72 protein-coding genes are annotated in these 81,101 nt (G+C 63.9%); 45 read left to right on the top strand and 27 right to left on the bottom strand.

All coding sequences use genetic code 11. The features are described 5' to 3' along the window. Positions 1 to 1,064: hypothetical protein (locus VM94_RS16235; protein WP_046684647.1), on the bottom strand; the 1,064-nt coding region annotated here is incomplete at its 3' end. A gap of 102 nt (positions 1,065 to 1,166) precedes the next feature. Continuing rightward, complete coding sequence (locus tag VM94_RS16230) at positions 1,167 to 2,033, bottom strand: HDOD domain-containing protein (protein WP_046684329.1); 867 nt, start codon at positions 2,031 to 2,033, stop codon at positions 1,167 to 1,169. 289 nt (positions 2,034 to 2,322) lie between these two features. Between VM94_RS16230 and VM94_RS16225 the strand changes: the two genes are divergently transcribed. Next, positions 2,323 to 2,901: a DNA-3-methyladenine glycosylase gene (locus tag VM94_RS16225; RefSeq protein WP_046684328.1), complete on the top strand. Its 579-nt coding sequence runs from the start codon at positions 2,323 to 2,325 to the stop codon at positions 2,899 to 2,901. Here VM94_RS16225 and VM94_RS16220 read toward each other — a convergent pair. Then, positions 2,898 to 4,592 carry a methyl-accepting chemotaxis protein gene (locus VM94_RS16220; RefSeq protein ID WP_046684327.1) on the bottom strand — a complete coding sequence of 565 codons (1,695 nt, stop codon included), beginning with the start codon at positions 4,590 to 4,592 and terminating at the stop codon, positions 2,898 to 2,900. The two genes, VM94_RS16225 and VM94_RS16220, sit on opposite strands and share 4 nt — an antisense overlap. Before the next feature lie 64 nt (positions 4,593 to 4,656). Beyond that, the gene (locus VM94_RS16215) at positions 4,657 to 5,115 is read right to left on the bottom strand and encodes a cache domain-containing protein (protein ID WP_046684326.1); all 459 of its coding nucleotides are present in this window, start codon (positions 5,113 to 5,115) and stop codon (positions 4,657 to 4,659) included. A 282-nt stretch (positions 5,116 to 5,397) separates the two neighbouring features. Here VM94_RS16215 and VM94_RS16210 point away from each other — a divergent pair, with 282 nt between their 5' ends. From VM94_RS16210 to VM94_RS16190, 5 genes are all read left to right on the top strand, one after another. After that, positions 5,398 to 6,762 (top strand): KamA family radical SAM protein, encoded by a 1,365-nt coding sequence (locus VM94_RS16210; protein WP_046684325.1) that lies wholly within the window; start codon positions 5,398 to 5,400, stop codon positions 6,760 to 6,762. A gap of 2 nt (positions 6,763 to 6,764) precedes the next feature. Then, positions 6,765 to 8,114: an MFS transporter gene (locus VM94_RS16205; protein ID WP_046684324.1), complete on the top strand. Its 1,350-nt coding sequence runs from the start codon at positions 6,765 to 6,767 to the stop codon at positions 8,112 to 8,114. After that, complete coding sequence (locus VM94_RS16200; protein ID WP_046684323.1) at positions 8,059 to 8,907, top strand: fumarylacetoacetate hydrolase family protein; 849 nt, start codon at positions 8,059 to 8,061, stop codon at positions 8,905 to 8,907. The genes VM94_RS16205 and VM94_RS16200 overlap by 56 nt, the downstream gene beginning before the upstream one ends. Further along, a complete protein-coding gene (locus VM94_RS16195; RefSeq protein ID WP_046684322.1) occupies positions 8,907 to 9,473 on the top strand; it encodes a carboxymuconolactone decarboxylase family protein in 567 nt (188 codons plus the stop codon). Before VM94_RS16200 ends, VM94_RS16195 begins: the two co-directional genes overlap by 1 nt. A gap of 94 nt (positions 9,474 to 9,567) precedes the next feature. Continuing rightward, on the top strand, positions 9,568 to 11,124 hold the full coding sequence (locus tag VM94_RS16190; RefSeq protein ID WP_235432925.1) for a S1C family serine protease: 1,557 nt from the start codon (positions 9,568 to 9,570) through the stop codon (positions 11,122 to 11,124). Between the two features lie 53 nt (positions 11,125 to 11,177). Here VM94_RS16190 and VM94_RS16185 read toward each other — a convergent pair whose 3' ends face one another. The 3 genes from VM94_RS16185 to yjgA all read right to left on the bottom strand — a co-directional run bounded on the left by VM94_RS16185 (position 11,178) and on the right by yjgA (position 13,148). Further along, complete coding sequence (locus VM94_RS16185) at positions 11,178 to 11,846, bottom strand: alpha/beta hydrolase (protein WP_046684320.1); 669 nt, start codon at positions 11,844 to 11,846, stop codon at positions 11,178 to 11,180. Further along, positions 11,843 to 12,472 (bottom strand): molybdopterin adenylyltransferase, encoded by a 630-nt coding sequence (gene mog, locus VM94_RS16180; RefSeq protein ID WP_046684319.1) that lies wholly within the window; start codon positions 12,470 to 12,472, stop codon positions 11,843 to 11,845. The genes VM94_RS16185 and mog overlap by 4 nt, the downstream gene beginning before the upstream one ends. Positions 12,473 to 12,548: 76 nt before the next feature. Then, a complete protein-coding gene (yjgA, locus tag VM94_RS16175) occupies positions 12,549 to 13,148 on the bottom strand; it encodes a ribosome biogenesis factor YjgA (protein WP_034746337.1) in 600 nt (199 codons plus the stop codon). 92 nt (positions 13,149 to 13,240) lie between these two features. On the opposite strand from yjgA, the gene pmbA reads away from it, so the two are divergent. Further along, positions 13,241 to 14,593 (top strand): metalloprotease PmbA, encoded by a 1,353-nt coding sequence (pmbA, locus tag VM94_RS16170; protein WP_046684318.1) that lies wholly within the window; start codon positions 13,241 to 13,243, stop codon positions 14,591 to 14,593. Between the two features lie 42 nt (positions 14,594 to 14,635). Here the strand turns inward: pmbA and VM94_RS16165 are convergent, their stop codons facing one another. Both VM94_RS16165 and VM94_RS16160 read right to left on the bottom strand, forming a co-directional pair. Further along, positions 14,636 to 15,736, bottom strand: coding sequence for a cytochrome-c peroxidase (locus VM94_RS16165; protein ID WP_235432924.1), 1,101 nt, complete (start codon positions 15,734 to 15,736; stop codon positions 14,636 to 14,638). Positions 15,737 to 16,029: 293 nt separating this feature from the next. Continuing rightward, the gene (locus VM94_RS16160) at positions 16,030 to 17,154 is read right to left on the bottom strand and encodes a M14 family metallopeptidase (protein WP_034746346.1); all 1,125 of its coding nucleotides are present in this window, start codon (positions 17,152 to 17,154) and stop codon (positions 16,030 to 16,032) included. 140 nt (positions 17,155 to 17,294) lie between these two features. Between VM94_RS16160 and VM94_RS16155 the strand changes: the two genes are divergently transcribed. Next, positions 17,295 to 17,549, top strand: coding sequence for a hypothetical protein (locus tag VM94_RS16155; protein WP_046684316.1), 255 nt, complete (start codon positions 17,295 to 17,297; stop codon positions 17,547 to 17,549). 110 nt (positions 17,550 to 17,659) lie between these two features. On the opposite strand, the gene paaX is transcribed toward VM94_RS16155, so the two are convergent. After that, the gene (paaX, locus tag VM94_RS16150) at positions 17,660 to 18,589 is read right to left on the bottom strand and encodes a phenylacetic acid degradation operon negative regulatory protein PaaX (protein WP_046684315.1); all 930 of its coding nucleotides are present in this window, start codon (positions 18,587 to 18,589) and stop codon (positions 17,660 to 17,662) included. Between the two features lie 266 nt (positions 18,590 to 18,855). Here paaX and paaA point away from each other — a divergent pair, with 266 nt between their 5' ends. From paaA to VM94_RS16050, 20 genes are all read left to right on the top strand, one after another. Beyond that, complete coding sequence (paaA, locus tag VM94_RS16145) at positions 18,856 to 19,845, top strand: 1,2-phenylacetyl-CoA epoxidase subunit PaaA (protein ID WP_046684314.1); 990 nt, start codon at positions 18,856 to 18,858, stop codon at positions 19,843 to 19,845. 28 nt (positions 19,846 to 19,873) lie between these two features. Next, positions 19,874 to 20,158: a 1,2-phenylacetyl-CoA epoxidase subunit PaaB gene (gene paaB, locus VM94_RS16140; protein WP_034746356.1), complete on the top strand. Its 285-nt coding sequence runs from the start codon at positions 19,874 to 19,876 to the stop codon at positions 20,156 to 20,158. Further along, positions 20,158 to 20,925 (top strand): 1,2-phenylacetyl-CoA epoxidase subunit PaaC, encoded by a 768-nt coding sequence (gene paaC, locus VM94_RS16135; protein ID WP_260687321.1) that lies wholly within the window; start codon positions 20,158 to 20,160, stop codon positions 20,923 to 20,925. The genes paaB and paaC overlap by 1 nt, the downstream gene beginning before the upstream one ends. Continuing rightward, entirely contained in the window at positions 20,925 to 21,458 is a 534-nt protein-coding gene (gene paaD, locus VM94_RS16130) for a 1,2-phenylacetyl-CoA epoxidase subunit PaaD (protein WP_046684312.1), read from the top strand. Before paaC ends, paaD begins: the two co-directional genes overlap by 1 nt. Before the next feature lie 39 nt (positions 21,459 to 21,497). Beyond that, positions 21,498 to 22,577, top strand: a complete 1,080-nt coding sequence (gene paaE, locus VM94_RS16125; protein WP_046684311.1) for a 1,2-phenylacetyl-CoA epoxidase subunit PaaE — start codon at positions 21,498 to 21,500, stop codon at positions 22,575 to 22,577. A gap of 58 nt (positions 22,578 to 22,635) precedes the next feature. Next, on the top strand, positions 22,636 to 23,427 hold the full coding sequence (paaG, locus tag VM94_RS16120; RefSeq protein WP_046684310.1) for a 2-(1,2-epoxy-1,2-dihydrophenyl)acetyl-CoA isomerase PaaG: 792 nt from the start codon (positions 22,636 to 22,638) through the stop codon (positions 23,425 to 23,427). A gap of 1 nt (position 23,428) precedes the next feature. Beyond that, positions 23,429 to 24,997: a 3-hydroxyacyl-CoA dehydrogenase PaaH gene (paaH, locus tag VM94_RS16115; protein ID WP_046684309.1), complete on the top strand. Its 1,569-nt coding sequence runs from the start codon at positions 23,429 to 23,431 to the stop codon at positions 24,995 to 24,997. A 22-nt stretch (positions 24,998 to 25,019) separates the two neighbouring features. Next, on the top strand, positions 25,020 to 25,445 hold the full coding sequence (gene paaI / locus VM94_RS16110) for a hydroxyphenylacetyl-CoA thioesterase PaaI (RefSeq protein ID WP_409929619.1): 426 nt from the start codon (positions 25,020 to 25,022) through the stop codon (positions 25,443 to 25,445). Between the two features lie 68 nt (positions 25,446 to 25,513). After that, positions 25,514 to 26,842, top strand: a complete 1,329-nt coding sequence (paaK, locus tag VM94_RS16105; RefSeq protein ID WP_046684308.1) for a phenylacetate--CoA ligase PaaK — start codon at positions 25,514 to 25,516, stop codon at positions 26,840 to 26,842. A gap of 22 nt (positions 26,843 to 26,864) precedes the next feature. Further along, a complete protein-coding gene (gene pcaF / locus VM94_RS16100; RefSeq protein WP_046684307.1) occupies positions 26,865 to 28,070 on the top strand; it encodes a 3-oxoadipyl-CoA thiolase in 1,206 nt (401 codons plus the stop codon). Between the two features lie 81 nt (positions 28,071 to 28,151). Further along, positions 28,152 to 29,303 carry an ABC transporter substrate-binding protein gene (locus tag VM94_RS16095; protein WP_046684306.1) on the top strand — a complete coding sequence of 384 codons (1,152 nt, stop codon included), beginning with the start codon at positions 28,152 to 28,154 and terminating at the stop codon, positions 29,301 to 29,303. A gap of 84 nt (positions 29,304 to 29,387) precedes the next feature. Then, positions 29,388 to 30,266 carry a branched-chain amino acid ABC transporter permease gene (locus tag VM94_RS16090; protein ID WP_046684305.1) on the top strand — a complete coding sequence of 293 codons (879 nt, stop codon included), beginning with the start codon at positions 29,388 to 29,390 and terminating at the stop codon, positions 30,264 to 30,266. Further along, positions 30,263 to 31,246 (top strand): branched-chain amino acid ABC transporter permease, encoded by a 984-nt coding sequence (locus tag VM94_RS16085; RefSeq protein WP_046684304.1) that lies wholly within the window; start codon positions 30,263 to 30,265, stop codon positions 31,244 to 31,246. The genes VM94_RS16090 and VM94_RS16085 overlap by 4 nt, the downstream gene beginning before the upstream one ends. Position 31,247: 1 nt before the next feature. Further along, a complete protein-coding gene (locus VM94_RS16080; RefSeq protein ID WP_046684303.1) occupies positions 31,248 to 32,003 on the top strand; it encodes an ABC transporter ATP-binding protein in 756 nt (251 codons plus the stop codon). Further along, a complete protein-coding gene (locus VM94_RS16075) occupies positions 32,003 to 32,734 on the top strand; it encodes an ABC transporter ATP-binding protein (RefSeq protein WP_082127740.1) in 732 nt (243 codons plus the stop codon). The genes VM94_RS16080 and VM94_RS16075 overlap by 1 nt, the downstream gene beginning before the upstream one ends. Positions 32,735 to 32,836: 102 nt before the next feature. Next, complete coding sequence (gene paaY, locus VM94_RS16070) at positions 32,837 to 33,451, top strand: phenylacetic acid degradation protein PaaY (protein ID WP_046684302.1); 615 nt, start codon at positions 32,837 to 32,839, stop codon at positions 33,449 to 33,451. 62 nt (positions 33,452 to 33,513) lie between these two features. Next, the gene (paaZ, locus tag VM94_RS16065; protein WP_046684301.1) at positions 33,514 to 35,565 is read left to right on the top strand and encodes a phenylacetic acid degradation bifunctional protein PaaZ; all 2,052 of its coding nucleotides are present in this window, start codon (positions 33,514 to 33,516) and stop codon (positions 35,563 to 35,565) included. Between the two features lie 375 nt (positions 35,566 to 35,940). Next, on the top strand, positions 35,941 to 37,203 hold the full coding sequence (locus VM94_RS16060; RefSeq protein WP_046684300.1) for a hypothetical protein: 1,263 nt from the start codon (positions 35,941 to 35,943) through the stop codon (positions 37,201 to 37,203). Positions 37,204 to 37,213: 10 nt separating this feature from the next. Continuing rightward, on the top strand, positions 37,214 to 37,621 hold the full coding sequence (locus VM94_RS16055) for a hypothetical protein (protein WP_046684299.1): 408 nt from the start codon (positions 37,214 to 37,216) through the stop codon (positions 37,619 to 37,621). A 58-nt stretch (positions 37,622 to 37,679) separates the two neighbouring features. Next, positions 37,680 to 39,254 carry a methyl-accepting chemotaxis protein gene (locus VM94_RS16050; RefSeq protein WP_046684298.1) on the top strand — a complete coding sequence of 525 codons (1,575 nt, stop codon included), beginning with the start codon at positions 37,680 to 37,682 and terminating at the stop codon, positions 39,252 to 39,254. Between the two features lie 83 nt (positions 39,255 to 39,337). Here VM94_RS16050 and VM94_RS16045 read toward each other — a convergent pair whose 3' ends face one another. The 12 genes from VM94_RS16045 to VM94_RS15990 all read right to left on the bottom strand — a co-directional run bounded on the left by VM94_RS16045 (position 39,338) and on the right by VM94_RS15990 (position 52,017). Further along, positions 39,338 to 40,561 (bottom strand): M24 family metallopeptidase, encoded by a 1,224-nt coding sequence (locus VM94_RS16045; protein ID WP_046684297.1) that lies wholly within the window; start codon positions 40,559 to 40,561, stop codon positions 39,338 to 39,340. Positions 40,562 to 40,606: 45 nt separating this feature from the next. Continuing rightward, on the bottom strand, positions 40,607 to 41,143 hold the full coding sequence (locus VM94_RS16040; RefSeq protein ID WP_046684296.1) for a hypothetical protein: 537 nt from the start codon (positions 41,141 to 41,143) through the stop codon (positions 40,607 to 40,609). Next, entirely contained in the window at positions 41,130 to 41,513 is a 384-nt protein-coding gene (locus VM94_RS16035; protein WP_092712201.1) for a type IV pilin protein, read from the bottom strand. Before VM94_RS16035 ends, VM94_RS16040 begins: the two co-directional genes overlap by 14 nt. Before the next feature lie 5 nt (positions 41,514 to 41,518). Then, positions 41,519 to 41,989: a type II secretion system protein gene (locus VM94_RS16030; protein WP_260687320.1), complete on the bottom strand. Its 471-nt coding sequence runs from the start codon at positions 41,987 to 41,989 to the stop codon at positions 41,519 to 41,521. Further along, on the bottom strand, positions 41,986 to 43,866 hold the full coding sequence (locus VM94_RS16025; protein ID WP_046684294.1) for a general secretion pathway protein GspD: 1,881 nt from the start codon (positions 43,864 to 43,866) through the stop codon (positions 41,986 to 41,988). Before VM94_RS16025 ends, VM94_RS16030 begins: the two co-directional genes overlap by 4 nt. Positions 43,867 to 43,883: 17 nt before the next feature. Continuing rightward, positions 43,884 to 44,423, bottom strand: coding sequence for a hypothetical protein (locus VM94_RS16020; RefSeq protein ID WP_046684293.1), 540 nt, complete (start codon positions 44,421 to 44,423; stop codon positions 43,884 to 43,886). Continuing rightward, positions 44,420 to 45,040 (bottom strand): type 4a pilus biogenesis protein PilO, encoded by a 621-nt coding sequence (pilO, locus tag VM94_RS16015; protein ID WP_046684292.1) that lies wholly within the window; start codon positions 45,038 to 45,040, stop codon positions 44,420 to 44,422. Before pilO ends, VM94_RS16020 begins: the two co-directional genes overlap by 4 nt. Continuing rightward, the gene (locus tag VM94_RS16010; protein WP_046684291.1) at positions 45,028 to 45,570 is read right to left on the bottom strand and encodes a hypothetical protein; all 543 of its coding nucleotides are present in this window, start codon (positions 45,568 to 45,570) and stop codon (positions 45,028 to 45,030) included. The genes pilO and VM94_RS16010 overlap by 13 nt, the downstream gene beginning before the upstream one ends. Next, complete coding sequence (locus tag VM94_RS16005; RefSeq protein WP_138828982.1) at positions 45,561 to 46,349, bottom strand: hypothetical protein; 789 nt, start codon at positions 46,347 to 46,349, stop codon at positions 45,561 to 45,563. The genes VM94_RS16010 and VM94_RS16005 overlap by 10 nt, the downstream gene beginning before the upstream one ends. After that, positions 46,336 to 48,033, bottom strand: coding sequence for a GspE/PulE family protein (locus VM94_RS16000; protein ID WP_046684290.1), 1,698 nt, complete (start codon positions 48,031 to 48,033; stop codon positions 46,336 to 46,338). The genes VM94_RS16005 and VM94_RS16000 overlap by 14 nt, the downstream gene beginning before the upstream one ends. A gap of 10 nt (positions 48,034 to 48,043) precedes the next feature. Next, on the bottom strand, positions 48,044 to 49,237 hold the full coding sequence (locus VM94_RS15995; protein ID WP_046684289.1) for a type II secretion system F family protein: 1,194 nt from the start codon (positions 49,235 to 49,237) through the stop codon (positions 48,044 to 48,046). 248 nt (positions 49,238 to 49,485) lie between these two features. Then, positions 49,486 to 52,017 carry a M4 family metallopeptidase gene (locus tag VM94_RS15990; protein WP_046684288.1) on the bottom strand — a complete coding sequence of 844 codons (2,532 nt, stop codon included), beginning with the start codon at positions 52,015 to 52,017 and terminating at the stop codon, positions 49,486 to 49,488. A gap of 673 nt (positions 52,018 to 52,690) precedes the next feature. Between VM94_RS15990 and VM94_RS15985 the strand changes: the two genes are divergently transcribed. Then, positions 52,691 to 53,347 carry a hypothetical protein gene (locus VM94_RS15985; protein ID WP_046684287.1) on the top strand — a complete coding sequence of 219 codons (657 nt, stop codon included), beginning with the start codon at positions 52,691 to 52,693 and terminating at the stop codon, positions 53,345 to 53,347. Between the two features lie 51 nt (positions 53,348 to 53,398). On the opposite strand, the gene argH is transcribed toward VM94_RS15985, so the two are convergent. After that, entirely contained in the window at positions 53,399 to 54,796 is a 1,398-nt protein-coding gene (gene argH, locus VM94_RS15980) for an argininosuccinate lyase (protein WP_046684286.1), read from the bottom strand. 265 nt (positions 54,797 to 55,061) lie between these two features. On the opposite strand from argH, the gene VM94_RS15975 reads away from it, so the two are divergent. The 3 genes from VM94_RS15975 to VM94_RS15965 all read left to right on the top strand — a co-directional run bounded on the left by VM94_RS15975 (position 55,062) and on the right by VM94_RS15965 (position 57,209). Beyond that, the gene (locus VM94_RS15975; protein ID WP_046684285.1) at positions 55,062 to 55,268 is read left to right on the top strand and encodes a hypothetical protein; all 207 of its coding nucleotides are present in this window, start codon (positions 55,062 to 55,064) and stop codon (positions 55,266 to 55,268) included. 155 nt (positions 55,269 to 55,423) lie between these two features. Then, on the top strand, positions 55,424 to 55,849 hold the full coding sequence (locus VM94_RS15970; protein WP_046684284.1) for a GNAT family N-acetyltransferase: 426 nt from the start codon (positions 55,424 to 55,426) through the stop codon (positions 55,847 to 55,849). 154 nt (positions 55,850 to 56,003) lie between these two features. Further along, complete coding sequence (locus tag VM94_RS15965) at positions 56,004 to 57,209, top strand: alpha/beta hydrolase family protein (protein ID WP_052755785.1); 1,206 nt, start codon at positions 56,004 to 56,006, stop codon at positions 57,207 to 57,209. 40 nt (positions 57,210 to 57,249) lie between these two features. On the opposite strand, the gene VM94_RS15960 is transcribed toward VM94_RS15965, so the two are convergent. Then, positions 57,250 to 58,638, bottom strand: coding sequence for a YfcC family protein (locus VM94_RS15960; protein WP_046684282.1), 1,389 nt, complete (start codon positions 58,636 to 58,638; stop codon positions 57,250 to 57,252). 9 nt (positions 58,639 to 58,647) lie between these two features. Then, positions 58,648 to 59,784 (bottom strand): succinylglutamate desuccinylase/aspartoacylase family protein, encoded by a 1,137-nt coding sequence (locus VM94_RS15955; protein ID WP_046684281.1) that lies wholly within the window; start codon positions 59,782 to 59,784, stop codon positions 58,648 to 58,650. A 199-nt stretch (positions 59,785 to 59,983) separates the two neighbouring features. On the opposite strand from VM94_RS15955, the gene VM94_RS15950 reads away from it, so the two are divergent. From VM94_RS15950 to VM94_RS15940, 3 genes are all read left to right on the top strand, one after another. Continuing rightward, on the top strand, positions 59,984 to 60,985 hold the full coding sequence (locus VM94_RS15950; protein ID WP_052755784.1) for a MurR/RpiR family transcriptional regulator: 1,002 nt from the start codon (positions 59,984 to 59,986) through the stop codon (positions 60,983 to 60,985). A 32-nt stretch (positions 60,986 to 61,017) separates the two neighbouring features. Continuing rightward, complete coding sequence (locus VM94_RS15945; protein WP_046684280.1) at positions 61,018 to 63,816, top strand: TonB-dependent receptor; 2,799 nt, start codon at positions 61,018 to 61,020, stop codon at positions 63,814 to 63,816. A gap of 162 nt (positions 63,817 to 63,978) precedes the next feature. Next, positions 63,979 to 65,232, top strand: a complete 1,254-nt coding sequence (locus VM94_RS15940) for a cyanophycinase (protein ID WP_046684279.1) — start codon at positions 63,979 to 63,981, stop codon at positions 65,230 to 65,232. Here VM94_RS15940 and VM94_RS15935 read toward each other — a convergent pair. Together VM94_RS15935 and VM94_RS15930 are read right to left on the bottom strand one after the other, a co-directional pair. Continuing rightward, entirely contained in the window at positions 65,223 to 66,437 is a 1,215-nt protein-coding gene (locus VM94_RS15935; protein WP_235432923.1) for a DUF418 domain-containing protein, read from the bottom strand. The two genes, VM94_RS15940 and VM94_RS15935, sit on opposite strands and share 10 nt — an antisense overlap. Positions 66,438 to 66,445: 8 nt before the next feature. Next, positions 66,446 to 67,048, bottom strand: a complete 603-nt coding sequence (locus tag VM94_RS15930; protein ID WP_046684278.1) for a TetR/AcrR family transcriptional regulator — start codon at positions 67,046 to 67,048, stop codon at positions 66,446 to 66,448. A 210-nt stretch (positions 67,049 to 67,258) separates the two neighbouring features. Between VM94_RS15930 and VM94_RS15925 the strand changes: the two genes are divergently transcribed. The 10 genes from VM94_RS15925 to VM94_RS15880 form a co-directional block, all read left to right on the top strand. Next, entirely contained in the window at positions 67,259 to 68,701 is a 1,443-nt protein-coding gene (locus VM94_RS15925) for an IgA Peptidase M64 (protein WP_046684277.1), read from the top strand. Positions 68,702 to 69,128: 427 nt separating this feature from the next. After that, entirely contained in the window at positions 69,129 to 69,314 is a 186-nt protein-coding gene (locus VM94_RS15920) for a hypothetical protein (RefSeq protein ID WP_046684276.1), read from the top strand. After that, positions 69,311 to 70,093: an enoyl-ACP reductase FabI gene (gene fabI / locus VM94_RS15915; protein ID WP_185982173.1), complete on the top strand. Its 783-nt coding sequence runs from the start codon at positions 69,311 to 69,313 to the stop codon at positions 70,091 to 70,093. Before VM94_RS15920 ends, fabI begins: the two co-directional genes overlap by 4 nt. Positions 70,094 to 70,103: 10 nt before the next feature. Further along, entirely contained in the window at positions 70,104 to 71,552 is a 1,449-nt protein-coding gene (locus tag VM94_RS15910) for an efflux transporter outer membrane subunit (protein WP_046684275.1), read from the top strand. An 18-nt stretch (positions 71,553 to 71,570) separates the two neighbouring features. Continuing rightward, entirely contained in the window at positions 71,571 to 72,644 is a 1,074-nt protein-coding gene (locus VM94_RS15905) for an HlyD family secretion protein (protein WP_046684274.1), read from the top strand. A gap of 2 nt (positions 72,645 to 72,646) precedes the next feature. Continuing rightward, complete coding sequence (gene rbbA / locus VM94_RS15900; RefSeq protein WP_313902984.1) at positions 72,647 to 75,394, top strand: ribosome-associated ATPase/putative transporter RbbA; 2,748 nt, start codon at positions 72,647 to 72,649, stop codon at positions 75,392 to 75,394. Position 75,395: 1 nt separating this feature from the next. Beyond that, positions 75,396 to 76,520 carry an ABC transporter permease gene (locus tag VM94_RS15895; RefSeq protein WP_034746452.1) on the top strand — a complete coding sequence of 375 codons (1,125 nt, stop codon included), beginning with the start codon at positions 75,396 to 75,398 and terminating at the stop codon, positions 76,518 to 76,520. A 48-nt stretch (positions 76,521 to 76,568) separates the two neighbouring features. Further along, positions 76,569 to 78,833: a DUF3141 domain-containing protein gene (locus VM94_RS15890; RefSeq protein ID WP_052755783.1), complete on the top strand. Its 2,265-nt coding sequence runs from the start codon at positions 76,569 to 76,571 to the stop codon at positions 78,831 to 78,833. 9 nt (positions 78,834 to 78,842) lie between these two features. Then, positions 78,843 to 80,258, top strand: coding sequence for a bifunctional enoyl-CoA hydratase/phosphate acetyltransferase (locus VM94_RS15885; protein WP_046684272.1), 1,416 nt, complete (start codon positions 78,843 to 78,845; stop codon positions 80,256 to 80,258). After that, positions 80,255 to 81,101, top strand: an 847-nt coding sequence (locus VM94_RS15880) for an acetate/propionate family kinase (RefSeq protein ID WP_046684703.1), incomplete at its 3' end; no start/stop codon positions are given. The genes VM94_RS15885 and VM94_RS15880, both read left to right, overlap by 4 nt.

Here is an 81,101-nt window from a genome sequence, read left to right as displayed (position 1 = left end):
GGCTTGTCGGCGCTGTGCAGCAGTTCGCCGCCCGCCGTGCTGACGTTGACGCGCAGCAGCATTTCGCCATGTTCATCGGCCGGGCCGACGACTACCGAGACGTCGGCCGCGTCCACCTTGTTTTCCGCCAGTGCATGGTTGATGCCGGACATCATCTGCAGCATCGCGTACTCGCTCATGCCTTGTTCCTTGCCGCCGTGGAACAAATCCTGGTAGAGGAAGCTCACTTCCAGGGCGCTGCCGGCTGGCGCCAGGCAACGTTTGACGAGCTCGCCCACTTCCGTCGTCCACTGCTGGTAGCGGGCCATGCGCGCGTCGAACCAGGCGTCAAGCGCCGCTTCGTCCTTCGGTTCCGCATAGAACGGGTCGTCCACGCGTTTCAAGGCAAAGCCCAGCAGGAAGCGCAGTTCGACGGCCGTGTCCTGCGGGCCGAAAGCCGTCTCGCTCCAGCCGACGATGCTGTTTTCCAGGCCCGGCGTAGCGACGATCTTCTTGTCCGTCATCGAGCTATAGGCATCGCGCACCATCTCGTGCAGGTGGCTATAGGTGATGCGGTCGATTTCGTCGAGGTCGTAGGCATGGCTCATCAGGACCACCTTGGCCTTGGCGCTTTCCAGTTCTGCCTGCTGGAAACTTTTTACCAGCGCTTCGAACGCGTCCTGGTCCTGGAAGCTGTCCGCTTCCTTCAGGCCGCCCGTGCTTTGCACCAGCAGGGGCACGACGAAGGCGTTGATTTCCATAGCCGGCGCATTCTCGCGGCGGATCACGGAAATGGCGGCCGCTTCCTCGATATGGCTGCGCAGGTACTGGTAGGCGCCCACGTCTTCGTATTTCGAACGCTCGATGGCGTCGTACAGGATTTCATCCTTCTTTTGATTCAAGGCCTTGCGGATCAGGCGGCCGAACTCGACGGCTTGCTCGGCCAGCACCGTGCCCTGCGATTCGCTGTCTTCCTGCTCCGCCAGGTTCAGGGCCATCGTGCACAGCATGCGCGTGACGGACTCGTCCTTGTCTTCTGGCGTGTTGGCGGATTTACGGGGGACAGGGCGCTTATTTTTGGGCATGGCGATCAATTGGTTATCAGGGTAAAAGTCAGGCGAACGGGCGTCGAGGCTGCTTGCCTCACGCCGGGCGAATGATACAGGGGGACGCAGCCGCCCCGTACCTCAATGGTCGGTATCGAACATCTCGTGCAATTCGTCGAGCAAGTCGGCGGCTTCTTCCTGCGACAGGCCGAGATGCTGGCAGGCAAGTTCGCCGCCCTTGTCCCACTCGAGCGAAGTACTGTTGCCATGGTAGCGCTGAATGCCCTTTTCGGCCAGCAAGGACAGGGCGACGAGCGAGCGGATGGCGTCGTCCGTGGACGGGTCGGCCAGCACCGTGTAGTCGTGGTGGTGCAAAATCGCCCAGGAGACATCGGAGGACAGGCCCCAGTTGCGCGCCAGCAAGCAGCCGATGGCCGCGTGGTTGGTCTGGTGGCGCGCGTCCTCCAGTGCCGTAAAGCAATTCTGCGCATCGTTGGCCGCCGCCGCATACGTGTTGACGTAGTCGGGAAAACGGTTCATCAGCAGGGGCACGCCGATATCGCAGAACAGGCCGAAGGTGTGGGCGATGTCGGGCGGGGCGATGCGCAGCTTGCGCGAGGTAAATACCAAGGCGCGTGCGCGCTTGGCCGATACATCCCAGAAGTTGGTCAGTTCCACGCCTTCCGCTTCCAGCGCCTGGCGTGCCAGCAAGCCCGTCATCATGGCGCTGCACTGGTTGATGCCGAGAAAGTTGATACCTTGCTCGACGGACTTGGCCTTGCGCGCGGCGCCATAGAACGGCGAGTTGGCCAGTTTCAGCAAAGCGCCGGACATGCCGACATCGTCGGCGATGATGCGCGCGATGCGGCGCGGCGACGGGTCCTGTTCCGCCAGTTCGCGCTGCAAGTCGACCAGCAGGCTGGGACGCGGCGGGATACGGATGGAACGCATCAAGGCGTCGACCGGATCTTCCTGCACTACCTGCTTTTGCGCTGCCGCTCTCATCATCACGCTTTCATCATCATTTTTGTGCCCGGTGCTTATTCTGTGCGCGCTGCCGCTGCCCGCTTCATGAGCGTCTGGCGCAGTGCCCGACGATTATCGCTGTTTATGCATGGCAATAGTTCATCTCTGCAATATATTGTCGCAAAAATCCCTGTTTTGGCCTGCTCCAGCCCCGATTTTCCTCATTTTACGACGCTGCCCATGAAGATGTTCATGATGAAAAGAGCAAGTTTTATTTGTTTTCAAGGCCGGGCAAGGTGTGCGGCGGGATGCACGGCGGTACAATTGCCGGATGAAAAAAATCCTCGCGGGTATCGATTTTGCGGACGATTCCAGCAGCGTGGCGCGCCAGCTGATCGGCGTGACCGTGCTGGTCGACGGCGTGGGCGGGCGCATCGTGGAAACGGAAGCGTATGACCGGCTCGACCCTGCCTCGCACACGTATGGCGGCATGACGCCGCGCAATGCGGCCATGTTCGGTCCGCCCGCGCACGCCTATGTCTACCGTTCGTACGGCATCCACTGGTGCCTGAACTTTGTGTGCCGCGAAGCGGGCCATGGTGCGGGCGTGCTGATCCGCGCGATCGAGCCGCTCGTGGGACTCGATGCCATGCGCGAACGGCGCGGCGTCGAAGATGCGCGGCTGCTGTGCTCGGGGCCGGGCAAGGTGTGCCAGGCGCTCGGTGTCACGCATATGCATAACCGGCTGGCGCTCGATGCGCCGCCATTCATGCTGCTGGCGCGCGAGGAAGAGGTGATGGTGCACGCAGGCCCGCGCATCGGTATTTCCAAGGCGATGGACACGCCGTGGCGCTTCGTGCTGGCTGGTTCGCGCTACCTGAGCAAGCCGATGCGCATGCCAACTGCCTAGCTGCGCCGGCGCTGTGGCGCCGTGTTTGCGCCGTGCAAGCCGGGCATGCCGCGCAGCGGGCTGTGCAGTGCGCGCCGCTCCTGCTGCGCACTGGCCGGATGCCGGAACGCTTCCTCGTCAGGCGATGCGGGCTGCGCGGGCGCCAGCGGGCCGAGGGTAAACACGGCCACGGCCGCCGACAATTTGACGGCCTGGTCCTGCAAACTGGCCGCCGCCGCCGCTGCCTGCTCCACCAGGGCCGCATTTTGCTGGGTGACGTCATCCATTTGCGTGACGGCCTGATTTACTTCCGTGATACCCGACGCCTGCTCCGCGCTGGCCTCTTTCACGCGCTGGATGATTGCATTGACTTGCTGCACCGAGGCCACGATGGCGCCCATGCTGTCGCCCGCTTGCTGCACGGCCACGCTGCCGCCATCGATGGTGGTGACGGAGGTGGCGATCAGGGTCTTGATTTCCCTGGCGGCCTGGGCCGAGCGCTGCGCCAGGGTGCGCACTTCGGACGCCACGACGGCAAAGCCGCGGCCTTGCTCGCCCGCGCGCGCCGCTTCCACCGCCGCATTCAGCGCAAGGATATTGGTCTGGAAGGAAATGCCATCGATCACGCCGATAATATCCACGATCTGGCGCGAATTGGCGCGTATCGTCGCCATCGTCGTTACCGCCTGCTGCATCGACATGCCCCCTTGCACGGCCAGGGTGGAGGCTTGCCCCGCCAGCTCGCAAGCCAGCTGGGCGTTGTCGGCATTGTCATTGACGGCTTGCGTCAGCGCTTCCATGGCGCTCGACGTTTCTTCCAGCGAACTGGCCTGCATTTCCGTGCGCGCCGACAAATCCAGATTACCGGTGGCAATTTCCCGCGAGGCCGTGTCGATCGATTGCACGGCGTCCATGATGGTGCGCAAGGTCTGGTTCAGGTGGGCGATGGTCTGATCCAGCACGCGCGAGGTGGCGGCGATTTCGTCATTGCCCTGCTTGGGCGCGCCGGCTGTCAGCTTGCCCGCCGCCAGGTCTTGCACGGCGTCGGCGATGCCGCGGATCTCTGCCAGCATGGCGCGGCGTACCAGCATGGTCACGACGATGGAAACGAGGATCGATAGCAGCACCGTCAGCAGCAAGCTCCAGCCGAGGCTGCGAAACTCGGCGCTGGCCGTCGCATGGGCCTCGTTGCTGAGGGTTGTTTCCAGGGCAGACAGCTGCGTCAGCTGCGTATTGAACTGGACGAATTGGGTTTCCGCCTTGAGCATGGAATTGGTGGCGATCGACTGGTCCATCTGCGCCATTTCCATGGTTTCCAGCACGGCCTTGCGATAGCCGGCCAGGGCCGTGATGGCCGCATCGACGAGGGTGCGCTCGGCGCCCGTGGCCGTGGTACGCAGCGTGGCCAGCTGAGTGCCGATGGCCGCATGGCGCGCCTTGATCTGTTGCTCCAGCGTATCGAGGCGGGCCTTGGCGAAGCTGCCATTCGTCCACGACAGCAACTGGTACATATTGCCGTGCACCTGCCTGGCCTCGCCTAGTACGTCGGCGGCCGCCTTCAAATGCGTGATGCGTACCCGCACCATGTTTTCCAGCGAGGCATTTTGCCGCACCATGCCATACCAGGCGCCGCTCGAGCTGAGTATCAGCAGCAGCAAGACCAGGGTGGGCGCCAGCAATAATTTTGGTCCGATGCGTAATTGATTGAGCATGCTTGCCTCCTGGCTATGGCTGTTCCAACCGCAGGCGGCGCGCGGCGTGCGCGCCGCCCCTGTCTTATTTTTTGTAGATGCCCGCTTCCAGCACCACATCGTTGACGCGCAGGATGTAGGTGGTCTTCGGCTCGATCTTGCCGCTGGTGGGATTCTTGTACTGGTAGTCGACCCAGCCCTTGCCTTGCTTTTGCGCCAGTTCGATGATTTCACGGCGATATTTCTTGCCATTCGCATCGGGCACGTCCGTCAGATCCTTGCCTACGATGGAAGGATTGATGGGGTGGGCCAGCACGATGCCCGTCTTGATGTCGCGCATGTCGACATACAGCGAACCCTGCACGAAATCGGGGTCTTTTGCCGTGATTTTCTTCATCATTTCTTCCTTGCCATGCGCCTTCATGAAGGTGGCGCCCCGTTCGGCCATGGCGATGGCGTCCTTTTCCGTTGGTTCGACCGCGGCGCTGACGTTGCCGCCGGCAAATGCCAGGCACAGCAGGCTACCCGTGAATAAGCGTTTCATGAAAGCTCCTTGTGATATCGAGGGATGTGTTGCCAAGTCGTAATTTACGTCGCCGAAGTCCGCCTCAGATTGCGATGGAACAAACTAAAGTGTTGCTTGTAGGCAGCTTGCAACGTATCGACGGCTTGTTGATATGCAGCAATTTGGTTCTGCACGGCAAGAACTATGATGACTTTCACAGCATGCCGAGGTGGTCTCGCATGCGGGAGAAAAAGGCTGGGATTGGCCGATATGGGGCCAATTTCATGAAAGTTATCGCTATTTACAGGCAAGGAGCCGATCGTGTCCGCACTCATTACCGAGCCGTTTTCACCCAAGTTCAAGCCGTACACACGGCAAACCATTCAGCAGGCGCGGCAGTGGGAATGGCTGCCGGAAGAGCAGCGCGAAGCCGTGCAGGTGGTGTCGCACGTCTTGCCGTTTCGCACCAATGAATATGTGCTCGATCAGCTGATCGACTGGAACAATATCCCTGACGATCCCATCTACCGCCTCGTCTTTCCCCACCGCGACATGCTGCCGCCCGAGCAGTACGCGCACTTGCGCGACCTGGTGCTGGTCAAGCAGGACAAGGCGGCCATCGACGCCTATGTGCATGGCTTGCGCCTGGGCATGAATCCCCATCCTGCCGGCCAGATGACGCATAACGTGCCGCGAGTCAACGATGCGCCCGTGCGGGGCCTGCAGCATAAATATGCGCAAACGGTGCTGTTCTTCCCCAGCGCGGGCCAGACCTGCCACGCGTATTGCACTTTCTGTTTCCGCTGGCCCCAGTTCGTCGGCATGGACGACATGAAGTTCGATGCGCGCGAGTCGCATGAGCTGGCAGCCTATCTGAAACTGCATCCGGAGGTGACGGACGTGCTGATCACGGGCGGCGACCCGATGATCATGAACACGCGGCAACTGGCCGCCTACCTGGAGCCGCTGCTGGCGCCGGGCCTGGAACATATCCAGAACATTCGCATCGGCACCAAGGCGGTGGCGTATTGGCCGCAGCGCTTCGTGTCCGACCGCGATGCGGATGATTTGATGCGCCTGTTCGAGCGCATCGTCAAGGCGGGCAAGAACCTGGCCGTGATGGGCCATTACAGCCATGCCGTCGAGTTGCGCCAGAACATCGCCCAGCAAGCTGTGAAACGCATCGTCTCCACGGGCGCCACCTTGCGCATGCAGGGGCCGCTGATCCGTCACATCAACGAAGACCCGGCAAGCTGGGCCGAGCTGTGGCAGACGGGCACGCGTCTGGGGGCGATTCCGTATTACATGTTTGTCGAACGGGACACGGGTCCGCGCGGCTATTTCGAGTTGCCCTTGGCAAAGGCGCACGAGATTTTCCAGGCCGCCTATCAGATGGTGTCGGGCCTGTCGCGCACGGTGCGTGGGCCTTCCATGAGCGCCTTTCCCGGCAAGGTCGTCATCGACGGTATCGTCACCATCCATGGTGAAAAGCTGTTTGCCCTGCAATTTTTGCAGGCGCGCAACCCGGACTGGGTGCGCCGGCCGTTTTATGCGAAATTCGATGCGGAAGCGACGTGGCTGGATCATTTGAAGCCCGCGTTCGGCCACGACAAGTTTTTCTTTGAAACGGATGAACCCGTGCCCCAGGTGCCGCACAAAATCATCCGCCTGGCACAGGCCGCCTGAGCATGCACGGCGCCGGCGCTTCTTCCCGCTGCGGCGTGGCCGTGTTTTGCCTGGTGTTCCTGCCGTTCGCGCTCGGGCATTATCTGTCGTGCCTGCTGCGCGGCGTCAATGCCGTGCTGACGGCCGAGTTGCTGGGCGCCATCGCCCTCACGCCAGCCCAGCTGGGCCTGCTCACCAGCGCCTTTTTTCTCGCTTTTGCGCTGGTGCAACTACCGATCGGCATGGCGCTCGACCGCTACGGCCCCCGTACGGTGCAACTGTGGCTGCTGGCGCTGGCGGCCCTGGGCGTGTGGCTGTTCAGCCGGGGCCACAGCTTTGCCGAGCTGATGTGGGCACGCGCCTTGATGGGGGCGGGCCTGGGTGGCTGTTTCATGGCCGCCGTGAAAGCGGTCTCGTGCGCCATCGCCCCATCGCGCCTGCCTTCCGTGCATGGCTATCTGATCGCCGTGGGCGGCCTGGGCGCGGCTACGGCCACCATGCCCGTCAAACTGGCTCTGCACTACACGGATTGGCGCGGCGTGTTCCTGGGCTTGGCGCTGGCGGCGCTGGCCATCGGGCTGCTGATCCGCCTGCTGTCGCCAGCCATGCCCGCGCCTGCCGCTGGCACGAGCAAGGTTAGCAAGGTCAGCGTCTGGAGCGTGTACCGCGATCCCGCTTTTCGCCGCACCATCGCACTGATCCTGCTGCCGCACACGGTGTTCTTTGGCGTGCAAGGCTTGTGGATAGGCCGCTGGCTGGCCGACGTGGGCGGCTTGTCCGACGACAACGTCGCGTATTTGTTGTACTTGGGCATGGCGGCCGTCATCTTCGGCGCCATCGGCATGGGCATGCTGACGGAATGGGCCGGGCGGCGTGCGATTGAACCGATGCAAGTGGCGGGCGCCGGCATCGTCCTGTTTGTCGCCGTGCAAGTGGCGATGGCGTGCAATGTGGTGCCCAGCCTGCCATTGCTGTCCGTGCTGTTTACCTTGCTGGGCACGGTGACGGGGCTCGAGTATGCGATCGTCGCGCAAAGCATGCCGGCCAGCCTGACGGGCAGGGCGGCCACCTGCCTGAATTTGCTCATTTTCACGGGCGCCTTCCTGGTGCAGGCGGGCTTTGGCCTGATCCTCGGCTGCTGGCCCCTGAACAGCCAGCAGCAGTATCCGCCGCAGGCCTACCAGGCGGCGTTCGGCGTGCTGGCGGCCTTGCAACTGCCGGGACTTGCGATGTTTTTCATAGACCGCTACAGGCGTGCCGGGCCATCCGGTAAAATGGCAGCCTGCACAGCGGCAATGATCAACTCCAAGGAAGACTATGAAACTCGTTCGTTATGGACGTCCAGGCAAGGAAAAACCGGGCCTGATCGATGAAGAAGGCAAACTGCGCGACCTGTCCGGCGTGATTGCCGATATTGACGGCGCACAACTGTCCGACAAGGCCTTGCGCAAGCTGGCCAAGCTCGATGAAAAGACGCTGCCCCTCGTGCGCGGCAACCCACGCTTCGGCGTGCCGCTGGCGAAAGTCGGCAAGTTCATCGGCATTGGCCTCAATTACGCGGATCACGCAGCCGAATCCGGCATGGCTATCCCCGCCGAACCCATCGTGTTCATGAAGGCCATCACTTGCCTGAATGGCCCGGACGACAATGTCGTGTTGCCAAAAGGTTCCAAGAAGACGGATTGGGAAGTGGAGCTGGGCGTGGTCATCGGCACGCGTGCGCAATACGTGAGCGAAGAGGACGCCTTGAAATACGTGGCCGGCTATTGCGTCGTCAACGACATTTCCGAGCGCTCGTTCCAGCTGGAGCGGGGCGGCCAGTGGGACAAGGGCAAGGGCTGCGACACCTTCGGTCCTGTCGGCCCGTGGCTGGTGACGCGCGATGAAGTCATCGACGAGCAGGATCTGGACCTGTACCTGGAAGTCAACGGCAAGCGCATGCAGACGGGCAATACGCAAACCATGATTTTCACGGTGGCGCAGATCGTCAGCTATTTGTCGCAATTCATGACCCTGGAACCGGGCGACGTCATCGCCACAGGCACGCCGCCGGGCGTGGGCCAAGGCCGCAAGCCGCAGCGTTTCCTGAAAAAAGGCGACAGCATGCGCCTGGGTATCGCCGGCCTGGGCGAACAGCAACAGGACGTGGTCGCCTGGACCGCCTGATGGCCGGTAGCGATCTCGACCGCTTGCCCCCGTTGCCGCTGGACCAGCTGGACCCGCAGCAGCGCGCGGCCGCGCAAGCCATCATCGACGGCCCGCGCGGGGCGCTGTACGGCCCCTTCGTGCCGCTGATCCGCAGCCCGGAGCTGATGGAAACGGCGCAGCGTATGGGAGAGTATTTGCGCTATCGCAGCGCCATCGGCACGCGGCTGTCGGAACTGGCGATCCTCGTGACGGCGCGCCAGTGGGACCAGCAAGTCGAGTGGGCCATCCACGCGCCGCTGGCCGTGCAGAACGGCATCGCGCAAGCGGCCGTGGACGCCATTGCTGAACGGCGCTTGCCGCTTGCCCTGAAAGAAGACGAGCAAGCCGTGCATGATTTCTGCATCGAGCTGCAGCAGAACAAGCGGATCAGCGACGCCACGTATGCGCGGGCGCTGGCGCTGTTCGGCGAGCACGGCGTGGTGGACTTGATGGGTATCAATGGCTACTACACCTTCCTGGCCATGGTGATGAATGGGGCGCAGACGGCCGTGCCGGCCTTGGGTGCGACGCCCTTGCCTGCCTGATTAGAGGAGTTCTTCGGCAAAGATGGACAAAGTGTAATGAAGTTGCAATTATTCAATATATAATTTTACTTCCCTTCCATTGCCAACAAGCTCAATGAAAACTCGTCCGTGCTCAACCCTGATGGGCCGCGCCTTCCTGGCGCTGGCCCTTTCTTTTTGCCCCTTGATGACGGTGCGTGCGCTTGCCGCCGAGACGGCCGCCAGCGCCAGCGCTTCCGCCCTGGAAAACTCCGTCGTCAAGGTGTTTTCCACCCTGCGCGGGCCCGATCCGTACAAGCCGTGGAGCAAGGCCGCGCCGCAGGAGGTGACGGGTTCCGGCGTCGTCATCGAAGGCCGCCGCATCCTCACCAATGCGCACGTGGTCGGCTATGCCAGCCAGGTGCAGATCCAGGCCAACGGCGCCGGCGACAAGATACCGGCGACCGTGCTGGCCATCTCGCGCGGCATGGACCTGGCCTTGCTGAAAATCGATGACGACAGTTTTTTCGCCAGCCACAAAGCGGTGCCGCGCGCCAACGTCATGCCGGACGTGCGCGATGCCGTGCTGGCGTATGGCTATCCGACGGGCGGCACCTCATTGTCGATCACCAAGGGCATCGTCTCGCGCATCGAATTCGTGCGCTACAACTTTCCCGTCTCCGGCCTGCGCATCCAGATCGATGCGGCCATCAATCCGGGCAATAGCGGCGGCCCCGTGATCGCTGGCGACAAGATGATCGGCCTGGCCTTTGCCGGCATGCTCAATGCACAAAACATCGGCTACATCATCCCCAACGAGGAAATCGAGCTGTTCCTGCGCGACCAGGAAAGTGGCGCGCCCAAGGGCAAGCCGGCCATGCGCGACGTGACGCAAACGCTGGAAAACCCCGCGTTGCGCACCTATCTGAAGCTGGCCAAGGGTGTCGAGGGCGCTGTCGTGATGACGCCGGCCAGCAAGGATGCGGCCTACCCGCTCAAGGAGTGGGATGTCATCACGCATATTGGCGATTTTCCCATCGACAACCAGGGCATGGTCAAGCTGAATGCCAACAGCCGTGTGCGCTTCCAGTACCGGGTGCAGCAGTTGGCGAAAGATGGCGAATTGCCGCTGACGGTGGTGCGCCAGGGCGCGTCCCTGAAAATCAAGGTGCCCGTCTCGGCGGCGCATCCGATGCTCATTGGCGGCCTGCAGGGCAATTACCCATCCTATTTCATCTTCGGCCCGATGGTGTTTTCACGCGCCAGCACGGAGTTCATGGCGGCGCCGAATGGCAATCCGGCAATCTTGGGCGGCATGGCGTTTGCCGGCAATCCGCTGGCCACGCGGCGCGGCGATGCGCCCGATAGCGAGCGCGAAGAGCTGGTGGTGATCGCGGCGCCATTCTTCCCGCACAAGCTGATGAATGGCTACAGTACCCGTTTCTTCTCGGTCGTCGATTCCGTCAACGGCGTGCGCGTGCGCAGCCTGGCGCACCTGGTGGCCTTGCTGCGCGACCAGACGGATGAACTGCTGACGTTCCGCTTCCAGCAGCGCGATGCGGAAATGGTCGTCGTGCCCCGCAAGGACATGCTGGCAGCGACGGAATCGGTGCTGACGGACAACGGCATCCGCTCGGAAGCGTCGCCCGACATGCTGAAAATCTGGAATGAAAAAACGCCGGCGAGCAACTAGCTCCCGGCGTTTCGCAAGACAACAGGCGCGGCGCACACCGCGCCTGTTTTATTTTAGGCGAGGACTTTTTTCAGCCACGCGCCGATGGCGTCGATCTCTTCCTGGCACAGCGAGTGCTGCATCATGTATTCGTGCCATTCCACCTTGTAACCCATGCCGGTGAGCAAGTCGCGCGACTGTTGTGCGCGGGCGACCGGCACGACGGGGTCGGCCGTGCCGTGCGCCATGAAGATCGGCGTTTCCAGGCTTGCCGGGGTGCGCTCGGCCGCCGTCTTGTCGGCCAGGGGCAGATAGCCGGACAGGCACATCAGGCCAGCCAGCGGTTCCGCATGGCGCAAGCCCGTTTGCAAGGTCATGGCGCAGCCTTGCGAGAAACCTGCCAGGATGATGCGGCTGGCGGGAATGCCGCGCGCCTTTTCGCGCGCGATCAGCGCTTCGATCTGCGCCTGCGAGGCGCGCAAGCCGCCTTCATCTTCGCGGCGCACGAGGTCGCTCACGAGGATGTCGTACCAGGCGCGCATCACATAGCCGTTGTTGATGGTGACGGGCATGGTGCCGGCGCTGGGGAAGATGAAGCGGATGGCGGGGCAGCCGCGCAAATCAAGTTCTTTCACCAGGGGCACGAAGTCGTTGCCGTCGGCGCCCAGGCCGTGCATCCAGATGATGGAGACGGTGGGATTCGGTGCGCTGTCGAGTTCTATGGTTTCCAGCAAGGTGCTCATGTGTTTTCCTCAGGTAGGGGTTGCGCCGGACGCAGCGCCGATTTGGGACGAAAGGCCTTGCAGATGGCCGGGTCGGTTTCCATGTAGGGACCGCCGATGAGGTCGATGCAATATGGTACGGCGGCAAAGATGCCGTTGACAAGTTGCTTGCCGTCAGCGTCTTTCAAGCCTTCCAGGGTTTCCTTGATGGCTTTCGGCTGGCCCGGCAAGTTCATGATCAGGGCGGCGCGCTCGGGCGTTTCGCGGATCACGGCCACCTGGCGCGACAGGATCGCCGTCGGCACGAATTGCAGGCTGATCTGGCGCATCTGTTCGCCGAAACCGGGCATTTCCTTGGTCCCGACGGACAAGGTGGCGTCCGGCGTCACATCGCGCCGCGCCGGACCCGTGCCGCCCGTCGTCAGTATCAGATGGCAGTGGCTCAGGTCGACCATGTCGATCAGGGTGTTTTCAATTTGCGAGCGCTCGTCCGGGATCAAACGCTTTTCCAGGCGGAATGGCGTGCGGATGACGGCGGACAGCCAGCTTTCCAGGGCCGGGATGCCCAGGTCTTCATATACGCCGCCGCTGGCGCGGTCCGAGATCGACACGAGGCCGATAATCAATTCGTCTTCTATCGTGGTCATGGGGCACCTGTCTATGTCGTAAAAAAACCGGGCTGATCCCGGTTTTTCGTCAATGCTGGGGTCAGACCCCAGTTTTTTACTCGTCGTCTTCGCCTTCAACGTCATCTTCGTCGGCATCTTTCTTGCCGCCGTTTTTCTTCTTGGCGATCTCTTTCAAGATCTGGAAGATTTCGCGGTAGGCTTTTGGCGGCTTGTTCTCGGCTTGCTCCTTGCGGGCATTGCGGATCAGGGTGCGCAGGTGCTGCACGTCCAGCTCCGGGTTTTCCGACAGCAAGACGGTTAATGCCTTGTCGTCCGTCAACAGCTTGTCGCGGCGGCGTTCCATCGCGTGCATATTGGCCGTGTCGGCTTTCGACAAGCCTTTCCAGCTATCGATGGTGCGTTGGATGGCGGCAACTTCTTCCTCATCCAGGGTGCGCATCTTCTTGCCCACGTATTGCAGCTGGCGGCGGCGGCCTTCGTGGTCCTTGATTTGCTGGCATTCGAGAATGGCGTCGCGCACGTCTTCCGGCATCGGGACGCGCTTGACGCGGTCACGTGCTTCATTGACGAGTTCTTCGCCCAGCTTTTGCAGGACGGTCATCTGGCGCTTGAGTTCCGACTTCGAAGGACGTTCATATTCCTGTTCGAATTCGGTCGATTGGAAGCCGCAAGCTCCCCGGTTTGGATTTGGCATGATAAGGCGGGATTGGCCGCGTAGGCCGCACCTGTAAACTGTAAACGACTGCTATGATAACCTTTTTAGCGGCTTTCCGAAGAAAACAGCGCATGAACGACTCCGTATTTACCCATAGTCAAGAGCAATTGCAGCAACTGGCCCGTGATGTGTTGTCTTTTGCGCGGGAAGCGGGCGGTACCGACGCTGCCGTCGAAGTCAGCGAAGGCGGTGGCCTGTCCGTTTCTGTACGAAAAGGCAAGATCGAGACGATCGAGCAAAACAAGGACAAGGGCATGGGCGTCACCGTGTTTGTCGGCAAGAAGCGCGGCAATGCCAGCACCTCCGACTTTTCGCCGTCCGCCCTACGCGCCACGGTGGACGCCGCCTACAACATCGCCCGTTTCACGGCCGAGGACGATTGCGCCGGCCTGGCCGACGCCGACATGCTGGAAATGTCCCCCCGCGACTTGCAACTGTTCTATCCCTGGCTCATTTCGACCGAGGAAGCCGTCGTACTGGCCCAGCGGGCCGAAGCGGCCGCGTTCGCCGTCGACCCGCGCATCACGAACAGCGAGGGCGCCAGCGTGCACGTGCAGCAATCGCATTTCGTTTCCGCCAATTCGCGCGGCTTCATCGGCGGCTACCCGTTTTCGCGCCACACCCTGTCCGTGGCGCCCATCGCCGGCAAGGGGGCCAAGATGCAGCGCGACGACTGGTATTCATCCGTGCGCGACGCCGCCAAGATGTCGAGCCCGGAAGCCATCGGCCGCTACGCCGCCGAACGCGCCCTGTCGCGCCTGAATGCGCGCAAACTGGGCACGCGCACTTGCCCCGTGCTGTTCGAGGCGCCGCTGGCGGCCGGTTTGCTAGGTACCTATGTGCAAGCGACCTCGGGCGGCGCCCTGTACCGCAAGTCCACGTTCCTGAACGATTCCCTGGGCACGCAAGTGCTGCCGTCGCACGTGCAGATCTTCGAAGACCCGCACGTGATCGGTGGCGTCGGTTCGGCGCCGTTCGATGAAGAGGGCGTGAAAACCGTCAGTCGCGACGTCGTCAAGGATGGCGTGGTGCAAGGCTATTTCCTGTCGACTTACACGGCCCGCAAGCTGGGCATGCAAACGACGGGCAACGCGGGCGGCTCGCACAATCTGTACCTGACCTCGAAGCTGACGGCCGCCACCGACGATTTTGTTGTCATGCTGAAAAAGCTTGGCACGGGCTTGCTGGTGACGGAACTGATGGGACAAGGAACGAACTACGTGACGGGCGACTATTCGCGCGGCGCGTCCGGTTTCTGGGTGGAAAATGGTGTAATTCAATACCCGGTGGAAGAAATCACCATCGCCGGCAACATGAAGGACATGCTGCGCAACATCGTGGCCGTGGGCGCCGACGCCTTGCGCCGCGGCACCAAAGAGACGGGTTCCATCCTCATCGAGAGCATGGTGGTGGCGGGCGGCTGAGCTGTTGCCTGTCAATTGCGGCAACGCCGGGCAGGCGCCTCTTTACTGCTGGACCTGATAGCCATCCGTCAGGGTAGCCAGGAATTTCACCATATCCTCGATCTCGCCCGCCGTCAGCGCGGGCGCCATGCCGCGCCTGCGGTCGAACGGGGCCTCGGTGGTGTTCACGCTGGCACGGTACCGGGCCGGCACGTCGTTGAATTTCTGCACTTTTCCCCGCTTGTCGCGCGGATACCATTCTTGCGGATGCGTATCGCGCCGCACATAAAAACGCAGGGCATCCGTCAGGTTATCGAACACGCCGTTGTGAAAAAACACCTGCCGCGTGGCGACATTGCGCAGGCTGGGCACCTTGAAGGCGCCGCATAACTCGCCTTTTGTCGCCAGGTCCGTGCGGTCGGGGCCGCACAAGCCCAGGTCGAAATAGGCAGGATCGGCGGTGGCGGGAATGCGCGTATTGCGCGGCACGCCCAGATTGTCGAAACTGAAGTCCGTAAACAAGGGCGGCGCGCCATGGTCGCCCCGCACGCTGGGGTGGCACGCGGCGCAATTGCCCTTGCGTTCATCGTTGAACAAGGCCAGGCCCCGCAATTCGGCCAGTTCCAGCGGAACCTTGTTGGCCAGGTAGAGGTCATATTTGGAATCGTAGCGGTGGAAGTCCGGCTCTTCCTGCTGGAATTGCTGCAAGGCATAGGTGATGCGGCTGAATGCCTGTTGTGGCTGCGCAAAGATGGCCTCGCCAAAGACGCGCTGGAATGCTTGCGCGTAACTGCCCTTGCGCAGCCGTTCCACCACCGCATCCGTGCTGGCATTGGCCATTTCGTGCGCTGCCAGGAACGGCCGCTCCGCCTGTTCTGCCAGGCTGGCGGCGCGGCCGTCGCGGTTGATGCCGCCGTTGGGCGCGCCTTCCTCATCAAAGCGGAAAGGGGGCGTGTGTTCCAGGTAGCGCAGCGATGGCGTGGCGCGGTAGCCGGGCGCCTGGCCATCGGCGCCTCCCAGTTGCACGGCCAGCTTGTTGCCGGGCGCGTAAGCGTGGGCCGGGTCGTGACAGCTGGCGCAGGACTGCTTGCCCGAGGCGGACAGGCTGGCGTCGTGGAAAATTTGCCGTCCCAGCTGCGCGGCCGGGCTGAGTTCGGCCGCCATGCCTTGCATGCCAGACAAGCTGGCAAACAAGAATATGCACACGTGTGCAAATTTGCTCCTGAAAAAGCGCGCCGTGGCGCATGGCTGGTCTCGAGTGATCATGGGCAGGATGAGTTGTCGGCAAGAAGGGGGACAGAAGTGCTGGGGCCAGTATAGGCAGCAATGGGCGGCGTGGCAACGATTTACGATGTTGCGCTGCGCAAGAAAGTGGCAGGAAAATAGCCGGCGGCAGGGGCGCCGCCGGCCTGGCCTGACCCGTCACAGCATGTGTGGCGGGCCAGTATCTCGCGGGATCAGGCGCGCAAGGTCGACAGGATAGGTTGCAGCACGGCCGCGCCCAGGGCGGCGCTGCGTGCGCCGCTCCAGCCCGTTTGCGGGTCGGGATCGTTGGCATTGTCCTTGAACGGCAGTTCCAGGGTCAGCGACAGGCAACCGAAGGCGTGGGTGATGTGGGGCGAGCCCATGGTCAGCACTTCCGGCGTGAACGGGCCGTCTTCGTAGCCATGCTCATCCTGGAAGTCGGGGCTGGCCACCTTGAAGTCGGCGATGAAGCGGTCTTGCTCGGCTTTTTGTGCTGGCGTGAAATTTTCCAGCGCGTCGCTGCCGGCCACGAAGACGTAAGGCAAGCCTTCGTCGCCATGCACGTCGAGGAACAGGTCGCAGCCGATTTCATGCATTTTCTGTTTCACCAGGAACACTTCCGGGCTGCGCTCCATCGTCGGCGTCATCCATTCGCGGTTCAGGTTGGCGCCGGCCGCGTTGGTACGCAGGTTGCCATGCACGGAACCGTCCGGGTTCATGTTCGGCACCACGTAGAAGACGGCGTCCTGCAGGCACTGGCGGGCAAACGGATTGGCCTGGTCCAGCAAGGCTTCCAGCATGCCTTCGACAAACCATTCAGCCATCGTTTCGCCCGGATGCTGGCGCGCGATGACCCAGACTTTTTTCTCGGCATCGGCGTCGCCGACCACCAGCAGATTCATGTCGCGGCCTTCCACGGTGCTGCCCAGGTCGATCAGGCGCACCAGCGGCGACGCTTGCGCGCTGTCGATCAGGGCCAGGTGGCGGTCCCATGGATACGGCTCGAAGTAGGCGTAGTACACGCTTTCTTCTTCCGGCGTATGTTCGATGGTCATCACCGTGCCGTCAAAGCTGGTCGGCACGCGGAACCAGGTTTCGCGGTCGTAGCTGGCGACGGCCTGGTAATCTTTCCAGCCGTCCGGGTAGGCCGACTTGCCTGCGTTCATGAAGCGGATCGTGCACGCTTCGCCTTGCGCACCTTGCAGGCGGAAGTAAAACCACTGCGTGATGTCGGCGTGGGAATCCTTGCGGATGTTCAGCTCGATGGATTGGGCATCGTCGGCGCGCAGCACCTCGATCGCGCCGGCGTCGAATTGCTGGCTGATTTTAATGGTCATGTGTGTTCCTGATAAAAACGTATGGGTTTTGCATCGTGTGCAATGGCGCGATGATACCCGTTTTAACCGCGCCTTTGTGCTGGCGCAAACGACGACGGACGTGCTTTGCTAACGTGGAAGTTCCAACACGGGAGAGCATCATGGACGATAACGGCAACCACATACGCGAGCTGGAAAAGAAAGTCAGCGCCCTCAGCGACGCCCTGGCGCACCTGGGCAAGGGCACGACCTTGCAGGAATTGCTGCGCATCCTGCGTTTCCCCGGCTATACCACGCCGGCCGAATTCACCTTCAACGTCGCCATCCTCGACACCATGCTGGTGCAGGCCAATGCGCTGGAAAAGCTGGGGCAGGATTTATTGGCGGGCGCGAAACAGGTGGTGGTAAAGCAGTGAGCAGGCAGTGACTTATTCCTGAACGCCTGAAAAATGTTCAGGGCAAGGCGCAGGGTCGCAGGCAGTACGAACGTACGCCCAGGCCCTGCAACGCCGCCATGGACGTTTTGTCAGGTGTTCAGGCCGCCGAAACGTTCAAAGAACCACGGCTCGACGTCCGGCGCCTGCGCATCCTCGTGCCGCAATGTCGCCAGGATATGTTCCTCGGCCGCCGCATACGTGATGCGATACAGGTCGCGCGCCAGCGCATAGGCTTGCGTGCCGGGCCACGGTTCGGGCAGCAGTTCGACGGGCAGTTGCGGGTCGTGCAATTGCACGCGGCGGTAGGCGTGCGTCAGCAGCGAGCGAATGACGAATGCCTGCTCCGCGTCGAACACGGGTTCTTCCTGCAGCAGGGTCAGCAGGGGCTGGAAGCTGGCGATGAATTTTTCGTAGCCGGCCATCACTTCCGACAAGTCCCAGCAGTCACCCACCATGTCGCGCAGGGGGCGCGTGCTCACGCCCGGCAATTCTGTTGTGTGGCAGACGTACAGCTTGCCCTGCACCTCGTTGCGCACGAGGATATCTTCCAGCGCTTCCGCATTGCTGGCCGGGTGGCCAAAGATGCCGGGAGAAATCAAGCCATAGCCGGCCCACAATAATTCCTTGCGCAGCGCCCCCCGCTCGGCGGCGCCGATGCTGCCGGCCGGCCCGATCACCAGGGTCCAGCTGCCATCCCAGTGCACGACCAGCGGCGCATAGATGCGGCGGTAGGCGCGCTCGAAGCGGGCCAGCGCCTCCGGGCGTATCGTATAGGCGCTGCGGCGGCCGTCGCGTTGCGAGCTGAGCCAGCCTTCCTGCGCCAGGCGGAACACGCTGGTGCGCAATAGCCGGTCATTGACGCCGAATGGCGCCAGCAGCTCGATCAGGCTGCCCAGCCAGATGGCGCCGCCGCGCGGCACGATGGCGTCGCCAAAGATGGTCATCACCAGGGACTTCGAGCGCGGTGGGTCGCTTTCCAGGAAATCGGCTATCCATGCCGTGCAACGGGTGTTCTTCATGTGGTTCCGGTCTGGCCGTGTTGCGGTCGAATCAATAAAAGCAGCAGTTTACTTGGCTGCGCGGGTAGCGCGGCAATAATTTGCCGGAAGCGCTGGTGGCGCCTCATGGTGTTTTCTCATAAGCAATATCATACGCACAAAAAAGCGGCACAAGATACGATTTTTTAAAATGATTCATATCAAGTGTATGCAAATCGTTTTTTGTATCGTATTATTGCTTCATCGCGCTGCGCTGCTGCGCAACATCAAGACATGGGAGACACATCATGTACGCACAAATGGTTGAAACCGGCCTCAAGAACGTCCGTTCCCTCGACGATATGGGCCAGGAAGAGCGCGCTTTCCAGGCGCGCATCGACGAAGGCATCAAGATCGAGGCCAAGGACTGGATGCCGGATGCCTACCGCAAGACCCTGATTCGCCAGATTTCGCAGCACGCGCACTCGGAAATCGTCGGCCAATTGCCCGAAGGTAACTGGGTCACGCGCGCACCGACCCTGAAACGCAAATCCATCCTGCTGGCGAAGATCCAGGACGAAGCAGGCCACGGCCTGTACCTGTATAGCGCCGCAGAAACCCTGGGCGTGTCGCGCGACGACTTGCTGGCTGCCTTGCACTCGGGCAAAGCCAAGTATTCCAGCATCTTCAACTATCCCACCCTGTCGTGGGCCGACATGGGCGCCATCGGCTGGCTCGTCGACGGTTCCGCCATCATCAACCAGATACCCCTGTGCCGCTGCTCTTACGGTCCGTATGCGCGCGCCATGATCCGTGTCTGCAAGGAAGAATCGTTCCATGCGCGCCAGGGCTACGACATCATGATGTCGCTGTGCAAGGGTACGCCCGCGCAGAAAGCCATGGCGCAAGATGCCTTGAACCGCTGGTGGTGGCCTTCCTTGATGATGTTCGGCCCGTCCGACGCCGCCTCCGTCAACAGCGCCCAATCGGCGCAATGGCGCATCAAGCTGTTCTCGAACGATGAATTGCGCCAGCGCATGGTCGACCAGACCGTGCCGCAGATCGAATACCTGGGCCTGACCGTACCCGATCCCGACCTGAAGTTCAATGCGGAAACGGGCCACTATGAATTCGGCGAGATCGACTGGTCCGAGTTCAACAACGTCCTGAAGGGCAATGGCCCGTGCAACCGCGAACGCCTGCAAACGCGCGTCAAAGCGTATGAAGACGGCGCATGGTTCCGCGATGCCTTGGTCGCGTATGCAGACAAGCAAGCTGTTAACAAAGCGGCAGCGTAAATACACAAGACAGATAGGGGATAGCAACATGAGCAAAGAATGGCCATTGTGGGAAGTTTTCATCCGCAGCCAGCACGGCCTGGCGCACAAGCATGTGGGCAGCCTGCACGCCTCCGACGCCACCATGGCGGTCAATCATGCGCGCGACGTCTACACGCGCCGCAATGAAGGCGTGAGCATCTGGGTGGTGCGCGCGGCCGATATCGTCGCCAGCAGCCCCGGCGACAAGGGCGCCCTGTTCGAACCGTCGAACAGCAAGGTGTACCGCCATCCCACCTTCTTCCCGATGCCGGAAGAAGTCAAGAACCTGTGATGGGAGCGCCTGCAATGGATGACAAGGTCAATTACCTCTTGCGCCTGGGCGACAATGCCCTGATTCTCAGCCAGCAGCTGTCGCAGCTGTGCGGCAAGGGGCCGGCGCTGGAAGAAGACATGGCGCTGACCAACGTGGCGCTGGACTTGCTGGGCCAGACGCGTTTGTGGTTCAGCTATGCGGCCGAACTGGAAAACGCGGGCCGCGACGAGGACGACATCGCCTTTTTGCGCGACGCCCACGACTTCAAGAACTGCCTGCTGGTCGAACAGCCGAACGGCAATTACGCCGACACCATGATGCGCCAGTTCTTCTTCGACAGCTGGCACTATTTCCAGCTGCTGGAGCTGACGAAATCGACGGATGCGCGCATCGTCGAGGTGGCGCAAAAGTCGATCAAGGAAGTGACCTATCACTTGCGCCGCAGCGGCGACCTGATCGTGCGCCTCGGCGACGGCACGGCCGACAGCCACGCGAAAACGCAGGCCGCGGCCGACAAGCTGTGGATGTACACGGGCGAGATGTTCACGTACGACGCCGTCGACCAGGCCATGGTTGCCGCCGGCATCGCGCCGCCATCGGACGTGCTGCGCCGGGCTTTCCTCGAACACGTGGCCGAGATCTTCGCCGAAGCCACCTTGACCATGCCGGCGCCCGACGCCTGGATGCAAAAGGGCGGCAAGCAGGGCACGCACACGGAGCACCTGGGTTTTATTTTGGCCGAGATGCAGTTTCTGCAGCGCGCCTACCCCGGGGCGGAGTGGTAATGAACACGGTCGCTGGCGCCGCAGTGTTGGACGCCGCCCAGGTCTGGGCCTGGCTGGGCGACGTGCCGGACCCGGAAATCCCCGTCATTTCGGTGGTGGACCTGGGCATCGTGCGCGCCGTCGATGTGGTCAGTGGCGAAGAGTGCATCGTGACGATCACGCCCACGTATTCGGGCTGCCCGGCCATGCAGGTGATCGCCGACGCCGTCACGGATGCCTTACGCAGCCATGGCGTGGCCAAGGTCACGCTGGTGAACCAGCTGGCGCCCGCCTGGACGACGGACTGGATGAGCGAAGCGGGCAAGGCCAAGCTGAAAGGCTATGGCATCGCCCCGCCGCAGCAGCAGGTGATCGATATCAGTGGTTTGCGTGGTGGCGTCAAGCGCCAGGCGATGCCGAAACTGGACGTGATCTGCCCGAACTGCGGCTCGACGCACACGCAGCTGACCAGCCAGTTCGGCTCCACGCCGTGCAAGGCCCTGTACAAATGCATGGCTTGCCGCGAACCGTTTGACTACTTCAAGTGCCACTAAAAAAACAGGCACACGTTCCGAAGAAACTGGAGATGAAGCATGAGTAAATTTTATCCGCTGTGCGTAGCGAACGTGCGCAACGAAACGCGCGACACCATCGCCGTCACGTTCGACGTGCCATTTGAGTTGCAGCAGCAGTTCCGCTTCCAGCAAGGCCAGCACCTGACCCTGCGCGCCAACATCAATGCGGAAGACGTGCGCCGCTCGTATTCCATCTGTTCGGCGGTGCAGGACGGCACCTTGCGCGTGGCCATCAAGCGCACGCCCGGCGGCGCTTTCTCTACTTGGGCGAACGACACCCTGAAGGCTGGCGCCACCATCGAGGTGATGCCGCCCATGGGCCACTTCAACGTGCCGCTCGACTGCGTCAACCGCAAGCACTACCTGGCGTTCGCGGCCGGCAGCGGCATCACGCCCATCCTCTCCATCATCAAGACGACCCTGCTGACGGAACCCCTGAGCCGCTTCACCCTGTTCTATGGCAACCGCGCCTCGTCATCCGTCATCTTCAAGGAAGAATTGACGGACTTGAAGGATGTGTACCTGGAGCGTCTGAACCTCGTCTACGTGATGAGCCGCGAGCAGCAGGATATCGAATTGTTCAACGGCCGCATCACGCAGGAAAAATGCGAACAGTTCCTGCAGCACTGGATCAAGGTCGAAGACTACGACAACGCCTTCATCTGCGGCCCGGAAGACATGATGCTGGGCGTGTCCGCCGCCCTGCAGGCGGCCGGCATGCCCAAGCAGAATATCAAGATCGAACTGTTCGCCGCCAGCATCCCAAAAAACGCCCACAAGCCGCGCGCCCAGTTGGCCGCCGACGCCGTGCAGGAAACGGAAGTGACCGTCATCATGGACGGCAACCACACCACCTTCACGATGGACAAGGACAAGGAATCCCTCCTCGACGCGGGCCTGCGCGCCGGGCTGGACATGCGTTACTCGTGCAAGGGCGGCGTATGCTCGACCTGCCGCTGCAAGATCCTCGACGGCAAGGTCGAAATGGACGTCAACTACGCGCTGGAAGACTACGAAGTGGCGCGCGGTTTCGTCCTCAGTTGCCAGAGTTTTCCGCTGACCGACAAGGTGGTGGTCGACTTCGACCAGGCTGAATAAAGCCGGGGTCAGACCCCAGATTTCCGCTGCGGGCCAATAACTAAAATAGCGAGACGCCATGACCTACCAAAACATCCTTTTCACCATCGAACAGGGTATCGCCACCCTGACCCTGAACCGTCCCGACAAGCTCAATAGCTTTACGCAAGCCATGCACGAGGAAGTGCGTGATGCCATCGCCAAAGTCAATGCCGACAGCTCCGTGCGCGTCTTCGTATTGACGGGTGCGGGCCGCGGTTTTTGCGCCGGCCAGGATTTGTCCGATCGCGCCGTGGAACCCGGCTCGAAGGGCGTGGACCTGGGCGAATCGGTGGAAAAGAACTATGCGCCGCTGGTGCTGGCCTTGAGGGCATTGCCGATGCCCGTCATCTGCGCCGTCAACGGCGTGGCCGCCGGCGCGGGCGCCAACCTGGCGCTGGCCTGCGACATTGTCATCGCCGGCAAGTCGGCCAGCTTTGTCGAAGTGTTCTGCAAGCTGGGCCTGATCCCGGACACGGGCGGCACCTTCTTCCTGCCGCGCTTGATCGGTTCGGCGCGCGCCATGGGACTGGCCATGCTCGGTGAAAAACTGACGGCGGAAAAAGCGGAAGACTGGGGCCTGATCTGGAAATGTGTCGAGGATGCAGAACTGGCGCAGGAAACGCGCAAGCTGGCCGTGCACTTTTCCACGGCGCCGACCAAGGGCCTGGCCTACACCAAGCAGGCGCTGGCCGCCAGCGGCGCCAATACCCTGCCGCAGCAACTGGCGCTGGAAGCGCGCATGATGAGCGATCTCGGTAACAGCGACGATTACCGCGAAGGCGTGGCCGCCTTCATGGAAAAGCGCGCACCGCAATTCAAGGGACATTGATATGGCAGCTCTGGACAACAACAGTATCGTCGCCGTCATCGGCAGCGGCGCCATGGGCGCCGGCATCGCGCAGGTGGCCGCCGCCGCTGGCTACCGCGTCAAACTGTACGATACGCGCGCGGAAGCCGTCAGCAAGGCCTTGCTCGACATCGGCAAGATGTACGCGAAGCTGGCCGAGAAGGGGCGCATGACGGCGGACGAAGCCACGGCCGCCACGGCGCGCCTGCAGGCGGCCGGCAGCTTGGCCGATGTGAGCGATTGCGCCCTGGTGGTGGAAGCCATCGTGGAAAACCTCGACGTCAAGCGCGGCCTGTTCGCCGAACTGGAAGCGCTGGTCGGCGACGACTGCATCCTGGCGACGAACACGTCGTCGATTTCCGTCACGGCGATTGCCGCCAAACTGCGCCGCCCGGAGCGCCTGGTCGGCATGCATTTCTTTAATCCCGTGCCCCTGATGGCGTTGGTCGAAGTGATCAGTGGCCTGGCCACCAGCGCGCAGGTGGCCGCCACCGTCTACGAGACGTCCATCGCCTGGGGCAAGAACCCCGTGCATGCGAAATCGACGCCGGGCTTCATCGTCAACCGTGTCGCCCGTCCGTTTTACGCGGAAGGCTGGCGCCTGTTAAACGAGCAGGCGGGCGACGCCGCCACCATCGATGCCGTGTTGCGCGAAGCGGGCGGTTTCCGCATGGGGCCCTTCGAATTGATGGACCTGATCGGCCACGACGTGAATTTCTCCGTCACGCAATCCGTGTTCGGCGCCTATTTCAACGACCCGCGCTTCACGCCGTCCGTGCTGCAGCAGGAAATGGTCAACGCCGGTTTCCTCGGCCGCAAATCGGGCCGTGGCTTTTATCTGTATGGCGAAGGCGCCAGCGCGTCTGTGGCGCAGGCGGAAGGCGCGCAAGCGACACCGGAATTCGTCGCCCTGTCGGCCGCCATCGGCGGCGATGGCCGTGGTCACAGCGGCATCATCCACAGCCTGGTGCAGCGGCTGGAGCAGGCGGGCATCACGGTCAGCCGCCGCGTGATGCAGGAAGGGCAGTCGCACGACGAGGCGCCCGCCCTGCATTGCCACGGCGCCGCGATTTACCTGACCGATGGGCGCAGCGCCACCCAGCGCGCGCACGACAATCAGCATCCGGACACGGTGCTGTTCGATCTGGCGCTCGATTACGCCGGTGCCAAGCGCATCGCCGTGGCCCGTGCCGACCAGTGCAGCGACGCCGCCTATGCCGCCGTCGTCGGCCTGTTCCAGGCCGCCGGTTTCATCGTCACGCGCCTGGACGACGTGCCTGGCCTGGCCGTCATGCGCACGGTCGCCATGCTGGCCAACGAGGCGGCCGACGCCGTCAACCAGGGCGTGTGCACTGCGGCCGCCGTCGATATCGCCATGCAGAAGGGCGTCAACTATCCGCGCGGACCGCTGGCCTGGGCCGATGCCGTCGGCGTCCAGCACATCGTCACCGTATTGCAGCACCTGGCGCTGGGCTATGGCGAAGACCGCTACCGGGTCTCGCCGCTGCTGCGCCGCAAACTCGCCAATGGAGATCGCTTTCATGCCGAATGATATGTCAAATAAGGACCACAACATGACCGCGCAAGCCCTGGCCGAAGCGGCCGCCGCCTCGATGCTGTCGCGCGATAACGCCACCGCCGCCATGGGCATCGTCCTGGCCGACGTGGGGCCCGGCCATGCGCGCATGACGATGACGGTGCGCGCCGACATGCTCAACGGCCACCAGACTTGCCACGGCGGTTTTATCTTCGCCCTGGCCGACAGCGCCTTTGCCTTTGCCTGCAACAGTTACAACATGAACACCGTGGGCGCCGGCTGCACCATCGACTACCTCGCGCCGGGCCGCGAAGGCGACGTGCTGACGGCGCATGCCGTCGAGCAGGCGCTGGCCGGCAAGAGCGGCGTCTATGACGTCAAGGTCAGCAACCAGGAAGGGCGCGCCATTGCGCTCTTCCGCGGCAAGTCGATCCGCGTGTCTGGTGAAGTCATCAGCAATTGAAGTGACAAGAGCAGGCTTGAACTGCCGGTACAAATTACACAGTGATAGTAACGATTCAGGAGACAGAGATGGTCCAGAGAACCCCAGCACCGAATGACCTCGAGCCGATCGAGCGCGCCAGCAAGGATGAACTGCAGGCGCTGCAACTCGAACGCATGAAATGGACGCTCAAGCACGCGTATGACAACGTGCCCCATTACCGCGCCGCTTTTGACGAAGCGGGCGTGCATCCGGACGACCTGAAATCGCTGGCCGACCTGGCCAAATTCCCGTTCACCGATAAAAAGGTCTTGCGCGACAATTACCCGTTCGGCCTGTTCGCCGTGCCGCGCGAGCAAGTGGTGCGCATCCACGCGTCGAGCGGCACGACGGGCAAGGCCACGGTGGTCGGCTACACGCAGAACGACATCGATACCTGGGCCAACGTGGTGGCGCGTTCGATCCGTGCCGGTGGCGGCCGCGCGGGCGACATGGTGCACATCTCCTACGGCTACGGCCTGTTCACGGGCGGCCTGGGTGCGCACTACGGCGCCGAGCGCCTGGGTTGCACGGTCATTCCGATGTCCGGCGGACAGACGGAAAAGCAGGTGCAATTGATCCAGGATTTCAAGCCGTCGATCATCATGGTCACGCCATCGTACATGCTCAACATCATCGAGGAATTCACGCGCCAGGGTCTCGATCCGGCCGAATCGTCGCTGAAGGTGGGCATCTTCGGCGCCGAACCGTGGACGGACGCCATGCGTTCGGAAATCGAGGCGCGCGCCGGCATCGACGCCGTCGATATCTACGGCTTGTCCGAAGTAATGGGCCCTGGCGTCGCGTCCGAGTGCATCGAAAGCAAGGACGGTCCCGTCATCTGGGAAGACCATTTCTACCCGGAGATCATCGACCCGGAAACGGGCGAAGTGCTGCCGGACGGCGAAGAGGGCGAGCTGGTGTTTACCTCCTTGTCGAAAGAGGCGCTGCCCATCATCCGCTACCGCACGCGCGACCTGACCCGTTTGCTGCCGCCGACGTCGCGCTCGATGCGCCGCATCGGCAAGATCACGGGCCGTTCCGACGACATGCTGATCATCCGCGGCGTGAACGTCTTCCCCACGCAGATCGAAGAGTTGATCCTCAAGATGCCGCGTCTGGCGCCGCAATACCAACTGGTGGTCACGCGCGACGGCCACCTCGACAAGCTGGAAGTGATCGCCGAGCTGCGTATCGACCTGACGGCCACCATCTCGGCCAGCGAAACGGACGCGCTGGCGCGCGAGCTGGAACACCGCATCAAGACCCACGTGGGCGTGAGCACGCGCGTGCGCCTGGTGGCCGCTGCCGGCATCGAGCGCACCTTGACGGGCAAGGCCCGCCGCGTGGTCGACCAGCGCCCGAAGATTTTCTCCTGATAGCCCGAACAAGGAAGCAGACATGAACGAAGCCTTTATCTGTGACGCCGTACGTACTCCGTTTGGCCGCTATGGCGGCGCGCTGTCCAGCGTGCGCGCGGACGACCTGGGTGCGCTGCCGATCGCCGCGCTGATCGCCCGCAACCCGTCCGTCGACTGGTCCGCCATCGACGACGTGTTCTACGGCTGCGCCAACCAGGCGGGCGAAGACAACCGCAACGTGGGCCGCATGGCCGCGCTGCTGGCCGGCTTGCCTGCGGCCGTACCGGCCAATACCATCAACCGCCTGTGCGGCTCCAGCCTGGACGCCGTCGGCATGGCTGCCCGTTCCATCAAGGCGGGCGAGGCGGAACTGATCATCGCCGGCGGCGTGGAAAGCATGACGCGCGCGCCTTTCGTGATGGGCAAGGCCGACAGCGCGTTTTCGCGCGCGGCGAAGATCGAAGACACGACCCTGGGCTGGCGCTTCGTGAACGGCAAGATGAAGGCGCAGTACGGCATCGACACCATGCCGGAAACGGCGGAAAACGTGGCCGTGGAGTTCGGCATCAGCCGCGCCGACCAGGATGCGCTGGCTTTGCGCAGCCAGCAGCGCTGGGCCGCCGCCCATGCTGCCGGCGTGTTCGAGCGTGAAATCGTGCCTGTCGCAGTACCGCAAAAAAAGGGCGACCCGAAGATGGTCACCAGCGATGAACATCCGCGCCCGGATACGTCGATCGAGATGCTGGCAAAGCTCAAGGGCGTGGTCAAGCCGGATGGCACCGTCACGGCCGGCAATGCATCGGGCTTGAACGACGGCGCCTGCGCGATTTTGCTGGCGTCCGCCGCCGCCGTCGATAAATACAAATTGACACCGCGCGCAAAAGTGCTGGGCATGGCCACGGCCGGCCTGGCGCCGCGCATCATGGGCTTTGGCCCTTCGCCCGCGTCGCGCAAGGTGCTGGCGCAAACGGGATTGAGCATCGAGCAGATGGACGTGATCGAACTCAATGAAGCGTTTGCGGCGCAGGCCCTGGCCGTCACGCGCGACCTGGGCCTGGCCGACGACGCGGCCCACGTGAACCCGAATGGCGGCGCCATTGCCATCGGCCACCCGTTGGGCGCATCGGGTGCGCGCCTGGTGATGGCCGCGCTGAACCAGCTGGAACGCACTGGCGGACGCTATGCGCTGTGCACCATGTGCATCGGCGTGGGGCAGGGGATTGCCGTCGTGATTGAACGCGTATAACAACGTAAAACAAAAAAGGCGCAGGCTTGTAAAAAAGCGCCAACCATAATTGACCGTAGTGCCAACCTGGTGGAGACCACAATGATTGCCAATATCTTCAAGAAAACCCTGATCGCCGGCGTACTGGCCATGTCCGCAGCGGGTGCGTATGCGGCCGACAACATCAAGATCGGTTCCGTGCTGTCCGTCACGGGACCGGCCGCCTTCCTGGGCGACCCGGAACTGAAAACCCTGCAGCTGTACATCGAGAAGATCAACGCGGCCGGCGGCGTCCTGGGACGCAAGCTGGAACTCGTGCATTACGACGATGGCAGCGATGCGGCCAAGGCCAACGGTTTTACCAAGCGTTTGATCGAGTCCGACAAGGTCGACGTGCTGATCGGCGGCACGACCACGGGTGCGACGATGGCGATGGCGCCGCTGGTGGACCGCGCCAGCATGCCGTTCATTTCGCTGGCGGGCGCCGTGGTGATCATCGACCCGGTCAAGAAATGGGTCTTCAAGACGCCGCATACGGACCGCATGGCGGCCGAGAAGGTGTTCGAGGACATGAAGAAGCGCGGCATCAGCAAGGTGGGCCTGCTGTCGGAAACGAGCGGCTTTGGCGCCTCGGGCCGCAAGGAATCGCAAATCGTCGCCTCTAAATACGGTATCACCCTGGTGGCCGATGAAACCTACGGCCCGAAAGATACGGACATCACGGCGCAACTGACCCGCATCAAGAACACCAAGGGTGTGCAAGCCGTCTTCGTCTTTGGCCTGGGCCAGGGCCCGGCCGTCGTGACCAAGAACTATGGCCAACTGGGCATGGCCGCGCTGCCGCTGTACCAATCGCATGGCGTGGCGTCGGACGAGTATCTGAAACTGTCGGGCAAAGCCGCCGAAGGCGTGCGTCTGCCAACGCCGGCCCTCTTGATCGGCGCCATGTTGCCAGACAGCGACGCACAGAAGGCTGTCGTCGTTGGCTACGACAAGACGTACAAGGATCGCTACAAGATCGATCCGTCGACCTTTGGCGGCTATGCGCTCGACGCCCTGAATCTGTCCGTCGACGCCATCAAGCGCGCTGGCGGCACGGACCGCGAAAAAGTGCGCGCGGCGCTGGAGTCGACCAAAGGCTTTGTCGGCACGACGGGCGTGTTCAACATGTCGGCCAAAGACCACATGGGCCTGGACCTGTCGGCGTTCCGCATGGTGGAAGTGAAGAACGGCGAATGGCAATTGTCGAAATGATGTTCGAAATACGGTAAGCCAGAAGTACCTGCGCGAGGCCGCCCTCGAGGCGGCCCGCGCGTAGCCGAACATATTGGAGACACCATGGAAGTCGCACAATTTCTACAATTTCTGTATTCCGGGATGACGGTCGGTTCCGCCTATGCGCTGGCTGCGCTGGGCTTTACCATCATCTACAACACCAGCGGCGTGATCAACTTCGCCCAAGGCGAATTCATCATGCTGGGCGGGATGCTGGCCGCCGTGATGTCGGCCGCCGGCGTGCCACTGCCGCTGGCCATCATTCTGGCCGTCATCGCCACCGGCCTCGTTGGCCTGTTGATGGAAAAAACCGTGATCGAGCCGGCGCAAAATGCGCAGGTCATCACCCTCCTGATCATCACCATCGGCGCCTCGCTCGTGCTGCGCGGCCTCGTGCAAATCTGGCTGGGCAAGGATACACATTCGTTGCCGGCGTTTTCCGGCGATGCGCCGATCGAATTCCTCGGCGCCAGCCTGCTGCCGCAAAGCCTCTGGGTGCTGGGCGTGACGGTCGTCATCGTGCTGGTGCTGGGCTGGTTCTTCGGCCGCACCCTGATGGGCAAGGCCATGCTGGCCACGTCGCACAACAAGCTGGCCGCGCAGCTGGTGGGCATCAATACGCGCAAGGTGCTGTTGTTCTCGTTCGGCCTGTCGGCCCTGCTGGGCGCGGCCGGCGGCATTCTGGTCGCACCGATCACTTACACGTCCTACGACGCGGGCATCATGCTGGGCCTGAAAGGCTTTGTCGCCGCCGTCCTCGGTGGTCTCGGTGGCGGCGCGGGCGCGATTGCCGGTGGCCTGATCCTTGGCATCGCCGAAGCCATGACGGCCGGTTACATCTCCTCGGCCTACAAGGACGCGGTGCCCTTCGTGCTGATCCTGCTGATCCTGTTCTTCCTGCCGCAAGGCTTGTTCGGCGCTAAAAATTCGGAGCGTGTATGACTAATTTTTTCACACGCTCGCGTCACGGCGGCCTGGTATTACTGGCCCTGGTGCTGGCCATCCTGCCCCTGTTCCTCACGAATGCGTTCTACTATGACGTGGCGATCCGCATTGCCCTGAACGCCATCGTCGTCATCGGTCTGAATCTGTTGATGGGCTACACGGGCCAGATCAGCCTCGGTCACGCGGGTTTCTATGGCCTGGGCGCGTATGCGTCGGCCGTGCTGACCACGCACTATGGCTGGCCGCCGCTGGCCGCCCTGGCCGCCGGCGCTGTCGCCACGGGGCTGCTGGCGCTGTTGCTGGCGCGCCCGGTCTTGAAACTCAAAGGCCATACCTTGGCCATGGCGACCCTGGGCCTGGGCATCATCATCTCGATTGTCATCAACAACGAGACGCAGTGGACGGGCGGCCCGGACGGCATCGGCGTCTCCGCCTTCAGTGTCGCCGGCCTGGACATCGCCGGTGAAAAATCGTGGTACCTGGTGTGCGCCGTACTGCTGTTGCTGGTCACGTGGCTGGCCCTGAACCTGATCGATTCGCCCGTCGGGCGCGCGCTGCAGGCGATCCACGGTTCGGAAGTGGCGGCCCGCGTGGTCGGCGTCGATACGACCCGTTTCAAGGTGCGGGTGTTCGTGCTGTCGGCCGTCATTGCCAGCATTGCGGGCAGCATCAGCGCCCACTACATCGGTTTCATCACGCCCAACCTGGCCGGTTTCTTCCACTCGATCGAGCTGGTGACGATGGTGGTGGTGGGCGGCATGGCGTCGATCTTCGGCTCCATCATCGGTGCGGCGCTATTGACGATCTTGCCGCAACTGCTGTCCAGCTTTGAAGGATGGGAAACGGTGGTGTTTGGCGTGATCCTGATGGCCACCATGATCTTCATGCCCAAGGGCCTGGTGCCGAGCCTGGCCAGCCGTTCGCGCAAGCGTTCTGCTACGCCGAAAGCACCGCCCAAATCTGCACAGGAGGTCTGAGATGCTGACGATTAATAACCTGAGCAAGAGCTTCGGCGGCGTGCACGCGGTGCAGGATGTGAGCTTTACCGTCAAGGAAGGCAATATCCACTCCGTGATCGGGCCGAACGGCGCCGGCAAGACGACCCTGTTCAACCTGATCACCGGTGTCTACACGCCGACCAAGGGCGAGATCCTGCTTAATGGCGAGAACGTGGCCGCCATGTCGCCGGACGCACTGGCGCGGCGCGGCATGAGCCGTACCTTCCAGAATCTGCAAGTGTGCATGAACATGACGGCCATCGATAACGTGATGGTGGGCGCGCATCTGCGCCTGAACCAGAACCTGTTTGCCTCCATGCTGCGCTTGCCGTCCGTGCGCCGCGCGGATGCGGCCTGCCGCGACGAGGCGGCGGGCCTGATGGAGTTTGTCGGCGTGGGCCGGCATATCGATGACGAGGCGGGGCAGATGTCGTATGGCGCCTTGAAACGCCTGGAAATCGCCCGCGCGCTGGCGGCCAAGCCGAAAGTGCTGCTGCTCGATGAACCGGCGGCGGGCTTGAACCACACGGAGACGGGCGAGATCGAAACCTTGATCCGCAAGGTGGCGCAATCGGGCGTGACGGTGGTGCTGGTCGAGCATGACATGAAGCTGGTGATGAATCTGTCGGACCATATCCTGGTGCTCGACTATGGCAAGAAGCTGGCCGAAGGGACCGCCGCCGAAGTGCGCGCGAATCCCGACGTGGTGGCGGCGTATCTGGGAGTGGCGGCATGATGAAGATGGAAAAACCTCAGACACCGCTGGTGCTCGACATTCAGGGATTGACCAGCCATTATGGCCGCATCCAGGCCCTGCACGGCATCGACCTGCAGGTGCGCCAGGGCCAGCTGGTGGCGCTGGTAGGCGCGAATGGCGCCGGCAAGACCACCCTGCTGCGGGCGATCTCCGGCGTGCAGCCGATCAGCGCCGGCAGCATCGTTTTCGCCGGCCAGGACGTCAGCCGCATGAGCGCGGACAAGCGCGTGCGCGCCGGCATTTGCCAGGTGCCGGAAGGGCGCCAAGTATTCGGCCCCATGACGGTGGAAGACAATCTGCGCCTGGGTGCCTTTACGCGCCCGCCGCAGGACGTGGCGGGCGACATGGAACGCATGTACGGCCTGTTCCCGATTTTGAAGGAAAAGCGCTTGCTGCTGGCCGGGACTTTATCTGGCGGACAGCAGCAGATGCTGGCCATGGCGCGCGCGCTGATGGGCCGCCCGCAACTGTTGCTGCTCGACGAACCGAGCATGGGCCTGGCGCCGCTCCTGATCGCGGAAATCTTTCGCATCGTGGCCGAACTGCGCGACCAGGGCATCACCATCTTCCTCGTCGAGCAGAACGCGCATGCGGCCCTGTCGATCGCCGACGTGGGTTATGTGATCGAGACGGGCGCCATCACCTTGTCCGGGCCTGGTCCTGAATTGCTGCATAACGAGCAGGTACAGAGCGCGTACTTGGGGATGTAAAGGCGGCAGCGGAGGGCCGGGGTCAGACCCGCCGGGTCTGACCCCAGTTTTCCGCTGCGTCTAGTAATAGCGTGCATGGCGCGCAGATGAATAGGAGTTTTTATGGTCAAAGTCTACGAAATTAACGGCGTCACCCCAGTCGTCCACCCCAGCGCCTATGTGCATCCGTCGGCCGTGCTGATCGGCGACGTGATCGTCGGTCCGCGCTGCTATATCGGTCCGCTGGCCTCGATCCGCGGCGACTTCGGCCGATTGATCCTGGAAGAGGGCGCGAACCTGCAGGACACCTGCGTCATGCACGGCTTTCCCGGCTGCGACACGGTGGTCGAAGTCGACGGCCATATCGGCCACGGGGCCGTGCTGCACGGCTGCCGCATCGGCCGCAATGCGCTCGTCGGCATGAACGCCGTGGTGATGGATAACGCCGTCATCGGCGAGGAATCGATCGTCGCGGCCATGAGTTTCGTCAAGGCGGGCATGATCGTCGCACCGCGCAGCATGGTCGTCGGCACGCCCGCCAAGATCATCCGCGCGCTGACCGACGATGAAATCAAATGGAAAAGCTCGGGCACGGGCCAGTACCACGAACTGGCCGTGCGGTCGATGCAGACGATGCGCGAAGTGGAAGCCCTGACGCAAGTCGAGGCCAACCGCCAGCGATTGAATTTCGAATCCGCCTTGCCGCTGCACCTGCACAAGAACGCAGCGGCGCAGTAACCTTTAACCCTTTAAATGCTGGGGTCAGACCCGACGGGTCTGACCCCTAACGGAGAAACCACATGGCTCAAATATCCACCCTGCAAAGCCTGATCGCCGGCCGCTGGCTGGGCGAAAGCGCCGCCGTGCCCCTGCACAGCGCCTTGAACAACCGCGTCATCTATCACACGCATGCGGAAAAGATCGACTTCGACGAAGCCGTTACGTATGCGCGCAAGACGGGCGTGCCGGGCCTGATGGCGCTCGACTTCCAGCAGCGCGCCGCGCGCCTGAAGGCGCTCGCCCTGTACCTGGTCGAGCGCAAGGAAGAACTGTATGCGATCTCGCATTTGTCGGGCGCCACGCGCGCCGACAGCTGGGTCGATATCGAAGGCGGCACGGGCACCCTGTTCGCCTACGCCAGCATGGGCAGCAACGAGCTGCCATCGTCGAACGTGCTGCACGAAGGGCCGGCCATCGCGCTTGGTAAAAAAGGCGGTTTCGCCGGCACGCACATCCTGGTGCCGCGCGGCGGCCTGGCCGTGCATATCAACGCCTTCAACTTCCCCATCTGGGGTTTGCTGGAAAAATTCGCGCCCAGCTTTCTGGCGGCCATGCCCTGTATCGCCAAGCCGGCCACGGCGACCAGCTATCTGACGCAGGCCGTCGTGCGCATGATGCATGAATCGGGCTTGCTGCCGGCCGGCAGTTTGCAGCTGGTGATCGGCTCCACGGGCGACTTGCTGGACCGCCTGAATGGCCAGGATTTCGTCACGTTTACGGGATCGGCCGCGACGGCCGCCAAGCTGCGCACGAATCCCAACCTGATCGGCCAGTCCGTGCCCTTCAACGGCGAAGCCGATTCGCTCAACTGTGCCATCCTGGCGCCGGACGTCACGCCCGACGACGTGGAATTCGACCTGTTCGTCAAGGAAGTCGTGCGCGAGATGACGGGCAAGTCGGGCCAGAAGTGCACGGCGATTCGCCGCATCATCGTGCCCGAGCATCTGATGGACGCCGTCGGCACGCGCCTGCGCGAGCGCCTGGCCAAGGTGGTGGTGGGCGATCCGTCCATCGAAGGCGTGCGCATGGGCGCGCTGGCCTCGAAAGAGCAGCAGAACGACGTGGCCGAGCGCGTAGCCACCCTGTCGCAGGGTAACGAGGTGGTGTTCGGCGCGGCCGACGGTTTCAATCCGCTCGGTGATGGCGCGCAGGACGGCAGCTTCTTCTCGCCGACCTTGCTGATGTGCCGCGACGCCTTCGGCAACGACGCCGTGCATGACGTCGAAGCGTTCGGCCCTGTCAGCACCATGATGGGTTACCACGATATCGACGAAGCGCTGGCCCTGGCCGCGCGCGGCAAGGGCAGCCTGGTGAGCACCTTGGTGACGCGCGATCCGAAGATCGCCGCGCGCGTGGTGCCGCAAGTGGCGGCCACGCATGGCCGCGTGCACGTGCTCGAGCGCGTGGCTTCCGTCGATTCGACGGGCCATGGCTCGCCCCTGCCGCAACTGAAGCACGGCGGCCCTGGCCGCGCGGGCGGCGGCGAAGAACTGGGCGGCGTGCGCGCCGTGCGCCACTACCTGCAACGGGCGGCCGTGCAAGGCTCGCCAACCATGCTGGCGGCCATCACGGGTGAATATGTGCGCGGCGCGGATGTCAACGAAAGCCCGATCCATCCGTTCCGCAAGCACTTCGAGGATTTGAAGACGGGCGACTCGCTGCTCACGCACCGCCGCACCGTCAGCGAAGCGGACATCGTCGCCTTCGGCGGTATCTCGGGCGACTTCTTCTACATGCACTTCGACGAAATCGCAGCGAAAGAGTCGCAGTTCGGCAAGCGTATCGCCCACGGCTATTTCGTGCTGTCGGCCGCCGCCGGCCTGTTCGTCTCGCCCGGCGTCGGCCCCGTGCTGGCCAACTATGGCCTGGACAACCTGCGCTTCGTCGCCCCCGTCGCCATTGGCGACACCATCCGCGCCCGCCTCACGTGCAAGCGCAAGGTCGACCGCAACCGCAAGGACGTCTTTGGCGTGGGCCAGGGCGTGGTCGCGTGGGACGTGCAGGTGACGAACCAGAACGAGGAACTAGTGGCCAGCTACGACATTCTGACCCTGGTCTCGAAGCGCGAATAAGCATCGACTGCAGCACTGGTGTCAACGGCGCCGCCCGCGATCTTCGCGCGGGCGGCGTTTTTTATTCGGCTTGTCTTGAATTATCCATAAGTGTATGAAAAATATAGCGTAAGTGTGGTTTTGCACCGCGTGCTATTTAGATAAACCCCTCTAGAACGCGTGCTTTTTCCGTGAAAAGAGGTGAATTCGTTCATTGCCTCAAGAAAACTTTCCAACGTAAAACCTTTTCTCTGTAGCATGGTTTTACTCACTGGTTACGCCGCCATCACGCCCAAGGCGATGGCGGCGCGAAAAAAACGGACCCGGCCTTTTACGGCCGGTGAGCCATCGACCTCGAGCCCACTCCACGTTCACCGCTACGGGTATTTAATTACTATGAATAAACACGTCCTGATTTTCCTGCTGGCCATGCCCCTGGCCATCAGCCATGCCTATGCCGAAGAGGCCACCGGCCCCGCGGTCAAAGTCAGCGGCTACGGCACGGCCGCCCTGACCATGGCCGATACCGACAATGCGCAGTTCGCGCGCCCGAACCAGGCTGCCGGCGCCGGCCGCACTGCCCGCACGGGCGTCGATTCCAACCTGGGACTGCAAGCCAATGTCACCGTCAATCCATGGCTGTCGGCCACCGTGCAGGGCCTGGCGCGCAAGGATGGCGAGGATGATTTCGGCGCCGAACTGGCGTGGGCCTTCGCCAAGGCCAAGGTATCGGACAGCTTCAGCGTGCGCGTCGGCCGCATGGGCCTGCCCGTCTTCATGATTTCCGATTACCGCAACGTCGGCTATGCCAACACCATGCTGCGTCCGCCCGGCGAAATGTATTCGCAGGTACCGCTGAACAGCATTGACGGCATTGACGGCACCTACCAGTTCAGCGCGGGCGACACCAGCATCACCACGCAGCTGGCGCTGGGCCGCACCAAGGCCACCCTGGCCACGGGCCCCGCTTCGACGGTGCAGGTGGAAGGCAAGTCCATCGTCGCCCTCAACGTGGTGGCCGAGCATGGCCCCGTCACCGTGCGCTTTGGCCGTGCCGAGACCAAGCTGACGATCAACGATTCGCCGAGCCTGAATACCCTGATGGGCAGCTTGCGCGCGGCAGGCAGCGGCTACAGGATGGTTCAGTTGGGCGCCCTGGCCGATGCGCTGGAAGTCAAGGACAAGAAGGCGTCCTTCACGTCCGTTGGCCTGGGCCTGGACTGGAACAACGTGCTGCTGCAGTCCGAATATGCGAAGCGCAAGACGGACAGCTATGTCAGCGACAGTACCTCGTGGTACGTGATGGGCGGCTACCGCATCGGCGCCTTTTTGCCCTACTACAGCCACGCCAGCCTGAAGGCCGACGGCCGCGTGAACAACACCGTGCCCGCATCCTGCCCGACCGGCTATCCGGCCGCCTGCACGCCGACCCTGCGCGCGCTGTCGGCGGGCGTTGACACCCTGGCTTATACGCGCAACCAGCTCGAGCAATCGACGGACAGCATCGGCGTGCGCTGGGATTTCCACCGTTCGGCCGCGCTGAAGGTGCAGATCGACCGCATCAAGCCGAAGAATGGCCCGGGCCTGTTCGTGCAAGCCAAGCCAGGATTCCATGGCCCCGTCACGGTGGCTGCCGCCGCCATCGATTTCGTTTTCTAAGGAGCGCCGCATGAAACCATTGATCTTGAATGTGGCTGCCTTGCTGGCCTTGTCGACCGCTGTTCCCGCCATGGCCGAAGTGGTCGTGGTGGTCAATGCTAAGAGCGCCGCCGGCGCCATGACGAACGAACAGGTGGCGCAATTTTTCCTCGGTAAATCGACGGCCATGACGCCGGTCGACCAGCCGGAAAGCGCCCCCGTGCGCGCGGAGTTCTACAAGAAGGTGACGGACAAGGAGCCGTCGCAGGCCAAGGCACTGTGGTCCAAGCTGGTTTTCACGGGCAAGGCCACCTTGCCGAAGGAAGTGGCCAATAGCGCCGACGTGAAGAAGGCCGTGGCCGCCGATCCGAAAGCCATCGGCTATATCGAAAAGAGTGCCGTCGACGGCACCGTCAAAGTGGTGCTGACGGCGCCATAAAGCCGGCCCGGGCCGCGCGCCATGCGGCGGCCCGGTACACATACATCAGGAGACAGCAATGAGCATCAAACGCAAGATCTGGGCGCTGCCTGTCGTCTCGGCCGTGATTTTCGGACTGGGCCTGGCCGTCAGCGCCTATCTGTCCACGGCCACGCTCAATTCCATCCACGCCACGGAAAGCGCTGACTATCCCGTGCTCGACATGGCCAAGTCGCTGACCCTGGACGTGGCTGCCGTGGGCGACGCCTTGCGCGACGCCGTCAGCGAAGGCGACAAGGAGCGCATCGGCCAGGTCGGCGGCCAGGCAGTCAAGCTGCGCGAAAAATTGACCGCCTTTGCGGCGATTCCCGGCCAGCGCGAACAGGGCCAGCGGCTGGCCAGGGAATTCGATGCCTATTACGCGCCGGCCCTGAGCGCGGCGCGCATCATGCTGGAAATGGAAGACGGCGACCCGCAAGCGACCGTGGCGCGCATGCAGGGCGCGCTGGCGGTGCTCAACACAGACCTGGCCAAGACCAACGAACAGGCGCAATTGCAGTTCAAGCAGGGCATCGAACGCAGCGCGGCCAATGTGCGCAATGCGCTCAATACCAGCATCGCCGTGGCGCTGGCCGTCATCGTCTGCTTGGTGGCCGTCTCGCATTTCGTCGTGCGCGCCATCTGGCAGCAGCTGGGCGGCGAACCCGAATACGCGCGCCAGATCGCGCGGGCCGTGGCCGATGGCGACCTCTCGATGGAAATCGCCACCGAGGCGGGCGACCAGGCCAGCTTGCTGGCGGCGTTAAAGGAGATGCGTGGCCGGCTGGCCGGCATGGTGTCCGGTATCAAGGCGTCGGCTGAAACCATCCAGGTGGCCAGCGCGGAAATCGCCCAGGGCAATGCGGACCTGGCCGCGCGTACGGAATCGCAGGCGGGCAGCCTGGATCAGACGGCGCGCAGCATGGACAGCCTGACCTCCACCGTGCGCGACAACGCCGCCAACGCGGGCCAGGCGCACGAACTGGTGGTGTCGGCATCGTCTGTGGCCGTGAAGGGCGGGCAAGTGGTCAGCCAGGTGGTCACCACCATGGGCGAGATCAATGATTCCTCGAAACGCATCGTCGACATCATCGGCGTCATCGACGGCATCGCCTTCCAGACGAACATCCTGGCCTTGAACGCGGCCGTGGAAGCGGCGCGCGCCGGCGAGCAGGGACGCGGCTTTGCCGTGGTGGCCTCCGAAGTGCGCAGCCTCGCGCAGCGCAGCGCGGCAGCGGCGCGCGAGATCAAGCAGCTGATCGGCGATTCGGTCGCCAAGGTCAACGTGGGTTCGAAGCTGGTCGACGAGGCGGGTCTGACCATGGGGCAGATCGTCGATTCCGTGAAAAAGGTGGCCGACATCATGGCCGAGATCAGCGCCGCGAGCCAGGCGCAAAGCGCCGGCATCGGCGACATCGGCGTGGCCATCGGCAGCATGGATCAGATGACGCAGCAAAATTCCGCGCTGGTGGAAGAAGCGTCGGCGGCCGCCGAATCACTGCAGGAGCAAGCCGTGCAACTGGGTACGGCGCTGGCCGTGTTCAAGCTGGCGCAGGGCGTTGTGGTGTCGGATTACGCGCAAGGCGCTCCTGCGGCTTACCTGGCGTTGCGGTGATGTCGGATTACGCGCAAGGCGCTAATCCGACCTACCTGACATTGCGGTAGGTTGGATTAGCGCAGCGTAATCCAACACCCGGCTTAAGCCCGCAGCCCGAACGGATCGTCGATGCTGTGCGCCGGCTGCGTGAACCAGCGCGGACCGTTTTCCGTCATGTAAAAATGGTCTTCGTGGCGGATGCCGAATTCGCCGGGGATGCAGATCATCGGCTCGTTCGAGAAGCACATGCCCACGTCGAGCGGCGTCGTGTCATTGCCCACCAGGTAGGGCCACTCGTGGATGTCGAGGCCGATGCCGTGGCCCGTGCGGTGCGGCAGGCCTGGCAGCTTGTAGCCGGGACCGTAGCCGTCTGCCTCCAGCGACACGCGGGCGGCGCGGTCCACGTCGCCGCAGGGTACGCCCAGCTGCGCGGCGGCGAATGCGGCGGCCTGCGCGGCTTTTTCGCTGTTCCACACGCTGCGCTGGCGTTCGCTGATGGCGCCAAACACATAGGTGCGCGTGATGTCGGAGATGTAGTTCATCACCTGGCAGCCCGTGTCGATCAGCACCGTGTCGCCTGCCTTCAAGGTCTGCACGTAGTTGACGCCATGCGGATACGCCGTCGCTTCACCGAACAGCACGATGCAGAAATACGAGCGGGGCGCGCCTACCTTGCGGTGCGCGCGCTGGATGAATTCTTCCACTTCCACCGTCGTGATGCCTTCGTACAGCATGCTGGCCGTGGCCACGTGCACGGCCAGGGTCATGTCCATCACGCGCTGCATCAGGGCGATTTCCGCAGCCGACTTGCGGCTGCGGCAGTAGGCCGTGACGGCGCGCGCGTTTTCCAGCGCATAGCCGGGCGCCAGCGGCTTGATGCCGTCGTAGATGAAGAAGGCGGCGCTTTCGCAGATGCCCACGCACGGCGGGGCAGCCACATCCTGCGCCACGCCCATGCGCGCCAGCACATCGACGAACAGCTGGTACGGGCTTTCATGCTCTTCCCAGCAATTGACCTTGCCTTCGATGAACATGAAGCCTTGCAAGGTGCTTTCCTCGAACGCGGGGGCGATGTATTCGATGTCGCCGCTGGCCGGCAGGATGGCGCCCACCATGCGTTCGCTGGCATACCATTTGGTGCCCGTGAAATAGGTGAGGTTGGCGCCCGCGTTCAGGTAGATGGCGGCGATGCCCTGCTGGCGCATGAACGCTTGCGCCCTGGCGATGCGTTGCGCATGTTCGTCCTTGCCGATGGCGACCATGCCGCCCGTCATGTCCGACAGCGATGCCAATGCCTGTTCGATGGAAGTGCCACCTATGCTCATGCCTGCTCCTTTGTTCGATGCTGAATATGGAATGCGGGCATGATATCAGTTCGCGCCTTTCGGCTTGAGCCCGGGCGCGCCGCCGGCCGCATCGGGCGGGGCCAGCACCAGGTCGTGCGGATACGTGAAGTGCCAGTCCGCGTAGCGTTGCTTGCGGCGCAAGCTGGCGTCTTCGTCGAGAAAATTGTCCTGCTTCATGGGCAGTTGCGGCGACAGCGAATGGATGCCGACGATGCGTCCCTCCTGCCGCAGCAGGCCCCATTCCGCCTTGCCCGTGACGGGGTCCGCATACACGCGGCGCAGATGACGCCGGGCGTTGGCAAAGCGCGGGTCGCGCAGCAGCTCCTGCAGGGTCAATGGATAGCGGGGCCGCCCGTCGCCCGGCGTGCTGTCGTAGTAGCGGCCCAGCGCATTGCGGAATTCATGGCCGATGAACAGCAGCTCGCGCTCCTTGTCGCGCCGCGCGGCCGTGGCATGCAATTCGCTGGCCACGACCAGGCCCACGCCCATGAAGGCCACCAGCATCAGGGTCCAGATATACGCGAAGCCCCGTGCGCGGCGTCGAAAATCAGAGCTGCTCAAAGGGGATGCCCTCGCGCGTCTTGCCCTTGGCGCCGCTGCGCACGTCGGCCACGCCGCCGATCTCGCCATTGGGCGAAGGGATCAACTGCCAGGTGGCGGCGGACTCAGTGACGGGGTCGAGCGGCACGCTGCGGAAATAATGGTGCGTCACCAGGTCGGCCAGCGCGGCCGGATACTCGCCCTTGTCGGCATAGTATTTATCGAGGCCGCTCCTGAGTACTTGCAGGTTTTCCTTCAGGGCGACTTCCTTCGATTTTTCCACGGAACCGAAATAGCGGGGGATGGCGATCGTCAGCAGCAGCGAAATGATCGCCAGCACCACCAGCAGTTCGACCAGGGTAAAGCCGCGACGTAGAGAGGAGGCAGGCATCGGGTTCACCATTGATTGAGCGGCACGCCGTTCAGGCCCACCTTGGTCGAGCGCGAGGCGACATCGAACACGTCCTCGCCTTCGCTGGGGTTGTCGGACGGCGAGGCATAGGCGCGCTTGCTCCAGCTGTCGGCTGCGCTGCCTTCTTCCCTGGGCTGGAACGGGTCGCGCGGCAGGCGGCGAAGGAAATAGATGTTTTGCTTGGACGGGCTGCGCTGGTCGGGCACGCCCTCGACCAGTTCCTCGAGTTTTTTCGGATAGCCGGAGGCGCCCAGCGACAGCTTGATGCGGCCATTGTCCGAAGCGCGCTTGTAGGCATCGATCGCTTCGCGCATCTCGATCAGGGCGCTGCGCAATTGCTGTTCCTTCGCACGTTGCAAGGCCACCTGCGCCATTGGCACGGCCACCGTGGCCAGGGTCGCCATGATGGCCAGGGTGATCATCAGCTCGATGAAGGTAAATCCCCTTGGTTTCACTGGCCACCCTTGCCTGATTTTTCGCCGGCGGCGGGCGCTTCGTCGCCGCCCGTCATGGGCGAGCCGGCGCGTGGCGCGGCCTGCTCGGGCGCGGCGATAGCCTCGGGAGAGCCGCCCACGCTGGCGCGGCCGCCCACGGATGCCTCGGTGCCGGAATTGAATTCGGCCGTCATCAGGTCCGGACGGCGGATGCTGCGCAGCAGGCGTGGCGTGATCGACAGCACGATCTCGCTGCGCATGGCGTCGTCCTTCTGGCTGCCGAACAGGCGGTTCAGCACGGGCAGTTCGCCCACGCCCGGCACCTTGTTGGCCGTACCCCGGTCTTCATCGCTGATCAGGCCTGCCAGCACCTGGGTTTCGCCATCCTTCAGGCGCAGGACGGTGGACGCGCTGCGCGTGCCGATCTGGTAAGCCTGCGTGCCCGTCTTGCTGATGACTTCCTTGACGACGTTCGACACTTCCAGGTTGATCTTGATGGCCACTTCGTCGTCCAGGTAGACGTTCGGTTCCACGTCGAGCTTCAAGCCCACGTCGATGTAGTTGACGCTGTCGGAACTGACGCCGTTATTCGTCGTGACGGTGATGACGGGCACGCGGTCGCCGATGAGGATCTTGGCCTTTTCTTTGTTGCGCACGCGGATGCGCGGGTTGGCGAGGATATTGCTGTCGCTGTCCGTCTTGTTGGCGTTCAGGGTGACGCCGCCGATACCCAGGTTGATATTGTCGCCATTGATTCGGTGCAGGTCCGCCACTTTCAGGCCGCCCAGGCCTCCCGTAATACCTGCAGCACCGGCCAGTGTCAGGCTGGCCTGGTCCGGCCAGCGCACACCCAGTTCCATCAGGCGCGTGCGCTTGACTTCCAGTACTTCCACTTCCAGCATCACTTCCGGGTCGGCCAGGTCCTGCACGTTGATGATGCGCTCGGCCATGCGCACCATTTCCGGCGTATCGCGCAGCATGATGATGCCCAGGCGTTCATCGGTGACGACATCCTTGGCCTTGAGCAGGGTCTTGATGGAAAACGCCACCGTCTTGACATCGGCATTGGCGAGGAAAAAAGTGCGCACGACGAGCTGCTGGTAATCCTTCACTTTTTGCGGCGTGTTAGGGTAGATCGTGATCGACTTGTCGCTGGTGACGCTTTGTTCCAGCTGGTTCGCGCCCAGCAGCATGGTAATCGCCTCTTCGATGCTGGTATCGCGCACGGAAATCGTGGCGCGCAGGGCCGGGTCGACCTCCTTGTCGAAGACGAAGTTCAGGCCCGACACCTTGCTGATGAAGTCGAACACGGAGCGTAGCGGCGCGTCGCGAAACTCGAGGGTGACGGGTTTGCGGTAGGCCGCCGCCAGCTTGCCGCCGGCCGGCAGGCTTTTCGACTGCGCCTCGCCGATGCGGCTTTTCAGGGCCAGCGCCTCGCGCTGTGCGGGGCGTTCCTGCAGCACCTGGCGCAAGGCTTCCTGCGCCTGCGCGACATTCGCCTCGCCACCGCGCTGGTAGCTGGCCTGCGCTTCCTGCACCAGCTTGCGGTGCCGTTCATCCTGCGCCACCCCGGCCAGGCCCCGCTGCGCCACGTCGTTGCTGGCGTCCAGTGTCAGCGCCTGCTGGTACAGCGCCTGTGCTTCGGGCAGCTTGCCCTGCTGGCGCAGCGCCTCGGCGCGGCCATTCAGATTGTTCAGCGCGCGCATCCTGCCGTTGGTGACGGCGATACGGTACTTGGCGTTGGTCGGCTCGGCTTGCGCCGCCTGTTCCAGCAGGGCCAGTCCCTGCTCCGTGCGCCCCGCGCCCAGCATGGCCTGGCCATCGTTATAGGCCTGGTTGCCGGCGCAGGCGGCCAGCAGGGACAGCATCGGCAGCAGGGTGATGAGATTACGAGACATGGGTGCGGCGCGTCGTTTCAATTGAGGTCCCCTACGGCGAGTGTCTGTTTCAGGTTAAGCGGCAGATAGGTAAATTGCAGGGCACCCTGCACCACGCCGTCGAAGCGGTAGCGCTCTTCCAGCATATCGCCGGGACGCGCCACGACATTGCGTTCGCCCGCTTGCAGGAAGTAGGCCGCCTTGCCTTCGTCGACAAAGCGGCCGAGGAATTGAAATGGCAGCGGTGGCGGCGCGTTTGCATCGACGCGGGCAACGGGTAGTGCGGCCTGGGCCGCCTGCTGGTCGAGCATGATCTTTTTTGGCGTCTCCGGCTGCCAGCTTTGCTTGGCGAACAGGGTGGCCGCTTCCTCGTCGTCGAGTCCCCGGCGCGGTTCGATGGCCAGCGCGCGATTCGTTTGCGCAGCTGCAGTGGCGGCAGCGATGGGCGCTGGCGCCACCCGCTCCACCTGGCGCGGCGTGGCCGTGGCCGGCCCGACGATGCTGCCTTCGTCCTCGGGCGCGAAGAGGGCGGCCAGCAAGGTCGCCACGGCGGCGGCTCCCAGTACGGCTTTTTTCATCGACGCACCTCCGCCTTCTTCACCAGCAGGATGAACTGGATGCGCGCGTCGATCTCGCCCGCCTCGATCTGCTCGCGCTTGAAGAGCACGGAGTCCAAGGTCAGGGTGGGCAGCGCTTGCAGGGCGTCGACGATAAAGGTTTGCAGCTGCGCGTATTCGGCCTTGACGGGCAGGGTGATCTGGTAGCGTAAAAAGGCCGTGTTGCCGTCTTCCTGCGGCTTGTAGTCGGCCTTGGCCAGGGTGACGCCGCTCTTTTGCGCCACTTCCAGCAATGCCTTCAATTGTTCGGGAATGCTGTCATGCGCGGGCAGGTAGGCGTGAAAGGCGGCCAGGCTGTCGGCATCCGCATCGAGCGTGACGGGTGCCGGCGGCAGCGCCGATTGTCTGGCAGCCGTGGCCAGTTGCGCCGCCAGTTGCTGCTGGCGCGTGCCCAAGGCATCGCCCTGCTGCACTGCGAAAGCGGCCAGCGCCAAGCAGGCCGCACCCATGGCGCTGGGCCAGCCCAGCGTGCGCCACAGACGCGCGGCTTCCCACGCCAGCCGCGGCGGCACGTGCAGCTGCAGGCGCGCGCGGGCCACGGGCGTGCCGGCTTTTAACACGGGTTTTATTGCCGCCATTGCGCCTCCAGCTGAAAACGGTAAGGGTGTTCGGGGGCGTTCGCATTCATCTCGTGCTTGAGCAGATACACGGAGCTGAACATGGGTTGCTGGTTCAGGAAGGCCAGGTAATTGAGCATGTCTTGCGGCGTTTCCGCCTCGGCGGCGATCTTCAGGACGCTGGCGCCATCCTGTCCCTGCTGTGCGTTCAGGTCCAGCCCCAGCAGGGCCACGCGCACGTCACGCGGCGCCTGCACTGTCTTGATCAGGCGCGTGACGGGCAGGTTAAGCTGGCGCACGGCGGCGGCCACCTGTTTCAGTTCGAGGTCGCGTTCGCGCTGCTGGCTCACCGACAAGGGCGCGCGCACGGGGCGCGCGGGCTGCAGCTGCGCCAGTTGCGCTTCCAGGCGCCGCGTTTCCTGCGCCTGCACCAGCCAGTACCCGGCGGCCGGCAGCAGCATCAAGCCGCCCGCCAGGCACAGGGCCAGGCGCCAGCCCTTGAAGGTCTGCGCCGCGCCGGGCGGCAGGAATTCCAGGCGGCTCAGGCCCATGCGGCCTCCCGCATCAGGTGGGCGCCGCTGGCCACGGCGACGGGCACGAAGCGCTCCGGCACGTTCGCTTGCGGCACGCCGCTCAAGTCGAGCAGCGTCACCTGTTCGATGGCGTCGAGCTGCGGCGCGCGCAAGTTCCAGCGCCGCCAGGCCCGTTCCAGTTCATCGCCCCAGTCCGCGGCGCAGGACTGGCTGTGCAGGGCCGTGATGCGTCCGTCGCTCGCCGTTGCCAGCAGCAGCCTGCCCGCTTCCACCAGGGCGAAGGCGGCCGGTTTGCCGCCGGCGATGCTGCGCCAGGCCGGTCCGGCGATCGGCTCGATGGACAGGCAGCGCCGGCCATGTGCTGCCGCCGCGTCCTGCACGCCTTGCAGCAGGGCCGCATCGATGCCGCAGGCCAGGCGCGGCTTGCCATAGGGGGCGTCGTCGGCAGCCAGGTGCCAGGCGCGTGCGCCCTCGCCGTAGACGGCGGCGAACTGGCTGTGCAGGAAGCGCTGTGCGCTGGCCCGGTCGAGCAGGGCGCCGCTCCACGGCACCACCTGCATGGCGCACCAGCGGCTGGCCAGGCTGACGGCCAGCGGCAGTTTTTTAGCGCCAGCGTGTTCAAGCCAGCCGCGCAGGGCGGCCAGCGCCACTTCCCAGCTGGCGTCGGGATTCGCAATGGGCAGGTGGAAGGCGCTGTCCGCCACGGGACGGCCGGCGCGGCGCAGCACGCCATGCAGCCCGTGCGGCGCCAGGTGCAGGCACACGGTGGCGCGGGCAAGGTGTTCAATAAGTGACACGATTGAGCTCCGCTAAAGTGGTTTCGCCGCGCCGTACCAGATCCAGCCCCGCTTCGCGCGCCAGGCGAAAACCGTTGCGTGCCGCTTCTTCCTTCATCTGGCTCAGGGGCGCGCGCGTGCAGATCATTTCGCGCATCGCGTCGCTCAGCATCAAGACTTCAGCGACGGCCTTGCGGCCCTTGTAGCCGGTGCCGCGGCAGTGGCCGCAGCCCTTGCCGGCCATGAATTGCCAGTCCTGTACCTGGTGCAGGGCCAGGCCGCTGTCGCGCAATTGCTGCGCATCGGCCAGTACTTCGGCGCTGGCGTCGACGGCGCAATGGGCGCAATTGAGGCGCAGCAGGCGCTGCGCCACGATGCCGTTCAGGGCCGCCGCAAAGCTGTAGGCGTCGACGCCCATGTGCAGGAAGCGGCCGACCACGTCAAAGACGTTGTTTGCATGCACGGTGGTAAACACCAGGTGGCCCGTGAGCGCTGCCTGCACGGCGATCTGCGCCGTTTCGTCGTCGCGGATTTCGCCGATCATGATTTTGTCCGGGTCGTGGCGCAAGATGGAGCGCAGACCGCGCGCAAACGTCAGCCCCTTCTTTTCGTTGACGGGAATCTGCAGCACACGCGGCAAGCGGTATTCGACGGGATCCTCGATGGTGACGATCTTGTCGCGCCCCGTGTTGATTTCCGTGATGGCCGCGTACAGGGTGGTGGTCTTGCCGGAACCCGTGGGTCCCGTCACCAGCAGCATGCCGTGCGGCTTGGCGGCCAGGCGGCGGATCTGCTCGATGGCGTCCTCGTTCAGGCCCAGGCTTTCCAGGCGCAGCGCCTGCGCCGCTTCCGTCAGCGCGCGCCGGTCCAGCAGGCGCAGCACGGCGTCTTCGCCAAAGATATTGGGCATGATGGAAACGCGAAAATCGATCTCCGCCCCTTTCACACGCACCTTGAAGCGGCCATCCTGGGGGATGCGGCGCTCGGCGATGTCGAGATCGGCCATGACCTTGATGCGCGAGATGATCTGCTCGGCCATCGCCAGTCCCTGCACCTGGCCCGCCTGCACCAGCACGCCGTCGACGCGGTATTTGATGACGAGGCTGGCCACGTCGCATTCGAGGTGGATGTCGCTGGCCTGGAATTTCAGGGCGTCGTAGATGGTGGAGTTCACCAATTTCACCACCGGACTGCTGTCCTCGCTGATGCGGATCAGCGAGATGTCTTCGATGCTCTGGTCCAGGCCCGGGATATCATCCCCATGCTGCATTTCCTGCATCGCCTGCTGCACGCTTTCCTGTTGCAGCAGATAGGCGGCCAGATCGTCCGGGTGCGCCAGCGCCACCGTGAAGGGCGTGGACAGGGCGAAGTCGGCCCACTGCAGCAAGTCTTCGGCAAACGGGTTGCCGATGACGAGCACGGGCGGCGCGCCGGGGACGCCAGGCTGCAGCAGCACGCAGTCGCGCTGGGCGCAATCCGTGTAGGGCAGCAGGCCGAACGCGGGCAAGGCGGCCTGCAGCTCGACCATCGTCCACGCCGGGTAGCGGAACAGGGCGGCCAGCTGGCGCAAAAAGACTTCGGGCGGCAGGGCCGCCGTTTCCTGCAGCACGGCCATCTGCGGGCGGCCCTGTTGCAGCGCGCTGGCGTGGGCGCGGCGCAGCATGGCGGCATCGAGCACGGCCCGTTCCTCGTCGCGTGCGTTCATGTCATGACTCTCACGATAAGCTCCCCGCCAGTTCAAAGATCGGCATGTACATCAGCACCACCACGCCGCCGATGACGACACCGATGATGGTCATCAAGAGCGGTTCGAGCAGGCGCGACGCCCAGTCCACCCAGCGGGCGAATTCCTCGTCGTGGAACTTGGCCGAGCGTTCCAGCATGTCGCCCAGGCGGCCCGTGTTCTCTCCCACTTTCAGCAGCGATTGCGCCACCGGCGTGGCCATGTCGGCCTGTTCCAGCGCGGTGGAAAACGGCATGCCTTCCTGTACCGCGCGGCGCGCCTGCGCCAGTTGTTCCTGCTGCGCCGGCAGCAGCATGGGGCCGACCATGGCCAGCGCCTTGTGCAGCGGGATGCCGGCGTGCAGCAGCAGGCTGAGGGCACGGTAGAAGCGGGCCAGGCGGAATTCCGCCGCCTTCCCGGCCAGTACGGGCAGGCGCAAGAGGCGCAGCACCAGCGCCATGCGCATGGCGCGGTTGGCGATGCCGAAGACCACGGCGCCGACCACGGCGGCCAGCGCGCCGGCGCACAGCAGCGGATGCGCGGCCAGGGTCTGGCCAAAGCCGAGCAGCATTTGCGACATCCACGGAATCTCGCGGCCCGAGCTTTCGTAGACGACGCTGAACTTGGGCACCACATAGCCGAGCAGGAACAGGGTCACGAGGCCGCCGACAACGAGCAGCATGCACGGGTAGATGGCGGCGGAAATGAGTTTTTTTCGGATGGCGTCGAACTGCAATTGGTAGGCGACGAAGCGCGCCAGCGCCTCGGGCAGGTTGCCCGAGCGTTCGGCCGCATGCACGGTGGCGATGTAAATGTCGGGGAAAATGTCGGGGAAACCGGCCAGGGTGTCGGAAAAGCTTTGCCCTTGCTGCAGGGTGAGGACGATGGCGGCCAGGGTGGCCTTGGCGCCCGCGCGCGTTTCCTTGTTGTGCAGGGTGGCCATGGCCTCGCCCAGGTTCAGGCCCGCTTCGAGCAGGGCCAGCAGCTCCTGGCTGAATTGCAGCAGGGGCAGGCCCTGTTTGCCGGGACGCAGCGCGACGCCCGCGTCCTGCGCAGCGCCGTCATCGACGGCCAGCACGCGCCAGCCGCCGCGCACGGCCGCGCGGATCGCCTCGGCCTCGCTGGCGGCGTCGATGGCCAGCGCCTGGCTGCCCGCCGGGCCCTGCACCTGGAGGTGGAACTGCATCGTCGGCTCAGGCGAGCATGGCGAGGGCCTGGGGCGTGAAAATGGGGTGATGTGAAAAGGGTACAGCGCGTGCGGACAAGGTCGAAGTAGGCATCGGTCAGGAACAATCCAAAAAAAGTTCAATTCGTCGCGGGTACCGGCAGCAGGCAGGAGGCAATCACTGCCTCAGGGTAGACTGGAATTGCCAGGAAATCAATCGTGCCGTGCGGGCAAGCCCTGTATCGATGGCTTGCCCGCAATTCAGCCGCTTACTGGGTAACCAGGCTGACCTTGTCGATCACGAACGAGGTTTGCAGCGATGCATCCTCGGTCGCGGCAAACGAGATCTGCACGGTCTGGCCCTTGTAGGCGATCAGGTCGAAGGTGCGGATCTGGTAGCCGGCAGCCTTGTTCACGTTCGAGTACGAGGCCAGGGTGCCCAGCACCGTACCGGCGCTGTTCTTCACGGTGACGACCAGCTTGTCGTACACGGTATTGCCTGTTTCAGCCGTGTCGATATGCAGCGCAAAGGTCAGGCTGGCGGACGTGGCGGCGGCCGGAATGGCCACGCTTTGCGTCAGCGATTCGCTGGCCGTGGCGCCATTGCCGCCCAGCCAGGCGTACTTCGTGCCTTCATAGGCGGCTTGGCCCGTGAAGGTGCCGATGGCACCCGTGGTGCCGCTCCAGCCCGTGGCGCCGGACTCGAAGCCGCCGTTCGTCACTCTTTCGGTGGCCGAACTGGTGCCGACCGTCAGGGTGGCGTTGTTCGACGTGGCCGTCACGGCGGGCGAGGACGAATCCGTCACCGTGGCCTTGAAGACGGCGCCGCTGTCGGCCGCCACGGCCGTGAAGCTGTAGGCGGGCGACGTGGCGCCGCTGATCACGGCGCCGTTGCGGAACCACTTGTAGGTGTACGGTGCCGTGCCGCCGCCCGCGCCCACGGCGAACGAGGCGGTGGCGCCCGGTGCGACGGTGATGCTGGCCGGCTGGCTGGTGATGGTCACCGCACCGCCTGTGGTCGATTCATCGACGTCCGCGCCCACGTTGATGGCCGCATACGCGCGCTTGACGGCGATGGACTCGGCGCTGCCCACGCCATACAGTTCCTCGGCTGCCTGCAGCACCTTGTTGCGCGCGTCGGCGTAGTTGGTCGACGAGGTGAACTTGGTGGTGGCGGCCTTGAACCAGATGCGGTACGCCTTGTCGCTGCCGATACCGGTCATGGCCAGCGGGCTTTTGTTCAGGTAGGAGCTGTAGTAGTCGCTGCTGGACGTGGAGTTCGAACCTTGCGACAGGAAGTAGAACATGCGGTTGTTCGGACCGCTGCTGTAGTGGACGTCCAGGTTCTTGATGGTGCTGCTCCACGCATTCGGGCTGCTGCCATCCTTGCTCGGCTTGTACAGCCAGCGCAGCGGCTGGCCATTCTTGGCGATCTCCTTGCCCGTCATCCAATCGTTGCCAGTGTTGGGAATCGTCGTGCCCGTGCCGCCGGCGCGCGCATAGGCTTCCACCATTTCGCCGGCGATGTCCGAACTCGATTCGTTCAAGCCGCCCGACTCCTGCGAGTAGATCAGGCCCGAGGTGGCGTCCGTGATGCCGTGGCCCATTTCATGGCCGATCACGTCGATGGAACCGAGGTTGTTGAACGAGCTGCCGCCGTCGCCGATGTACATGCACTTGCAGTTGCTGTCGTAGTAGGCGTTGTCGTAGGCCGTGTTGACGTGGGCGGCGATGTGGGTGGCCGTGTTGTTGCCGTCCAGGCTGGACCAGCCCAGCACGTTCTTGTGCGTGTCGTAGGTGTTCATCAGGCCCCACATCGCGTTTACGGCCGCCGTCTGTCCGTTGGCGTTGGTGGTGCTGCCGCCGTTGATGTATTGCTGGCCGTCGCCCCAGGTATTGCTGGTGCTGCTGTACACGCTGCCCGAGGTGGTGCCGTGGTTGGCATTCGTGATGGCCATGCCGCCAAAGCTGCCGCCCGTGCCACGGCTGGGGTCCTTCATGGTGTAGGTGCTGCCCGTGAGCGTGGTGTTGAGCGGCACCTGGCCGTTGTACTGGCTGTTGCCGATGCCGGCCACGGTTTTCAGGGCTTTCCATTGGCGCAGGATGCGGCCATCCCTGGCGCTGACGACGGTGTCGTAGTAGACCGGTTTGCTGCCGCTGATCATGCGCGTCTGCACCAGGTAGGCCAGCTCGTAATGGTCGACCACGTCCTGCACGTCGAGGGCGTTCAGCGCGGCTTCCGACTTGTTCTCCGCGCCGGCCACGCGCACGGTTTTCATGACGGGGTAGATCAGCAGCTGCGCATGCGGCGGCACGTGGTCGACGGCGCGCACGCCAATGCTGTCCACGGCGGCGGCGATGGCGGCGGCGGCGCTGATGGCCGGCGTGGTGTCGATATCGGTGGTGGCGCTGCGGGTGACGGAATTGACGCCGCCGCTACCGAGGCCGGACGCGCGGTCCGACACGGATTCGCTGACGATGTCGCCGGCGCTGTTGCTGACCACGACCGTCTCGGAACCGAAGACGGGCAATCCCTTGTAGGTGTGCTGCACACGGCTCACGCGCGTGCCGCTGACACCCGGATGCTGGGCGCCGACGGCAAAGCCATGTTCGGTGTTCAGGCCGCGGCTGCGCGCCTGCGCGGCCAGCTTGTTGACCAGGCTGGCGGTCTCTTGTGGAGAAGCCAGGGCGACCGGGGCAGCCATCAGGGTGTGTGGCAGCGGCGTGGCGGCGTCTGCCGTGGTGGCCATCAGCGGCAGGGCGGCGATGGATGCGGCAACTATCGTCAAACGTAAATTCATTTCTGCTCCATGGTATCGGTTAAGGAAATGGTGAATGAGCTGGCCGCGATGCCTGATGGCCACCCCGGCGTGCCTGGCGACGGGCGGATAGCCTGCCGTTTTGTGGTGGCATGACGCCGGGTAGGGCGACACTAAACTTGTCGAGATCGCCATGTCAAAAAATTCAAGAAATGGGTCACTCCACGAATTTTTGTTAAAAATTGAACATTTATCGGCGCCGGATCGTTGGAAAGTTTGATCTACCACAAGCTGCAACTTTTGTTATGGACTACTTCCCCTAATGGAGCGTTCTGTTGGAAAAACACTGTTGCCTTTTCTAAATGTTGCGATCTACACTAGCTCTTCGCGTTGTCCCCAGCGGACCAGGCGAAAACAAAAAAAGCGCACGCGGCAATGACCGCGTCCAGATACAGCGCATCGGGAAAAAAAATCGGGAGTTTCACATGACGTCAGTTCTGTTTTCTGCTGTGGGTTTCAGTCATTTCCCCTCTGGAGCGGCATTCATGCTGCATCCGCCTTCCTAGCGGCCGCCAGCCGGCTCTTCCCCCGCGAGGGGTTCTTTTCCGCGAGTCCGACCGCGCCGCCCGGCGTGGCCGCTGGCGCAGTGCATCCTTTTTTCAGGAAGGGTTGCCGGCTCCTGGTGCGTGCACCGGAATCACCGGCCCGAAGAACTATGCTTTCGATAGCGACCAAAGTGGAACAGATCGTGATGGAATCGGCCTTTCTCAGCGAGGGATTGGGCCGTGGCTTGCTGAACCTGTCGGAACTGGCGCGCCAGCTGCAGCCGCAATTGCAGACCGACTTGTGGAAGCCGGTGGGGCAGGCCGCCGTGGTGATGGCGCTGCGCCGCCTGGCCGAACGCATGCCGCAGCAGAAAAGCGGCGAGATCATGCTGGCGCACCGCGCGGGCGAACTGTCCACGCGCAGCGAATTGATGATTTTTACCTACCGCTATTCAGACCAGACCTATGACTGCCAGCGCCAGTTGCTGGCGCTGGCGGCACCCCAGCGCGGCACCTTCATTACCGTCACACGCGGCGTCAACGAGGTGATGGTGATCTGCAGCCGTTCGCTGCATGCGCTGGTGGAAGAGGTGTTCGGCGAAGAGCAGGAACTGGCGCGCCTGGAGCGGGTGACGGCCGTGACCTTGCACCTGGCGCCCGAAACCTGCTATACGCCGGGCGTGTATCACGCCATCCTCAAGCGCCTGGCCTGGGAGCGGATCAACCTGATCAACATCATCTGCACGTATACGGAGCTGACCTTGCTGCTGGAGGCGTCGCAGACGGGGGCGGCTTTTTCCGTGCTGTCGAAAATCGTCGCGCAATGAAAAACGCCCCGCTGCATCGCTGCAGCGGGGCGCTGGCGGGACGCAGCCCGTTTATTTTTCCAGCTGCGTACGCACGCGGGCGATCGCGGCGCGTACCTGGCGTGGCGCGGTGCCGCCCACGTGGTCGCGCGCAGCAACGGAGCCTTCCAGGGTCAGCACGGCAAACACGTCTTCGTCCGTCAACGGGGAAAACGCGCGCAGCTGCTCGAGCGACAGGTCGGCCAGGTCGCAGCCGGCGTCAACGCAGGCGCGCACGGCCAGGGCCACCGCTTCATGCGCGTCGCGGAACGGCAAGCCCTTCTTGACCAGGTAGTCGGCCAGGTCGGTCGCCGTGGCGTAGCCCTGTAGGGCGGCCGCGCGCATCGCTTCCGGTTTCACCGTGATGCCGCCAGCCATGTCGGCGAAGATGCGCAAGGTGTCGATGACGGTGTCGACGGTGTCGAACAGCGGTTCCTTGTCTTCCTGGTTGTCCTTGTTGTAGGCCAGCGGCTGGCCTTTCATCAGGGTCAACAGACCAATCAGGTGACCGTAGACGCGGCCCGTCTTGCCACGCGCCAGTTCCGGTACGTCCGGGTTTTTCTTTTGCGGCATGATCGACGAGCCGGTGCAGAAGCGGTCGGCGATGTCGATGAAGCCGATACGTGGGCTCATCCAGATCACCAGTTCTTCGGCCATGCGCGACACGTGCATCATCAGCACGGCGGAGGCGGCGCAAAATTCGATGGCGAAGTCGCGGTCCGAGACGGCGTCGAGCGAGTTGTGGCACACGTCGTCGAAGCCCAGCGTTTTTGCCACGCGCAGGCGGTCGATGGGGAAGGTGGTGCCGGCCAGGGCGGCGGCGCCCAGCGGCAGGCGGTTGACGCGCTTGCGGCAGTCGGCCATGCGCTCGGCGTCGCGGCCGAACATTTCGACATACGCCAGCATGTGGTGGCCGAAGGTGATCGGCTGGGCCACCTGCATGTGGGTAAAGCCCGGCATGATGGTGTCGGCATGCTGCTCGGCCAGGTCCGTCAGCGCGCTGCGGAACGTCGCCAGCAGGGCGGTGATGTCATCGATGGCGGAACGCACGTACAGACGGATATCGGTCGCCACCTGGTCGTTGCGCGAACGGCCCGTGTGCAAGCGCTTGCCCGCATCGCCTACCAGTTCGGTCAGGCGTTTTTCAATATTCAGGTGGACATCTTCCAGGTCCAGCAGCCATTCGAACTGGCCGGCGGCGATTTCCTGCGAGATTTGCGCCATGCCGCGCTGGATTTCCGCGTAGTCGGCCGGGCTGATGATGGCTTGCGCATGCAGCATTTCCGCATGGGCCAGCGAACCTTCGATGTCGAACAGCGCCAGGCGCTTGTCAAAAAATACAGAAGCTGTGTAGCGCTTGACGAGGTCCGAGACCGGTTCGGAAAACCGGGCCGACCAGGCTTCGCCCTTTTTGGAGAATTGATCAGTCATGAAAGAAGTCCTTTAGTGTAGGGCGATTATAAACAAGGTTGGCCGGCGGTAGGGCTTTTAGGGGCTTGCAGGGCGCTGAAATGGCCAGGAATGGGGCTGGCAAGCGTCAAATGCCGCGGCGATGGCCTGTTACGCGTTTCATCCGGGCTTTTTGTATTCTGTCCCGCGTATCGTGCGTTTGGTCGCAATCCGATGGCAGTTCAGGGGCGATCGGCCTACAGTTCAATCATCGCAGCACACAACCAGCCACCCAAAGGACACCATCATGAACATCGCTAAAAACATGGAAGCCATCTTCGTTGCCATCATCGCCGTTGCCGCCGCCACCAGCCTGGCCACCGCCGCCGTGCCGAAGTTCCGCGCCGCGCCAGCCGCTTCCGCCGCCCTCGCCGCCAGCGCCGACCAAGCCACCATGCACACCGTGTATGTCAGCGCCAAGCGTTTGAGCGCCGAAGAAAAAGCCGCGCTGTAAGCGTGGCGGCGTAACGCCGGCATGATCAGTAGCAGCAGGCCGGATACCATCACCGGCAGTCGGGACGGGCGGCGCCTCCGGTCCTAGCCAGCCCGGATGACAGCAGCGCGCAAATCGCCGATGATCATATGTTTTCACGACAGGCGGACAGTGCGATGCCACATTTGAATATCAGCAGCGACAAGGCAGAACTCGACGTTCCAGCCATCCATCATTTTCTCAGTACCCAATCGACATGGGCCATCGGCATCCCGCTGGCCACCGTGCAGCGCGCCATCGAGCATTCGCTCTGCGTGGGCGGCTATATCGACGGCCGCCAGATGGCGTTCGCCCGCGTGGTCAGCGACTACGCCACGTTTGCCTATCTGGTCGATGTGTATGTGCTGGAAGAATACCGCGGCCGCGGTTACAGCAAACGCCTGATGGAGGCCGTGATGGAGCATCCCGACTTGCAGGGCCTGCGCCGCTTCATGCTGGCCACTAGCACGGCGCATGATTTGTATGGACGCTACGGCTTTACGGCGCCGCTCAGGCCGGGGACGCTGATGGAGCGGTATTTCCCGGACATATACCAGCGTTGACAGCTGGCGCGGTTTGCGCGTGGCCCCGGTCTTGCTCTGATATCCCGATTTTCTTGATCAACAACGCGACAGCCCACTATCGGACCCTGATTCCATGACATCCTCCTTCCTTTGGCCTCTCCTTGCCGTTTCAATGACGGCGACTGGCGCACCCATGCCGGAGGCATTCAGCCCGGCGCCTTGCGAGACGGGGATATTTCGCAAGGATCAGGCGACCTTCGTCTCCCTGACGAAAGGGGGCAAGGGATACGGCTACACCTTCAGCGACGGGACGGTCGGCAACACACAGGATGCGGGCGCCCTGGTCGCATGCGGCAAGGACGAGCTGCTTGTCGGCCGCAGGGAGCGCTGGCCGAAAGTGGCATTGCTCGAATCGGATACGCGCTTCGAGTCGCATGGCGTTATGCTCGCCGGCCGCTTGATGGAAGCGCCGGGAGCAGGCAAGGACACGCCGCTGGTCGTGTATGCCCATGGCTCCGAAGGCAGCGGCTGGATAGACCGCGCGCGCGATCCTTACCAGATGGTCGGCCGCGGTGTGTCGGTGTTCGTGTACGACAAGCGCGGCAGCGGTCTGTCCGAGGGGGAGTACACGCAGAATTTCCCGCGCCTGGCCGATGACCTGGTGGCCGCGTCGCGTGAAGCCAGGCGGCTGGCGCAAGGCCGCCACGGCCGTTTCGGTCTGTTAGGCGTCAGCCAGGGCGGCTGGATTGTCCCGCTGGCGCAGGCACGCGCCAAGGCCGACTTCATCGGTATCGGCTATGGTCTGGCGGTCGATATCGCGGAGCAGGATGCGGCGCAGGTTGCCAGGGAAATGCGGGAGCGCGGTTACGGCGATGACATTGTCGCCAAGGCCCGTGGCGCGACGGATATTACGGCGCGGCTGGTGAAATCCGGCTACAAGGACGGCCTGGACGACTTGTCGGTATTCCAGCAGCAGTTTGGCAAGGAACCGTGGTTTGTCCTCATCAAGGGTGGCTACACGGGCGTGTTGCTGGGCATGCCCGTCGAGGAACTGCGCAACCATGGCGTGCCGCAGTTCGACAAGCTTGGCGTCGACTGGTCGCAAGATCCCGTGCAGGTCTTGCGCCAGGTGACGGTACCGCAGTTGTGGGCACTGGCAGAGGAGGACCGCCAGGCCCCGCCGGCCGTCACCGTGGAGCGCTTGACGGCGTTGCGCGGCCAGGGCCAGGCCATTTCGATCTATCTTTTCCCGCAGACCGATCACGGCATGTGCAGCTACGCCCAGGCACCGGATGGCACGCGCAAGCCCACCGTCATCACGCCCGGGTTTTACGACCTGATGGCCGACTGGGCAAAGGGCCGGGTCCAGGGAAATTACGGACAGGCATATCGCAAATGAAGCAAAAGCCACGGCGACCGTGCATCGTCGTGGCTTTTTTTTATTGCCAGTGCATCAGGCACGGTGGTATCAATAGCAGCAACGCCAGCACCAGGTAAATCAGCTGCAGCGGGATCATCCACTTGGCCCAGGTAATCCAGGGCACGCGCGCCAGCGCCAGCACGCCGACGGTGATGCCGGAAGTGGGGATCATCGGCGTGGTGAATTCGCCGAACTGGAAGGCCAGTATGGCGGTCTGGCGCGTCACGCCCACGAGGTCGGCCAGCGGCGCCATGATGGGCATGGTGAGCGCCGCCTGGCCGCTGCCCGAGTGGATGAAGAAGTTGATCACCGACTGCATGAAGAACATCTTTTGCGCGGCGAAGACGGGGCTGGACGAGGCCACCAGGGGTGTGAGCGCATGCAGTATGGTGTCGATGATCTGCGCGTCGCGCGCCAGGATCATGGTGCCGCGCGCCAGCGCGATGACGAGCGCCACGCTGACCATGTCGCGCGCGCCCTGCACGAAGGACGCCACCAGGTTGTCCATGTCGAGCCGGCCGACCAGGCCGACGATGATGGCCATCACCAGGAACAGGGCGGCGATTTCATCGATGAACCAGTCGTACTTGACGACGCCGACGACCATCGTCAACAGGGTCGCCATGAAAATCCACAGCACGGCGCGGTGCGTGCGCGTCATGCCGGCAAAGCTGTCCAGGTCCATCGAGTGCTCGCTGCGCTTCTCGATATCGAGCAGGTAGGTCGGACTTTTTTCCGGATGGCGCTTGATGCGCGCCGCGTACCACATCAGGAACACGATGCTGACCGCCGTGGCGATGGCCCACACGATCAGGCGGTAGCCGATGCCGGAAAAGATCGGCACGCCCGCGATGCCCTGCGCGATGCCGACGTTGAACGGATTCAAAAAGGCGGCGGAAAAGCCCACCTGCGAGCCGATGAAGGGAATCGACACTCCCGTGATGGTGTCATAGCCCAGGGCCAGGGCCAGCGGCACGAAGATCAGGATAAAGGGAATCGCTTCCTCGTTCATGCCGAAAGTGGCGCCGCCCAGCGAGAACATGGTGAAAAAGACGGGGATGATGGCGGCGCGCACGAAGCGCGAACTGGTGTGCGCCTTGGCGATGGCCTTGATCAGCGCATCGAAGGCTTCCGTTTTTTGCAGCACGGCGAAGGCGCCGCCGACGATCAGCACGAAGCCGATGATCAGGCTGGCGTCGACGAAGCCCTTGATGGGCGCCATCATCAGCGCGGCGAGGCCCTGCGGCTTGTTGTCGACGTAATGAAACGTGCCGGGGATGATCAGCTGCTTGCCGTTCACCAGCTGCGTGTCGAATTTCCCGCCCGGCACCAGCCACGTGGCCACGGCGATCATGGCCAGGATGGCGCACAGCAGGACGAAGGTATTGGGGAGCTTGAATTTTCTCATGGGTGTCACTTATTGGCTCAGCAGGCTGCCGCCGCGGTAGGCGACGGCGCCGGCCACCTTGCCGACGTTCATGCCGCGCAAGACGTGGCGGTGGGCGCTGCGCGCAAAAAAGACGCCGGCCACGGTGCAGCGCAAGGTCGTCGTCTCGCCGCTGACGGGGTCGATCAGGTCGGCCACCGCGTCGCCGGCGGCCAGAACGTCGCCCATTTCGCGCAGGTACACCAGCACGCCGTGATGCGGCGCGAGGATCGGTTCCACGCCGGCCAGCGGCGTCGGCTGGCATTGCGGCGCGGGCAGGTCGTCGCCGGCGCCGGCTATCTCCAGCACGCCCTCGATGGCGAGAAAGCGCAGCAGGGCGGTAGCGTCGCGTTCGGCCAGGGCGTAGCTCACTTCCACTTCGCCGCGCAATTCGACGGTGGTCGACAGGCAGGCGGCGGGAATCGGATAGCGTCCGCCGAAGTGCGCGTCGAGATCCCACCATAACCGGCTGCAGGCTTCGTCGAACGGCTCTTCGCCGGCCGCCAGTTCCAGCAGCACGGCGCGCGCGCCCAAGAGAGCGGACAGGGGCGCGATCTGCGCCGCCAGCGGCGTGCCCGTATAGATGTGCAGGGCCGCCTCGTTATCGCAGTGCAGGTCGAGCACGATGTCGGCGTCGATGGCCATGCCCAGCAGGGTTTTCTTCAGGGTTTCCGCATCCGTGCCCGACCGCCAGGCGGCGACGGCGGCGCGCGCGTGCTCGCGTATCAGCGCCACATTGACTTGCGCATCCTGTCCCAGTTTGTCCGCCAGCGTAGTTTTCAGTTCATCGGCCACGTGGCGGTAGGCGCGATTGAAGTTGATGCCGGTGGTCAGGTCGAAGCGGCCGAACGGCGCGCCATGGATTGCTTGCGCCAGGCCGATCGGGTTGGCGGCCGGCACCAGGATGATTTCGCCGTGGATCTTGCCGGCCGCCTCCAGCACCAGCAGTTCGCGGCGCAGGAATTGCGACACCAGCATGCCCGGCACCTCGTCCGCGTGCAGGGCCGCCTGGATGTACACCTTCTTTCCGCTGCGGCTAGTGGCGGCCGCAGTGCCGAAGTGGAAGCTGCTCAATTGGCAGGGCATGCTGGCGTGCGCGGTGGAGATGGGATGCTGTTGTACGTGCATGGTGGGTGCCCCGAAAAGGTGCATGGTTGATGGATTCCGGTCGATTATGTAGCAATATTTTCACGAAGTAAATCAATGAAAATCCTTTTACAAATATTTGTTGAGTTTTCTTTTTGATATGAGTACAGTAAGTTCCAGCGACCCGATTTCGCCTTCCGCCAGTGATCCGCAGTGTCCAAGAATACAGGCCGCCAGTGATATGAGAGCATCCGCCAGTCCTGCCAGAAGCAGCGCCCCCACGCCATTTGCCACCACGCTGGCGTCGCCCGATGCCGCGTTCGCGCAATCGCCGCTGGGGCAGGCGCTGATGCACGTGCTGACCAGCGGCTCGGCGTCGCAGCGGCAGATCGCCGATTACCTGCTGCGCAACCAGATGCGCGTGACGGCGCTGGGCATCGAGGAGCTGGCCGACAGCTGCCAGGTATCGACGGCCACCATCAGCCGCTTCGCGCGCGATATCGGCCAGAAGAATTATTCGGCCATGCGCGGCGCCATGGCCGAAACCCTGCAATCGCTGTTGCAGCCGGTCGACAAACTGCGCCGCACGATAGAACGGCGTGCGCGCGCCACCTCGCCCATCACGGAAAGCCTGGAATATGCGGCCGCGAACATCGCCGCCACCTCCGACGCCCTGTCGCCGCCTGCCATGCAGGCCGTGGTGCGCCGCCTGACGCGCGCCAAGGTGGTGTATGTGATGGGTTTTGGCCTGTCGGCCAACCTGGCCGGCATGCTGGTGCAGCATCTGCAGCCGTTTTGCCCGCACGTGGTGGAAGTGGTGGGTATCGGCGGCTCGGAAGTGGCGGCCGGCCACCTGGTCAACCTGACGGCGCACGACGTGCTGGTAGTGATCTCGTTCCCCCGTTACACGCTCGACTGCATCGGCCTGGCCAGCTTCGCGCGCGACCGCGGCGCCTGCATCGTGGCGCTCACCGACTCGCCCGCGTCGCCCCTGGCCGAACTTGCCGACCACGCGCTGTACGCGCAAAGCACGCATCCCGTCCTGCCCAGCAGCGCCAGCACGGCCCTGGCCATGATCGAGGCGCTGGCCGTGGCGCTGATGGTATCGAACAGGAAGAACGTAGAAAAAGCGGCCCGCTTGAGCGAAGTCATCGCCGCCTATCTGTATGGCGGTGAACATGGCATGCAGGGGACGCGCAAAGCAGCTTCAAAACAACGCAAGGCAGCCGCAAAATCATTATAAAAGTCAGGCATCAACATCCGGGGAGAATGACAATGCAAATGAAAAGACAGGAGGGCGGCTCCTTGCCGCGCGAGTCGGTGCTGGCGCAAGGCGTGCGCCTCGCGCTGGGCGCCTTGAGCGTGTCGGCGGCGCTGGGCATGCTGGCCGGCGGCGCGCAGGCACAAGAGCAGGCGCAGGCGCAGGATGGCGAACCTGCGCCGAAAAAAATGCAGCGTGTGGAGATCACGGGTTCGGCCATCAAGCGCCTGGAGTCGGAGACGGCGCTGCCCGTGCAGATCATCACGCGCGCCGAGATCGAAAAGGCGGGCGTGACGACGGCGGCCGAGCTGATGGCGCGCGTGTCGGCCAACGTGGGCGGCCTGACGGACGGCGCCAGCATCAACGTGGGCGGCGACCAGCGCGGCTTCAACAGCGCCAACCTGCGCGGCGTGGGCACCTCGTCGACCCTGGTGCTGCTCAATGGCCGGCGCATGGCCAACTTTGCCTCGCCCGGCGACGATGCGGGCGTGGACTTGAATAACGTTCCCGCCGCCGCCCTGCAGCGCGTGGAAGTGCTGCTCGACGGCGCTTCGGCCCTGTACGGCACGGACGCCATCGGCGGCGTCATCAATTTCATTACGCGCAAGGATTACCAGGGCGTGGAGCTGAACGTCTATGGCAGCCGCACCGATGAAGGCGGCGCGGGCAAACGCACGGCCAGCATCACGGCCGGCACGGGCGACCTGGCCACGGATGGCTACAATATCTTTGCCGTGGTCGACCTGCAAAAAACGGACCGCCTGCGCTCCTCGCAGCGCAAGTTCATCCCGAACCTGCAGATTCCGCAGCGCCTCGGGCATTTGCTGTCGAACTTTACCAGCCCGGCGAATATCCGTCTGTCCAGCGCCCAGCGCGATCACCTGCAGGACAATGGTTTCCTGCTCAATGGCCAGCAGATCACCAACCGCCAGATCAATTTTGGTATCCCGAACTGCGCGCCGCCGGCCAATCTGTACCTGCCGGCGGGCACGGGTGGCGTCGATGCCTGCACCTACGACTACATGGGCGACACGGAGCTGTATCCGAAGACGGACAAGCAGAATCTGCTCACGCGCGGCGTGCTGAAACTGAATAACGATCACCAGCTGTACGCGGAAGTGGCGCTGAGCCGCTCGCGCAGCCATTACGTGGGCTCGTCGGCGCGCGTGACCGGTTTTCTTGATTACAGCAAGGTGCCGCAGCTGGCCAATGCGGGCTTCGATACGCTGCTCGATGACGATGGCAAGCAGGTGGAGCGTGAACTGGAGCTGCGCATGCGCCTGAACGAGGCGGGCATGCGCACCAGCCAGCTGACCAGCGAAAGCCAGCGCTTCGTGGTGGGCGCCACCGGCACGCTCGCCGGCTGGGATTACGACGTGGGCTTCAATCACAGCGTCAACGTCGTCAAGGACCGCGATACGCATGGCTACGTCCTGTACGACAAGCTGATCGAAGGGATCGCCGCCGGCGACATCAACCCGTTCGGGCCCTCCGGCGCAAAAGGCCGGGCGCTGCTCGACAGCATCCAGATCGACGACGAGGTGCGCCATGCGCGCGGCACCATGGATGGCGTGGACTTCAAGGCCTCGCGCGCGCTGATGGCCATGGGCGGGGGCGACATGGCGCTGGCCGTGGGCGGCGAAGTGCGGCGCGAACGCACCGAGTTCCGTCCATCGGCATTGCTGATGAGCGACAACATCAACAACGATGCGGCGCCGGAAGGCGGCAAGGGCACCAGCGACAGCCGCAATGTACAAGCCGTCTACGGCGAATTGCTGCTGCCGTTTACCAGGCAATGGCAGGCGCAGTTGTCTGGCCGCTACGACCATTACGAGCAGGTGGGCGGCGCCCTCAGTCCCAAGGTGGGCCTGACCTACATGCCCAGCAAGCAGGTGCTGCTGCGGGCCTCCGCCGGCAAGGGCTTCCGCGCGCCGTCCATGTCGGACCTGCACCGTCCCACCGTCTACAGCAGTACGGCGACCTTGCCCGATCCCGTGCTGTGCGCCACCGTGGAAAACAATTATGCCGATTGCGCGCAGAACTGGGACACGCGCCGCTACAGCAACGACAAGCTGAAACCGGAACGCAGCCGCCAGTTTTCGGCCGGCCTGGTACTCGAACCGAGCCAGCACTGGACCTTCAGCGTCGATTACTGGAACATCAAGCGCACGGACCTGATCAGCGAAATCGGCGACGACATCATCCTGGGCAACCTGGCCAAATATGGCGATCTCGTACACCGCAACGAGGATAATGAGATCGACTACATCGAGCTGCGCAAGGAAAACCGCGGCGCGCAAAAAGCCTCGGGCATCGATATCACGGCCGACCTGCATGGCGTGAAAACGGCATGGGGACGCTTTGGCGGGCACCTGAGCGGCACCTATGTGCTGGACTCGAAAATCCAGACCAGCCCTGGTGACACCTTTGTCAGCAATCTCAATCGCTTCGTCACGGATGGCGTGGTGCAGCGCTGGCGCCACACGATCACCCTCGATTGGGACAACGGCCCGTATTCGGCCAGCCTGTCGAACACCTATTCGAGCGGCTACGCTGACCAGAACTCGGCCATCAACACGGACGACGGCAGCGTCGTCAAACCGAACCGGGTGAAGGCGTACACCTTGTGGGACATGTCGGCGGCTTATGCGGTCAGCCAGCAGTTCAAGCTGCGCGCCGGGATACAAAATCTGTTCAATACCAGCCCGCCGTACTCGAACCAGGCCTACTTTTTCCTGTCCGGCTATGACCCCAGCTACACGGACCCGCGCGGCCGGCGTTTCTATGCAAGCGCCAATTACAGCTTCAAGTAAGCGGTTTTACATAGCAGCGCGGAGATACCGCAACAACGCCGTCATCTGCGGCAGGTAGTATCGTCATTCGGTGGAGTTGGGTTGCAAACAGCAGTTTTGGCAGCAAGGGCGCGCGCCTGTATCGACAAGTGCGCGCCACTTTCCTTGTATTCGAAAGGCACCATGAAATCATCTTCAAGCCTGTATCACACCTTCCGCGCCGCGCTGCTGTTCGTGCTGGCATTGTGCAGCGTCCATGCCGTGGCGGCGCCGGCCGGCAGCGCCATCGGCAGCGCGCCGCAGGGCACCCTCGTCATCATCGGCGGCGGCCTGCGCGCCGACAATGCCGAAGTCTGGCAACGTATCGTCAAGCTGTCGGGCGGGCCGGGCGCGCGCATTGCCGTGCTGGCGTCGGCCGCGATGAACCCGGAAAAATCCGGTGAAAGCATCATCAGGAAACTCAATCAATATGGCGCCGACGCCTTTTTCGTGCCCCTGGCCGTCAAGCTAGCCAATCGCGATTACCGCAAGGCGGCCGAAGACCCCGCCATCGTCACGCAGATCAAGTCGGCCACCGGCATCTACTTTGCCGGCGGCGACCAGGGACGCATCACGCAAGCCTTGCTGCGCCCGGACGGCAGCCGCACGGCCGCGCTGGAAGCCATCTGGTCGGTCTACCGCAACGGCGGCGTGATCGCCGGTTCCAGCGCCGGCGCGGCCATCATGAGCACGACCATGTTCTACGACGCCAAACCCGTGCTCGACATGCTCAAGATGGGCGTGACGGATGGCCGCGAGATCGCGCCGGGCCTGGGCTTCATCGGCAGCGACGTTTTTGTGGACCAGCATCTGCTGGTGCGTGGACGTTTTGCCCGCATGATTCCCGTGATGCTGAAAAAAGGCTATCACCTGGGACTGGGCATCGATGAAAACAGCGCCATGGTGGTCGACGCCATGCGCGACGTGGAAGTCATTGGCTATAGCGGCGCGCTGCTGATCGACCTGTCTGGCGCCATCAGCGACCGTGGCGTGAAAAATTTCAATATCAGTAATGCGGCCATCAGCTATCTGGACCGGGGCGACAAATTCAACCTCGTTACGCGCGTGTTTACGCCGTCACCGGACAAGGCAGACAACAAGCTCGATCCGAATCAGCCCGACATGCGCGAACCCGTGTTTACCAACGATATCCTCGGCAACAACGCCGTGCTCGACCTGATGGGCAATTTGATCGACAACGCGCAGCAGGAAGCCATCGGCATCGCCTTTGGCAATCCGCGCGACCCGTACCCGGACCTGGGCTTCGAATTCCGCTTCAGTAAAACCGTCAACAGCGTCGGCTACAGCTCGACCGAGGCGGAAGCGTATTCCGTGCTGAAGTTGCGCCTCGACATCCGCCCGATCCAGCTGCGCCAGCCGCTGTACCGCTACAAGTAAGCGGCGCGCTGGCGCCGCCAGCGCGGCCACGCGGCGATCGTCAGGGCCCGCAGCAGCCATTCGACGGGGCCATAAGCGTGGCCGCGCAGCCACCAGCGGCTCAAAGGCAGCTGCACGCCAAAGATGACGGCGGCCAGCGCCAGGGCGCCCAGCGGCGAGACGCTGCCCATCAACCGCGCGCCGTATGCAAGGAACAGCACGGCGCAGATGGCCGACTGCAGCAGGTAGTTCGACAGGGCCATGCGGCCCGTATCGGCCAGCAGCGCAAACAGCGCGCCGTCGCGCAGGCGCTCGAACAGGGCCAGCGCCAGCGAAAGGTAGGCGCCCGCCAGCAGCGGCGCGGTGGCCAGGCCCACGGCCAGTCCCGCCACCTGCCATGCCTGGCTGTCGCCATACACGGAGGTCCACGCATAGAAGGCGGCGCCGGGCAGGCCCACCAGTGCGCCGGCCCGCAGCAGGCGGCGGCGCAGCGGCAGATAGTCGCTCGCGTGCAGCAGCATTTCGCGCTTGCCGGCGACCAGGCCGCACAGGAACATGGCCAGCGCACACGGCGCCTGCACTAGCAGCAGGACGAGCCAGATGTCACTGAGTTCGCGCAGGTGCTGATGGACGACGGCGGCCGGCGTGGCGCGGTAGGCGGCCAGCGCACTTGCCGCCTTTTGCGCCATCGCCACGGCGTTGTCCGCGGCGTCGCCTGCCGGCTGCAGGCTTTGCAGCCATGCCATGCCTGCCCAGAACGCCACGCAGACGGCGACGAGCATCAACGCCAGCGACAGTGCCTGGCGTTCGCCGCAGCGGTGCAGCGCCAGCAGCACGATGCCCAGCACGGCGTAGGTGGTCAGTATGTCGCCATGAAACAGGAGAACGGCATGCAGGGCGCCTATCCCCCACAGGCCCGCTTGACGGCGCAGCATGCGCGGTACGAACGGCGCACCGGCGCGCGCGGCCGCCTGCATCTGCAGGGTGAAGCTGTAGCCGAACAAAAAGGAAAACAGCAGGTAGAACTTGGTCTCGAACAGGAGGGCGACGAGAAAGTGCGTGGCGCGGTCCACGCTGCCGTGAAAGGCGGGATCGGTCAAGCCCAGGCCGAACCAGGGCGTGGCGAAGGCGCCGATGTTGACGACCAAAATGCCGAACAGGGCGCAGCCGCGCAGGGCGTCGACGTCGGCGATGCGCGCGGGCGGCGTACTCAGTGAGCTGCTCATGGTGGCGCTCATGTCAAAGCAGGGCGCAGGAAGCGCGCCAGTAACAGACGCAGGCTGGCCTGCTGCGCCAGCGGCGCGTAATCGGGATCGACGGCGACCCGGTTGAAGATGCCGTCGATCAGCGCGGCGATCCAGCTGGCCGTTTGCGCGGCGTCCAGCGTGGCGTCCGTCTGGCCCTGCGCGGCCGCTTCTTCCAGCAAGGTTTGCAGACCGTCGCGCAGGCTGGCGTCGTTGCGCGCCACCCTGGCCGCGATGTCCGTGTCGCGCATCGCTTCGGCCGCGATGTCCAGCGCCAGTCCCGCAAAATCCGCGTCGGCCGCCAGCGCCAGCACCAGGTCCATGAAGTCGAGCAGGGCGCCGTAGGCATCGGCGCTGCCTTGGACGCCGGCGAAATAGGCTGCCGTCTCGCTGCCTTCCTGGTCGACGATGGCGGCGATGATCGCTTGCTTGGTGGGGAAGTAATGAAACAGGTTACCGGGACTCATGCCCGCCTGCGCACAGATGGCGGCGGTGCTGGTCTGGTGAAAGCCCTTGCGCGCGAAGCAGTGGCGCGCAGCGGCGAGAATGGCGTCGCGGCGGGCCGCGTGTTTGTCGGGGTCGATGGTGCGCATGGGCTTACCCTTTTAATTAGTAGACTGGTCAATCTAATATAAGCCGATTGCCTTGCCGGGTCAAGCAAATCGCGTGAAATGGCCGCTTTGCACGCCTGCTTCCTGTCGCTACAATGTGCCGCAGCGGTTTTTCCCGCGCCTAGCGGCAGGCCCGCCGATTGTTTGGAAAACCGATCCCTTTACCTGTTTTTCTACCGTTTTAGGAATGACATGCAGCAGACCCCGATTCGATCCTTCCTCTGCGCGCTGGCGCTGGCCGCCGGCATCGTCCCTGCCGCGCAAGCAGCCAGTGCCGCCCAGCCGGCCACCATGCGTCTCGATTACCAGCACAGCGGCAATGCGCTGGGCGAGCATTATGCGGTCGAGCGCGTGCTGGTCGAGCCCCTGCCATGGGCGGGCAACCTGGCGCGTCCCATCGACGACAGCAACCGTGGCAACAATATGCTGGAAGTGGTCGACATCAAGTCGGGAAAGGTGCTGTACTCGCGCGGTTTTTCCACCATCTTCGGCGAGTGGGCCAGTACGGATGAAGCGAAAACCACCACGCGCGCCTTCCAGGAGTCCGTGCGCTTCCCGCAGCCCGAGCAGCCCGTACGCGTGCGCATCCTCAAGCGCGACGAGCGCGGCCTGTTTTCCATTGTGTGGAGCACGGACGTCGATCCTGCCGCGCAGGACGTGATCCGCAAGCAGCCGCCGGCGCCCGTCAAGCCGATCCCGATCCGCATCAGCGGTCCATCGTCCGGCAAGGTCGACCTCTTGATCATGGGCGACGGCTATACGGCGGCGGAAATGGGCAAGTTCGAAGCGACGGCGCGCAAGCTGGCCGAGCATCTTTTCACGGTGTCGCCGTTCCGCGAGCGGGCCAATGACTTCAATGTATGGGCCATGGTCGCGCCGACGCAGGAGTCGGGCGTGTCGCGCCCATCGACGGGCGTACACCACGCTTCGCCACTGGGCACGCGCTACGACATCTTCGGCAGCGAGCGTTATGTGCTGACGACGGACAACCGCGCGCTGCGCGACCTTGCGCAGTACGCGCCGTACGAATTCATCGAAATCCTCGTCAATAACGATACCTACGGCGGCGGCGGCATCTTCGGCCAGTTCAGCACGGCGGCGGCGAACAATGACTGGGCCAATTACCTGTTCGTGCATGAATTCGGCCACCATTTCGCCGGTCTGGCCGACGAGTACTACACTTCGCCCGTGGCCTATCAGTCGAATGGTGAACGCCAGGAACCGTGGGAGCCGAACGCCACGGCGCTGCGCGATCCGGCCAAGCTGAAATGGAAGAGCCATGTGACGGCGGGTACGCCGCTGCCGACGCCATGGCCGAAGGAAGCGTACGACAGCCATGCGCGCGAATACCAGAAACAGCGCGCGGCCCTGCGCGCGGCCAACCGCCCGGAAAGCGAGATGAGCGGCTTGTTCAAGGCCGACCTGGCGTACACGCAGCAGCTGTTCTCGAAGGCGCCGCAGCGCCATGCGGTGGGTGCCTTCGAAGGCGCCCACTACGAGTCGTCCGGCTACTACCGGCCCGAAATGCAATGCATCATGTTCGATCGCAGCGAGACGTTCTGCTCCGTATGCCAGGACGGCATCAGCACCATCATCGACCTGTATTCGCGTGCCGCCCCGGTGGCGGAGGAATAAGGCTGCTCTGTCGTTTTAGTAAAGCATGGTGGGCCATGTTGCATCGCAATAGCATGGCCCCCATTTTTGCCCGTTCCCGCCTGGCGCCTCGCGCCAAGTCGCCCCACCGCTTGTTTTCCAGGCAATCTCTCCTTCTTTTGCACGGCCGCTTTTCTGTGTGCCAGCCCCACGATGTTATCAAACAAGCACCGCGATTCGCTTGCTTGTCAATTAGTTCATTTAAATAATATTGATGTAGAATTTGATGTATATCAATGTTGCATTGCCGCAATCGCACTTATAGTTGACCTAGCTCAAAACGATAAGCATGCGGACCGGACTCATCGCGAATCACGTATCTAAATGCTGTAGAGTAATTTTCGCCCTGTACCAGTTCCCCGAGAATGCACTGGTGCCGGCCTCGAATTTCAGTCACGGAAGCCGATTCATGAAGATGCAGACCCCCGCGCCTGACGCGTGCAGTACCCTCCATCCCCACACTCCGATTGCCTTGCCGTATGCGCGCGCCGGCGGCGTTACGCTGGCCATGTGCGCCGCCGCCATGCGCGCCGGTGCCGTGCGTAGCGTGCAGGCGGCTACGCCGTGGCCCGCCCTGCGTCCGGTCCCGGCATGACGGCCCCCTTGCCGCACCTGCCCTTGCAGGGCAAGCGGGGGCTGGTGGTGGGCATCGCCAATGCGCAAAGCATCGCTTGGGGCTGTGCCAGCGCCCTGCGCGCGGCCGGCGCCGAACTGGCCGTCACCTGGCTCAATGACAAGGCCAGGCCGCACGTGGAACCGCTGGCGCTGCAAGTGCAGGCGTCCATCATGGCGCCGCTCGACGTGGCCGTGCCGGGACAATTGGAAGCGCTGTTTGCGCAGATCGAACGGCAGTGGGGGTGCATCGACTTCGTCGTCCATTCCATCGCCTATGCGCCAAAACACGACCTGCATGGCCGCGTGACGGACAGTTCGGCCGACGGCTTTGCGCAGGCGATGGATGTCTCTTGCCACTCCTTCATGCGCATGGCGAAACTGGCCGAACCGCTGATGCCGGACGGCGGCAGCTTGATGACCATGAGTTATCTGGGCGCCGAGGAAGTCATCGCCGACTACGGCCTGATGGGGCCCGTGAAGGCGGCGCTGGAAGCGTCGGTGCGCTACCTGGCGGCCGAACTGGGGCCGCAAGGCATCAGAGTCAACGCCATTTCGCCGGGACCACTGGAAACGCGGGCCGCTTCCGGCATCGCCCATTTCGACCGCCTGATGGCCGACGCCATCGAACGTTCGCCCATGCGCCGCTTGGCCACCATCGAGGACGTGGGCGCGCTGTGCGCCTTCCTCGCCGGCGACGGCGCGCGCGCGATTACGGGCGGCACACTGTACGTCGATGGCGGCTACAACATTCTGAATTGACTGGAAGATGATGACCATGGCTGTTTTCACTTTGCCACACCGCGCCATGCTGGCCGCGCTGGCAACCACGCTGTCCCTGGCCGGCTGCGCCTCGATGGCGCCGCCGTATGCGCCGCCGCCGCTGCCCGTGGCGGCGCAGTATCCGGAAAGCGATCCGGCCGGCGCGCATGCGCCCGACGTCGCCTGGCAAAGCTACTTTGCCGATCCGCGCCTGCAGGCGCTGATTGCGCAGGCGCTGGCCAGCAACCGCGACATCCGCATCGCCGCCTTGCGCGTGGAAGAGGCGCGCGCCGCGTATGGCATCCAGCGCGCGGAGCAATTTCCCACCATCGCGCTGGGCGCCTCGGGCAGCCGCGCACGTGTGCCCGGCGACCTGAGTCCGACGGGCCGCGCCATGACGAGCGCGCAGTACCAGGCGGGCTTGAACGTGAGCGCCTGGGAACTCGATTTCTGGGGCAGGGTGCGCAGCCTGAAAGACAGCGCTCTGCAAACCCTGCTGGCCAGCGACGAGGCGCGCCGCGCCGTCGGCGTGGCCCTGCTGGCGCAGGTGGCCAACGGCTACCTGGGCTTGCGCGAACTCGACGAAAGGGTGGAACTGGCGCGCGCCACCGTCGACAGCCGCGCAGAATCGCTGCGCATCTTCACGCGCCGTTTTGAAGTCGGGTCGATTTCCAAGCTGGACCTGACGCAGGTGGAAACCCTGCTCAGCCAGGCCCTCTCGCTGTCGGCCCAGCTGGAACAGGCGCGCGCCGTGCAGGCGCACGCGCTGGCCCAACTGGTGGGCGGCCCCGTCGATCTGACGCCGGTGGCCGGTGAGGTGCGCCGCTTCGACGACGCCAGCGTGCTGCAGCCGCTGCATGCGGGCTTGCCTTCGTCCCTGCTGGCGCAGCGTCCCGACCTGATCGCGGCCGAACACCAGTTGCGCGCCGCGCAAGCCAATATCGGCGCCGCGCGCGCCGCCTTCTTCCCGACGATTTCGCTGACGGCCGCCTATGGCACGGCCAGCGCGGAATTGAACGGTTTGTTCGATTCGGGCAGCGGCGCCTGGAATCTCGCGCCGCGCCTGGTGCTGCCGATCTTTGATGCGGGCCGCCTGCGCGCCAATATGGATCTGGCCGAGGTGCGCCGCGACATGGCCGTGGCCAATTATGAAAAAAGCGTGCAGGGCGCCTTCCGCGAAGTGGCCGACGCGCTGTCGAACCGGCGCTGGCTGGCGCTGCAGGTCGACATCGGCAAGACGACCCTGGCCGCGCAAAGCGAACGGGCGCGTCTGGCCAAGCTGCGCTACGACAATGGCGCCGCGCCCTACCTGGAAGTGCTCGATGCGCAGCGCGACTTGCTGACGGTCGAGCAGCAGCTGGTGCAGACGCGCCGCGCGCTGCTCTCGAGCCAGGTCAGCCTGTATGCGGCCCTGGGCGGCGGCGCGCCCGTCGCTTCCGCCGCCGCTTCCACCCACTAATTTGATCGCCCCGATACCATGAATGCTCAACTGAAGAAAAAACTCATCCCCGCGGCGCTCGTCGTGGCCGTTCTCGTGCTGGGCTATGTGGCCTGGCAAAAAATGCGTCCCACGGGCCCCGGCGAAGGTTTTGTCAGCGGCAATGGCCGCATCGAAGCAACGGAAATCGACGTCGCCACCAAGCTGGCCGGCAGGGTCAAGGAGATCCTCGTGCGCGAGGGCGACTTCGTCAAGGCGGGCCAGCCGCTGGCCACCATGCAGGTGGACTCGCTGGCGGCCCAGCGCGACGAGGCCCGTGCGCGCCAGCAGCAGGCATCCGATGCGGTGGTCGGCGCGCAGGCGCAGGTGGCCGTGCGCGAGAGCGACAAGGCGGCCGCGCTGGCCATGGTGGCGCAGCGCGAAAGCGAACTCGATGCGGCCAAGCGCCGCCTGGCCCGTTCCGACACCCTGTCGAAAGAGGGCGCGTCCTCGGTGCAGGAACTCGACGACGACCGCGCCCGCGTGCGCAGCGTGGCCGCCGCCCTGAATGCGGCCAGGGCGCAGGTGACGGCGGCGCAGGCTGCCATCGACGCGGCAAAAGCGCAGGTGGTCGGCTCGCGTTCCGCCGTCGTGGCGGCCGAGGCGACGACGGCGCGCATCGATGCAGACCTGGCCGATGGCCAGCTGGCGGCGCCGCGCGACGGCCGCGTGCAATACCTGGTGGCGCAGCAGGGCGAAGTATTGGCCGGCGGCGGCAAGGTGCTCAACCTGGTCGACCTGTCGGACGTCTACATGACCTTCTTCCTGCCCGAGACGGCGGCCGGCAAGGTGGCGCTGGGCGGCGAAGTGCGCATCATCCTCGACGCGGCGCCCCAGTACGTGATACCGGCGACGATCTCGTTCGTCGCCGCCAGCGCGCAGTTCACGCCGAAGACGGTGGAAACGGCCAGCGAACGCCAGAAACTGATGTTCCGCGTGAAGGCGCAGATCAGCCGCGAACTGCTGCAAAAGCATCTGGCGCTGGTGAAAGTAGGCTTGCCCGGCGTGGCCTGGGTGCGTCTCGATGCGAAGCAGGCCTGGCCCGCTGAACTGACGGCGAAGGTTCCGCAGTGACTGTGGCTTCCACTTCCCCTGTCGTCAGCATCCGCGGCGTCAGCCAGCATTACGGCAAGACGGTGGCGCTGGCCGGCATCGACCTCGATGTGCCGGCCGGCCGCATGGTGGGCTTGATCGGTCCCGATGGCGTGGGCAAATCGAGTCTGCTGTCGCTGGTGGCCGGCGCGCGCGCCGTGCAGCAGGGCAGCGTGATGGCGCTGGGCGGCGACATGCGCGATGCGCGCCACCGCGACGACGTCTGCCCCCGCATTGCCTACATGCCGCAAGGCCTGGGCAAGAATCTGTATCCGACCCTGTCGGTCGAGGAAAACCTGCAGTTTTTCGCGCGCCTGTTCGGCCACGACGCGGCCGAACGCCGCCGCCGCATCGACCAGCTGACCCGCAGCACGGGCTTGCAGCCGTTCCTCGCGCGCCCGGCGGGCAAGCTGTCGGGCGGCATGAAGCAGAAGCTGGGCCTGTGCTGCGCGCTGGTCCACGATCCCGACCTGCTGATTCTCGACGAGCCGACCACCGGCGTCGATCCGCTGGCGCGCGCCCAGTTCTGGGACCTGATCGCCGGCATCCGCGTGCAGCGCCCGCAAATGAGCGTGATGGTGGCCACCGCCTACATGGACGAAGCGCAGCGCTTCGACTGGCTGGTGGCCATGGACGACGGCAAGGTGCTCGACACGGGCACGCCGGCCGAACTGCTGGCGCGCACGGACAGCAGCAACCTGGAAGCGGCCTTCATCAAGCTGCTGCCCGAAGCCAAGCGGGCGGGCCACCAGCCCGTCGTCATCACGCCGCTGGACGCCGCCAGCGCGCAGGACGTCGCCATCGAAGCGCAAGACCTGACCATGCGCTTCGGCGATTTTACGGCCGTCGACCATGTGAATTTCCGCATCGGCCGCGGCGAAATCTTCGGTTTTCTCGGCTCGAACGGCTGCGGCAAGTCGACCACCATGAAGATGCTCACGGGCTTGCTGCCGGCCACGGAAGGCAAGGCCTGGCTGTTCGGCAAGCAGGTCGATTCCAGCGATATCGACACGCGCCGCCGGGTCGGCTACATGTCGCAGGCCTTCTCGCTGTACAGCGAACTGACGGTGCGCCAGAACCTCGTGTTGCACGCGCGCCTGTTCCACGTGCCAGAGGGCGAGATACCTGCGCGCATCGACGAGATGGCGCAGCGCTTCGACTTGCGCGCGGTGATGGACGACTTGCCCGACAGCCTGCCGCTGGGCATACGCCAGCGCTTGTCGCTGGCCGTGGCCATGGTGCACAAGCCGGAAATGCTGATCCTCGACGAACCGACGTCCGGCGTCGACCCCATCGCGCGCGACAATTTCTGGCGCCTGATGATCGAGCTGGCGCGGCGCGACCACGTCACCATTTTCATTTCCACCCACTTCATGAACGAGGCCGAGCGCTGCGACCGCATCTCGCTGATGCATGCGGGTAAAGTGCTGGTCAGCGATGCGCCGGCCGAACTGGTGCGCAAGAAGGGCGCGCCTTCGCTGGAAGCGGCTTTCATCGCCTACCTGGAAGAGGCGGGCGGCGGCACGGCGCCGGCGGCGGTGCAGGAAGCGCCGGCACCCGTGCGGAAAGCTGAAACGGCCGCACCGCAGCAGGAACACCGGCGCAGCCGCTTCAGCCTGGGCCGCATGCTCAGCTACATGTGGCGCGAAACCCTGGAATTGCGCCGCGACCCCGTGCGCCTGACCCTGGCGCTGGGCGGCTCCGTGCTGCTGCTATTCGTCATCGGCTTCGGCATCAGCCTCGACGTCGAAGACTTGAGTTACGCGGTGCTCGACCACGACCAGACCACGTTGAGTCAGAATTACACGAACAACCTGGCCGGCTCGCGCTATTTCATCGAGCGAGCACCGCTGCGCGACTACGCCGATATCGACAAGCGCATGCGCAGTGGAGAACTGTCGCTGGCCATCGAAATCCCGCCCGGCTTCGCGCGCGACGTGCAGCGCGGCGCTCCCGCCCAGGTGGGCGCGTGGATCGACGGCGCCATGCCGATGCGCGCGGAAACCGTGCAAGGCTATGTGCAGGGCATGCACCAGCTGTGGCTGGCCGATCAGGCCCTGCACCGCTATGGCGTCACGATGAGCAATCCCGTCGCCATCCAGACGCGCTTTCGCTACAACCCCGACGTGAAAAGCCTGCCGGCCATGGTGCCGGCCGTGATTCCCTTGCTGCTGCTGATGCTGCCGGCCATGCTGGCGGCGCTGTCCGTCGTGCGCGAAAAGGAACTGGGGTCCATCATCAACCTGTACGTGACGCCCGTCACGCGCCTGGAATTCTTGCTTGGCAAGCAGGTGCCGTATGTGGCGCTGGCCATGTTCAACTTCCTTCTCATGGCGCTGCTGGCCGTCACCGCCTTTGGCGTGCCGGTCAAGGGCAGCCTGGCGACCCTGATCGGCGCCACCTTCATCTTCAATATCTGCGCCACCGGCATCGGCCTGTTCGCCTCGACGTTTACGCGCAGCCAGATCGCGGCCCTGTTCGTGACCATGATCGGCACCATGATCCCGGCCATCCAGTTTTCCGGCCTGCTCAATCCCGTCTCGTCGATGGAAGGCGTGGGCAAGGCCATCGGCCTGATGTACCCGGCCACGCACATGCTCAATATCAGCCGCGGCGTGTTCAACAAGGCGCTGGGGTTGGGCGACCTGCACGCCTCGTTCTGGCCGTTGATCATCGCGATACCCGTGATCCTCGGCGTGACCGTGGCGCTGTTGAAGAAGCAGGAGAGCTGACATGCGCCACCTTGAAAATATCTACCGCCTGGGCGTGAAGGAAATCTGGAGCCTGATCCGCGATCCGATGATGCTGATCCTGATCCTCTACACGTTCACTTTGGCGATCTACGTGGCCGCCACGGCCAAGCCGGAAACCCTGCACATGGCGTCGATCGCCATCGTTGACGAGGATGGCTCGCCCCTGTCCGGGCGCATCGCCTCGGCCTTCTTCCCGCCCCAGTTCACGCCGCCTGCCATGATCAACCAGAGCCAGGTCGATGCGGGCCTGGACGCGGGCCAGTACACCTTCGTGCTGACGATCCCGCCCAAGCTGCAGGCCGACGTGCTGGGCGGACGCCAGGCGGAGCTGCAGCTGAACGTGGACGCCACCCGCATGAGCCAGGCTTTCAGCGGCAGCGGCTACATCCAGCAGATCGTCGCCGGCGAAATATCGGAATTCGCCAAGCGCTACCGGGGGGCGACCGTCTCGCCCGTGGAGCTGGTGATGCGCGCGCGCTTTAACCCGTCGCTGAGCCAGGCCTGGTTTGGCTCGCTGATGGAGCTCATCAACCAGGTGACGATGCTGTCGATCATCCTCACCGGCGCGGCGCTGATACGCGAGCGCGAACACGGCACCATCGAGCACTTGCTGGTGATGCCCGTGACGCCGGCCGAGATCATGCTGGGCAAGGTCTGGTCGATGGGCCTCGTAGTGCTGCTGGCCGCCGCCCTGTCGCTGAACCTCGTGGTGCGCGGCATGCTGCACGTGCCCATCGAAGGCTCGATCGCGCTGTTCCTGTGCGGCGCGGCGCTGCATTTGTTCGCCACCACATCGATGGGCATTTTCCTCGCCACCGTGGCGCGCAGCATGCCGCAGTTCGGCATGCTCCTGATCCTCGTGCTGCTGCCGCTGCAGATGCTGTCGGGCGGCAGCACGCCGCGCGAAAGCATGCCCGAGCTGGTGCAGAACATCATGCTGATCGCCCCGACCACGCATTTCGTCGAATTGAGCCAGGCGATCTTGTACCGGGGCGCCGGCATCGATGTGGTGTGGAAGCCGTTCCTGGCCCTGCTGGCCATCGGCACGGCCCTGTTTACGTTTGCCCTTGCCCGTTTTCGCAAGACCATCAGCCAGATGGCGTAGATCCCGCGCCGGAATGGTCCGGCGTTTTTTTGCATGAAAAGGATAGCCATGAAGACCGAAGCTGCACCATTTTTTTCCGCCGGCGGCTTGCCGTCGCTGGGCTTGCTGGGCGACTATGCGCGCGACTCGTGGCAGCGCATCGTGCTGTACGCGGACGTGATGCGCCGGCGCGGCAACCAGTACCAGGAGCACATGGCCGAGGAAGTGCCGAACGTGCTGGACTTCCCCGCCGAACTGGTGATGTCGGGCCTGGAGCTGCCGCGCCCCGTCAACTACGGCCTGGCGCGCATTCTGACGCCCGATGCGCCCGAGCCTGATCCATCGAAGCGCCCCTTCGTCGTCGTCGATCCGCGCGCGGGACACGGTCCCGGCATCGGCGGCTTCAAGGCCGAAAGCGAGATCGGCGTGGCCCTGCGCGCCGGCCATCCGTGCTACTTCATCGGCTTCCTGCCCGATCCCGTGCCGGGACAGACGGTGGAAGACGTGATGCATGCCGAAGCGGCCTTCCTGGAAAAAGTCATCGCCCTGCATCCGCTCAGCGAGGGTAAGCCCGTCGTCATCGGCAATTGCCAGGCGGGCTGGCAAATCCTCATGACGGCGGCCATGCGCCCGGAACTGTTCGGCCCCATCATCGTGGCCGGCGCGCCCGTGTCGTACTGGGCCGGCTGGCATGGCCGCAACCCGATGCGCTACGCGGGCGGTCTGATGGGCGGTAGCTGGGCCACGGCGCTGGCGGGCGACCTGGGCAACGGCCGCTTCGACGGCGCCAGCCTGGTGCAGAATTTCGAGAAGCTGAACCCGGCCAACACCCTGTGGAGCAAGCAGTACAACTTGTACGCGAACATCGACACGGAAGCGCCCCGTTACCTGGAATTTGAAAAATACTGGGGCGGCCACGTCTTCCTCAACGACGTCGAGATGCAGTACATCGTCGACAATCTGTTTATCGGCAACCGCCTGGCCACGGCCGAATTGATCACCTCCGACGGCGTGCGCCTGGACTTGCGCAATATCCGTTCGCCCATCGTCGTGTTCTGCTCGAACGGCGACAACATCACGCCGCCGCCGCAGGCCCTGGGCTGGATCACGGACCTGTACCGCGACGACAAGGACGTGCTGCTGCACGACCAGACCATCGTGTATGCCGTGCATGACAGCATCGGCCACCTGGGCATTTTTGTGTCGGCCAAGGTGGGGCACAAGGAACACCAGAAATTCGCCAGCAATATCGACCTGATCAACCTGCTGCCGGCCGGCATCTACGAAGCGAGGATCGTCGACAAGACGCCCGACACGCCCAACGCGGACCTGGCCAGCGGCGACTACGTGCTGCAGGTCGAGCATCGCGGCATCGACGACGTGCGCGCCATCGTGCAACCGAGCGTGGAAAACGACCGCAAGTTCGCCGCCGCCGCGCGCGTGTCCGAGGTGAACCTGGCCCTGTACCGCACGTTTGCGCAGCCGTGGGTGCGCGCCATGGTCACGCCGCAGACGGCGCGCTTCCTGCAGCTCGCGCACCCGCTGCGCGTGTCGTACGAGCGCTGGACCGATCACAATCCGCTGGCCAGGCTGGTGGCCAGGGAAGCGGAAAAAGTGCGCGCCCAGCGTCAGCCGGTGGCGCCCGATAATCCGTTGCTGGCCATGCAGGAAGCCATCTCCGGCGCCATCACGGCGGGCTTGAACGGCTGGCGCGACTGGCGTGACATGGTGCAGGAAACGACCTTCGACTTGGTGTACGGTTCGCCCCTGGTGCAGGCGCTGACGGGACAAGCCATCGGCGACACGACGCCGCCGCGCCCCCATCCAGGCATCTCGCCCGAGCATTGCGAATACGTGCGCTGCGAAACGCGCAAGATGGACGAGGACATGCAGCGGGGCGGCCTGGTGGAAGCGGCCGTGCGCGCGCTGTTCTACATCTATCGCTTCCGCATGATCGCCGACGAACGCAGGGTCAACCTGGCCCTCAAACTGATCAAGCCGCAATACCGGCAGGATGTCGGCATGGAGGAATTCCGCGGTATCGTGCGCCAGCAGGCACGCCTGATGCTGCATGATTTCGACGCCGCCATCGCCGCCTTGCCGGCCTTGCTGTCGCGCGCCGACCCGGACGACATCGGCGCGTTGGCCGAATGGCTGCAGCAAGTGCTGCAAGTGCCCGAGGCGCCGACGCCGGACGAGGAAGCGAGCCTGCAGCAGATGCTGGACGTCTTCGACCGCGCGGTCAAGGCGCAGTCTCCGGCAGTGGGCGCATCTGAAGTCGCACCCCAGTCTGGCCCCAAAGCCAGACCGGCCAAACACATTACCCCTGCATAGAAGACCACGATGACTACTCCCCAAGACGATGATCTGAATATCGTACGCAACCGCACCTTCGACCAGATCGCCATCGGCGACACGGCCAGCATCACGCGCACTCTGAGCATGGACGATATCGCCCTGTTCGCGGTGATGTCGGGCGATGACAACCCGCAGCACCTCGATACGGAATTTGCCGCCGCCACCCGCTACGAGGGCGTGATCGCCCACGGCATGTGGGGCGCGGCCCTCATTTCCGCCGTGCTGGGCACGCGCCTGCCCGGCGCCGGCACCGTCTACACGGGGCAGACCCTGCGCTTCTTGCAGCCCGTGCGCGTAGGCGATACCCTGGCCATCAGCGTCACCGTCACGGCGCTCGAGCCGCGCAACCGCCACGTGACCCTGGCTTGCCGCTGCGTCAACCAGCATGGCGCCGTGGTGCTCGACGGCGAGGCGCAGGTGATCGCGCCGGCCGAGCAGATCGAACGCAAGCGCGCCACCTTGCCGGAAGTACGCCTGCATAACGGCGACGGCACGCGGCGCCTGCTCGAGCACGCGCGCACCCTGGGTCCGATCAGGGTGGCCGTGATCCACCCTTGCGATGAACTGAGCCTGTCAGGCGCGCTTGACGCGCATGCGGCCGGCCTGATCACGCCCGTGCTGGTGGCGCCGCGCGCGCGCCTGGAAGCCGTGGCGGCCGAAGCGGGCCTGAGCCTGGACGGCATCGCCATCGAGGACGTCGAACATAGCCATGCGGCCGCCGCGCGCGGCGCCGAACTGGCGGGCAAGGGCGAAGTGGAAGCCTTGATGAAGGGCAGCCTGCACACGGATGAACTGATGTCGGCCGTGCTGTCGGCCAGCGCCGGCCTGCGCACCAAGCGTCGCATCAGCCACTGCTTCCTGATGCAGACGCCCGCGTATCCGCGCCCCTTCATCATCACGGATGCGGCCATCAATATCGCGCCCAATCTGGCCATGAAGGCCGACATCGTACGCAACGCCATCGACCTGGCGCACGTGATCGGCGTGGCTTGCCCGCGCGTGGCCATCCTGGCCGCCGTGGAAACAGTGAACGCGGACATGCCGGCGACCCTGGATGCGGCCGCCCTGTGCAAGATGGCCGACCGTGGCCAGATCACGGGCGCGATCCTCGACGGCCCGCTGGCTTTTGATAACGCCGTGTCGATCGCCGCCGCCACCGTCAAGGGCATCGTCTCGGAAGTAGCTGGCCGCGCCGACATCTTGCTCGTGCCCGACCTGGAAAGCGGCAACATGCTGGCCAAGCAGCTCGAATACATGGGCGACGCGGACAGCGCCGGCATCGTGCTGGGCGCGAAAATTCCCGTCATCCTCACCAGCCGCGCCGACTCGCGCGCCAGCCGCATCGCCTCGTGCGCCATCGCCGTGATGCTGGCCAACCATTACCGGAGCACGCCGCCATGAACGCAGCAGTCCAACATGCCGATGGCACCCTGATCCTGGTGCTCAATTGCGGCTCGTCGAGCATCAAGTTCGCCCTGTTCGAGCAGGCGGGCGGCGTGCTGCCGCAGCAGGCGCAATGGAGCGGCAAGGTCGAAGGCATCGGCCGTGAAAACGCCACCTACCGCGCCGGCGGCCTGCCGGCAGTCGCCTTGCAGCTCGATGCGACGCAGCCGCATCACGCGGCCCTCGAATACATCCGCGCGCAAGTCGTGGCGCAGCTGGATGGGCGCCCGCTGCGCGCCGTGGCGCACCGCGTGGTGCATGGCGGCAGCAAGTATTTCGCCCCCGTGCGCATCGATTTCACCGTGCTGGCCGACCTGAAAAGTTATGTGCCGCTGGCGCCCCTGCACCAGCCGTTCGCGCTGGAAGCGATCGAGGTGCTGCTCGAATCGCGCCCCGACATCGCCCAGGTGGCGTGCTTCGACACGGCATTCCACCACACGGTGCCGCAGGTCGAGCAGATGCTGGCCCTGCCTTACGACGCGTGGGAGCGGGGCTTGCGCCGCTATGGCTTCCACGGTCTGTCGTACGAATACCAGTCGCTGGTGCTGGAGCAGCGCTTCGGTCCAGTCGCGCGCGGCAAGGTCATCGTGGCCCACCTCGGCAGCGGCGCCAGCCTGTGCGCCATGGACAATTTGCACAGCGTGGCCACCACCATGGGTTTTTCCGCGCTCGACGGCTTGATGATGGGTACGCGCTGCGGTTCGCTCGATCCGGGCGCCGTCATCTACTTGATGGAGATCGAAAAACTGTCGCTGGAAAAGGTGGCGCACGTGCTGTACCACGAGTCGGGCTTGCTGGGCG

It is taken from the genome of Janthinobacterium sp. KBS0711, from assembly GCF_000988085.1.
GTDB classification, from domain to species: Bacteria; Pseudomonadota; Gammaproteobacteria; order Burkholderiales; family Burkholderiaceae_D; genus Janthinobacterium; species Janthinobacterium lividum_E.
The sequence above is the reverse complement of the archived record's forward strand: the minus strand, read 5'-3'. Positions and strand labels throughout refer to the sequence as shown.

Bases quoted from the DNA above. Each gene is read 5' to 3' on its own strand.
- argH (WP_046684286.1), bottom strand. From the start codon at position 54,796: ATGACTGATCAATTCTCCAAAAAGGGCGAAGCCTGGTCGGCCCGGTTT.
- paaC (WP_260687321.1), top strand. From the start codon at position 20,158: ATGGGAGCGCCTGCAATGGATGACAAGGTCAATTACCTCTTGCGCCTG.
- VM94_RS15940 (WP_046684279.1), top strand. From the start codon at position 63,979: ATGAAATCATCTTCAAGCCTGTATCACACCTTCCGCGCCGCGCTGCTG.
- pmbA (WP_046684318.1), top strand. From the start codon at position 13,241: ATGAACGACTCCGTATTTACCCATAGTCAAGAGCAATTGCAGCAACTG.
- paaX (WP_046684315.1), bottom strand. From the start codon at position 18,589: ATGAAGAACACCCGTTGCACGGCATGGATAGCCGATTTCCTGGAAAGC.
- VM94_RS16195 (WP_046684322.1), top strand. From the start codon at position 8,907: ATGGCCGGTAGCGATCTCGACCGCTTGCCCCCGTTGCCGCTGGACCAG.
- VM94_RS15955 (WP_046684281.1), bottom strand. From the start codon at position 59,784: ATGCACGTACAACAGCATCCCATCTCCACCGCGCACGCCAGCATGCCC.
- VM94_RS15935 (WP_235432923.1), bottom strand. From the start codon at position 66,437: ATGAGCAGCTCACTGAGTACGCCGCCCGCGCGCATCGCCGACGTCGAC.
- fabI (WP_185982173.1), top strand. From the start codon at position 69,311: ATGACGGCCCCCTTGCCGCACCTGCCCTTGCAGGGCAAGCGGGGGCTG.
- VM94_RS15905 (WP_046684274.1), top strand. From the start codon at position 71,571: ATGAATGCTCAACTGAAGAAAAAACTCATCCCCGCGGCGCTCGTCGTG.
- VM94_RS15930 (WP_046684278.1), bottom strand. From the start codon at position 67,048: ATGCGCACCATCGACCCCGACAAACACGCGGCCCGCCGCGACGCCATT.
- paaY (WP_046684302.1), top strand. From the start codon at position 32,837: ATGGTCAAAGTCTACGAAATTAACGGCGTCACCCCAGTCGTCCACCCC.
- VM94_RS16185 (WP_046684320.1), bottom strand. From the start codon at position 11,846: ATGAGCACCTTGCTGGAAACCATAGAACTCGACAGCGCACCGAATCCC.
- VM94_RS16220 (WP_046684327.1), bottom strand. From the start codon at position 4,592: ATGCTCAATCAATTACGCATCGGACCAAAATTATTGCTGGCGCCCACC.
- VM94_RS16020 (WP_046684293.1), bottom strand. From the start codon at position 44,423: ATGAAAAAAGCCGTACTGGGAGCCGCCGCCGTGGCGACCTTGCTGGCC.
- paaZ (WP_046684301.1), top strand. From the start codon at position 33,514: ATGGCTCAAATATCCACCCTGCAAAGCCTGATCGCCGGCCGCTGGCTG.
- VM94_RS16085 (WP_046684304.1), top strand. From the start codon at position 30,263: ATGACTAATTTTTTCACACGCTCGCGTCACGGCGGCCTGGTATTACTG.
- yjgA (WP_034746337.1), bottom strand. From the start codon at position 13,148: ATGCCAAATCCAAACCGGGGAGCTTGCGGCTTCCAATCGACCGAATTC.
- paaE (WP_046684311.1), top strand. From the start codon at position 21,498: ATGAGTAAATTTTATCCGCTGTGCGTAGCGAACGTGCGCAACGAAACG.
- VM94_RS16090 (WP_046684305.1), top strand. From the start codon at position 29,388: ATGGAAGTCGCACAATTTCTACAATTTCTGTATTCCGGGATGACGGTC.
- VM94_RS16035 (WP_092712201.1), bottom strand. From the start codon at position 41,513: ATGCCTGCCTCCTCTCTACGTCGCGGCTTTACCCTGGTCGAACTGCTG.
- VM94_RS15970 (WP_046684284.1), top strand. From the start codon at position 55,424: ATGCCACATTTGAATATCAGCAGCGACAAGGCAGAACTCGACGTTCCA.
- VM94_RS16225 (WP_046684328.1), top strand. From the start codon at position 2,323: ATGAAAAAAATCCTCGCGGGTATCGATTTTGCGGACGATTCCAGCAGC.
- VM94_RS15990 (WP_046684288.1), bottom strand. From the start codon at position 52,017: ATGAATTTACGTTTGACGATAGTTGCCGCATCCATCGCCGCCCTGCCG.
- VM94_RS16010 (WP_046684291.1), bottom strand. From the start codon at position 45,570: ATGGGCCTGAGCCGCCTGGAATTCCTGCCGCCCGGCGCGGCGCAGACC.
- VM94_RS16075 (WP_082127740.1), top strand. From the start codon at position 32,003: ATGAAGATGGAAAAACCTCAGACACCGCTGGTGCTCGACATTCAGGGA.
- VM94_RS16155 (WP_046684316.1), top strand. From the start codon at position 17,295: ATGGACGATAACGGCAACCACATACGCGAGCTGGAAAAGAAAGTCAGC.
- VM94_RS16080 (WP_046684303.1), top strand. From the start codon at position 31,248: ATGCTGACGATTAATAACCTGAGCAAGAGCTTCGGCGGCGTGCACGCG.
- paaK (WP_046684308.1), top strand. From the start codon at position 25,514: ATGGTCCAGAGAACCCCAGCACCGAATGACCTCGAGCCGATCGAGCGC.
- paaA (WP_046684314.1), top strand. From the start codon at position 18,856: ATGTACGCACAAATGGTTGAAACCGGCCTCAAGAACGTCCGTTCCCTC.
- VM94_RS15960 (WP_046684282.1), bottom strand. From the start codon at position 58,638: ATGAGAAAATTCAAGCTCCCCAATACCTTCGTCCTGCTGTGCGCCATC.
- VM94_RS16000 (WP_046684290.1), bottom strand. From the start codon at position 48,033: ATGAACGCACGCGACGAGGAACGGGCCGTGCTCGATGCCGCCATGCTG.
- VM94_RS16045 (WP_046684297.1), bottom strand. From the start codon at position 40,561: ATGAGCATAGGTGGCACTTCCATCGAACAGGCATTGGCATCGCTGTCG.
- paaB (WP_034746356.1), top strand. From the start codon at position 19,874: ATGAGCAAAGAATGGCCATTGTGGGAAGTTTTCATCCGCAGCCAGCAC.
- VM94_RS16050 (WP_046684298.1), top strand. From the start codon at position 37,680: ATGAGCATCAAACGCAAGATCTGGGCGCTGCCTGTCGTCTCGGCCGTG.
- VM94_RS15945 (WP_046684280.1), top strand. From the start codon at position 61,018: ATGCAAATGAAAAGACAGGAGGGCGGCTCCTTGCCGCGCGAGTCGGTG.
- VM94_RS15895 (WP_034746452.1), top strand. From the start codon at position 75,396: ATGCGCCACCTTGAAAATATCTACCGCCTGGGCGTGAAGGAAATCTGG.
- VM94_RS15950 (WP_052755784.1), top strand. From the start codon at position 59,984: ATGAGAGCATCCGCCAGTCCTGCCAGAAGCAGCGCCCCCACGCCATTT.
- VM94_RS16200 (WP_046684323.1), top strand. From the start codon at position 8,059: ATGAAACTCGTTCGTTATGGACGTCCAGGCAAGGAAAAACCGGGCCTG.
- pilO (WP_046684292.1), bottom strand. From the start codon at position 45,040: ATGGCGGCAATAAAACCCGTGTTAAAAGCCGGCACGCCCGTGGCCCGC.
- VM94_RS16190 (WP_235432925.1), top strand. From the start codon at position 9,568: ATGAAAACTCGTCCGTGCTCAACCCTGATGGGCCGCGCCTTCCTGGCG.
- VM94_RS15920 (WP_046684276.1), top strand. From the start codon at position 69,129: ATGAAGATGCAGACCCCCGCGCCTGACGCGTGCAGTACCCTCCATCCC.
- VM94_RS15995 (WP_046684289.1), bottom strand. From the start codon at position 49,237: ATGCAGTTCCACCTCCAGGTGCAGGGCCCGGCGGGCAGCCAGGCGCTG.
- mog (WP_046684319.1), bottom strand. From the start codon at position 12,472: ATGACCACGATAGAAGACGAATTGATTATCGGCCTCGTGTCGATCTCG.
- VM94_RS16230 (WP_046684329.1), bottom strand. From the start codon at position 2,033: ATGATGAGAGCGGCAGCGCAAAAGCAGGTAGTGCAGGAAGATCCGGTC.
- pcaF (WP_046684307.1), top strand. From the start codon at position 26,865: ATGAACGAAGCCTTTATCTGTGACGCCGTACGTACTCCGTTTGGCCGC.
- VM94_RS15890 (WP_052755783.1), top strand. From the start codon at position 76,569: ATGAAGACCGAAGCTGCACCATTTTTTTCCGCCGGCGGCTTGCCGTCG.
- VM94_RS16060 (WP_046684300.1), top strand. From the start codon at position 35,941: ATGAATAAACACGTCCTGATTTTCCTGCTGGCCATGCCCCTGGCCATC.
- VM94_RS16160 (WP_034746346.1), bottom strand. From the start codon at position 17,154: ATGACCATTAAAATCAGCCAGCAATTCGACGCCGGCGCGATCGAGGTG.
- VM94_RS15965 (WP_052755785.1), top strand. From the start codon at position 56,004: ATGCCGGAGGCATTCAGCCCGGCGCCTTGCGAGACGGGGATATTTCGC.
- VM94_RS15985 (WP_046684287.1), top strand. From the start codon at position 52,691: ATGCTTTCGATAGCGACCAAAGTGGAACAGATCGTGATGGAATCGGCC.
- paaG (WP_046684310.1), top strand. From the start codon at position 22,636: ATGACCTACCAAAACATCCTTTTCACCATCGAACAGGGTATCGCCACC.
- paaI (WP_409929619.1), top strand. From the start codon at position 25,020: ATGACCGCGCAAGCCCTGGCCGAAGCGGCCGCCGCCTCGATGCTGTCG.
- VM94_RS15910 (WP_046684275.1), top strand. From the start codon at position 70,104: ATGACCATGGCTGTTTTCACTTTGCCACACCGCGCCATGCTGGCCGCG.
- VM94_RS15975 (WP_046684285.1), top strand. From the start codon at position 55,062: ATGAACATCGCTAAAAACATGGAAGCCATCTTCGTTGCCATCATCGCC.
- VM94_RS15925 (WP_046684277.1), top strand. From the start codon at position 67,259: ATGCAGCAGACCCCGATTCGATCCTTCCTCTGCGCGCTGGCGCTGGCC.
- paaH (WP_046684309.1), top strand. From the start codon at position 23,429: ATGGCAGCTCTGGACAACAACAGTATCGTCGCCGTCATCGGCAGCGGC.
- paaD (WP_046684312.1), top strand. From the start codon at position 20,925: ATGAACACGGTCGCTGGCGCCGCAGTGTTGGACGCCGCCCAGGTCTGG.
- VM94_RS16025 (WP_046684294.1), bottom strand. From the start codon at position 43,866: ATGTCTCGTAATCTCATCACCCTGCTGCCGATGCTGTCCCTGCTGGCC.
- VM94_RS16205 (WP_046684324.1), top strand. From the start codon at position 6,765: ATGCACGGCGCCGGCGCTTCTTCCCGCTGCGGCGTGGCCGTGTTTTGC.
- VM94_RS16095 (WP_046684306.1), top strand. From the start codon at position 28,152: ATGATTGCCAATATCTTCAAGAAAACCCTGATCGCCGGCGTACTGGCC.
- VM94_RS16215 (WP_046684326.1), bottom strand. From the start codon at position 5,115: ATGAAACGCTTATTCACGGGTAGCCTGCTGTGCCTGGCATTTGCCGGC.
- VM94_RS16055 (WP_046684299.1), top strand. From the start codon at position 37,214: ATGAAACCATTGATCTTGAATGTGGCTGCCTTGCTGGCCTTGTCGACC.
- VM94_RS15885 (WP_046684272.1), top strand. From the start codon at position 78,843: ATGACTACTCCCCAAGACGATGATCTGAATATCGTACGCAACCGCACC.
- VM94_RS16165 (WP_235432924.1), bottom strand. From the start codon at position 15,736: ATGGCGGCCGAACTCAGCCCGGCCGCGCAGCTGGGACGGCAAATTTTC.